Consider the following 115,343-nt stretch of genomic DNA (forward strand, 5'->3'; position numbering starts at 1 on the left):
CATCGGCCATACGGGACCGGACGGACGCATGAGCAAATGAGAAATCGGCATTTCTCCTGGCTCATAACGCAGGCCTATGATCCGCAGCTTCTTCCAGGCAGAACCATAGAGTCCCTTCCGATGCGTACTACCCGCCGTGAATTTCTCCTGTCCTCCGGAGCGCTGGCCGCTTCGATGGCGTTTCCCACGTCGTTGCTGGCTCAGACCACAGCCCCCCGTCATGGCGGCGTGCTGAACGTCCACCTGGGCTCCGAACAACGCATCCTGAACCCCGCGCTGCGCGCCTCGACCGGCGTGTACATCGTGACCAGCAAGATCATCGAATCGCTGGTGGACCTCGACGCCGCCGGCCAACCGGTGGCGCAACTGGCCACGTCATGGACGACCGAGCCCGACGGCAAGACCATCACCTTCAAGCTGCGCGAAGGCGTCACCTGGCATGACGGCAAGCCCTTTACGTCGGCCGACGTGCAGTACAACGCGCTGGAGCTCTGGAAGAAACACCTGAACTTCGGCACGGCCTTGCAGCTTTACCTGGAAGCCGTCGATACGCCTGACCCGCATACGGCCGTGTTCCGCTATAGCCGGCCGATGCCGCTGGATCTGCTGTTGCGCGCCCTGGCGGACCTGGGATACGTGGTGCCCCGCCATTTGTACGAGGGCACCGACGTGCTGGAGAACCCGGCCAATACCGCGCCCGTGGGCACGGGGCCCTTCAAGTTCGTGCAGTACCAGCGGGGGCAATTCATCATCGCCGAACGCAACCCGAACTACTGGCGGCGCGACCAGCCCTATCTGGACCGCATCGTGTGGCGCATCATCACGGACAAGTCCGCGGCCACCGCCGCCCTGGAAACGGACCAGTTGCAGTTGAGCGCGTACTCGCAGTTGACCCTGGCGGACCTGGACCGGCTCAAACAGAATCCGCGCTTCGAAGTCCGCAGCAAGGGGCTGGAGGCCAACGTGTTCAACAACACGTTGGAATTCAATTTCCGTCGCAAAGAGCTGGCCGATGTGCGCGTGCGCCGGGCCATCGTGCACGCGATCGACATCGATTTCTTCATCGAGAACTTCCTCTACGGGCTGGGCAAGCCCGCCACCGGGCCGATCCCGTCCACGTCCGAAACGTTCTTTCCGGCCGGCAGCAAGCCGCCGTACCCCTTTGACGTCAAGCGCGCCGAGGCGCTGCTGGACGAAGCCGGCTACAAGCGCGGCGCCGGCGGCACACGCTTCACGCTAAAGCTGGTGCCCATCCAGAACGGCGAAGACGTGCCGTTGCTGGCCACCTTCATCCAGCAGTCGCTGGAGGCCGTCGGCATCAAGGTGGAGATCGTCCAGTACGACATCGCCGGCGCGCTGGCGTCTGTGTACAAGAACCATACGTTCGATATCGCCACCGGCTGGCACCAGTATCGCGGCGATCCCGCCGTCTCCACCACCGTCTGGTATCGCTCCGGCAGCCCTGCGGGCGCGCCGTGGACCAACCAGTACGGCTGGCAATCGGACAAGGTGGACAAGCTGATCGACGATGCCGCGTCCGAAATCGACCCGGCCCGCCGCAAGGCGCTGTACGCGGAATGGGTGGCGGCCGTCAATGATGAACTGCCCATCTGGATGGCGACGGAACGGCAGTTCTATTCGGTCGCCAGCCGCAAGCTGCAGAATGGCCACAACAACGCGCGCTGGCCGTCCAGCGACTGGCACGACGCCTGGCTCTCGGCTTAGGACGCAGGCATGGGTTTCCTGACTTTGGCCGCCCGCCGGCTGGCGGCCGCCGCGCCGGCGCTGCTAATCATCCTGGCAGGTCTCTTCCTGCTGCTGCAATTGGCGCCGGGCGACACGGTGGACGCGCTGGTGGCGCAGATCGGCGGGGCAGATGCCGCCACCATCGCGTCCCTGCGCTCGCACTATGAATTGGACCAGTCCACGACGTCGCGCCTGGGCAACTATCTGTGGCGCCTCGTGCACCTGGATCTGGGCTATTCCGCCATCTACGGCAAGCCGGTTTCGACGGTGATTGCCGAACGCCTGCCTGCCACGCTGCTGCTGATGGGGTCGGCGCTGGCCTTCGCCTTTACCGGCGGCATGGCGCTGGGCGTGATCGCGGCGCGGCGCGTCAACGGCTGGGCGGACGCACTGATCTCCACGTTGGGCCTGGTGTTTTGCGCCACGCCGTCGTTCTGGTTCGGGTTGATGGGCATTTTCGTCTTCGCGGTGTGGCTGGACTGGGTGCCGGCAGGGGGCTTTGCGACCATCGCCTCGGGCTACACGGGCTGGGCGCGCATCCTGGACATCGCCTGGCACCTTGTGCTGCCCACCGCCACGCTTGCGCTGATCTTCCTGGCCACCTATCTGCGCATCATGCGCGCGTCGATGCTGGAAGTGTCCACGCACGACTTCGTGCGCACGGCGCGGGCCAAGGGCCTGCGCGAGACAGCCGTGGTCGCCCGCCACATCCTGCGCAACGCGCTGCTTCCCATGATCACGCTGCTGGGTCTGCAGGCCGGCACCATGCTGGGCGGCTCGGTCGTGGTCGAAAGCGTCTTTGCCTTGCCCGGCCTGGGCCGGCTGGCCTACGAATCGGTGGTCCAGCGCGACCTGAACACCTTGCTGGGCATCGTGTTCGTGTCCGCGCTGCTGGTGATCACGATCAACTTCGTGGTCGATTTACTGTATGCGCGGCTTGACCCTCGCATTGCGCGGAGCTGAACCATGGAAACGATACGCCGATATTTCCATAGTCCCATCGCCGTGCTGGGGCTGGTGCTGCTGGCGGTGGTGTGCGCCGGCGCGCTGGGCGCAGGCCTGTGGTACCCGAAGAACCCGCTCAGCCTGGCCGGCAGACCGCTGCAATGGCCCGGCGAGAACGCGCGATTTCTGCTGGGCACCGACCAGGTTGGGCGCGACATTGCTGCGCAGATTCTGCACGGCGCACGCGTTACGCTGGCGATCGGGCTGGTGGCGACGCTATTGTCTGTGCTGATCGGCGTGACGCTGGGCGCGGTGGCCGGTTACTACGGCGGGGCCATCGACGACCTGTTGATGCGGGTGACGGAAGCCTTCCAGATCCTGCCCAACTTCCTGTTGCTGCTGGTGCTGGTGGCGGTGTTCGGTTCCGACCTGCACACTGTCGTGCTGGCGATCGGCCTGGTGTCATGGCCGCCGGTAGCGCGCCTGACGCGGTCGGAATTCCTGACGCTCAAGGCGCGCGAATTCGTCCAGGCGGGCCGGGCGCTGGGCATGGGCGACCTGCGCCTGATCTTCCGCGAAATCCTGCCCAACGCCTTGCCGCCCGTCATCGTGTACGCCAGCGTCATCATGGCCACCGCCATCCTGCTGGAAAGCGCGCTGGCCTTCCTGAACCTGTCCGACCCCAACGTGCCTTCCTGGGGCAACCTCATCGGCGGCGGCCGGGGAGTCCTCCGGGTGCAATGGTACGTATCCGCCATTCCCGGCGTTGCCATCCTGCTGACCGTCCTGGCGATTTCGCTGGTGGGGCAGGGGATCAACGACGCCCTCAATCCCAGGCTGAAACGCTCATGACCGAATTGCTACGCATCCAGAACCTTACCGTGGACCTACCGGCGGGAGCCGACCGGCCCCACGCGTTAAAGGACCTTACCTTGAGCGTCAACGCGGGCGAAATCGTGTGCGTGGTCGGTGAAAGCGGGTCGGGCAAGTCCCTGACGGCGGGCGCCATCCTGGGCTTGTTGCCCCAGGGCGTGCACGCCAGCGGCGGACAGATCCATTGGGAAGGGCAAGACCTGCTGCAACTGGCGCCGGACGCCTTGCGCCGCCTGCGTGGCCGGCGCATCGGCATGATCTTTCAGGAACCGATGACCGCCCTGAACCCGCTGCGCACCATCGGCGACCAGATCGGCGAGGTCTTTCGCACGCACACGCGCCTGGGCAGAGCCGAAATCGCCCGGCGGACGCTGGAGCTGCTGGATTCCGTGCGCTTGCCGGACCCCGCGCAGGCGGTCAACGCCTACCCGCACGAGCTGTCCGGCGGCCAGCGCCAGCGCGCCATGATCGCCATGGCGCTGGCGCTGGAGCCGGCATTGCTGATTGCCGATGAACCCACCACGGCGCTGGACGTCACCACGCAGGCGCAGATCCTGCATCTGATCCACGACTTGCAACGGCGCCGTGGCACGGCGGTGCTGTTCATCACCCACGACTTCGGCGTGGTGGCCGAAATCGCCGACCGCGTCGCTGTGATGCAACGCGGTGTGCTGGTGGAAAGCGGCACCGCCGACCAGGTGCTTGAACACCCCCAGCATCCGTACACGCGCGCCTTGATCGCCGCCGTGCCGCCGCTGGCGCCCGCCGAAGCCCGCTCGACACTTGACGCCGATGCGCCGGTCATCCTGGCCACGAAGGCGCTTTCGAAGACTTATCGCAAGCGTGGCTGGTTCGGACGCCCCAGCCGCGTGACACACGCCGTGAACGGCGTCGAACTGACCTTGCGCGAGGGCCAGACGCTAGGAATCGTCGGTGAAAGCGGATCGGGAAAATCCACATTGGCCCGCACGCTGCTGGGCTTGCTGCCGCCCGATGCCGGCAGCATCACGCTGGCCGGCAAGCCGCTGGCGTTCAAGGGCGGCTCGGCGCGGCGCGCGCATGCCAAGCTGGTGCAGATGGTGTTCCAGGATCCTTATGGATCACTGAATCCCCGTCAACGCGTGGGCGACATCGTGGCCCAGGGCCCCATGGTGCACGGCATGCCCAGGCGTGAGGCGTTGGCGCTTGCGCAAGAGCTTTTCGAACTGGTGGGATTGTCGGCGGACGCCGTCCGGCGCTTTCCGCATGAATTCTCGGGCGGGCAGCGCCAGCGCGTGGGTTTGGCGCGGGCGTTGGCCATGCGGCCGCAAGTGCTGATCGCCGATGAACCGGTTTCGGCATTGGACGTATCCGTGCAGGCGCAAGTATTGGCGCTACTGGCGCGGTTGCGCCAGCAACTGGGGCTGTCGATCGTATTCATCACGCACGACCTGCGCGTGGCCGCGCAGGTCTGCGACCACGTAGCCGTCATGAAGGACGGCAGGGTAGTGGAAGAGGGAGTTTGCGCCGAGGTTTTCGGCAACCCCACGAATCCGTATACGCAGGCATTGCTGGCCGCGGTCCCCGGCCGTCGCTGGAACCCCGCCAGCGTGACCGCACGCCAAGCCGCCTGAAGGCGGGCTTGGCCGTGGGTCAGAGCGCAGGCGCCGCGATCGCGACGCCTGCGCATCCTCCAGCCTTGGCCTAGAAGCGCACGGCCAGCTTCAACTGACCCGACTGCTGACGGTTGCCGCCGCCGAACTGCGCGTCGTAGGCGATGCCTGCGGTCGTGTTGCGCGTGATGGCCATTTCAGCGCCAAGGCCAAGCACTGCCGCGTCGCGCGCAATGGGAACGCCCGTCACCGAGAACGTGCTGCCGCCGTCGAAAGCCAGTTCCTGCCTGGGCTTCACATCGCCCATTGCATGGCGCCAGCCCAAGGACGCGGTCAGGCGGCCCGGGGCAACGTCCGAACCGAATTGCCACGCGCCGCGCAGGCCCACCGTCGTGCTGGTCACGTCATCGGTGGTTCCGGCGCCGTGCAGGGCGGCCGAGCCACCCGATTCCTGGAAGTCGCGCGTGCGCAACTGGTTCCAGGCCAAGCCGGCGTAGGGTTCGATGGTGTAGGCATCGCCCAGCGGCAGGTTGTAGCCCAGTTCGGTGAACACCTGCGTCGACGACGCGCGATAGGACGACTCAAGCCGCTGGTTCAGGCTGCCGGCCGCCACGTCGCGCTTGGCGTCGATGTCGTGCCAGGTGTAGGCCGCGCCCGCCATGAAGCGGAAATGTCCAGGTCCGGCCTGGACATTGCGTCCGCCGAACAACGTCGCCGTATAGCTGTCAACGTTGCTGCGCGACGACGCATCGGCGATCGTGTTGTGGCTGCCGATGTAGCCCAGCGCGCCACCCAAGCGCCAGCCCCCGCCTACGGCGCCGTCGCCGCCGACGAAGAGCCCGCCGGCCGATTGGCTCACGCTGGACGCGTTGCCGTCACCGCCGAACTTGCTCCAGTTGCCGAACGCTTGCGCCCAGACGGGGGATGCCCCGCTTTGCGGCAAGGCGTCGGAAGACGATGCCCCCAACTGGGCCGTCGGACGTCCGGCAAGCGTCGGCGCGTCCAGGTTGCCGCGCAAGTGGGCCAGCGGCAGCGTGCGCACGGTGTCCGCCTGGCTCTGCAACACGCTGGCGGTGCTGGCATACGCTTCGCCTGACAGCATCTTCAAAGCCGAACGCGCTTCGCCCGGCGTCATGGTCAGGACGGCCGCCGCCACCTGGCTGGCGCCAGTATCCTTGGCCGCCGCGATGCCGCTTCCAACCACCGGCGATTCGGTCGTGGTGGTCGTGGTGCTGGTCGATCCGTTTGCGGTCGGCGACGTTCCATTGCCGGTCGATGCCGCGCCATTTCCGGCCGTCGTCGATCCATTCCCGGTCGACGAGGAGCCGTTTCCGGTGGCGGGAGGATCTTCATTATCCAACGCACCCCCCACGCTGCTCTCGTTGCCCGTCTCGCCCACGCTGCCAATCGGCACGTCGTTGCGGGTCAGCGTCATGAAGGCGTTCTTGGCGTCGTAGCTGAGCGTGGGGGTCAGGAACGCATACGCGCTTGAAGCGCCCGTAAAACGGCCCTGAATGCCGCCGTCGGCCGTCAGGATGTTGTAGGTCGTACGCGGTGCATAGTTGCCGTCGGGGCCGACGTGCGCCACGGAGCCGTCAAGATAGGCCACGCCCGTGACGTGGATGCGGTCGCTGGCGGTGCTTGCCGGGTCGGCGTGCACGCGATAGATGGTGCTTTCGCCGAACGTGAGGTTGCCGTTGACCGTCAGCGTGCCAATGGGCGAGCCGTCATTGCCCGGCGAGATGACCGCGGTGGGGTAGAGGGTGGTGGTGCCCACCTGGCCCACGCCCGCCAGCACGACTTCGCGGCCGATATCCATGGGACCGTTCAACTTGCCGTCGATTTCCAGCGCGCCATCGGCGATCAGAATGGGGCCGGTCAGGCCGCTGCTGTCCGCGGTCAGGATCACCGACCCCGGGCCCGTCTTCACAAAACCCTGCGTGCCTTGAAGCGGGTTGTCGATCGTGTCGACGAATTGGCCGGACGCATAGGTGCCATCGCCGACGACCAGCACCGGCGGATTGCCGCCGCTGCCGACCAGCGTGATGGGCGCACCTTGCAGACGATACCGGTCGGTGGCGAACTGAATCCCAGACACGCGGACCGGGCCGGCGCTGCCATCAACCGTGACGGTGCCGGTCGCGCCGGTGAAAATGGCATAGCCGCCATCGGGCAGGGCGCCCGTGGCGTTGGTCGGGCTGTTCCAGTTCGTGCTGGCGGCGCTCCATGTGCCATTGCCGCCGCCCGCCCGCGTCGCGGAGGCCGCGCCGTCGCCGTTCCACAGGTTGGTCGTGCTGGGCCCCAGGATGAGGTTGATCTGCTTGTCGCCGGTCAGCGACTGGATGGTGGCTCCCGGCAAGGAATCGCCTGTCACCGTGCCCAAGGAAAGGCCATTGCCGCTTAACGTGCCGCCGTACGACATGATCCGGTAGTAGCCGGCGTTGACCCCCAGGGTGTTCACCGAGACGTTCAGCGTGGTGTTGTTCAGGGCAACGTTGCCGCCGACCGTGATGTTGTCGCCCGTGCCGGGTTGCGTGATCGGCAGCCCCGCATAGCCGGTTTCGAAGTCGAACACGGCATTGCTCATCGACAGGTTGCCGGTAACGCCCAGGTTGCCGTTGGAGACGCCGGTCGGCGTACCGACCGAATAGCCGGGCGCAACGCGGGCATTCCCCGTCACGTTCAGATCGCCATTGATCGAGCCGAAGCCCGAGACGATGCCGTTGGATGCCGCATTGACGTTTCCATTGATCGTGACGCCGGCGCCGCCGCCGTTGCCGCCGATCACCACCGTGCCACCATTCACATCGACGCCGCCGGGGAAGTTGGCCGAGCCATCGAATAGCTGCGTATTACCTGGCGCAACAGTCAGGTCGGCGGCCGTAACGCCACCGCAATAAGAGGTACTCAGCGCGAGCGTCGCGGTCAGCCACTTTCTTGTGCCGTATATCAAAACTTGGGTCCTATTTTTCGATTAATAAACTGATGTCCAAGCATTACCGGATCGCAGCAAACGTATGCTTACGTAACGATCCAATCTGCGCGGACGAAATGGGCGGTCGAAAAAAAGGACGCAATGTATACCAATTTTTTTGCAATACCAAGAATTAATGTATGGATACCATCCTTATTATCTGGCGTGAAAAAATGGATACCAACCGGTGCGCGTAGAGTTGATGTGCGGATACCATCCAAACGACAAAACTGGCGCTAATTGATACACTTTTATATTATTGAAATAGGGCCGGTTCTGGTAGCACAACATGGCTGAAAGCGCTTGCGGCAAGGGCGTGGAACAGCTCCACGGGGAGGGCACTGATGCAGGATATCGCTGCGCGCAAGATCCCATAAAAACCCCAGCGGTTTTTAATTCCTGGCATTAAATGACCCAATACGATCAACGTGCCAAACAGGAAATAAATATGCAGACTACAGCGCGGTACGGATTTAAATATTAATGAAACATCAATGAATCATTAACGGCTGCAACATAATCGCTTGACCACCAGGCCAATTTGAATGTCGCGGCGAAAAAATAGCATTTCAAATGCCGGCGCCACATCGTGGCGCCGGTGCAAGAGGCGCAGAAAACCGTTATATCGAGCCTTGCTTCATCCGGCGGGAGAGGGCGGCGGCCGTTTCCTTGCGTTCGCTGTAGCGGTCCGCCATGTACGGCGCCACATCCCGGGTGAGCAAGGTGAACTTCATCAATTCCTCGACCACATCGACGACGCGGTCGTAGTAGGGCGAAGGCTTCATGCGCCCGGCATCATCGAACTCCTGGTACGCCTTGGCCACCGACGATTGGTTCGGTATGGTCAGCATCCGCATCCACCGGCCCAGTATCCGCATCTGGTTCACGGCGTTAAAGGACTGCGATCCGCCTGACACCTGCATCACGGCAAGCGTCTTGCCCTGGGTGGGACGAACGGCGCCCATCGACAGGGGAATCCAGTCAATCTGCGTCTTCATCAGACCCGTCATGGCGCCGTGGCGCTCCGGCGAGCTCCACACCATGCCTTCGGCCCATTGGACCAGTTCGTGCAGCTCACGGACTTTGGGGTGGTTGTCATCGGCGTCGTCGACGAGCGGCAGTCCGGCCGGGTTGAACATGCGGGTTTCGCCACCCAAGGCTTGGAGCAGCCGCGCAGATTCCTCTGCGACCAGCCGGCTGTAGGAGCGTTCGCGCAACGACCCATACAGCACCAGGAAACGCGGCGCATGGCTAGCCCGCTCGGGCGAGAACAAGGCCGCAGAGGAGGGGGGTTCCAACAATGACGGATCAATGTTGGGCAGATCGGCGTAGGGCAATGCGCCGTTGGCGACGTTGTGATAGTTGGGGGGGAAACTCATGCAAACCTCCGTTGATGCAAAACTGAAACTTCATTCACTGCGCGGGCGACTGGGCGCGCAACAGCAGCAGTGCGCCACAGGCGGCCAGACCGATGGCGCCAGACAACCACAGGGCGTTGGCGCCCCATGCGTCCAGCGCCAGGCCGAAAAGAAGCGGGGCCGCCGCCTGCGCGATCCGCGCGGGCATCATCAGCCAGCCCTGGCGCGCGCCGTACCCGTCTGAGCCAAATAGCGCCAGCGGCAAGGTGCCCTTCGCGATGGTCAGGATGCCGTTACCGGCGCCGTGGAGAACGGCAAATACCGGCGCCATTGCCGGTCCCGCCATCAGCAGCACCGCCGCACCCGCGGGGTGCGCCATCGCGGCCAAGCGTGCTGACAGCAGCGGGTGAACGTGTCGCAGAAATCCAAACTCCAGCACGCGGCCGGCCACCTGTGCAGGACCGATAAGCGCACCTACCGCCACCGCCGCGGCCAAGGTGGCGCCGGCAGCCTCGAGCATGCGTGGCAAGTGTGTCGCCATGGCGGTACTGATGAACCAAGTGGCGGCGAAGACGAAGGCGAGGAGGGCGGTTGCAAACTTTTGGTGCTGGAGTGAGGGAGCAGCGGCAGGGGAGGAAACCGCTTCCGTCGGCGCCGCCACGACCGGCTTTTCGACGTTTGGCGAGGTCGGCAGTTTCGGTAGCCAGGCATTGAGCGGCACGCCGATCAGTAAATGCAGGCCCGCCCAACCAAGGCATGCTTCGCGCCAGCCGAACCGTGTTTCCATCCAGGCCGATAGCGGCCAGCCAACGGTGCTGGCAAAGCCCGCAATCAACGTAATACCGGTGATCGCGCCGCGGGCGTGATGTCCGTACAGGCGAACGAGGCTGGAGAATGCGGCTTCGTACAGGCCGGCACCCATTGCCAAGCCGAGGATGAGCCAAGCGGCAACCATTGCCCATAGGCTTTGGGCCGACCCCAGCATGGCCAATCCCAGCGCGAACATCAGGCTCGTGCCAACAAGGACGATGCGGCCGCCGTGACGGTCGATCGCAAGGCCTGCCCAGGGGCCGACAAGTGCCGACACCACCATTGCGCCGGAAAATGCCGCGTAGACCGTTGGGGTTGGTACGCCCAGGTCATCGGCCATCGGAGCGGCCAACATGGCAGGCAGGTAGTAGGACGACGCCCAGGCCAATGTCTGGGCGGTGCCCAGCGTGCCCACAACTCGGACCGGTGCTCCTGCCACCGGCTAGCTCCGACGGGCGCCCGCGTCGTACCAGCCTTTGGACTGGTTCACCACGCGCACGACCAGCAACATCACCGGCACCTCGATCAGCACGCCCACCACGGTTGCCAACGCGGCGCCGGACTGGAATCCGAACAGGCTGATTGCGGCCGCGACGGAAAGCTCGAAGAAATTGGAGGCGCCGATCAGTGCTGACGGACAAGCGATGCTGTGCCTTTCTCCCACGCGACGATTCAGCCAGTACGCCAAGCCGGAATTGAAGAGTACCTGGATCAGGATCGGCACCGCCAGCATGGCGATCACGAGCGGCTGGCCGATGATGGCTTCGCCCTGGAACGCGAACAGCAGCACCAGCGTCAGCAGCAGCGCGGCCATGGAAAACGGCCCGATCCGCGCCAACGCAGCCTCGAATGCGTCCTGACCGCGACGCAGCAGGGCGCGACGCCAGAGTTGAGCAAGGATGACGGGGATCACGATGTACAACCCGACCGAAACCAGCAATGTATTCCAGGGAACGGTGATGGCCGACAGGCCAAGCAGCAGGCCGACAATCGGTGCAAAGGCGAACACCATGATCGCGTCGTTCAGCGCAACCTGAGACAGTGTGAATACCGGATCACCGCCGGTCAGCCGGCTCCACACGAACACCATGGCCGTGCACGGCGCGGCGGCAAGCAGGATCAAACCCGCGATGTAGCTGTCCAGCTGGTCGGCAGGCAACCAGGGGGAAAAGACCTGGCGGATGAACAGCCACCCCAGGAACGCCATGGAGAACGGCTTGACCGCCCAGTTGATGAACAGCGTTACGCCAATACCACGCCAATGCTGCTTGACCTGGCCCAAGGCCTCGAAGTCCACCTTCAGAAGCATCGGGATGATCATCACCCAGATCAACACGCCCACGGGCAGATTGACTTGCGCGACTTCCAGATGCCCGATGGCCTGAAATAGCGCAGGCATAAGTTGGCCCAGAGCCACCCCCAGGACAATGCAGAGAAACACCCAGAGCGTCAGGTAACGCTCGAAGGCGCTCAACCCGACCCGCGCTTGCTGCGCGGGCGCCGTTTGTGTAGCGGACGACATCGACATGGAAATTCCTGGCAATAACGGGTGGGATTCAGCAGGCAGTGCAGGCACCGGGGTCGGAAGCCTCGCAGGGCGCGCCTTGGCAGCAGTGTTCGGTCAGGTAGCCGAGCAAGCCGTTCATTTGGGAAAAGTCGGCCCGATAGATCAGGTTCCGGCCTTGCTGCTCGATGCTGACCAGGCCTGCGTGCGACAACTCCTTCAGATGGAAAGACAAGGTATTGCGCGCGATGCCGAGCTGGTCGGCCAGGAAGCTGGGCGTGAGACCGCCCAGGCCAGCCACGACAAGCGCGCGGAACACGCGAAGACGTTGGGTGTGGGCCAGGGCACCAAGGGCGAGAACTGCTTGATCTTCATTCATAAGTTAAATCATACAACGATTCTGGAATCATTGAATAGTAGGTAATCGCAAGTGGTTGGGCGCAACATGGCAAAGTGCAGATCCTGTTCGAAAACGACGGCAATCTCATGAACACCGCTGAACGGCTCAAGGCTTGGGCCAAACGCGTCAAACGTGACGGTTTGACCCTTTGGTTTGCCGGCAAACACCCGCGGACACCGTCGCATGCGAAGGCGGTAGGCGTGTCCGTGGTCGCCTATGCACTGAGTCCGCTTGTCGAATGCAGGGGCCAAGCCGAGGCGTGGATGGATTCGGCTGGTGCAAAACCGCGAAGCAAGGCAGGTGCGGTGCCGATCGTGGCGTTGTGGCTAAGCGTTGGCGCAGCAGCCTGGTTTTGGCTCATGCCACGGCCTTGAATCGGTCGGCGAAAGGCGGATGAGGCAGGTGCAGGCCAGGGACCTGGCTGGAAACCCATCACTCTTACTTTACATAATACACATTATGCGTACTTCAGCCCAATGAGGTTTGGGGGCACGTCCTTGCGGACCTCAGGCGCTCTGCGCGCATTGCCCTAATCCGCTTTTCCGCCCGTAAACCAGCGCAAATAGGGATTGTCGCGGCTGGCGGCGGCCAGTCGCGCGCCGTTGCGTGCCCAGCCGTCCCGATCGCCTTCGTAGGCTGCCAGCGCGCTTTGGTAGAACACGTCCAGCACTCCGCGCTCGCGGTCGATTTCCTGCATCAGGCTGGAATCCATCGACCCGAGCGGCGGCTGGCTTCGTTCGGACAGCAAGGCTGGCAATGTGCGGGCAACCTCTCGCGGCCGTACCCAGGTCGCGTACTCGATCGCCGGCCGGTCATCGGTAACGGCAGGCGTCGGACCCGAAAATCGGGCCAAGCCGTCGCGGTCGGTCACCCAGGTGGCCAGCAGCGCGGCCGGCGACGCGATCCCGACTTCGGCCAGGGCCGTCTTCACTTTCGGTTCGGCGAATCGGGCCGCGATGCGGGCGGGATTCAACGGCAAAGGCTCCATTGACCCGACCAGCAGCATTTCATGGAATTCGGTCGTCCAAAGCGAGGCATGCGGAAACACGTTGATGAAACTGGCGACCAGCGCGCGGGTGTCCTCGAGATTCTGCGTGGGCAGCGGCAGCCACTGCGCAACGATGCCCTGCGGGTTCAACCGCGCCGCGGCAAGGGAATAGAAATCTTGCGAATAAAGATTGACGACGCCCGCGGCTGACGGCGGAGGCGGCTCAAGCGTGATGAGGTCATAGCGTTCTGCGCTGCCCAACAGTTCCCGCCGCCCGTCTTTCAGCCGGATGTCCAAGCCTGGATCTGTCGACGCGCCGTAGCTGCCCTTGAACAACGGCGCGGCGTGCAGCACCCCGGGCAACAGTTCGGCGACCACCCTGCGATCCAGGCCGGGATAGCGCGACAATGCGCCTGCCGTGATGCCGGTGCCGTACCCGATGACCAAGGCGGAGCGCGGCTCACCCGCGTGCACGATCAACGGCAGGAGCGCTTGCAAGCGCATATAGCGCAGCGACGGCATCGCGTCGCCAGAGTTGGAGACGCCCTGGATGTACAAGCGATGGAAGCGTCGATCGCCCTTCCCTTGCTCCACCACCGCGACCGTTCCGCCGTGATTTTCCTCATAAAAGACCAAGTCTCCGCCTTGAGCGCCCGGCAAGAGGCGGGCCAGATGGTCAACCGGCATCGCTACGCCCAGGATGATGGCCGCGCCGGCGAAAGCCGCGCCCAATCCCTTTGCCAACGGCGAAGGTGATTGCGCGCGCCATATCGCCGCAACACCGATGCTGCAAGCGATGACCGTCAATAGCGCCAGGCTGCGCACCGTGCCCAGGTGGGGCAGTAACACGAACCCTGTCAACGCCGTTCCCACGATGCCGCCCAATGTATTCGAGGCCAGCACCGCGCCCGCGCCCTGCCCTCGGCGCTCCGGCGGCACGGCGATGCGCAATACCGCCGGAAACGCCGCGCCCAGCAGCAGTGTCGGCAATAGCACCACGGTACTCGCCGCGACGGCGAACCGTCCGCTCATGCCAGCCATCTCGCTATCGGTCCAACGCAGGATCGACGCCTCGGCCAGACTTTGGGCGCTGATCAGCCAGCGTCCCAGCAGCGCGGCTTCGACCAGTGCAACCAGACCGGCGCCGGCCACCAGGAACCCGAAGACACGCCAAGGGTCGCCCAGCCAGCGTTCGCAGCGGGCGTACAGCGCCGCACCCACCGCCAACCCCGCAAGATAGACCGCCAGTACGATGGAGAATGCGAACGCCCGGGTGCTCATGAAGGGAACCACCATCTGCGACCAAAGCACTTCGTAACCCATGGCCACCGCGCCCGCCGCGGCATACAGCCCCAGCGCCACCCAGGCTTTGCCAGGCAAGGCCTGGGTCGCCGATATCACGCCGGGCGCTGGGGACTCGCCTGCCGACGACCGGTTTTTCCGGTCCAGCGCCCACGCGCCCAGCGCCGCAACCAGGTTCAGGCCGGCGGCCGCCCAAGCGGTGCCGCGCACGCCCAGCGCGGGAATAAGGAAGAAGGCGGGAAGCAGCGCGCCGATGATGGCGCCGCCCGTGTTGGCGGCGTACAGCGTGGCGCCCGCCTGGCCGACCCGCCCGGCGCCTGTCGCGCGCAGCAACACCGGTAAGGTGCCGCCCATGAAAAACGGCGCAACGCCGACGACGAAGATGATGGCCATCCAGGCAAGCATGGGGCTGAACGCCTCGCCACGCGCAAAGGCCGGCGCGCCAATCGCCAGCACGGCGGTCACACTCACGCCCAGGGCGGCGATGGCCACTTCAATACCTGCATACAGCAGGAAGGGTCTCGCGGACAGATCTGCCCGGCGTCCCAGCACCCAGCTGCCCGCCGCCAGTCCTAAGAAGAATGCCCCGACCGCAGCCGCGATCGCGTGGACTTCAACCCCGACAATCAGCGACAGTTGTTTGATCCACAGGATCTGGAAAATCAATGACGCTACGCCGGACAAGGCCAACAGCGCGGCTGCGGGCCACAAAGTCGTCCGGGGGAGCGAGGCCGCGCCTGCCGCAGGGATAGCCGTCATCGGGCGCGCGGATGCATTCATCGTGTTGTCCTCTTCCTCTTGTCAGTCCGCCAAATTGCGAGTGGCGGGCCCGGCCGCAAAGCCGCGCCCGCCCCTTGCTGCTTACTTGCCCTGCTTTTTCGCTTGCTGCTCGAAGTACTCGTCAATCTTCTTGTCCACCTCCTTTTGGATCTGATCGGTACTGAAGCTGGGCGGGTTCTGGCTGGGCGGCCAGTCGATGAAGGTCTGCAGGAATTCACCCGCCTTGGCCGACCCGATGAAGGCAAGATACGCGTTCTTCGTCAGCCAGTCGTTGTACTGGTCGGAAACGATGTCGGCGCGCTCGTACGGATCCATGCGCAGGTTGAACACCTTGGGAACGCGCAAGCATACGAACGGCTCTTTCCAGACGGCGAAGCCCCCCGGCGACTTCTGTTCGCAAAACACGACCTTCCAGTTTTCAAACCGCATGGCGACCAGCAGGCCGTCATCGTTGAAGTAGTAAAAGTCATCACGCGCGCTCTTGTCGCTCTTGCCGGTGAGGTAAGCCAGTTGGTTGTAACCGTCCAGATGCACCTTGAAGTCACGATTCGCGCCATCGGGGCGCCAGCCCTTGAGCAGCCGTTCCTTCACCCCATCGTCGCCCGCGGCCGCCAGCAGCGTCGGGAACCAGTCCATGCCCGAAACGATGTCGTTCTTGACCGTGCCCGGCTCGATATGGCCTGGCCAGCGGATCATCGCCGGAACGCGGAATGCGCCTTCCCAGTTGGTGTCTTTCTCGCTGCGGAATGGCGTCGTGGCGGCGTCGGGCCAACTGAACTGGTTGGGCCCGTTGTCCGTCGTGTAGATCACGATGGTGTCCTTGGCAATGCCCAAGTCGTCCAGCTTCTTCAGCAGCTTGCCCACATCCTGGTCGTGCTCCCACATGCCGTCGGCATAGTCGTTGCCGGGCATGCCGCTCTTGCCCTTGTGCTCGTCCCGGATGTGCGTGAACAAGTGCATGCGGGTGGTGTTCATCCACAGGAAGAAGGGCTTTTCCGCCTTTCCGTGCTTGTCCAGGTAGTCCAGCGCCGCACCCACGGTTTCGTCGTCGATGGTTTCCATGCGCTTGGTCGTCAACGCGCCGGTATCTTCGATCTTGCCGTCAGCCGACGCCTTGATCACCCCGCGCGGCATGTAGCTCTTGATGACCGGGTCCGTGGGATTTTTCGGGAAGTACGGACGTTCGGGCTCTTCTTCGGCGTTCAAGTGATAGAGATTGCCAAAGAATTCGTCGAAACCATGCTTGGTGGGCAGGTATTCGTCGCGGTCACCCAAGTGATTCTTGCCGAATTGCGCGGTGTTGTAGCCCTGGCCTTTCAAGGCCTGCGCAATCGTGATGTCCCTGTCCTGCAATCCTACGGGGGCACCCGGGATACCGACTTTCGACAAGCCGGTGCGGCGCGCCGATTGCCCGGTAATGAAGGTGGACCGGCCCGCCGTGCAACTATTTTCGGCGTAGTAGTCGGTGAAAATCGCGCCTTCATTGGCGATACGATCGATATTGGGCGTTCTGTAGCCCACGACCCCTCTGGTGTAGGCGCTGATGTTGGCCTGCCCCACGTCATCCCCAAAAATGACAAGAATGTTCGGCTTCTTGCCGGAGGTTTGCCCCTGAGGGCTGGACTGGGGATTCTGGGCTTGCGCAAACGCACCGCCCATCATCGCAAGTCCGCTCGCGGCCACCAGCGCCGCGCCCAACCATCGTCTTGCTTTCATGACTGCTCTCCTTGCCCAAAAGGGCCATGTACTCCCAAGTCACTCTTGCTTAAGGCTTTTCGAACCCGTATATCCGTTTCCACTCCGTCTTCATGTCAACAACCGTCCATCCGCTGCGCAGGGCTTCATCCAACGCGCGGTCCAATCGTCCGACGCTGGAATCCCGGTCATAGGCCCACTCGCGCTGCGCGTCGGTGTGGTGGACGATGCCCGCAAAGCGCTTGCCAGCGCCGGCGGTCGTCCACTGCAACATCTGCAGGTCGCCGTCGGAGTTGCCGAAGGCCAATAAGGGACGGCGGCCGATGTAGCGCTGGATGGCCACCGGCTTTCCCGGGCCGTCGTCGTTGAACTCGAGCTTGCCCTGCCGCCAGAGGACCGGCTTGTCGCCGCGCATCTCAAATGTGGTGGTGAACCCGCTGCCGATGACCTGTTCCGGCGGCACGCCGTAAGCGGCCTGTGCCCAGGGACGCATGAATTCGGTTTCGCCGCCGGACACGATGTAGGTCTTGAAGCCGTTCGCGCGCAGGTAATCCAACAGTTCGCGCATCGGCACGTAAGTCATTGACGTATAGGGCTGGTTGAAGCGCGGATGCTTCGCCGTCGCGGTCCATTGGGTCACGCTTTGCGTGAAATCCTCCACCGTCATGCTCGTGTGCGTCGCGCCCACGATCTTCAGCAGACCCTCCTGCCCGGCTTTGGCCAAAGCGGCTTTGTCGCCTTCGATAGCCGCCTTAAACGGCTGACGCTTGGCCCACTCCGGATGCGCTGGCGCCATCTCCTTGACCCGGTCAAGAGCGAACAGCACCTGAAAATACATAGGTTGCTCGGACCACAGCGTGCCATCGTTGTCGAACACTGCGATGCGTTCCTCCGCCGCCACGAAGTCCGGGCTTCCCGGCTGAGTCACTGCGTGCACGAAATCCACGATCGCGGTGCGCGACGGACCGTCGTTCCACGAAGGCAGGTCCGCTTGCGTCGGCGACGTCTTCTGGGGCGCGGCGCAAGCCGTCAACAACAGCGCGATGGAAGTCGAAGCCAGCCAGGCCGTCCAACCATGTGGTCTTTCAGTCATTTGCGTCATCATTGGATTCCTTGCGCCTCTTGCGCCGTTGCGGTTCGCCCTGCTTGGGTCGGATTCAAATCACGCGGCAAGGTATGCGCGGGCGTCGGCGCTTGCCGGCCCCGCCATGCCTGTCTCCACCGAATCGATGACTGGGCGAGCACGCCGCGCCATGCCGTCGCCGGTTTCGGCGCCCCATAGGCATCTTGCAGCACAGCCGTTGCGGTCTGCCGCGCGCCCCGCCCCAATGGCGCGACCGCCGCGCGCAAGTCCTGCGCGCCCGTCGCCACGTGCAGCCAGCGATAGAAGGCGCCAAGCGAATCCGGCCGCTGGCGGGCTTCGCGCCGCCATTGGCGCCAATGCCAGGCTTCGCTTGCGCGCCGAACCGCAGCCGCTTGCCGAGCCCGGACGCGCAACGCCGCGGCAAGACGCCGCCACCACGGCCAAGTCAGCCATAGCGCGCCAAGGGCCGCCAGCAGACTTGCTCCCGCTACCAACCAGACGGTGGGAATGACCCAGCGAAGGCCATGGCGCAACCGGGCCAGGTCTTCAGCAAGCGAGAACGGCGGCGCGACAACAGGCGCCGGCGCTACGGTGAAGGCCCGTCCGGGCAGCTCAGATTTGGCGGGCTCGCCGGTCGCGCCGTCGCGCCATCTGACGGTCAGCGGCGGTAAACGGAACGTGCCCGCCTCCTGCGCGACGTAATCGGCGCGATCAATTCGCTGGCCGCCGACGAAGCCGCCGCGGCCGTCATCCAAGGCGGTCACTTCGGGTTCGCGTGGATAGCGTTTGAATCCCGGCAGGCCGGGCAACTCCACGGCGGGCAGCAACATCGCCTGTACGCCTTCGGCCCGCTGGGTGACGGACCGCGTGATCCGCCCTCCCACGATCAACGGGTCCGGAGCCATCGAAAACTCCTGGGTCACGGCCATTTTTCCTGCGGCCACCACCTGCCCGGCTGCCGCTGTCTGCGCCAGCACGGAAAACGAAACGGGTTTGCTTGCCCCTGATGCCTCCTGCCCGCCGGGGCCTACCTTAGCCGTCACCGCCAAGGCCGGCACCTGCATGGCGCCGGCGGCCGTCGGACTGAGCACATACGTGTAGCGCACGCCGCTATAGGACACGCCGCCGACAGAATCGCGCACCAATTCGCCCTCGCCTTGCGGCGGCGTGACAAGGGCGCCCGGGATATCGAGCGCAGGCAGCACGGGAGGTTGCGTGAACCAGGTGGGCGTCAACACTTCAAGCTGCAAGCGCACCGTCGCGCCCACGCGCACCTCGGCGGGCGCCTGCAAGGTGGCGGTGACACGCAAGGCCGGCGCATCTTGCGCGGCGGCGACGCCAGCCAGGCTCACCCAGCCGAAGAGGCCAAGGAGTCCCGACAGGCCAAACCTGCGCAATGGGCCCCACCCCAGCAGCGAAAGCATCCGGTGCAGTCGGATCATGGACGCCCTCCCGCCGCCGCGTCTTCGACGGCGAACCTGCCGCGCAGGAAGCGCGTTGGCGACAATGTCAGGTTGCGCAGCCACACCTCTTCGGACGCGGCCTGCGCAGTGGGAGCGGCCACCATCTTGCCCCCCTTCGCCGTCTTGTCCGCGATCGTCTGATCCGGCGGCTCAGCTTGGTCGCCCTGCTGTTCCTTGCTCATCGCTGCCAGCAGCCGCTCGACAATGCCCCGGTTGACGGTGGCGGCTTCCCAACCCGGTGACAAGGCCAGGGCCCGGTCATAGGCGGCTAAGGCGGCGTCGTATTGCCGCAGGCGCGTCTGGGTATTGGCCACGTAGAACACGCCTTCAGGCGTTTCCACTTTTGAGAACGCGGCCAAGGCCTCCGCGTACTTGCCTGCCTGGTAGGCCGCCCGCCCCTTCCAGTACGGATCCTGGAAAAGCGTGGCGGCGTCTTCGAAGCGGCCTTTGTCGAATGCCAGTCGCCCCTGCTGGTCCGCCGTCAAGAACGCGTCCACCAGCGGATCGGCGCGCGATTCGGCAGGCACGCCCACGGATACGGCGATCAGGATCGCGGCCGTCCACGCCACATTCCAGCCGCGGCGCACAGCGAGCAATGCCAGCAGCGCCAGCGGCCAGCAAAGCCAATAGCCGGCATCCTTCCAGTGGATGACGCCGGACTGCGCATCCTGCACCGCCTGGAAGTGCTGCTGCGCATGCAGCGTGATCCAGTCCAGGTCGTCGGGGCTGGCGGAAAGACTGCCCAGCGGCGCGCCCGCCGCGCGCGACAGGCCCTGCAGCGCATCCTTGTCCAACCCTGACTGCCCCACCGCCATCACCAGCACTTGCAAGTCGGCCGCCGCTTGCGCGCGCTGGCGTACCGCGTCCAGGCTGCCCGCATCGGCGCTGTCGGTCAGTAACAGCAAGGTGCCGCCGGCGCGTTCGGCCGCCAGCACCTGCGCGGCCAACGCAATCGCGCCTGCTGCATCCCGTCCTTGCGGTCCGATCAGATCGGACGCCAACGCCTGGGTAAACAAATCCAGCAGGTTCGTGTCGTCGGTGGGCGGCAGCACCAGGTGGCTCGTGCCCGAGTAGACGATCAGACCCGTCTTGGCGCCGGCGCGGCGCGCAGCCAGATCCCGCACCAGGTGCTTTGCGGCCTCCAGCCGCGTGGGCGGCACATCCGCGCCGTCCATGGAGGGGCCCAACGCGACCGCCACGATCAACGGCGCAACATTGTCCAGGAATTCGGGCTGGTCGCGATGCCACGCAGGGCCTGCGGCGGCGACGGATCCAATAGCCAGGATAAGCGCCAGCGCGTCGATCGGGCGCGGTCCGCGGCTGCCGGGAGACCGCACGATCAGATAGGGCAACAGCGCAGGCGAAATCTGGCTGGCGCGCCCCGCAGCGTCTCCTTCACCGCGCCGAACCCACCAGAGTAGCGCGGCCGCAAGCAGGCCTATCAGCCACCAGGGACGCAGGAAGTGAAAGGCGCTCAGGTCGAGGTCCATGCCTTCCCCTCTTCCCCGCGCGCCGGACGCATACCCCGCACACGGCGCGACCGCCACGCTGAAATGGCTGCCACGCCGTGCCAGACGGCCAGCAAGCACAGGGCCAATCCAAGCGGCAACCAGAAATAATCGCGCTTGGGTTGATGCCGCAACGTCTTCACTTCTTGCGGTGTGATTCGGTCCAGCGTGGCATACACCGATTGCAGGCTGGCCAGATCTTCGGCCTTGAAGAACTGCCCCCCGGTGGCGCGGGCGATGCCTTGCAGCACGCCGAAGTCGACCCGGTCTTCACCGGTGGCAGCTGGATCGCCGATGCCGATCGTATGCACGATGATGTGATGCTGTGCCGCCAACGCGGCGGCGCGCGCAGGCGGCACGGCGCTTCCGGTGTCATTGCCATCGGTCAGCAGGATCAACACCTTCTCGCGCTCCTTGGCGGCATCCAGCATCCGTATGCCCAGCCCGATCGCGTCGCCAATGGCCGTGTTGGGGCCCGCCATGCCCACGGCAGTCCGCTCCAGCAGCAGGCTCAGCGCAGCGTGGTCGCCCGTGAGCGGCGCCTGCGGATAGGCGCCCGTGCCGAACACGATCAAACCCAGCCTGTCGTCCGCCCGCTTGGCGATGAAGTCCGCAACCACGGCCTTGACGGCTTTCCACCGGGATTCAGGCTGCCCCTGGGCGTTCCGGAAATCGGCGGTGTCCATTGACTGCGATATGTCCACGGCCAGCAGAACATCGCGAACCGCTTCGGTGTGCGTCAACGGCGGTTCGACCCATTGCGGGCGCGCCAGCGCCAACACCACCAGCAGCCAGACCGCGACGTTCAGCCAGAGCTGGCCTGGGCTGGCCCGCACGCCCGGCCGCGACGGGGACTGCCCTGTGATCGCGGCAACCGAATCGAAGAACGGCACGCGCAACGCGTTGCGCTGCTGCACATAGGCAGGCAGCCAGCGATAAGCGGCCAGCGCCAGCGGCGCAGCGGCGAGCAACCAGGGATATTCAAGCCGCCACATGATGCTTCACCATCCATTGGCGGCTTGCGCGGATCAATTGCGAAAGCGTCGCGTTGTCCAGCCCGCGCACCGTTTCATCCGGCGCGTAAGCCAGCAACCGCATCAATTCAGGGGAGCCTTTCGGGAAGCCCTGCGGCACTGCACGCTCCAGATAGGCCAGCCACGCCTCGCCGCTCAGCGACGCCACGGCGGCGCGCCCGCCTGGCGACTGGGCGGCAAGCGCTGCCCGCTTCAGCAGCGCTGGCAACCCGCGCGCGGCCAACGGGTCGCGTTCGACGTCCTGCGCCAACTGCCGTAGTGCCCGCAAGCCTTGACGACGGTACAGATTGCGGCGGCGGTAGCGCAACGCGGCCGCGGCGGCCCATGCGCCGCCCACCACCACCACGACGGCCAGGACGGCCCACCCCCACGTCTGCGGCCAGTAGGGCACGGCTGCCGGCAACGGCAGTTCGCGCAACTGGTCCAAGCCTGGCAGCGCGTCGTTCATCCCCGAGCCCCTTGCGGCTGCGGCGTGGCCGATGCCGTGACCTGTTTGCCGAGTTCGCGGCGCAGCTGCGGCAGTTCCTCTTGCTCCGTGTCGATGGACAGCAGCGGCACGCGGCTGCGACGCAGCAGTTCAGCCACCTGCCGAAGGCGGTCGCTGAAGAAACGCGCCAGCGGTTCGCGTTCACGCTGACGGCCTACCGCGACTTCCAGCTGCAGTTCGCCCTGCGTGACCACCAGCCTGCCGCTGCGGGGCAGTTGCTGCGCCATCGGATCGAACACCAGCATGGCCAGTACGTCATTGTGCGCGGCCAGCAGGCGCAGCGTGCGCAACGTCTCCTCGTCGGCGCCGGCGAAATCGCTGATGACGCAGACCAGGCAATCATGCGGCGCGTTCAGCAACGCGCCGCGTAATGCGCGGTTCAGGCCCTGCGAGGCTGGCAGGTCCGGTTGGGCGGCTGACAAGTTGGCGTTCGCCCGGGCAACTTCAGCCAGCAAGGCGCGGACGCGATCGCGGCTGCGCAACGGCTTGAACGCCCTGACCCCGGCGTCGTCGAACACCAGGCCACCGACACGGTCTCCGCCCCGATAGGCGATCCAGGCCGCGATCGCGGCCAGCCGCGCCGCCACGGCGCATTTGAACGCGCGCACCGATCCGAAATACATACTCATGCGTTGATCGACGACGATCATCGCCGGACGGTCCCGTTCCTCGGTGTACGAGCGCACAAACGGCTTGCCGTAGCGCAGCGATGCACGCAGGTCCAGACGGCGCAGGTCATCCCCAGCCACGTAGCGGCGAAGCTCGGCGAAATCCAGCCCCCTGCCCCGTAGGCGCGACCCATGAGGGCCAGCAAGCACGCTGCTCAACGGCTGAGTCGCCAGGAACGACAAGCCGCTCACGGCGGCCTCCAGCGCGATCAGCTCAGACAGCGGCGGGTGGACGGGGTGCGGCGTGCGGTTCATGGCGACCCTTATGCCGGCACGGCGACAACGTCCAGGACCCGATCGATGGCCTGATCGGCCGTAATTCCATCCGCCACCGCATCGTACGAGAGATGCAAGCGATGACGAAGCACCGCATGGGCCACGGCGCGCACGTCGTCCGGCGTGCTGAAGGCGGCGTTTTCCAACCAGGCATGCACGCGAGCGGCACGGTCCAGGGCAATGGCGCCGCGCGGGCTGGCGCCGACCTGGATCCATCGGCCCAGATCGGCGTCGTAGTCGGCAGGTCGGCGCGTGGCGTTCACCAGGTCCACCGTATAGCGGTCCACCGCCGGCGCCACCTGCACCGCTGCGGCCTCGGCGCGGCAGGCGAACAACGTCTCTTGCGAAATGCGGGCGGCGTCGGGGTGCGCGCCCGTGTCCTGAGGGGTGCCCCTCAGCATGGCCAGCATCGCCATTTCGTCTTCGGCTCCGGGATAGTCCAGCCTGATCTTCATCAGGAACCGGTCCATCTGGGCCTCAGGCAAGGGGTAGGTGCCCTCTTGCTCGATCGGATTCTGCGTGGCCAGCACCATAAATAGCGCCGGCATCTTGCGCGTGTTGCCGCCCACAGTGATCTGCCTTTCTTCCATGGCTTCCAGCAACGCCGATTGCACCTTGGCAGGCGCGCGGTTGATCTCATCAGCCAGGATGAGGTTGCCAAATAGCGGCCCGGCCTGGAATGCGATGTGGTTACGCCCTTCAGCGTCTTGCTGGAGCACGTCCGCGCCGGTGATGTCCGACGGCAGCAGATCTGGCGTGAACTGGATGCGACTCATGTCCGCCGCCAAATGCGAGGCCAGCGCTTTGACCATGCGCGTCTTGGCAAGCCCAGGCAGGCTCTCTAGCAACACATGACCGTCAGCGACCAACGCGATCAGCATTTGGCGTATGACCGCCGCCTGCCCCAAGACCTCCTGAGAAATTGCCGCTTCCAACGCCAGAATTCCATCGCGCTGCGCCATGCTTATCCCTTTCGTCATATGCAAACGGGTACAGACCGCCGGGAAGCCCGGCCAGGATTCACCGGCTGGCGACTTGCCCTGGACGGGTTTGCGCCTGTTTCCACTGGTCAGGCGTCATGACCGTGCGAAAGCCCAGGTGCGACATTCCGTTCAAGGGGTCAGTGCCCCGCCGTGCACTGGCCCGGTAGCTGATGCAATACGTATCGCTGCACAGGAAAGAGCCGCCGCGCGTGACGCGCTTCGGTGCGGACGCGGGAACATTGCCGTCATCGGGATCGAAGCTGTCTGCCGGTCCGACCGGGTCTTGCGGCGGTTGGCGGTACTGGGCCTGGATGCGGAACGCATCGGCGCGATACCAGTCGGCCGTCCATTGCCAGACGTTGCCCGCCATGTCGTAAAGGCCGTAAGCATTGGGCGGGAATGTGCCCACGGGCGTAGTCCCGACCTGGATTTTTTCGTCTTTGACCACCGGGAACGGTTGTTGCTGCTGCGTGTCCCAGATGTTCGCCATGGGCTTGCCGTTGGGACTGAGCTCGTTGCCCCAGGCATAAGTGGCTTGCTCAAAGCCGCCACGCGCGGCGAACTCCCATTCGGCTTCCGTGGGCAGCCGCTTACCCGCCCACTTTGCGTAAGCCTGCGCGTCCTCGTACGAGACCTGGACCACCGGATGGTCGTCCTTGCCTACGATGCTGCTGCCCGGCCCCTGCGGCTGGCGCCAACTTGCACCTGGCACGAAGCGCCACCAGCGGGTGTAGTCGCGCAGCGACACTTCGGATTCGGATCCCACAAAGACCATGGCGCCCGGCACCAGCAGGCTGTCATCCGGACGCGGGGTGCCCGGAGGCAACTGGACTTTCAGGTCTTCCCACTTCGGCTTTTGCTCGGCAGTCGTCACGTAGCCCGTGGCCTCGACGAAGCGGCGGAACTCCGCGTTCGTAACGTCGTGGGTATCCATCCAGAAGCCACTTACTCGAACGCTGTGCGGTGGCAATTCGTTCGGCTGCGAGAGCTTGTGGTTGTTGCCCATGAGGAATTCCGCAGGCGGAATCCAGGCCATGCCGGCCGGCCCCTGCTTGCCGTCGCCTAGCTTGGCGACCACGGCTGCCGGCTTTGGCGCAAGGCTGACACCAGCGACGTACGCGCCCAATGCACTGGCGCCAAGAAGCACGCCGGCTATCATCAATCCAACTTTCAGTTGCTGCTTCACGTGCCCCTCCGTACTGCTATGGAAACGAAACGGCGCGCCGGTACGCCGACGCTTGGGTATCACGAATTGCTTGTCACGCTGAATCGGAATGCATTCGGCGAATGCCGACGGGGACTTTCAAAAACAGTGTCTGGTTTGACCAGACAATCATTCCACACTGAAAGCGTGGCGATCCTTGCCCCTGATCCAGTTGGGTGGACGGCCAATACCGTTCCATGTCTGGCCTGTTTCGGGATGGCGGTAGCGCACCAGGTCAGAAAGATCAGGACCAAACAAATGATCAGGTTTTATTCCATATTCCTTTATCTTCTGCCGCATGTCGACAAGAATTATTTGCAGTTCCTGGCGACGCAAGCGTTCAGCCTCTGCCTCAAGCGTGCGTATCCGCGCTTTCACTTGCCGATAATTCTCCTCCACGGCCCCACCTCCCAGCAGTTCGGTGCAGGCACTCAAAATAGCGCGCAGTCATTACCGGCGATATCCAAAATGCGAAATCTTCCAAGCGTCTTTTGTTAACGTTAGCTACGAGCGCGCCTAAGCGTGTCGCGCGGTGACTCGCCAAACGCTTGACGGAAATATTGGGCGAATCGAGACATGTGGCGAAAACCCCACTTCCCGGCAATCTCTGACACGCTAAGCGCCTGCCCTTGGGTAAGCATGTCGCGCAGCGCACCATTGAGCCGTGCTGTCATGAACCACCGGCTGGGTGTCATTCCCACGCTACGCCGAAAGATCAATTCCAAGGAGCGCAGGCTATACCCACTGCGCTGGGCGATATCGGCCAATGCAACATCCGCGTCTTCGCCCGACAGCACCAGACGCTCGCAACTGGAAATCAAATGGTGATGGCGCCTTTCGACAATGGAACGTGCGGCGCCCTGCGCCGCGGTGGCGTCGCCTAACGCGTCCAGATAACCATTTAAAAGCGAGTCGTGAATCACGCAAGCCAGATCGGGGGCCAATCCTCCTGCTGGCTGCATGCGCCTGGCCATGTTCAGCGCATCATCGACCGCGCACGTCAAGGCGTGGCAGCCGCCGGGGTTCAACTGGAGCGATCTTGCCGATTGCCGCGGCAGCGTCAGCGAAAACCCTAGCCTGCGCGTTGCCGCCCTTTGCAGCAGCTCATGGGGAACAGTGAGATTCACCCAGCGTGAAGGTCCCGTGGCGTGATAGAGCAGTTCGAGACCCGCTGGGTAAATCTGTATTTCATCGGGGCCCAAGGCGGTAGTGTTGACTTTGGTCCGGTCGCCGCCCGCAACCATGAACCCAATGCAGATGCCGTCCTCGGGCATGCATCCTTGCGCAATCACGGGAAAGTCGTAACACCCGGTCTCCAGGCGCAGCTCGCCGATTATCAGCCTTTGATGATGCAGCACCGTATCCCGGGACGACAGCAGCCGGTGTTCGAACCGGCCGCCATACACCACATCAAATGCCTGAGACGGTTCTAAACCGGAATAGACCTGTCTCGTATATACCGACTGAAAGGACATGGCAAAACCCCTGCATGATTTCGCTTTTCGGATAACGGCCAGCCGAGGTTAGCACCGGGCGATAAATCGCTACAAGGTTGTATCGCTATTTCCGCCAGCGTGGCGGCATGCAAAAGGAATCGCTGCTTTCGCCGCGAGCGGGGAGCCAAGTCTGCAGGTGGGAGTATCGCCCTATTGCCGGCTCAGGCGATATACCGACGCAGGCGGCAGATTGAGCGGCACGAAACGCTCTCTGCGGGCGGACAGCCCACACGCGTCCAGCACGGTGCGGGAAATCGGGCAGCGCACGCCATAGGTGAAAAAGTGCATGGCGCCGCCTGGCCGCATGGCCTCGAACACGGCGGTCAGAAGCTGGTGATGGTGCACTCCGCTCATGTTGCGCAATGGCAGTCCGCAAATCGTCGCATCGATGCCGTCCAGCTCGGGGTGTAGGTGCCGCGACAGGTCTTGCGCCGACACCTGCAGCACGGCGGCTTCCGGGAACTGCGTGCGCAGGCTTGAGCTCATGCCCGAATCCTGCTCGACCAGGACCAGGCGCGAGGGATGCACGCCTTTGCGCAGCAGCTCGCGGGTGAACACGCCGGTGCCGCAACCCAGTTCCAGGACTTTTCCTGCCATGGGCGGCACCGCTGCGGTGATCGCCGCCGCCAGCGCCGCCCCGGAAGGCGACACGGCGCCGATGGCCGCGGGGTTGGACAACAGCGCCTTGACGAACTGCTTGCGCTCTTGCAACCAGGTCATCCGCCACTGGGACGAATGCTTGTGCCGCGCGGCGGTCTTATATGACGAAGAGGAATGCATGGGTGCCTTTGTCTCTGGTTCCAGGACCCCCATGCAGGATTGTTGCGCTGCACAGGAGCACTACAAAGACATTACCTGTCCCGGACCGCCCGCACCGGCAACTGTACGTAAGCACGTTTATCAATTGGCGGTGGGCGCGTGGTCCGGCCGCCACAGCGGGCGGCCGTTGCTGTCAGCTTGCGTTGCAAGTCGCCGTGGCGGATCAGTCGATCGCCGCGCCTGCGGTCTTCACCACCTTGCCCAGCCGCGTGTACTCTTCGGCGCCGAAGTCCGCCAGCGATTGGCGGGTCGTGGGCGACGGAACCGCGCCGCGGGACTCCAGGGCCTTGCGCACTTCAGGACGCTGCAGCGCCTGGTTCACTGCGGCGTTCAGCTTGTCCAGGACGGCAACCGGGGTGCCCTTGGGCGCGTACAGCCCATCCCAGGCGAAGAACTCGTAGCCCTTGACGCCCGCCTCGCTGATCGTGGGGATGTCCGGGTTGGAACCCACCCGTTCAGGCGTGGTCACGCCGAGCGCCCGCAGCTTGCCCGCGGCAATCTGGCCCGACACATTGGGCATCACATCAATCAGGAACGAAATGCGTCCGCCCAAGAGGTCAGTCATGGCTGCGCCGCCGCCCTTGTACGGAATGTGCATGACACGGATGCCGGCCATCTGGTTCAAGAGTTCACAGGCCAGGTGCGACGAGGTGCCGTTGCCGGCCGACCCACAGGTCAGTTCGCCAGGATGGGATTTGGCGTAGTCGAGCAGCTGCGCCAGCGTCTTGAAACGGTCGTCGGTGCCGTTGACTACCAGCGCGGCGGCGATGACGGTAAAGCGCGAGATCGGCTCGAAGTCGCTGGGCGCATAGCCGGGCGACTTGTAGAGCCAATGGTTGATGGCCTGCGTGCCGTTGGTGCCATAGGACAGCGTATAGCCGTCCGGCTTGGCCCGCGCAGCGATGGACGCGCCGATATTGCCGCCCGCGCCCGGCCGGTTTTCCACGATGATGGATTGGCCCAGTTCGCGCGACAGCGGTTCGGCCACCAGGCGGGCCAGCGTGTCGCCGCCGCCTCCTGCGGCAAAGGGCACGACCAGCGTGATGGCGTGCGCGGGCCAGTCGGCCTGCTGCGCCAGCGCGGCGCCTGCTGTCAGCGACACGCAAGCGGCAGCCGCCATGTGAATGAGAGTCTTTGAAGGGTTCACTGTTGTCTCCTGGGGGATGCGTTAACGCGCGCCCGCGGCGTTGTAGGTATGTCGGGCGCGTGGTTGGATTCGAAAATGGGTCAGGCGTCTCCTGGCGGTTGCGTTACACGAAGCGGCAGCTCACCGAGCCGAGCGGCCCGTAATCCACATGGAAGGTGTCGCCTGCCTGGGCAAAGACGGGCCGCGTGAACGATCCGCTCAGGATGATCTGGCCGGCTTCCAGCGTGACGTCATGCTCGGCCAGTTTGTTGGCCAACCACACCACTCCGTTGGCCGGATGGTTCAACACGCCCGCCGCCAATCCGGTTTCCTCGATGACCGCGTTGCGCGACATCATGGCGCCCACCCAGCGCAAGTCCATGTCGCCCACGCGCACGGGCCGGCCTCCCATCACCACACCGGCGTTCGCCGCGTTGTCGGCAATGGTGTCGAACACCTTGCGCGGCCGTTTGGTCTCGGGATCGATCTGGTGCGACCGCGCGTCGATGATCTCCAGTGCCGGAATCACGTAGCGCACGGCGTCCAGCACGTCGAACAAGGTCACGCCTGGCCCTTGCAGGCGCCGGTCCAGGATAAAGGCCAGTTCAACCTCGACGCGCGGCACGATGAAGCGGTCGCGGGGGATCTCTGCGCCGTCGGCGAACAGCATGTCGTCCAGCAACGCGCCGTAATCGGGTTCGTCGATCTGCGAGGACAGTTGCATCGCACGCGAGGTCAGCCCGATCTTATGACCGACCAGCCGGCGGCCGGCCGCGATCTTCTGCGCGACCCATTCGCGCTGGATCGCATAGGCATCGGCAATGGTGATGTCCGGATGATCCAGCGACAGCGCACGCACCTGGGTTCGCGTCTGTTCCGCTTCGTCCAGCCGGCGCGCCAGCGCCTTGATGGTGGGGGTATCCATGTTGTCTCCTTGGCTTTCTTTGCTTATCCCGCGTCGGGCGCGGGCTTTTATTTGGGTTTGGGTTCAGGCGGCAGATGGCGTCGGCTACGCTTGTCGGCCAGGCGCCAACCGGCGCCGGTGTCCACCAACGCGTCCTGGCAATCCCGGATGGCGACGAGCCTGGGCGCCCCGCCCTGCTCGTGCGGCACGCTTTCGTAAGCGGTCAGGAAATACGCGACGGTCGCGTGCGTGCCTTCCTGCGCGGTCAGGCGCAGGTTGGTGATGACGTGGCAAGTGGTGCGTTCCGGCGCTCGGGCGTTCAACGCGGCCAGGACTTCCTGCGGGCCGCACAGCCGCTTGCCCTGCCGCAGCCACACGCCGTCTTGCGCCATCAGCGCGGCTGCGTCCTCGTGGCGGCGGGTGTCCAACGCATGGAAGAAGTCCAGGACGACCGCTACGCAAGCGGCCTGGATTTGCAGGGTGTGGGTGGAATGTTCCAAAGGGGTCCTCATCCGATCTGGGCGCTGGCCAGCGGCACGTCTGGCCGCTGCAACAACGCCGGGTCCAGGACCGCGCCTTGCGCGATCCACTTGCGCAGCTGGCGGAGATCCCGCGCTGCATCTACCGCCACCGCCGCCACGAGGCGGCCGCCGGCATCCAGCGCCATCGACAGCAGCGCCCGGCCATCGGCCTGCGGCCGCAATACCTCGCAAGCCGCCAGCGCCGGGAAGCCGACGATCTGCACCATGGCGTCGTATTGCTCCGACCAGACGGCGCCGGTCGGTACATAGGGCGCCGTCTCGCCCAGCGCCGACAACGCGGCCGCCGTGCCCTGGTCTTGCGCGTTCTGCCAGGATTCCAGGCGGATCCGGCCGCCGGCCGCGGCGTGCGCGGAGACCGCCACGTCGCCCGCGGCGTAGACGTCCTCTGCCGACGTGCGGCAATATTCATCCACCAGCACGCCGCGCTCGCAGGCGATGCCCGCCTCGCGCGCCAACGCATCATTGGGCTGTAAGCCCACTCCAAGCACCACCGCGTCGGCGGCAATGCGGGTGCCGTCGGCCAGTTCGGCAACGGGTTTGCCGTCCGCCTGCGCCTGCACGACGCGCAGCCCGGCATTGAGCCGGATATCCACGCCGTGCGCAGCATGCAGCGCAGCCAAGTGGGCTGACACGCCCGGCTGCACGCTGCGGGCGCACAGCCGCGGCGCCTGTTCCAGCACCGTGACCGTGCTGCCCGTCTGCCGCGCGGTGGCCGCGACTTCCAGCCCGATCCATCCCCCGCCGACGATGACCAGGTGCTTACCCGGCCCCAGACTCGCGCGCAGGCGCAGGGCATCGTCCCGCGTACGCAGCACATGCACGCCGGCGCTGTCCACACCGGGCAGCGCCGGCACTAGCGGCTTGCCGCCCATGCAGAGGATCAGCTTGTCGTAACCCAGCGCACCGCCATCGGACGTGTCCACCTGGCGTTCCCGCAGCCGCAGGCGCGTTGCCGACACGCTGGGCTGGAATTCGATGTCCAGTTGGGCCAGCCGCTGGGCCGAGAACAGCTCCGTGCTTTCGGGCGGCGCTTGCCCGCCCAGCACGGCCTTGCTCAAGGGCGGACGTTCATAGGGCGCATGCGGCTCGTCGCCCAGCAGCACGACCCGGCCGGCGTAGCCGCGGTCGCGCAGCGTGGCGGCGGCCCAGCCGCCCGCCTGCCCCGCACCCACGATGACGATGGCGCCCGTGTTCACGCGGCCTCCGCCTTCAGGTAGATCGTGTTCGCCTCGACCCGCACCTCGTAGCGGCGCAAGTCCGTCGTGACGGGCGGGCATTGCGGCTTGCCGGTGCGGATGTCGAAGACGCCCTGATGCAGCGGGCATTCGATGGTGCCGTCTTCCACATAACCGTCCGCCAGGCTGGCGTTGCCATGCGGGCAGCGGTCCTGCGTGGCGCAGATCTCGCCCTGCAAGTCATACAGGCAGACGCCTTCTCCATCGTGCACCACGCGCAAGGTGCCGGTATCGGGCGAGATGTCGCCGACCTGGGCGACGGGTTTCCAGGTTTCCATGCTTACAGCCCCATTGCCTTGCGGTAGTAGTCGTAGAACGACCGGATCAGCACTTCGGTCACCATGTAATCGGCGGGCTCGGTATCGCGCCCGCCCATTTCGACGATGCCCCGCGCCTCGGGATACCCCGTCACGCCGATCTGCACCTGGTTCAGCATTTCGCTGTCGTCCATGGACACGAATCCGGCCGGACCCAGCAAGTTGGCGTGCTTTAAGCGCAGCCGGGTCATTTCCTCGTCGTCGTCCTCGTACCCGTAATAGGTGAACACCAGTTCGTGCTCGGTCGGGCTGCGCGGAATCACGTGGCGCGTCTTCAGGGAATTGGCCTGGATGCCAAACTGCGCGGCCGGGAACACCCAGGCGCCGCCCACGCGGCCCCGGTTGAATTCGGCGCGCGGCGTCACGGTTTCCAGGTCGAGCAGTTCCAGGTCATCGCGGAAGCGGCTCATTTCGGTCGTGGCCGCCGTCTTCTTCTTGCCTTCGTTGTGCGACACCATGACGCTGTGCGCGCCGCCGCCCGTGGGGATGCACTCCGACTTGGAGTCGGCCCGCCACAGGCCGAAGGTGATGTAGAAGGTATGCAGCAAGGTGGCGTGGTACGGGTCCTTCAGGTTTTCCAGGTACATCTTCCAATTGCTGGGGATCAACTGGCGGCTGTAGCCCAGCAGCTTGAGCGGCTTGCCCGGCAGCATGTGGTCGATCTCGGCCAGCACTTCCGGCCCGCAATAGTCCTCGAAGCTGGGCGCCTCGTCAGAGAACGTGGCCCAGATGGAGCCGCCCCGGTTCACGCTGCGCAGCTTGCGGATGCCGTTCTGCTTGGGGTCGAAGTCCTTCGGCATACCGCCTTTGCCCATGGCGCCCCGACGGAACGGCACGCCTTGCAGGTTGCCGTTCAAGTCGTAGTTCCATTGGTGGTACGGGCACGTGAAGTCCGTCACGCGGCCGGTGTTGTGCCAGCAGATCTGCGCACCGCGATGGGCGCAGCGGTTCTCCAGCACGGTCACTTCGCCGGTTTCGGTGCGGACCATGATGACCGGCCGGTTGCCGATCCAGTTGCGCTTGTAGCAACCGACCTCCGGCACTTCGCATTCCAGGCCGACGTAATTCCAGGTCTGCCCGGCAAAGAAGATGTCCATTTCCTTCTGGAAAATGGCCGGGTCCGTATAGACCCAGTTGGGGATGCGCGTGTAGCCCTCTTTGGGCCAGCGGCGCTCGATATGGATGGGAGCCTCGGCAGGCGCGTCCAGCACGGCGGAGTCGGAACAGGTCATGGCAGGTTTCCTTGCAGCGGATTCAGAGAGGCACGATCAGCGACGTGCGCACGCGGTAGTTGTCGTAGACGCAGTCGCGGCGGGTGAACGCCAGGCCGTCCGGCCCGTCGCGCAGCACGTCCAGGTACCGGCCCACCATGTTCAAGGTGGGCTCACGGTCGGACAGCGACTCCATCACCGCGAAGTTGGCCTGCGCGACGATGTGGTCGCCCTGCACTTCCATCACGCGCACGCCGCTCACGAAATGGCGCAGCGAGCGCGGCTCGAACATGGTGGTTTCGCGCAGCGCCGTGACGCGGTCGCGCAGCATGTTCTTGTTCATGCAGTAGATCAGGCCCAGCGGCAGGCCGGCGTCGTGGTTTTCACGGGACAGCACGCGGTAGTGGCAGTCTTCGGTGAAGAAGTCGGGCCACGCTTCAAGCCGGTTTTCGTCCAGGCAAAAGGCGTAGTCGTCATAGAAGTCCCGCAGGCGGGCACGCAACGACGACACGTCGGAATAGTCGGTCAAGGTCATGGAAGGATCCGGGAATCGGTTCATGGGAAGCGTCCGCTTACGAAGCCGCGGCCAACTGCGCGCGGTTACTTTCAAAGCCGCTCTGGCTGCCCAGCGCCAGGATGGGTTCCTGCATGCGCTCCTGCCAGATCAGCGACTCCATCGCGATTTGCAGGGGGTGATCCTGCACGGTCAGCGCCGACGTGGTCTCGGTGCCCGAATGGTGCGAGTGCATTGCCCAACCCGGCGCGGACAGGATCAGGTCGCCGGCCTTCCAGTCCAGGCGCGTGCCGCTGACCTTGCTGTAGCCGTTGCCGCGCAGGTAGTAGTTGATGGCAGACGAACTGTGCCGGTGCGGCACGTGGTGGTTGTCCGGCGGCGACGAGGAAATCGTTGCAAAGAAACTATGCGTGGTACCGATACGGCGTTCGGTGGCCGGGTTGTACAGCACGAAGAGCCGGCGGCCGTTGTAGCCGCGCGCCATGTCTTCGACGGTAGGCAGGTAGCGCGACACGTCCGCCCAGGGCCAGTGCAACGCCTTGGACTCCAGCACGTCGATATCGATCAGCCACTCGTAGCCCATCAGCCAGGCGCCATCAGGCGTGATCTGTTCGCGCAAAGCCAGGTCACGAGACCGCGGGCCGTCCGCGGCGCGGGCCGGCACAGGCTTCGTGTTGGCATCCGCCGGCGGGACATCGCCCTCGAATTCCTCGACGTAATGGATCTCCAGCTTTTCCAGCAGGGGCGCGTTCGAGTACGACAGCCGCACCCAGGGCGTCTTGCCCTCGTTGCGGTAGGAATGGACCTGCATCGCCGGCGTATTCCAGACGTCCCAGTGGCCGATGCGGATGTCGCGGCCCGCCACAGTGGCCACGCCCTCGCCGCTGATACAGATCTCCAGCATGTTGGAGTTCTTGCGCAGATTGAACGTGCGTTCGCCGGGGTTCACCACGTTGATGGTCACGTCCGTGCCGGGGGCCAGACCGAGGCCGGGCGCGGTCGCCTCGGGATGCACGATCAGCGAGGCGCGGCGGCCGTTGTCCGGCCGGGGCGCATCGATCAGCCGGGCGATTTCCAGATCGATGTCCTCTTTCGGGATCACGATCGACGGCCATTTGTTCTGCTCGCGAGGGCTGGCCCCGCTGACGTCGACGAACATGCTTGTCTCCTGTTGCGCCGGCGCTGCGGCCGGCGGTCTCGTTGATTGGATTCGGTTCAGGGCTGCGCAAGCAGCAGGTTTTCCCGGGTTTGGGCAGGCAACGCCACGCCCAGGCCGTGGTCGCGGGCGTGCTCGTACACCACGCGCGCCATCGCCAGGTCGGACAGGCCCATGCCCATGCCCTTGAAGATCGTCAGGCGCGCGCCCTCCGGCCGCGCCTGCCCTGAGGCAAGCAGGTCGCTCAGTACCGATACGCCTTGCCACGGCGTCCCGTCTGCGCCGTAGCGTTCGCGCAGTTCGCGCGAGCCCCGGCGGGCGTTTTCCAGGTCGTCCACCACCACTTGGTCCGCGCGGTCGAACACATCCTGGGCAAATTCCGCCTTGGCCGGCAGGATCGCCCCCACCGCATTCAAGTGCCGGCAGTCGGCCAGCATGGCGGCGTCCACAAAGGGTTCGACGGCGCGCGTGATCAAGGTGACGATCTGGGCGCCGGCCAGCGCGTGTTCCAGGCTGGCCGATTCCTCGACGTCGAACGCGTACTTGCCCGCCACGCTGGCCACAAAGGCGCGGCGCTTCTCGGGCGTGGGGCTATAGACCTGCACGCGCCGCAGCTTGCGCACCGCAGCCAGCGCCGCCAGTTGCGTAACGGCCTGCGGGCCGGTGCCGATCAGCGCGGCCTGGGTCGCGTCTTCCGGCGCCAGCGCCCGGGTGGCGACACCGCTGATCGCCGCCGTGCGCAGCATGCCCAGCGCCCGCGCTTCGATAATGGCGCGCAGAAAACCGGTGCCCGCATCGAACAGGCTGAACAACGACCCGCCGCCCGCCTTGGTGTGGACCCAGGTCTTGAAACCCGCATATCCGCCCCCGTCGGTCTGCACCGATCCCAATGCATGCATTGAGCTGCCGTCGCCCCAGGTGGCCAGCGCCTTGGGCAAATTGCGCGCTTGGTCCTTGCCTTGCGCGACCAGCATGGCGTGCAGCGCATCAATGGCCCGGTGGATGTCCAGCACCGAGACCACGTCCCGCTCCGTCAGATACCGCAGCGCATCAGTCATGCGCGTCTCCTTGTTCCGGGGCGGGTTCGTCCGCCACCGTGTTGACCAGGGTCCCGATGCCGGGTATCTCCACTTCCAGCGTGTCGCCCACAGCCAGAAAGCGCGGCGGCTTGCGGCTGGACCCCACGCCTTCAGGCGTCCCGGTAGCGATGACGTCGCCCGGCGACAGCGGCGTAAAGGCGCTGATGTAGGCAATCAGTTCGGGAATCGGAAAGATCAGGTCGGACACGTCGCCCTGTTGCATGACCGTGCCGTTCAGGCGGGTAATGACTTGCAGGCGCGCCGGGTCGCCGACCTCGTCCGCGGTAACCAGCCACGGCCCGATCGCCCCGCTGCGCTCGAAGTTCTTGCCCGGCGTGACCTGGGCGTTGTGCTTCTGAAAATCGCGCACCGAGTTCTCGGCCATGCAGGTGTAGCCCGCCACATGCGACAGGGCGTCGCGAGCGGCGATGTGGCGCCCTGCCCGGCCGATGACGACCGCCAGTTCACCCTCGTAGTCGAACTTGTCGGAAAGGCGGGGCTTCCACACCGGCGCTTCGTGCCCAACGAAGCTGTCTGCGAACCGGGCGAACATCGATGGATGGGCGGGCAGTTCGCGGCCGGCTTCGGCCACATGACGGCCGTAGTTCAGGCCGACACACAGGATCTTGCGCGGCGCGGGCACCGGCGGCAGCAGCCGCAGCCCGGCCAAGGTCCTACAGGGCATGCCGACCGCCTGCGCCGCCTGGGCGATCTGTTCCGCGCCCGCCTCAAGCGCAGCGGTCACGTCGGGCCAGACCTGCGTCAGGACCACGACGTCGGCGCCGCGCACCACGCCCCAGGCGTTGCGGCCTGCTTGATCGAAGCTGACAAGCTTCATGTTGTCTCCTGTGCCTGCGGCGCTTTCGCATGCATTGATGGATTTCTTTGCATGCAATCGTGAGCTAATACCCACTTCGACCGCTGTTTTTCTGGATTATTGCATGCAATTTTGATGAATCGCAAGATGCGGATCGATTTTTTTATGGCCTATTGCATGCAATTTTGTAGGTACACTGGAGGCCCTAACCGCCCCTTATTCCGCCGACGCTTCGCTATGGCCGCTCAGATCGACAAAGTTATTTCCGAACTCCGGGACATGGTGCTTTCCGGCGCCCTGCAGCCGGGCGAACGGATCGTGGAGTTGCAGTTCTCTGCCCGCCTGGGCGTCTCGCGCACGCCGTTGCGCATCGCCTTGACCGAGCTTGAGAAGGAAGGCCTGCTGGAGCGCTTGCCGTCCCGGGGCTTCCGGGTGCGCTCATTCACCGTCGATGAGATCGGCGACGCCGTGGACGTGCGCGGGGTGCTCGAGGGCATGGCCGCGCGCCTGTTGGCCGAGCGCGGCGCCTCGAAGGAAGTGCTGGAGCAACTGTCGCAAGCGGTCGAGGAAGGCCGCAACCTGCTGGCGCCCGCCCGCCGCGACCCGAACACGACGGTGGATGCCCGGGCCTGGGGCCAGATCAACCGCCGTTTCCACGAGATCCTGTGCGAAGCCGCCGGCAATCGCGCCCTGTTGTCGGCGCTGGAGCACAACAACAAGACGCCGCTGGCCGGCCCGGCCGCGCTGACGCTGCCGTCCACCCCGTCCTTGTTGGAAACGCCCTTTGTCCTGCGAGCGCAGGCAGACCACGAAGATCTGCTGCGCGCCATCACCCGGCGCGAAGCCGTGCGGGCTGAGAACCTGATGCGGGAACACGCCTACCGCAGCCGCGAAAACAAGCGTGTTCTACTGGACTCGTTGCGGGGCGCGTTGTCGGCCCAACCGCTATTGGCCGATCACAGCGCGTAGTCCCCCCGACCTGCCCGGCGAAGAGGCAATCAGTTCAGCGAAATCCCCGATTTGGCGATGACGCCATGCCAGACGTCGATCTCGTTTTTCAGCCAGGCCTGGAACGCCGGCCCTTCGACTGGCTGCGCCGGCATTTCGACGAACTGCTGCGCCATGACTTCCTTGAATTTGGGGCTGGCCAGCACCGCTTGCAGGGTATGTTGAAGCTTGCCGACGATGTCGGGCGACACCCCCGCGGCCGTATACAGGCCGAACAGCGCTGAGGCGTCTATCCCTTCGTAGCCGAACTCCGAGATGCTTGGAACGTCCGGGAAGGCGCTTGAGCGATGAGACGACAAGGTCGCCAGCGCGCGCAGCGTGCCTGCACGGTATTGCGCGACCATGGGCTGCGGTGCATCGAATTGCACCGAAAACACGCCCCCCAACATGTCGTTGAGTGCCTGCGCAGAGCCCTTGTAGCCCACATGGGTCATTGACGTGCCGGTACGCTCCTGGAACAGCAGGCTGGCCAAATGCGCCACGGTGCCCGGCCCGGAAGAACCGTAGTTGATCGTGCCGGGCGTCTCCTTCGCCAGCCGCACCAGGTCGGGCAGCGTCGCAGCCGGGTAGTCGTTGCGCACCCAGACGAATACCGGCGTCGTGCCGATCAGCGCAATCGGCGTAAAGTCCTTCAAGGGGTCGAACGACAGCTTCTTGTACAAGCTGGGATTGGTGACGACCGTCGCCGTGCCCAGCAAAATGGTGTAGCCATCGGCGGGCGCGCGCGCCATCGCCTCATAGCCGATGTTGCTTCCCCCACCAGCCCGGTTTTCGACAATGACGGATTGGCCCAGACGCGCGCTCAGTTCCATTGCCAGAGAACGCGCCAGCACGTCAGTGGGCCCGCCGGCGGCGAACGGTACGATCATCTTGACCGGTCGGACGGGCCATGCGTCGGCCGCCTGAACGGCCTGAAACGCCTGCATGGACAAGGCGGACAACAATCCGACGAATACGTTGCGTAGTCCCTTCATGACCTTGGTCTCCTCATATGCTGTTCACGTGCATAGCCCTCTAGCGGGGCGTCAATCGGGCGCGAGCCGCCTCGTACTCCTGTTTCAGTTGCGCCACGACCGCCTGCACCGGCGCAACGCTATCGATATTCCCGACGCCCTGGCCCGCCGACCAGATGTCGCGCCACACCTTCTTGCCCGGCGTTGACGGCGTGTCGAAATCCGCCGACGCGCGCCCCTCGCTTGGCAGGTTGTCGGGGTCGTAGCCGGCATCGCGCACGCTGGAGCGCAAATAGTTCGCGCGGATGCCCGAGAAATGGTCCGTGTAGACAATGCCTGCCGCGGCGGCGTCCAAGATCGCCTGCCGATAGCCTTCCGTCACATTGGCCTGCGGCGTCGCCAGGAACCGCGTGCCCATATAGGCAAGATCCGCGCCCATGGCCTGGATGGCAAGTATGTCTTCGCCACGGGACACTGCCCCCGCCACAAGCAGCAAGCCGTCGAACATCCGCCGGACTTCGCCAACCAGGGCGAAGGGCGACATCGTGCCGGCGTGCCCGCCAGCCCCGGCGCACACCAGGATCAGCCCGTCTACCCCCGCCTGTATCGCCTTTTCGGCATGGCGGACATTGATCACGTCGTGCAGCACCACGCCGCCATAGCCATGGACTTCCTTGACGAGATCAGACGGGTCTCCAACGGACGAAATAATGATCGGCACGCGCCGCCGGACGCAGGCGGCCAAATCTTCGTCCAGGCGGGTGTTGGACTTGTGCAGGATCAGATTCACGGCGACGGGCCCCGGGCGGACGGTCCCAGGCGTGTGCCCGCCGGGTTCCAGGGCCGTCTCGATCTGAACGAGCCACTCGTCCAGCAACGAAGACGGACGCGCATTCAAGGCCGGGAACGATCCGACAATGCCGGCCCGGCATTGCGCAATCACCAGCTCCGGCCCGCTGGCGATGAACATTGGCGAGGCCACCACCGGCAATTCCAGCGTTTTCAGCCAATCCATCAAATCACTCCCTTTTCGGCCAGTCTGGCCAATTCGTCGTCGCCCAGCGCCAACAATTCCCCGTACACCTCGGCGTTATGCCGGCCTACCCCGGACGCGGCGGATCGAACTCCCCCGGGGCGGGTGAGAAACCGCGGCACCACGTCGGCCATGCAGATGCTGCCGAAATCCTCGTCGGGCACGTCTTTCAGGATGCCCCGTGCCTGGAAATGCTCGTCGGCGCATATCTGGTCGGCCGAATAGATGGGCGCGATCGTGCCGTGCGCCGCATGGAACGCCGACAGTACGGCCTCCAAGTCGTGTTCCCCACACCACTGCCGGAAGATGGCATTCAGCGTGTCGGCGTTGCGCGCCCGCAGGGGGTTGGTGCAAAAGCGCGGATCGTCGATCAAGTCCGGGCGGCCGATGGCGCGGCAGTTGTTGGCGTAAAGCGCATTCGTACTGCCGGACAGAGACACCCAGCGCTGGTCCTGCGTGGCATAGACCGCCGCTGGCGCCGAGTATTGGCTGGTGTTGCCCGAGCGCTCGTGCACCTCGTCCAGCATCTTGTACTTGGCGGGCAGGAACTCCACGAGCTTCAGCATCGCCTCGGTCAGAGACAGGTCGATCTCTTCGCCCGGCGCATGCGGATTTGCCGCACGCGCCCAAAGCGCCGCCAGGACCCCCACCGCCCCGAACAGGCCACCAATCGAGTCACCAATCGGATAGCCGGTATGCATGGGTTCGCCGTCCGGCTCGCCGCTGATGTAGGTCAACCCGCCCATGGCCTCGAAGATGCGGGCGAATCCGGCACGGTCCTTGTACGGCCCCGTTTGGCCGAACCCCGACACGCGCAGGATGGTCAGCGATGGGTGGACGCCCCACAGCGTATCGCGGTCCAGCCCCCAGCGGTCTAGCGTCCCGGGGCGGAAGTTCTCGATCAGCACGTCAAAATGCGGCAGCATGCGCAGCAGCATGGCCTGCCCTTCCGGCAGCCGAAAATCCAGCGTCACGAACCGCTTGTTCCGGTTCGTCACCTTCCACCACAGGGCCTTGCCGTCTTTCAAAGGAGGGAATGACCGGGCGCCGTCCCCCTGGCCTGGAAGCTCCACTTTCACAACTTCGGCGCCGTAGTCCCCCAGCAATGCGGCAGCGGAAGGCGCGGCGATGATCGTGGCGATATCCAGTACCCGCAATCCCGTCAACGGTCCGCCCATGCGGCCTCCGGCGTCAGGTAGTCGACATAATCGCCCAGCGCAGCACCGGCCCCGCCCAACAAGGCTTCATTGACGAGGAGCCGTTTGGCAAGATGGCTGATCGCCGTTTCGTCCTGCAAGCCAATGGCGCCATGCAGTTGCAGGGCGTCCAGCGCCACGGCATGCCCGCTTTCAGCACTTACCCAGCATGCCGCCGCCACGGAACCCACATGGGCCTGTGTCTCGTCCGATCGCCATTGCGCGATGGCGCCCCAGGTCAGGGCTTGCGCGTTGCGCCACGCGCGATACATGTCAACGACTCGATGGCGCAGCGCTTGAAACTCCGACAACGGCCGTCCGAACTGCCTTCGGGTGCCTAGGTATTCCACGGTCTGGCGCAAGGCCTCGCGCATGACGCCGACATTTTCCACGCACCACAGCAGCTTTTCCGCCTGCCCGAATGCGGCGCAGAAAGCGCGTGCGGCTGCGCCGCGCACGACCAAATCGTGCGCAGTGACGGTGTCGAAACCCAGATCGGCCGCGCCACGGGCGTCGTACAGGCGATAAGCGCGGCGGGTGATGCCGGGCGCCTGGGCGGGTAGCAGGAACACGGCAAGCTCCGCGCCGTCCTGCCCGGGCAGCGTTGCGGCAACCAGCAGCCCACTGGCGCTATCGGCACCCATCACTATCGGGAGCTTGCCGTTAAGCACCCACCCGTCCGTTGTGGGCTGGGCCGCGAGGGGCGAATCCGCATCCAGCGCGCACGCCAACATGGCCTGGCCGGCAAGCGTGTCCGCCAACATCCGGCCGACGGCATCCCTCGCTTCAGCGCCACTCACTTGCCAGGCCAGTGGCGCCGCGACAGCGGCCGCCCCGTAGCAGGGCAGGAAAAGCTGCGCCGCCAGCGTCTGGGCGACGTGCGCCACATCGGCCAGGCTGCCAGCCGCCCCGCCCTGTTCCTCGTCGGCCATCAGGCCCAGCAGGCCGAACCCTGCGATGTCGACCCAGGCCTTGGCGCAGCGCTGCCCACCGGCCAAGATCGACTCCCGGCGTGTCTCGGCGGTGTATTCGCGAGCCAGATACTTGCGTAGGGATGCATCGATCATCGCTTGCTGTTCGTCCGCGCCGGCATCGGCGACCGCGTCCAATTCCGATTTTCCGCCGAACAGGACTCGCGCAATGATCTCCTTCTGAATCTCGGACGTCCCGCCGCCCAAGGTCACGCCGCGATACCGTAGAAAGTGCAGATGAATGTTGTTGACGCTGCCAGGGACCAAGGGAACTTGCGAGGCCCGGCCGTCCAGCGCAGCCGGATCCACCGGCAACCCGTGCCTGCCCACGACCGTCATCTGCGCGGCGTAAAGCTCCTGAATCAGTTCCGTTCCCTGCAACTTGAGCAAGGACGGGGCGATATCGGATTCGCTGCCGGCGGCAACCGCCGTCAGCGCCTGCCACCACTGCGATTCGTGGGCAAGAAAGCGAATTTCCAGCTTGGCGAATTCCGACCAGGCATGCTGATTGGCGCGCGCCATGGCCGGCGGGCCTTGATAGCGCAACGTCAAGCGCCTGAGCTTTTCCAGTTCGGCCTTGCATTCCCCGACCCGGGCAAGAAACAGGCGCTCGGTCACCAGCAAGTCTTTCGCTACCGACCAGCCGCCGTCTTGCGCACCCACCAGGCAATCCAGCGGTACGCGAACGTCGTCGAAGAATAATTGGACATGAAACTCGGCCCCGTTGATGAAGCGGATCGGCCGCACCGTCACCCCTGGCAAGGTCAGGTCGATCAACAGCACGGACAAGCCGTCTTGCTTACGTGCGGCGGCGGCGTCCGTCCGTACCAGCGCCAGCGCCCAATTCGCCCAATGTCCGAAGCTCTGCCAGATCTTGGTGCCGTTGACGACATAAGCGTCGCCTTCGCGTCGCGCCGTCGTCTTCACCGATGCCAGATCGGATCCCGCGTCGGGTTCGGAATACGCCTGCGCCCAGTAGTCATCAAAGGAGAGGATGCCTGGCAGGAAGCGGGCCTTCTGCGTCGCGGTGCCGTGATGCATCAGCGTGGGCCCGATCATGTCGATCCCCAGGTTTTCGAATCGGGGGCACCCCGCCCGCGCGTATTCCTCACGGAAGATCGCCAATTGCCAAAGCGCCCAGCCGGGCCCGCCATGCTCGGCCGGCCACGCCGGCGCGGCCCACCCTTGGGCGTGCATGATCTGTTGCCAACGCCGGGCCTGTTCCCGCGTGACCAGGCAGTGGGCGGCGTCGGCGTCACGCAAGTCCTGCGGCAGGCATTCCTGCAGCCCCTGGCGGATATGCTGCCGGAATGCCTCGGCCTCTATGGGATCGGTGGCAATATCGGTGCTGCCCAGCCTCATGTCGACTCCTTGCCGGAAAGCGCCGCGCGCTTGGACGCCAGCCGGTCCCAATCGTAGCGGGCGGGTTCGCGATCCAGGAACCGCATGACCGCGTCGCGATGATCAGCCGAAGTGGCGCAAGCGCTCTGCGCGCAGCCCTCCAGATCTACGAAGGTTCCATAGTCCACCTCGAAGCTGCGGTTCAGCAGGCGCTTGGTCAGGCCGATAGCCGGCTGCGGCGCCTTGGCGAACCGGCCGGCCAGATCCAGGGCGGTGTCCAACAGGGCATCTGGCCCGCAGACTTCGTACACCAGCCCCAGCGCCACAGCTTCTTCAGCGCCTATGGGTCGGGCGGTCATAAGGAGGTCGCGCGCTTTGGCCAGACCGATCAAGCGCGGCAGGATGTGGATGGCGCCCATGTCGGGCAAGACGCCCAGGCGGTTGAACACCATCGAGAAGGTGGCCGTCTGTGACGCGACAATGAAATCCGCGGCCAGCGCGATCGAAAAGCCCGCGCCGAACGCCGGGCCATCCACGGCGGCGATGACAGGCTTCTCCACTCCGCGCAGGCGCTCCAGCCAATCCTGAAGCTGCAGGATTCGACTGCGCGCCGCGTCGCCCGCATCCCGCTCAGGTGTGACGCCGGTGAAACGGTCGCGCATGGCGCGGATGTCGGCGCCTGCGCAGAAGCTGCCGCCCGAACCGGTCAACACCAGCGCCTTGACGGCGTCGTCCGAGCGCACCCTTTCAATCATTTCGGCGTAGTCCATGCGCAACCCTTGCGTCAAGGCATTGCGTTGGCCAGGGTTGGCATGGGTGAAAACGGCAACTTCACCCCGAATCGACAGGCGCGATTCCCGATACTCCTGATCACGGTTTTCCATATCGTCTCCTCCGGGACGGTTACCGCCTCGTGGCGGGTCCGTCCGGCTGCATGTTGACGCTATGGTCTGCCCTGCTGCCGACGCTGGCCCCCCCCTTAACGGGGGGGTGTGGGGGAAAACCGGATGTCGCGCATGGTCGTGTCGATGAGTCCCAAATGGCGGGCTCGCAGCACGGCTTCGTCACGGCCCAGCACGCCCAGCTTGCCGTAGACGTTCTTCAAGTGCCACTTGACGGTTTCAGGCGAGATCCCCAATGCCCGGGCGATCCGCTTGTTCGGCATCGCACACGCCAACGCCTGAAGAACATCGAACTCGCGTGCACTGAGCGTCTCGGTCTGCGCTGGGGCGTCACGCATCGGCGCATGCACTTCGGTCTGGGTGGCCGCCGACTTCAGGCGTTCCCAATAGAACGCCGCTACCGGGCTCAACAGGCCCGCCTGGACAACGCCGTCTCCCAAGGTCCGCAGGTCTGGCCCGTAGTCCATCAGGGCGCGCATACAACCCAATTCCTGCGTATCGCGCATTGCCTGGGCAAGCAAGGGCAACGCCTCGTCCTCCTTGCTTCCTTGTGCCAGCAACAAGGCGGCTTGGGCGCGCATCTGGATCTGGATCCGCCCAAAGCCCAGCGTACCGGCCAAGCGATAGGCGTCCTGCGCCTGCTGCAGCGCCTCGTCCAACCTGCCGCCGGCGACCAGCCAGCGCGTGCGGGCGATGGCCAGCAACATCCCGAATGGCCGTTTGGAACCGGCGGGATTGGCCCCATGGCGGTTGGCCATGAAAGTCAGCTGGGCCAGGCATTCCTGGGCCCCATCCCTGTCTGAGGTCAGGCACAAAATACGGCAACGCTCCGCCAGGCTGTGCACCAGCGCGCGCTCCAGCCCGCGCTCGGTCGCCTGCTCGTCCAGGCGGTCCAGATGGGACAACGCCTCGCGGTAACTGCCCTCCCGGGCGTAGATGCGCGCCAAGATGACCCCGATGCGCAGCAGGGAGTCGGGCAGCGACACGCGCTCGATCAGGTCGATGCGCAATTCCAGCATCGAACGCGCCGTTTCGATCTCGTTCACCTCGTAGAGCACGTCGCCCAGGTATCCCGCCGCGATACAGGCCGGATCGCTCGCCATGCCCAGGCTCTCTTCCGCTTCTTCCAGCGCCGCCCGCAGCACCTGCTCGGCGCTACGCATGTTGCCCTGCTGCAGATACGTGAAGCCGGCAATGCATTGTCCGGTCAGCGCGCCGAACGCCGAATCGAGCAAAACCGAACCGTCGTTCAAAACGGGGCGAGAGCCCTGCTGCAACTGCCGCGCCTTGTCGAATTGGCCTTGATGGGCGTATAGCCAGCTGAGAATGTTGCGGCGCCCCCCGATCAGGATGGCATCCGATCCGCCCGACAGGGCCTCGACTTCCGCCAGCATACGCACCGCCCCATCGGTATCGTCCTCCTGCACGGCCAGCGACCCCTTCAACAAGGTCAGATGCGCCCGCGACGCGGTGTCGTCCGAGGCAAGCGCGGCCTCCAGTTCGGCCACGCTGGCGCGGCATTCGGCGGAGCGCCGGTAACAAAGGTGCGCCCAGGCCTCCCAGACCCTCAGAGCGGGATGATCACGGCGCAAGGCAAGCGGCAACAGTGCGACCGCGCTCACCAGGCTACGCATCTTCCCCCGCAGGAAAAGGGCGGGCGCATCTCGCTCCAGCCAGAACGCGGCCCTGTCCCCCCGTCCGGCGCTAAGCGCATGGGAGACGGCCTCTTGTAGGTGGCCGTGCTCGCCAAACCATTCCGCCAACGCGCGATGCGTGCCGGTCTGCACATCCTGCGGGAGGTCGCGGAACCGCTCAGTCAGCAACTCGCGCAGTAACGGATGAAAGCGGTGCCAGGCTTCGCGTCCGTCGCCATCGGCCGACATCAGGAACAGATTCTCGCGGCGTAGCCGCGCCAGCAGCGCCTGGCCTTGCGCCGGGCCGAACAGCGCGGCGCACAGCGACGCGCAAAACTGCCTGGCCATCGACAAGCGCGCCAGATCAGCCAGCAGTGCCGCATCCATTACCGCGAACACATGCCGATTGAAGAAGGCGGCAAAATCCGCGGCGTTTTGCAGGCTTGCCTGGGCGGCAGCGCTGGACGCCGAGGCGTCCAAGGGAATCGCCGCCAATTGCAGCCCGGCGATCCAGCCGTCAGTCAGGTCATACAGCAGCCGCGCCGTACGCTTTTCAACTCGGGGATGCCGGTGCTTCAGATATTGCTCAACCTCTGAAAACGAAAACCGCAATGCGTCGAAGCCGAACTCCACCACCTGATCCTTGTCTCGCAACCGGGCCACCGACAAGGCAGGCGCACTGCGGGACAACAAGGCCAGGTGTAGATTCGGCGGGGCGAAGTCGACGAGCGTCTGGAAGAACTGGTGGCTGGCAGGGTCCGATACGCTTTGGTAGTCATCCACCAGCAAACACAGCTGCCTGACATGGCGCTGTACGGCCAGGATCAAGGAGATCGCCACAGCATCGGCGGACACCCGCGCCCCATCCCGGTTCAAGATGAACGCCGCTTCACGGGCGAGCGCGGGATCGATCCGGTCCAGACTGGCGAATACGCCTTCCAGCAGATGGCCGGGGTCACCATCGTCGGCATTCAATGCGCACCAGGCGAAGTCGTATCCCATCCCAAGCATCGCGCCGCGCCATTGCTCGCCCAGCGCCGTCTTCCCCGCCCCAGCCGGGCCTTGAATGACGATCAGGGTTTTCGCCCTGGCTTCAACCAGCTTGTCCAGCAACCGGCCGCGCGGCAGCAAATTCTGGCTGCCCACCACGCCTTTGTTTCCAACCGGGGATGATTCATCGGGATGCATGGGCCCTCGCCTCCATCACCAGGATTCTAGGGCAGCAGAATGCCACGTCCCTCCCCGATTCGGGGGGGGAATTGGGTCTGGTTCATCATTAATCTGCTGGAATCGTTGCACATCCCTGTCCTGACGGAGCCACCATGTCCACACACGTCCTAGTCGCCGGCATTGGTATGACGCCCTTCTGCAAGCCGGCGCAATCGCCGTCCTACCTGGACCTGGGGCAGGCAGCCGTGCGCGACACGCTGCACGACGCAGGCCTTGCCTATGAAGCCATCGAACAGGCCTACGCCGGGTATGTCTATGGCGACTCCACGGCGGGCCAACGGGTGCTGTACCAGGTCGGCATGAGCGGTATTCCCGTCTTCAATGTGAACAACAATTGCGCCACCGGGTCGACTGCCCTTTACCTGGCGCGCCAAGCCATCACGTCCGGCGCCGCCGAATGCGTGCTGGCCCTGGGTTTCGAACAGATGCGGCCCGGGGCCATTGCGGCCCAGTTCCCCGACCGCCCGACTCCCTTCGACAAGTTCGATGCGTTAACGACCGAATTAGTCGGCATGCCGGAACTACCCTTGGCGCTGCGCTACTTCGGCGGAGCGGGTCTGGCGCACATGCGCGAATTCGGCACGCGCTTGGAGACGTTTGCGAAGATACGCGCCAAGGCAAGCCGGCATGCCGAGCACAATGAACGCGCCGTATTGCGCACGGTGCTTACCGCCGAAGACGTCATGGCGTCGCCGTCGGTCTGGGACGGCGTCATGACCCGCCTGATGGCATGTCCGCCGACCTGCGGCGCGGCTGCCGCCATCCTCTGCTCTCCGGCATTCGCGGCGCGTCATGGTCTATCTAACGCATCAGTCCGCATTGCGGGCCAGGCCATGGCCACCGACAGGCCTCAGACGTTCGAGTCCAAAGACATGCGGCAACTGGTCGGCGCGGATATGACCCGCCAGGCCGCTACAAAAGCCTATGAATACGCTGGCTATGGCCCGGAAGACGTGGATGTGGTCGAACTGCACGATTGCTTCGCGCACAACGAACTGATCAGCTACGAAGGCTTGGGCCTGTGTCGCCCCGGCATGGCCGAAAGACTGGTGGAAAACGGCGACAACACCTACGGCGGCAAGTATGTGATCAACCCCTCTGGCGGACTGCTTGCCAAGGGCCACCCCTTGGGCGCCACCGGCCTCGCCCAGTGTTTCGAACTTGTCAGTCAATTGCGCGGCGCTTGCGGCCCGCGACAAGTCGACAGCGTGCGAGTCGCGTTGCAACACAACCTGGGTTTGGGTGGCGCCTGCGTCGTGACGCTGTACGCCCGACACTGACGCAGTAATGCAGGAGCACGCCCGTTTGGCGCTGCTACCGGTCCGATCGTCCTGTGAATAGGACGCTGATGGCAAATGTCGGGTACTACCAGGATTGTCGTTCCCGACTTATCGTTAATGGAAGCAGACAGTGCGCCTGGCAAGCCACGAATGCCTGCCACTGCCGGGCGGTTGCCCGCTATCGATTCCCCAGGAGACTATCCATGAGCACCCCCGCAAACTTCAACGGCGCCCGCCCGGTCATCGACCCCGACAACGCCGCGATGCTGTTGATCGACCACCAAAGCGGACTGTTCCAGACCATTGGCGACATGCCCTTCACGACTGTGCGTTCGCATGCTGGCGCCTTGGCGAAGATGGCCACGCTGACCAGGATGCCCGTCATCACGACGGCGTCCGTGCCGCAAGGTCCCAACGGCCCGCTGATCCCGGAAATCCACAAGAACGCGCCGCACGCCAAGTATGTGGCCCGCCGCGGCGAAATCAACGCGTGGGACAACCCCGAATTCGTGGCGGCGGTGAAGGCCACCGGCCGCAAGCAGTTGATCATCGCCGGCACCATCACCAGCGTATGCATGGCCTTCCCTAGCATTGCCGCGGTGAACGAAGGCTTTCAGGTGTTCGCCGTAATCGATGCGTCGGGCACGTACTCGAAGATGGCGCAAGAGATCACGCTGGCCCGCGTCGTCCAGGCCGGCGTGGTGCCGATGGATACCGCCGCCGTCGCGTCTGAACTGCAACGCACGTGGCACCGCGACGATGCCGCGCAATGGGCCGAACTCTACGGCGCGATCTTCCCGTCCTATCAGCTGCTGGCCGAAAGCTACGCGAAGGCCCAGGAAGTCGAGAAGAACCAGGAACTGCTGGACTCCCAGCGGACCTGATCCCAACTCCCCGGCTGGTTTGTGGGCCGTGCCGCTGGCCGGCCCACCCTTTACTCGATGCGCCCGATCTCGGCGCCCGCCGTCACCGCCTTGCCTGCGGCAGCCTGATGCGTGAGCACGCCATCGCGATGCGCCAGCACTTGCATCTCCATCTTCATGGCTTCCATCGTGGCGATCAGTTCGCCTTGCTTGACGGTGGCGCCGTCTTCGGCGTTCCATGACTGGATGGTGCCCGCAATCGGCGCGGCCACGCTTTGCGCGCTGGCTTGCGCCGGGGCGGCCGTTGCCTCGCCGCCTGCTGCCGCGCCGGCGGATTGCAAGCCGCGCAGCAGTTCGGCGGGCAGGCCCAGCGACACGCGCCGGCCATCGATTTCCACCGCAGTACGGTGCAGGCTCACCGCGCCCAGCGGGGCCGGACGCACGGCGGCTTCCAGATCCGTGACGAAGTCGGTCTCGATCCAGCGCGTGTGCACCTTGAAGCCTTGGCCGTCGCCGATGAAATCGGCATGGTCCAGCACCGCGCGGTGGAACGGCAGCACCGAGGCCACGCCTTCAATGCGGAATTCGGCCAGTGCACGGCGGGCGCGCGCGATCGCCTGTTCGCGCGTGGCGCCGGTGACGATCAGCTTGGCCAGCAGCGAATCGAAGGTGCCTGGAATGGTGGAACCGGATTGCACGCCGCTGTCCACGCGCACGCCCGGGCCGGACGGCGCGGCGAAGGTCGTGATGAGGCCCGGCGACGGCAGGAAGCCGCGGCCCACGTCTTCGGCGTTGATGCGGAATTCGATGGCATGGCCGCGCGGCGCGGGCGCGGTGTCGATGGCCAGCGGCAGGCCGTCGGCGATGCGCAGTTGCTCGACCACCAGGTCCAGGCCGCAGGTCTCTTCGGTGACGGGGTGCTCCACCTGCAAACGGGTATTCACTTCCAGGAACGAGATGGCACCCGATGCGCTCAGCAGGAATTCCACCGTACCGGCGCCAACGTAGCCGGCGTGCGCGCAAATGTCGCGCGCCGACGCGTGGATGCGCTGGCGCTGCTCGTCGCTGAGGAACGGCGCGGGCGCCTCTTCCACCAGCTTCTGGTTGCGGCGCTGCAGCGAGCAATCGCGTGTGCCCAGCACCACCACCTTGCCATGCTTGTCGGCCAGCACCTGCGCTTCGACGTGGCGCGGGTGGTCCAGGAACTGCTCGACATAGCATTCGCCGCGGCCAAACGCCGTAACGGCTTCGCGCACGGCGGACTCGTACAGGTCGGCCACGTCTTCCATGCGCCAGACGACCTTCAGGCCACGCCCGCCGCCGCCGAACGCCGCCTTGATGGCAATCGGCAAACCGTGTTCGTGCGCAAAGGCCAGCACCTCTTCAGCGCCGCCCACCGGACCCGGCGTGCCCGCCACCAGCGGCGCGCCCACTTCCAGGGCGATCTTGCGCGCCTGCACCTTGTCGCCCAGCCGTTCGATGGTTTCCGGCGACGGGCCGATCCAGGTCAGGCCGGCGTCGATCACGGCGCGCGCGAAGCCGGCGCTTTCGGACAGGAATCCGTAGCCCGGATGCACGGCGTCGGCGCCGCTGCGGCGCGCCACCGCCAGCAGCTTGTCGATATTGAGGTAGGTGTCGGCCGGGCGGTCGCCCTCCAAGCCGAACGCCTCGTCGGCCATGCGCGCGTGCAGCGCGTCGAAATCGGCGTCGGCGTAGACCGCGACGGACTTCACGCCGTAATCGGCGCAAGCGCGGATGATGCGCACCGCGATTTCGCCACGGTTGGCGATGAGGACTTTCTTCATGGCTGGCATATTCAGGTTATTGCGTTGTGACTTGCGCGGCGGGAACGTCAACCGGGACAAAGGCGGAAACGGGGTTGAAGCGCACGCGCGCGCCGATGGGGATCTGCGCCGCGCGGTCCAGGTGCCAGGGCGCCACGGAGCCGATTACCGGGTAGCCGCCCGTCAGCGGGTGGTCGGCCAGGAACAGCACCGGCTGGCCGCTGGCAGGCACCTGGATCGACCCCTTGCGCGTGCCCTCGCTGGGCAATTCGGCATGGTTGGCGCGCTGCAGCGGCCGGTCGCCGTTCAAGCGGATACCGACACGATTGGACTGCGGGGTGACCGTCCAGGCCTGGCTGGCAAGCAGCGCCACGGCGTCGGCATCGCACCAATCGGTGCGCGGCCCCAACACGACGTCCAGCACGACCTCGACGTCCTGCATGGGCAGGTCCGCAGCCGGCAGTTCCGGCGCGCCGACGATGGCGCCCTGCCCGGCCGGCAGGATGCCGATGTAGTCTCCGGCGGCAAGCGCATCGGGGCCGACGCGCGCGAGCGTATCGGTCGAACGGCTGCCCAGCACGGGTTCCACAGCAAAGCCGCCGCGCGCGGCCAGGTAGTAACGAATGCCCGCGGCCGGCTGCCCCAGCGTGAGTGTGTCGCCGTCGTTCAAGGCAAGAGCCTCGTGGCCGGGAACGGTCCAGCTGCCCCCCTTGGCATCACGCAGGGTCAGCTCGCCTCGCGCGCCTGTCACGGCCACCACGCAGGCGCCATGCGCGCGGACCTGGAAGCCGCCGTACACGATTTCGATGCAGGCCTGACCGGGCTGATTGCCGACCAGCCGGTTGGCGGCGCGCAGCGCGCCCCGGTCCATTGCGCCCGACGCAGCCACGCCCTGGCGGGCCTGCCCGGGGCGGCCCAGGTCTTGGAAAAGCGCTTGCAGGCCGGGCGCCACCACTTCCAGCGAAGGCGTGGCGGTGCCAGTCCGGCGGGAGGTGGAGGGATCTGCGCCGGTGGCGGGCGTCGAAGCCGCCCGAGCAGCAGGCGCGGGACCGGCGTCGATGAAGCGGACGCGATAGCCCGGCTGGAGCAACGCGGGCGTGTCGCGAGACAGGTCCCACATGGGGGTCGTCGTCACGCCAAGGATCTGCCATCCACCGGGGCTGGCTTGCGGATAAACGCCGCTGAATGTGCCGGCCAGCGCCACCGCGCCCGCCGGGATGCGCGTTCGCGGCGTCTTGCGCCGGGGCACGTCCAGGCTGGGGTCGCCGCCGCTCAGATACGCAAAGCCCGGCGCAAAGCCGGTGAACGCCACGCTATAGGTGCTGGCCGTGTGGCGGCGCACCACTTCTTCGGGGGGGATGCCGAGCAGAGTTGCGACTTCGCCCAGGTCTTCGCCGTTGTAATGGACGGGAATTTCGATCAGCGTGCCGTCGCGCGCGACGCGGCCTGATGTATCGCGGCCGCCGATATCGGCGATCAGCGCCTCGCGCGTCACGCGGTCCGGGCGGAACACCACCAACACGGTGCGCGCAGCCGGCACCAGCTCGGTGACGCCGTCGATCGGCCGGGCCTGCAGCGCATCAAACAGCGCCAGGGTCTGCTCCAGATCGTCCAGTTCAACGAGCAGAGCATCGGTATTCACGGGCAGAAAGCGCACGTGTTCTCCTAGGCGGGAAATTCCCGGGGGTTCAACGTCTATGGGGCAAGATGGCGGTACGCGGTGACGCCTGCAAACGAGCGAATGGTAACGCCAGACTGCTCCAGGCGGCGACGCACTTCGCGCGCCATGTCCACCGCGCCTGGGCTGTCGCCGTGCACGCAGATGGAATCCGCCTGCACCCGGGTGAGCGAGCCGTCGATGGCTTCGACCACGCCTTCCTCGACCAGGCGCACCATGCGCTGCGCCACTGCTTCCGGGTCATGCAGCACGGCGCCCTTCTCGCGGCGGGAAACCAATGCGCCTTGCGGGGTATAGGCCCGGTCGGCGAAGGCCTCGGACACCACCCGCAGGCCGCGCTCTCGCGCCAGCGTGAGCAGGGGCGAACCGGCCAGGCACACCAGCGCCAGTGCCGGGTCGATTTCAAGGATGGCGGTGATGACGTCGTTGCCTTGGCGCGCGTCATGCGCGATGGTGTTGTACAGCGCGCCATGCGGCTTGACGTAGCTGACCTGCGTGCCCGCGGCCGCCGCCAGGCCCTTGAGCGCACCGATCTGATAGATCACGTCCGCCACCAGATCGGCGCTGGCCACGTCCATGTTGCGCCGGCCGAAACCTGTCAGGTCCGGGTAGGACACGTGCGCGCCCACCGCGACGCCGTTGGCCGCAGCGCCTTTCAGCGTCGCCAAAATACCGGCGGGGTCGCCCGCATGGAAACCGCAAGCCACGTTCGCGCTCGAGACCAGCGCCAGCATTGCGGCGTCGTCGCCCATGGTCCAGGCGCCCAGGCTTTCACCCAGGTCGCTGTTCAGATCAATCGTGGTCATTGCTTGTTCGCTATTTGCCGTCAGGTCCAGAGTGTAGAACGTCTGTTACAGCATTGTTCTACAATTTTTATGAATAGTAGATCAAATAGCAGATAATTGCCTATCAGTAATTGCCCCAAGCCAGTACAAAATAACTTGATATGCAGGGCAATCCGGCCAACGCTCAGATACACTCGAAACCAAGCAGCTCTTTCGGCTGCGCCACACCCGCCTATGACCGATCCGAACGCGCACCAGACCCTGACCGACAAAGTCACCGAACAGATACGCCGCCGGCTGATCGACGGTGAATTCGCGCCCGGCCAACGGCTGTCCGAGGCGACGTTGACGCAAAGTCTGGATGTATCGCGCAATACGCTGCGCGAAGCGTTCCGCAACCTGACCAAGGAAGGCCTGCTGACCCATTCGCCCAACCGCGGCGTGGCGGTCGCGGTGCCCAGCATGGCGTCCATCATCGATCTTTACCGCGTGCGGCGCATGATCGAATGCCAGGCGCTGGCCCAGGCATACCCCCACCATCCCGCGCATCAGCGCATGCGCCAGGCAGTGGATGACGCGGTGGCGCGCCGGCAAAACCAGGACTGGTCGGGTGTGGGAACGGCGAACATGGCCTTCCACATGGCCATCGTGGAACTGGCCGATAGCGAACGGCTGAACGCCATGTTTTCGCTATTGCTGGCCGAGCTGCGCCTGGTTTTCGGCCTGCTGCAGGACCCGGAATTCCTGCACGCGCCGTACGCCGAAATGAACAAGCGGATCCTGGAACTCGTCGAAGCCGGCGAATTCCAGAAAGCCGCCGATGCGCTCAAGGACTACCTGGCCCAATCCGAGCGCATCGTGCTGGCGAGCTATGCGCGCCGCGTCAGCGCCGCGGGCGGCTGAGCCCGCCACGTCCGCAGCACATCCACCGCCAGGAATACCAGCAGGCTGACGCCCATCACGGGCAGGCACCACCCCAGTGCCAATGCCACGACGGCGGCCAGAATGCGGCCCGGCCAGGCCAGTTCGCGCCACGCTTGCGTCAGCGTCTGGCCGGACGCGCCCGACGCCGGACGGCGCAACCACCACATGCGGTAGCCCAAGACGATCATCACCGTCAGCGCCACGCCGATGGCGGCCATGAGCAACTGGTTCGGCCAGCCGAACAGAATGCCCATGTGCATGTCCACGCCCCAACGGATCAGTTTGGCGATCAGCGGAAACGTGGCGAAGTCCGCGCGGCTGGTGACGGTGTAGGTGGCCGGATCGATGGCGATGGTATCCACCTGCGTGGGCCACGAACGGTCCACTTCCCGCACCGTCCAGGCCTGATCAGCGCTGCGTGGCGGCCGGATCTCCAGCTGGTCGCTATCGATACCGCCGGCGCGTGCGGCGTCCAGGATGCGGTCGATATCACCCGAAGGCGCTGCCGCCGGCGTCATGGCCATGCCCGCCATGGCGCCATGATGATGTGCGTGTTCGACCTCGCCCTGCGCAGGCGGCATCCCGGCGCCCGGCAGCTTCACTGACACGGACGGCGTGATCCAGCCCAATTGCGCCCGCAGTTGATCCACGCGCCCGCCTGCCCAGTTCGACCAGGTCAGGCCCGTCGCGGACAGGAACAGCAGCCCCACCGCCAGCCACAAGCCCAACAGCGTGTGCCAGCGGCGCGTCCGCAGACGCGGGCTGCGCGCCATCGCGGCCGGATTACGGCGGCGGCCCGCCAGCCACATCACCAGCCCGCCCAAGGTGGCCAGCCACATCCATGAGGCGGCCAGCTCGCTGTAATTGCGGCCCACTTCGCCCAACATCAGGTTGCGGTGCAGGTAGTCCAGCGCAGTGCGGAACGGCAGCGTGCCGCTGGTGCCGTAGACGATCATGTCGCCCTTGATGTCCAGCGTGACGGGGTCCACGAACAAGGCCCGGCTTTCCGAATCACCCAGGCCGGGGTACGTGAACATCACGCGCGTGGTGTCGCCCGCGCCGGGCGCCGGGCGCACGGCGAACAGCCGCGGGCCGGCGCCGATGCGCGCCTGCGCCGCCTGGACCTGGCTGGCCAGGGACTGGGCCGGGCCTGTCGAGGTGGTGCGCAGCTGATCGGCGTAAAGCAGGTTTTCGATCTGGGGCGTCAGCACGAACAAGGTGCCGGTGACGGCCGCCACCAGGATGAAGGGGCCGACGAACAGCCCGATATAGAAATGCAGTCGGGTGATCAGCGCCAGCAAGGCGCTGCGTCCCGCAGCCCGCTCGCGCGCGGGCGCCGCGGGGGAATCCAGGGTTTGGGTGGACATGGGATCCTCGAATACGAACGACGCCGCCCTGCCGGGGCGGCATTCATGCGCGCAGTGCGCGCACGCCGGTTACGGTCATTCGAAGGTCGAGGGTGGTGCGCGTGGCCCCACTGGCGGGCCGGCGGCCGGCATGGGCGGACGCGGGCTGTCTGCCTGGAGCGGCGTCTGGGCCAACCAGCGCAGCAGCACAGGCGCCACCGCCAGCATCGGCGGCACGTCCAGCACCTGATGGGCGCTCAAGCCGAAGGGGCATTCCTGCCCTGCCCCGCCGCGCTCGTCAGGCGTGCCGTGTCCATGATGGCCGAGATGGGGATCGTGCTGCGCCGTCAGCATGCGCAACGCCGACAACGACCCGCCGCCTGCCGCGCAGAAGCCCAGGGCCAGCCGGCCCTGCCGCAGGGCGTCGGCGTCCGGCATATATCCCACCGGTACCCAGGCCCGCGCCACCAGCAACAGCAGCAGCAACAGCCGCCCGAAATCGGCGGCCGAGGCAGTGCGTGGGAATCGACAGGAAAGTCCGGTGCGCATGCGCCCATCCAGCGCGCCGGCGGATTCCGGCGCCACGGCAGAATTCTACTCGCGCGCCACCGAAAGCCGGGCGACGCTTTCTGCTTGCGGATGCCCTGTTTCGGGCATAAATTGAGCAAACCGTTTTGGGCTTGAGGCATTCCCCTTAAGTCCGACACGGCGTCGAGAGGTCGTTTTTTATCTTTTAAGCCCGCGAGGAGCGTTGCGATGAAAGTGAAACACCTGTTAGGCCCGGCAGCGCTTGCGCTGTCCATGCTGTTCACCACGCCTGGCGTGGCCCAAACCACCGATCCGGCCCCCATCGTCACCGGAAAGCAATGGACGGAATCAGACGCCAGCCTGAAGAAAGCCTACCTGCTGGGGATCGCCAACCTGCTGCAAGTGGAACGCGCGTACCAGGAACGGCGCAAGCTCAACGACACCCAGACCCTGGTTCCGCGGTTCGCCAATGGCCTGCAATCGCACACCCTGGACTCCGTGCGTGACGGGCTGGACAGTTGGTACGCTGCGAACCCCACCAAGCTGGACCGCCCCGTGATCGAGACCTTGTGGTTCGAGATCGTCGTCCCCGGCACGAAGCGCAAGCCCTGAAGGAGCTGTCATGAAGCTAATTCGATCGATTGTCATCGGCGTCGCGATAGGGACGCTTGCGGCCTGCACGAACATGACGCCCAAGCAGCAAGGCACCGTGTCGGGTGCCGCCATCGGCGCCGCCGCGGGCGCAGGCATTGCCGCCATCGCGGGCGGCAGCGCATGGACGGGAGCCGCCATCGGCGGCGTGGCAGGCGGCGTCGCGGGCAATATCCGCGGCGGCAAATCCTACTGACCCCGCCTCCCGCCCCGGCGCGCGGCCCTTACGTGGCCGCCGCCCGGGGCGTCCAGCAAAACCATTTCAACCCGGCGACGGATCCCGGCTCATCGGGATCGTCGTGCTCAAACCCCACTTCAATCCCGCCCTCGGTCGTGACCAGGAAGGCGTAGGGCGGCGCATGCGGGCGCACCGACCGGATGGCGATTCCGTGCTGCGGTGCGGCATCCAGAAAGCGCGGCATGGGGGTTTCCGCGCACAGCAGGCCGGCCTCGGTCAGCGTCAGTGGGCCGCCACAGGCTGCGCCGTTCGGGCCGCTGAAGCTGTCGACGAAGACGGTGACGAGCGACGCCGGTGACTCAAAGTGGAATTCAACGTCGCCGTAGGCCACGATCAGCGGAAAACAATCGGCCTCGCCCGGGACGTACGGGCGATCGGGATCATTCGGGTTGTAGACCTGGTCGGCCGGCCCCAGCGCCGCAAACACCGTTTCCGGTGAAGCGCCGGCAACCGGAACGTAGGGGCCGAAGGCGCCGTTTTGGAGAAAGGCGATCAAGGAGATAGGCGTCATGCGCCGCATTATCCCTTGTGCCGCATCGCGCCGTCCGCCTTTCTGCCAGCCAAACCCTAGCTTTGCTTGGCGCGCCAAGCGTGGTACCTGGCCTGGTTTTCCTGGTTGGGCGGATACAGGCCGGGCAACTTCTCGCCCGCTTCCACCTGCTGCATGATCCAGCCTTCCAGCCGTTCCTGCTCGATGGCGATCTCGACCACCTCGTCCAGCAAGGCGGCGGGAATCAGCACGGCGCCATCGCGGTCCAGCACGATCACGTCATTCGGAAACACCGCGACGCCGCCGCAGCCAACGGGTTCCTGCCAGCCCACGAAAGTCAGGCCGGCCACGGACGGCGGCGCAGCCGCACCGCTGCACCACACCGGCAGGCCGGTGCCTTCGACGCCTTCCAGATCCCGCACCACGCCGTCCGTCACCAGCGCGGCCACGCCGCGCTTTTGCATCCGTGCGCACAGGATGTCGCCAAAGATGCCGGCATCCGTCACGCCCATCGCGTCCACTACGGCAATGCAGCCCTCGGGCATGTCCTCGATCGCCGCCCGCGTCGAAATGGGCGACGCCCACGAGGCCGGCGTGGCCAGGTCTTCGCGGGCCGGCACGAAGCGCAGCGTGAACGCGCGCCCCACGATCCGCTTGGCGCCCGGCGCCAACGGCTGCGCGCCCCGCAGCCACACGTTGCGCAGCCCCTTCTTGAGCAGCACGGTGGTCAGCGTGGCGGTGGTGATGCCGGACAAGGCCTGGACGACGCGGGCGTCCAAAGGCTGAGTTGCAATCGTCATGATGCAGGTTCTCCTTGAATGGACTTCGATTGTGACCCTGCGCAAAACGCAACACAACACGGTTTTTGCAGATTCAGAATCCGTTTTTTATACCTGCGTCTTCGGATTTGCCGTTGTGGCGCGCGCCGCCCCTCAGGCTTACCAGCGGTGCTGATACGTCAACGTCAGTACGGTACCGGCCGCTGGCAGGCGGCTGGTATTGGTGCTGCTGCGCATCAGCTGGCTGTACAGCGGGTAGTAGTCGCGGTTGAACAGGTTTTCGATGCCGACCGTCACGGTGTCCTTCTTGGTGAATTGGTAGCGGCTCATGACGTCCACCGTGAAATAGCTGTTGACCTCGCGCCGCCCGAAGCTGGCCACGCCGTCCAGCCGATAGTCCTTGCTGGCGTAGTAGTTGGCCTGGATGCGGTTGCTCCAGCGCTCGTTCGGCCGGTACTGCACGTAGCCCGTCAACTTCACCGGCGGAATGCGGTACCCGGTCATGTTGCGCCATTCGCCGCCATCGGGCTGTTCCTGCCCCTTCATCCAGGTGAACGTGCCGCCCGCGCCCCAGACCTCGTCGTCCGTCAGGTAGTCCGCGGCGGCTTCCACGCCGTACACGCGTTCCTTGGTGCGGGTCAGGATGAGGCCATTGTTGAAGCTCTGCACGTCGCCCAGCTTGGACGTGGTGTAGAACACCGCCAGCGACGCCGTCGTGTTGCCCAGGCCGCCGCGCCAGCCCAGCTCGTAGTTGTTGGTCTTGACGGGTTCCAGGTCCGACGAGCCGATGTCGAAGCCCGGCCGCGCGTTGCGCATCTGCACACCGATGTCGGGCAACTGGAAGCCCTGGCTGAACGACGTGTAGAACTCCTGGCCGCGCACGGGCTCATAGCTCAGGCCCACGTTGAACAGCAAGGCGTCGTAGTTCACCGTGCCGCCCTGGACCGTGGCCGGCGACGGCACCCGCGACTGCGAGAGCGGCACGAAATCATCGAAGCGCGCCGACGAATATTCGTAGCGCACGCCGCCCTGCCCGGACCACTGGTCGTTGAAGCGGTGCTCCAGCTGGCCGAAGATGCCCGTGCTGCGCGTGGTCAGTTCCGGCATGTAGGTCAGCGTGCCCGTCTTGCGGAATACGCGCCCGCCACTGCTGTCGAACGCGGCCGGATCGAAGATGTCGATTGGCATGTCGCTGCGTTCCTGGTTGAAGTCCACGCCCCACAGCAGGCGGGTCTTGTCGGAGGCGCCCAGCGGCGTGTCGATGGTCAGGCGGCTGCCCAGCACCTTCGAATTCTGCATGGCCTGGTCCACGTTACCGCCGCGCGTGACCACGGCGCGCGCGTCGAACGGCGTGAAGCGCGTGTAATAGTCGCGGTAATAGACCTGGGCCGACAGCTTGCTGCCCCACAGGTTCTGGTGCTGGTATTCCAGGTTCACCAGCGTGTTGCGGATCTGGTTCTGGTCGACCAGTTCCAGCCCGCCCAGCGGCAAGGCGCGCGCCGTGCCCGGCGGCAATCGGCCCACTGAAGGGTCCGAGCCGTAATTGCTGTCCTGGTCGGCGTTGTAATAGCTGGCCGACAGTTGCACCCGCTGGTCGTCGTCGATGCGCAACCCCAGCTTGCCGCCCACGCTGTAGATGTTGGAGTCGAACAGGTCGCCCTGGCTGGGCTCGGAGGCAATGCGACGGCCTTGCGCGTCGTAAGAGGCGCCGTTGTGGCGCGCGCCCAGGTCCAACGCGTAATCAAGCTTGCCCTGGCTGCCCGCGAAATGCTGCTGCAGCTGGCCACCCAGGCCATCGGCACGCAAGCGGCTCAGCGGCGAGACGGCGGTGAGCGTGGTCTCGGACACGGGTTCGCCCCCGGCCGGGCGCGTCGTGATTGAAACGATCCCGCCCGTGGCCCCTGCGCCATAGATCGAACTGCTGCCGCGCAACACTTCGACGCGTTCGATGATGGCCGGATCGATGTTGGCCAGGTTGCGCGACGAATCGCGGTTGGTATTCAGCGGGATGCCGTCCACCAGCACGAGGATGCCGCGGCCGCGCAGCGTCTGGCCGTAATCAGTGATGGTGCGGCTGGAATCGGCCATGCCGGGCACGACTTTGGACAGCACCGTCGCCAGGCTGTCTGAGCCCGTGCGCAGTTCTTGCAGATTGTCGCGTTCCAGCACGATGGTCTGCTGCACCGGGCTGACCAAGTTGCTGGCCATGCGCGAGGCGCTGACCTCGATCGGCGCCAGCACCGTCGGCGCGGCGGCGCTGGCCGGTTCAAGAATGATGGCGCTGCCTTCGCGGCGGGCGCGCAACGGCGTGTCGCGCAGCAAGGCGTCCAGGGCCTGCTCGGGCGTCATCGTGCCCGACACCGCCTGCGCCTGCATGCCGGCCACGGCTTGCGGCGTGTAGAAGATCTGCAAGCCATGCTGCTGCGCCAGCCGCTTGAGCGCAGCGTCCAATGGCTGGGCGGGCATATCGATGGCGACCGGCGGCGACGCGGCCCAGGCGGCGGGCGCCCCCAAGGCGATCAACACCGCCGCGCTGACGGCCCTGATCCGGCAGGCCACCGGCCGCGCCCGCTTGTTCTTATTGCGATCCACTTCATCCTCTCCTGATTGGGACGGTCTCCGGCCCCCTTGGCCGGCATAGCCCCGCGATAAGAGAGAAGACGCAAAAGCGGAAAAAAACCTGAATACCGGCGCGAAATATTTTTGCCGGCCCCTCGCGGCCTTAGCGGGCCACGACTTCGGCCCGTCCGTCGGGCAATTTGCGCACCGTCACCGGCAGGATGTGCGGCAGCGCCGTCAGGAAGGCATCGGTGTCGTCGATACGGAAGACGCTGGTCAGGCGCAGGTCCGCCAGCCCCTTACTATCGGCCAGCACGATCGGCTGTGCGCGATAGCGCGAGACTTCCCGCACCGCGCTGGCCAGATCGGCGTCGCTGAAGACGATCTGCCCCGCCCGCCAGGCCAGGGCCGAGGCGACAGGCGCCGTTTGCGGCGGCTCGACCTTGCCCTGCGCGCCGACGCGGGCGCCGAGTCCTGGCGTTACCGACACGGCGCGGCCCGGTTCGTCCTGTCGCCCGGCCACCCGCACCGAGCCGGATTCGACCATCACACGCACTTCCTCGGCATCGCGGCGCACGTCGAAACGCGTGCCCGTGACGGTGGCCGTACCCAGCCCGGCGTCCACGACGAACGGCCGGCCGGTGTCCTTGTCGACGGCGAACAGCACTTCGCCCTCCAGCAGTTCGACCTGTCTTGCGGCCGCGTCGAACCGCACCTTCACGTGGGTGCGGCTGTTCAATTCCGCGCTGGACCCGTCGGGCAACGCCACGACGCGGCGCTCACCGGGCGCCGTCCGGTACTCCGCGGTCTGCACGGAAGCGGGCTGATACTGCTGCCAGAACAGCACGCCGGCCGCCACCGCCAGCGCAGTTACGCTCAGCGCCAGCACCTGGCGCCGTCCGGACGATGACGCGCGCCGGCGCGGCTGGGCCAGCGCCCGCAAACGGTCGGCGGGCACCTCGGACGCGGCCTGCCAGATGGATTCCAGCACGCGGTATTCGTAGGCGTGGCGCGGATCGGCAGCCAGCCAGGCCTGCAGTTCGGCCTGCTCGGCGGCGTCCAGTTCGCCGGACCGCGTGCGGGCGAACCATTTGGCTGCCTCGGCCCGCGGCGCGTCGCTAGCTGGGCGCATAGGCCCCCAGGCGTTCGCGCAGGTGCAAGGCGGTGCGGATCATGTATTTTTCGACCATGTTTTTGCTCAGGCCCATGCGCTCGGCGATCTCGGCCTGCGTCAGGCCCTCCAGCCGTTGCCAGATGAAGACCTGCCGGCATTTGAGCGGCAATTCGGCCAGCGCGGTTTCCAGCGCCTGCCCCAATTGCTGCGTGCGCGCCTGCGCCACGGGATCGCCCAGCTCGCTGGGATGGGCCGCTATGGTATCAAGCGTCACCCACTCGTGCCCGCCTTCGCGGCGGAAGCCGTCCACAGCCGTATTGCGCGCCGCCTGATGCAGATAGGCGCGCGGCTGTTGAACGTGGTCGGAACCGGCCTCCAGGCACTTCACGAAGGCGTCATGGGTCAAGTCCTGCGCGGCGTCGCGGCACCCCAGCTTGCGGGTCCAGACGGCGAGCAGTTCTTCGTAATAGGCAAGAAAGCCGTGTGGACGAGACCGGGAGGATGACATGGGGCAGGATCGATGCGAAGCGGCATGATAATGCTTTTTATTAGCGATTGCTATGACACGGCCCGGGGTCGGGAAAATCTGCCGGGCATACCGGTTTTTCCGCACCAGCCGGCCCGAGCCCTCGGCGAGGCGGGCGGATTTTCCCCCGCTGCGCGCGGCGGGAAGCCGGCCCAGGCACGCTAATTGCGCAGAGGCGGGAGTTTCCCACCCCGGAGAGTCCATGCCCGCCCCGAACCACGATGCCTCCCGGAGGTTGACGGTGCTGACCGTCAACACCCACAAAGGGTTCACCAGCTTCAACCGGCGCTTCATGCTGCACGACCTGCGCGCAGCCCTGCGGACGGCCGCTCCGGACGTGGTGTTCCTGCAGGAAGTGCTGGGCGAGCATCAGGCTCATGCCGAGCGCCACTCGACCGCGTGGCCGGCCTCGTCCCAGTATGAATTCCTGGCCGATACGCTGTGGACGGACTTCGCCTATGGCCGCAACGCCGTCTATCCGGCCGGCCATCACGGCAACGCGATCCTGTCGCGCTACCCGATCGAGCGGTACGAGAACCATGACGTCAGCGTGGATGGGCACGAAGGTCGCGGCCTGCTCCATTGCGTTTTGCGCGTGCCGGACAGCGCGCCCGTCCATGCGATCTGCGTGCACCTGGGCCTGCTGGAACGGCATCGGGGCCAGCAACTGAACGGGCTTTGCAAGCTGGTCAGCCGCGACGTGCCGGCAGGCGAACCCCTGCTGATCGCGGGCGACTTCAACGATTGGCGCTTGAACGCAGACCGGCTGATGGCCGGCTGCGGCACGCAGGAGGTGTTCACCACCCGGCTGGGCCGCCCTGCCCGCACCTTTCCCGCCCGCTGGCCCTTGCTGCGGCTGGACAGGATCTACGTACGCAGCGTGCGCGACTGGCGCCCGGTCCCGCTGGCCTCGCGAGTCTGGTCGCGATTGTCGGATCACGTGCCGATTTCAGCGGAGATCGCGCTATGACGACCGTTGATCTGGGTTGGCGGGAGGGCAACCGCTACACGCTGCTGGAGAATGGCGAAGTCTATTTCCCCGCCGTTCGCCGCGCCATCGAGTCGGCCAAGCACGAGGTGTTGGTCGAGACCTTCATTCTGTTCGAGGACAAGGTCGGACAGGAATTGCAGCAGACGCTGATCGCGGCCGCCGGGCGCGGCGTCAGCGTGGATTTGCTAGTGGACGGCTACGGGTCGGATGAGTTGACACCCGAGTTCATCGGCGCCATGACGGAAAGCGGCGTGCGTGTCCATATTTTTGATCCGCGGCCCAGGCTTCTGGGCATCCGCACCAACGTATTCCGCCGCATGCATCGCAAGATCGTCGCGGTGGACAGCCAGTGCGCGCTGGTGGGCGGCATCAATTTCTCGGCGGACCATCTGCCGGATTTCGGCCCCGAAGCCAAGCAGGATTACGCGGTGCAGGTGGATGGCCCCTTGGCGGCCGATATCGCCGACTACGCCCGCGCGGCGTTGAAGCGGCCGCCGCCGCGGCGGTGGCGACGGCCTCCTGTGGCCTCGGTGCCCGACGGCGACGGCGGCGGGCGGCTGGTCGTGCGCGACAACCTGGGCCACACGACTGACATCGAACGCTATTACCGTGCGGGCCTGCGCGCCGCCAAGCGCGACGTGCTGATCGCCAACGCCTATTTCTTTCCCGGCTACCGCCTGCTGCGCGACCTGGCCAATGCGGCCCGTCGCGGTGTCCGGGTGCGCCTGCTGCTGCAAGGCGAACCCGACATGCTGGTGGCCCGCCTGGCGGCCACGATGCTTTATGACCACCTGATGAGCGCGGGTGTCGAGATCTACGAATACTGCAAGCGTCCCCTGCACGGCAAGGTGGCCTGCATGGACGACGATTGGTGCACGGTGGGGTCCAGCAATCTGGATCCGCTGAGCCTGGCCCTGAACCTGGAGGCGAACGTGGTGGCCCGCGACGCGTCGCTGAACGCGGCCTTGCGTGACAGCCTGGAGCGCCTGATCGCGCAGGACTGCAAGCCGGTTCCTAAGAGCGCCAAACCCACCCGGGCGCTGCGCCGGTTCTGGGTCGGCGTGGTGGTCTTCCATTTTCTGCGGCGCTTTCCGGCCTGGGCGGGCTCGCTGCCCGCCCACAAGCCTAAGCTACAGACCATCAAGCCCGCCCCGCCGGGCGAAGGCGAGACGGCATGAGGGTCTTCCGCACGAACCTCATGCGCTCGCTGCGCCATCGCTGGCCGCGCATCAAGAAGGTGCTGCCCTGGCTGATACTGGCCGTGGTGGCGGGCCTGTTGTTCTATTTCGGCCGGTCGGTGGATTGGCCGCAAGTATGGCAAGCCATGCGCCGGATTCCCCGCGACGCCATCCTGATGGCCGGTGGGCTGGTCGTGCTGGGCTATCTGAGCTATGCCACGCTGGATCTGCTGGGGCGCCGATACACGGGCCACAAGTTGCCTTGGCCGACCGTGGTGGGCGTGGCGATGCTGAGCTATGCCTTGAACCTGAATCTGGGCGTGTTGCTCGGCGGGCTGGGCACGCGGCTGCGCCTGTACGCCAGGCTGGGTTGCCGCAAGGCGGTGGCCACGCGCGTGGCCTTGTTTTCAGCGGCCTCGAACTGGATCGGCTATGCGTGGGTGGCGGGCGCGGTGTTCGTGAGCGGCGCATTGCCGGTGCCCGAGGGCTGGGATGTGGGCAGCGGCGTGCTCCGGCTGATGGGGGCGGTGATGCTGGCAGCCGGCATCGGCTATGTCTGGGCATGCGCCCGCGCGCGCCGGCGCTCGGCCACCTGGCTGGGCCAACGCGTGACCTTGCCACGCGCCCGCATGGCGGCGCTGCAATGCCTGTTCGCCGGCCTGTCGTGGATGTTCATGGGCGCGGTGGCCTATGTGTTGCTACAGGGCAAGGCGCCCTACCCGGTGGTGCTGGGCATCCTGCTGTGCTCAAGCTTTGCGGCCGTGCTGACGCGTGTGCCGGGCGGGCTGGGCACCACAGAGGCGATCTTCGTCGCCGTGCTGGCGCCGAAGTTGCCGTATTCCGAGGTGTTAGGCGCCGCCCTGGCGTACCGCGCCTGCTACGCCCTGGCGCCGCTGTGCCTGGCGCTGGCCGCCTTTCCGATCGTGGAAGCGCGCATCGCGTGGCGCAAGCGCCAGGCGCCGGCCGCATTGTCCGGGCACGAAAAGGCGTCTTCGTAGGCGCACGGCGCCCGCCCGGGCACGCCGCTTGCTGACATCGCCAACATGAAAAAAATACCGCACCCCCCCCCAGAGTCCGACCTGGTCGTCGCCTATCCCCGCCGGGCCAACGCGTCTGAACACGAGATCGCGTCCCAGGAAGCCATGGCGGCTAGATTGGCAGCCTTGCTGGGGCGCCGCTTCAAGCCGGACTACCGGCCCAGCCGCCATCGGGGCGAACCCCCGCCCTATTACGTGCCCGACCGCACGCTGATCGGCGTGGTGCGCGCCGCGCGCCTGGGCATCAACCGGGCGGCGGACCTGTACGGGGGCGTCGCCCCGCATTCCTTCGTGGCGGGCAAGTCCATTACCCATGGGCTGGCCAGCCCCCACGCCAAGGCCCCGAAAGCCTGGGTGGCGAGCCTGGCCGACACCTTGCGGGACGTGGTTCTGACGGGATATACCGCCTTCACCCTGCCGGATGCCGAGGCCGCCGGCCTGCGTCTGCTCAAGCACGGGCGGCTGCGCATCAAGCCCGCGGACGCCAACGCCGGACGCGGACAGGTCGTCGTGCGCAACGCCGCCGAATTGCATGCGGCGCTGGCCGGCCAATCCGCCACGGCCATACGCAGGCTCGGCCTGGTGCTGGAGGAAGACCTGGAAGACGTCACCACCTACAGCGTCGGTTGGGCGCGCGTGGGCAAGATGGAGATCTCCTACGTCGGCACCCAGTCGCTGACGCCGGACAATACGGGCGTGCCGGTATACGGGGGCTCGGAACTGCGGCTGGCCCGGGGCGGCTTCGACGCCTTGCGGGCATTGGACCTGGAACCCCGGGAACGCCAGGCCGTGGATATGGCCTGCCGCTATGACGCTGCGGTATCGACCGCGTATCCCCAGCTGTTCGCGTCGCGCCGCAACTACGACGTGGCGTTCGGCCGCAACGCGGCTGGCGAAACGCGGGGCGGCGTCCTGGAGCAATCGTGGCGCGCGGGCGGCGCCAGCCTGGCCGAACTGGCCGCCATGCAGGCGTTCGCGCTGTCGCCGTCCATGGCGTCTGTGCGCGCCGCCACTCGTGAGCGCTACGGCCCGGACGCGCCCCGACCGATCCCGCAGCATCTGGTCTTTCACGGGGAGGATTCCGCCGTCGGCCACATCAGCAAGTCTGGCGGCATCCTGGAGGAAGCCAATGGCGGCGCATAGCGATCCCATTGCGCTATCGGTGGATGGCCAGACCCTGGACGGCACGTTCCTGACGCCGGAAGACAAGGTCCCTGGCGTGCTTTTCATTCACGGATGGGGCGGCAGCCAGGCGTTTGACCTGAACCGCGCCAAGGGGATCGCTGCGCTGGGATGCGTGTGCCTGACCTTCGACCTGCGCGGCCACGCGGCAACCCGCGAGCAGCAGTTGCAGGTCACCCGCGAAGACAATCTGCGCGACGTGGTGGCGGCTTACGACCGCCTGGCCGCGCACCCCTCCCTGGACTCGGGTTCGGTCGTGGTGGTGGGCAGCAGCTATGGCGGCTATCTGGCCGCCCTGCTCAGCAGCCTGCGCCGCGTGCGGTGGCTGGCCTTGCACGTGCCTGCCTTGTATCTGGATGACGAATGGCTGTTGCCCAAGAACCAGTTGAACCGCGAGACGCTGCGCGCCTACCGCAACAGTTATGTCCCGCCGGAATCGAATCGCGCCTTGAAGGCCTGCGCCGACTTCGCGGGGGACGTGCTGATCGTGGAAGCGGAACACGATACGTTCATTCCCCACTCCACCATCATGAGCTACCGCTCTGCGTTCCGCCGGTCGCACTCGCTGACGCACCGCATCATCGACGGCGCGGACCACGCGCTGACGGAAAAAACGGCGCAGCGCGCCTATACCTCGATCCTGGTCAACTGGGTGACGGAAATGGTGACCGGCGCGCGGATCGCGGACCCGCGGCCGGTACCGTGAAGCCGGGGCCTATCGGCCCCGGGCATCATGGCCTGCCGTCGTGGCCTACCAATAGATGTCTTGCTTGTAATAGGTGTGCAGGCTTCTTGCCCACGTCTCGTCCGCCATGCTGGGCCAATTGTCCTTGTTGAAGCCCGGCGCGTTCTTCAGCGTTTCCTTGTCGACGTTCAGCACAAAGCACTTGCGGTCGGTGTCCAGCGTCAACGCACCCCAGGGGATCGCGAACAGCTTGTCGCCGATGCCCAGCACGCCGCCGCGCGACAGGACCGCATAGGCCACACGGCCGCGAGGCACGTCGATCATGATGTCCTTGATCGATCCCAGTTCCTCGCCGGCCGAGTTGTACACGTCATTGCCTTCCAGCGTATCCGCCGCCATGACCTGCGGGCCCGGGCCAGTCGGGTTGCTCTTGGGGCCGCCCACGATGTTGGTCTGAGTTTCCATGGTCTATCTCCTTTGCCGGGGCAAGCGCCCCGCGTTGTGGTGGTAGGAACCTGTTCCTCCGCAAGCGCCGTGCCGCGCTTGCCCTAGCTTGCCCACCATTGCTTGATGGTGGCGCGCAGCGCGGCGGCGCCCGTGGCGGCGTCCTCTTTACGCAACGCGGCCATGTAGGCGCCGAACTGCTTCATTGAGATATGCGGCGGCATCGGTGGCACTTCCGGGTCAGTAACCATTTCCAGCACGACCGGCCGCCCGGCGGAAAGCGCGCGATCCCAGGCGGGTCCCACGTCATCCGGCTCGGTTACGCGTATCCCCTCCAGCCCCAGCATGCGACCGTATTCCGCATACGAAAACGGCGGCAGCCATTGGGAATCGCCAAAGCGCGGATCGCCGCCCATGACGCGTTGCTCCCAGGTCACGAGGTTCAAATCGCCGTTGTTCAGCACCAGCACCACCAGCGTGGGGTTGGCCCAGTCCTTCCAGCGGTGGGCGATCGTGATCAGTTCATTGATACCCAGCATCTGCATGGCGCCATCGCCCACCAGCGCCACGACCGGCCGGCCCGGATGCGCCAACTTGGCCGCCAGCGCGTAAGGCACGCCGCAGCCCATGCTGGCCAGGCCGCCCGATACCGAGCCTATCATGCCGTCGCGCAGCTGCACGTCGCGCGCGTACCAGTTGGCGGCCGAACCCGAATCGCAGGTGACGATGCATTGCGGCGGCAAGCGGCGCGACAGTTCCACGAACGGCCGTTGGGGATTGATCCCGTTGGCTTGCACCATCGCACGGTCCACGACCGTCTCGCGCCAGCGCGCTACGCGCTTTTCGATCCCTTTTCGCCAACGGTCGGACTTTTTTTCCTCCAGCCGGGGCAGCAAGGCCTGCAAGGTCAGGCGCGCATCGCCGACCAACCCGGCCTCAACCGGATAGCGCAGGCTGAGTTTGCGGCCGTCCACATCGATCTGCACCGCCCGGGCCTGCCCCTCCTTGGGCAGGAATTCGGCATAGGGAAACGAGGTGCCCACCATCAGCAAGGTGTCGCAGTCGTTCATCATTTCCCAGCTGGGCTGCGTGCCCAACAGGCCGATGGCGCCGGTGACGTACGGCAATTCATCGGGCACCACCGCCTTGCCCAGCAAGGCTTTGGCCACGCCGGCCCCCAGGCGCTGCGCCACCGCCTGCACTTCTGCGCCGGCGTCCAGCGCGCCCGCGCCTACCAGCATCGCCACGCGCTCACCGCGGTTCAGGATGGCGGCGGCGTTATCCAGCGCCGCGTCGGGGGGCACGGCAGCGTGCGACGTCAGGCCGATGCCCGTGTGTACCGTGCCATGCTGGCGAGGCGGCGCTTCGACGGCCTCCAGGTCTTGCACGTCGTTGGGAAAGATCAGGCACGTCACGCCGCGCCGCTCCATGGCGATGCGCATGGCGCGGTCCACCATATGGCGCGCCTGCAGAGGCGACGTCACCATATGGACGAAGTCGTGCGCCACGTCCTTGAACAGGCTGACCAGATCCACCTCCTGCTGGTAATCGCCGCCCAGGGCGCTGCGCGCCTGCTGCCCCACGATCGCCACCACGGGCTGATGGTCCAGCTTGGCGTCGTACAGGCCGTTAAGCAGATGGATGGCGCCGGGGCCGGAAGTCGCCAGGCACACCCCGACCTGGCCCGTGAACTTGGCATGGGCGCAAGCCATGAACGCCGCGCCTTCTTCGTGGCGCGCCTGGACAAACTCCAGTTCTTCGTTTCTTCCGAACGCGCCGATCAGCCCGTTAATCCCGTCGCCGGGATAGCCGAACACGCGTTGCACCCCCCATTCGCCCAGCCGGGCCAGAACAAAATCGGAAACGGTTTTCAAGTTGACGCTCCTTTGCATGGTTTGCAGCAAGCGAAGCGCGCCGCAATCGCCATGCCCGGCCCGGCCTCGTCCCCGAAATGCTGCGCCGCTCCCAGATTTACAAACGTCAGCAACAACGACACCCGAAGGCCCCGAACGCGTAACGCCGCGTCACTGCCGGGCCGTGGGCACGCGCCTTGCGCATTGAAGGCCTTACGGAATCGGGCCCCCTTTTTCAGTGGCCCTCCGACTCTCCCCCGGAGCACTAAGCATGGCGACGACGACGATACTCATAGTGGCTGCTGAAGCATTTCCTCTGGCCAAGACGGGCGGGCTGGGTGACGCCATCACCGGCATGGCACGCGCATTGACCGAACGCGGCCTGACCACCACCGTCCTGCTTCCCGCCTACCGCGGCGTAGCCAGCCGTCTGGAAGGCCCGCACGAAGTGGCCAGGCTTGAAGACCTGCCGGGCGGCGATGCGCGTCTGATTGCGGGCGTCTGCCCCGTGTCCGAGCTGTCCTTCCTGCTGCTGGAAAGCGACGCCCTCTACAACCGCAGCGGCCTGTATATGGATGACGAGGGCCGCGAACACGCCGACAACGGCGTGCGCTACGCTGCGCTGTGCCACGCGGCGGTGCGGATCGCGCGTGGACTGCCGGGCCTGCCCCGCCCCACGGTGGTGCACGCGCACGATTGGCATGCGGCCCTGACGCCGATGCTGCTGCGTGAAGCCGGCATCCCGGATGTGAAAAGCGTACTTACCATCCATAACCTGGCGTTCCAGGGGCAGTTCCCCCTGGAAGATGCCGCTGCCCTGGGCATCCCGCCCGCCTGCCGCAGCGAAGACGCCATGGTGGCGTGGGACAAGCTCAACTTCATGAAGGCCGGCATCCGTCATGCCGACCGCGTAACGACCGTCAGCCGCACGTATGCCCGCGAAATCCTGACCCCCGCCTTCGGTTGCGGGCTGGACGGGCTGCTGCGTGAACGTGCCCCCGACCTGATGGCGATCCCCAACGGCATCGATACCGCCCTGTGGGACCCGTCGCGCGATCAGCAGCTGGGGCAATTGCGCTATCACGCGGGCGACCTCGCCAACAAGCGGCTGTGCAAAACGGTCTTGCAGCGGGAATTCGGCCTGCAGCCGGATCCGCAAGCCACGCTGGTCGTGTTGGGCAGCCGCCTGACCGAACAGAAAATGGCGGACGTCGCCGCCGACGCCTTACCCCGCGCGCTGGACGCGCACCCCGAAATGCAGGTGGCCATCCTGGGCCAGGGCGACCGCCGGCTGGAAGGCGCGTTGACCTCTCTGGCCGCGCGCTTCCCGGAACGCTGCGCGACCCGCATCGGCTACAACGAGACGGGCGCGCACCGGCTGCATGCCGGCGGAGACATCCTGCTGCACGGCAGCCGTTTCGAACCCTTCGGTTTGACCCCGCTGTACGCCATGCGCTACGGCACCGTCCCGATCGGATCCCGCGTGGGGGGAATGGCCGACACCATCAACGACCCGGGCGCCGATGCGCCGCTGACGGCGATGGCGTTCGCCAACGGCCTGCTGTTCGACGGCGACGCACCCGACGCCATGGCCGACGCGCTGTCACGCGCGATGCATCTGCGCCATCATCCGACCTTGTGGCGGGCCATGCAGCGCAACGCGATGACCAGTGATTTCAGCTGGCAACGCGCCGTCGGCCCGTACGAGGAATTGCTCAACTCGCTGGCGGGCCATCCCGTCCTCGAAGAGACCGCCGCAGCGCCCGCGCCGGTCACCGCCGCACACCGCCGCACACGCCAGGCGCGCGGCACAATGCCGATGCCGGTTTAAGGCGGACACCCATGGCCGCTACCCACCGACCCGTCCCAGCCCCCCACACGCCGTTGCGCATCTGCCATGCGGCACAGGGACTGCCCGACGTCGCGCCGGAGGCGGCAGGCGCGGACGCGCTGGAATCCCGGCTCACCCGCATCAAGCAAGCGGGATTTGATGCCGTGCTGATCCCCGCCCCGTGGCTGCTGCCGGCGGGCGCGCATTCCCTGGCGCCTGTCGACGCGGATCTGAGTGCGCTCGGAAACCGGACGGAACCCATCACGCAGCGGCTATCACGGCTTTCCGAAGCGGCGGCGGCCCAGGATCTGAAGCTGATGGTCCGCGTGCGGTTCGACCGGGTGTCGGTGGACGCCAGCGCCGGCACCGCGCCGCCCGGTTGGTATCGCGCACACCCTGAAGATCCGGCTCGGGATCCCCGGCTGCCGGTCAGCGACTGGGGCCTCATGGCGCTGCAGGACAATCCGCCGGCGGGCTTCGCCGCATCCTGGGCGGCACGGCTGTCGCGCTGGACCGACGCGGGCGTGTCCGGCTTCTTGTTCGATGCGCCACAGTGCCTGCCGGCCCACACTTGGCAGGAACTGCTGGCCCCGTTGCGACAACACACTGTCCCGCCCGCCTGCCTGGCCTGGACGCCCGGCCTGAACCCGCAGCAACTCGAGGCGTTGCGCGACGCAAGATTCGACGGCGTGTTCTCGTCCCTTCCCTGGTGGGACTACAAATCCGCATGGCTGGCCGAAGAGGCCGCACGGCTGGCGCGCGTCGCCCCTATCCTGGCCAGCGTGTCTGCGCTGGACGCCGTGACGGGAGGCGGGCCGCGCACTGACCACCGCGGCGCCTGGGCCGCTGCCTTCACGGCCCGCGGCTGGGTGGCCGACGAAACCGACATTGACCCGCCCGGTCCCGCAGAGGACGTCAACCAATGGCTCGGCGCCCAACCCCTGCCGACCGGCCCGCCCCATGTGCTGGCCGGCCGCGATGGCCGTGCGACGCTGGTGTTGCGCGACGCGGCGGACGACGCCACGGCCATCCTTGCCCTGAACCCCGCCGACGCCGCGCCCGCCCTGCTTGATTGGGATGCCGTGGCGTCCAGCTTGCCCGCGGGCGACATCCTGCCGCATCGGGAAGGCGACGCGGTGGCGCTGGACGCCGACGCGCTGCCCGCTGCGGGTTGCGCCGTGCTGTCGGTAGCGCCCATGCCGCCCGTGCGCGAATCGTCCCGCCATCCCGGGCCGCGCACCGAAGGCGGAGCCGGCCTGCGCATAGCCATCGAAAGCGTCTCGCCCGCCGTCGACGACGGCGCGCACCCCGTCAAATGCGTCGTGCACGAACGCATTACCGTGCAGGCCGACCTGCTGATGGACGGCCACGACCGCATCGCCGCCGAACTGCGCTGGCGCGCGGCCGACGAACCGGAATGGCGCCGGGCGCCGCTGCGTCTGCTGGCCAACGACCGCTGGCAAGCCAGCTTCCGGCCTCGCCGCATCGGGCCCCACGAGTTCCAGGTGGCGGCGTGGTTCGACGTCTGGCAGACGTACCATCATGATCTGGACGTCAAGCACCAGGCGGGCCTCGACGTGCGGCTGGAAGTCGCTGAGGGCGCGCAGTTGCTGCGCGAGGCCGACAAGCGCGCAGGCCGGCAAACGTCCGCGGGCGACAGCGTCGCCACGATCAAACGCGTTCTGAAAGCCTTGCCCGGCGCCTTGACCGATGCCGCGCCGACGGACGAGCAGATCGCCCTGCTGCAGGGCCCCGAACTGGCGCGTGCCATGCATGAGCTGGACGCGCATCCGTTTGAATCCGTGACCGCGGTGCGCTACCCCGTCTGGGTCGACCGGCCCCAGGCGGCCCACGGCGCGTGGTACGAACTGTTCCCGCGTTCGCAGGCCCAAGAGCCGGGCCGCCACGGCACCTTCGACGACGTCATCGAGCGGCTGCCCGACATCCGCGAAATGGGGTTCGACGTGCTGTACCTGCCGCCCATCCACCCCATTGGACTGCGCAACCGCAAAGGCCCCAACAACAGCCTGACCGCGGGGCCGGACGATGTCGGCAGCCCCTACGCGATCGGTTCGGTCGATGGCGGGCACGACGCCATCGAGCCCAAGCTGGGCACCCTTGAAGACTTCCTGCGCCTGGTGGGCGCGGCGCAAGGCCACGGCATGGAAGTGGCGCTGGACTTCGCCATCCAGTGCTCGCCCGACCACCCGTGGCTACAAGCGCATCCGGATTGGTTTTCGTGGCGCCCCGACGGGTCGCTGCGCTACGCCGAGAACCCGCCGAAGAAATACCAGGACATCGTCAATGTTTCGTTCTACGGCGGGCCGCCGCGCCGGGCTCGCAAGCTTGCGCTGTGGCGGGCGCTGCGCGACGTGGTGCTGTTCTGGGTCGAGCACGGCGTACGCATTTTCCGGGTGGACAACCCTCACACCAAGCCGCTGCCATTCTGGCAATGGCTGATCGCCGAGGTGCACGGGCAGCATCCCGATGTGCTGTTCCTCTCTGAAGCGTTCACCCGCCCCAAGATGATGTACCGGCTGGCGAAGGTGGGGTTCACGCAGTCCTACACCTACTTCACGTGGCGCAATGACCGGGCCGAACTGCAGTCCTACCTGGAAGAAATCTCGCGGCCGCCGCCAGCCGATTTCTTCCGCCCGCATTTCTTCGTCAACACCCCGGACATCAATCCCCTGTTCCTGCAGACCTCGGGCCGCGCAGGCTTCATGATCCGCGCCGCGCTGGCCGCGATGGGGTCCGGCCTGTGGGGGATGTATAGCGGATTCGAATTGTGCGAAGCCGCGCCGGTGCCCGGCAAAGAGGAATACCTGGATTCCGAAAAGTACGAACTGCGCCCGCGCGACTGGCACCAGCCCGGCAACATCCGCGCCGAGATCACGCGCCTGAACCAGATCCGGCGGGCCAATCCCGCCTTGCAGACGCATCGTGGACTGACGGCGATCCCCAGCGGCAACGACCGCGTGCTGGCCTTCGTGAAGGCGACGCCGGGGCTGGGCAACGTGGTGCTGACGGTGGTCAGCCTGGACCCTTTCCACCCGCAGACCGCGCACCTTGACCCGCCGCTGTGGCTATTCGCCGACCCCGGCGCACAGCAGTTGGCGGCCGAAGACCTGCTGACGGACAGCCGGGACACTTGGCGCGGCGCGACCCGCGCCGTGACGCTGTCCCCCGATCAACCCTATCGAATCTGGCGCCTGTCCCTCAATGGTTGACGCCGCCCGGAGCCCAACAAATGATCAGTGAAACCCAGCCCATCAAGGACGACGGCCTTTGGTACAAGGACGCGGTCATCTACCAGCTGCATGTGAAGTCGTTCTTCGACTCCAATGACGATGGGGTGGGAGACGTGCCCGGCCTGATCATGAAGCTGGACTACATCGCCAGCCTGGGCGTGAACACGATCTGGCTCTTGCCTTTTTATCCGTCGCCCCGGCGCGACGACGGCTACGACATCGCGGATTACCGCGGCGTGCACCCCGACTACGGCACCGTGGCCGATGTGCGCAAGCTCATCCGCGAGGCGCATTCGCGGGGCTTGCGCGTGATCACCGAGCTGGTGGTGAACCACACGTCGGACCAGCACCGGTGGTTCCAGCGCGCCCGCACGTCGCGCCCGGGGTCGGCAGCCCGCAATTTCTACGTCTGGTCGGATAACGACAAAGCCTACGCCGGCACCCGCATCATCTTCTGCGATACGGAGAAATCCAACTGGACGTGGGATCCCGAGGCCAACGCCTACTTCTGGCACCGCTTCTACTCCCACCAGCCCGATCTGAACTACGACAATCCCCAGGTCCTGAAAGAAGTGCTGTCGGTCATGCGGTACTGGCTGGACATGGGCGTGGACGGGCTGCGCCTGGACGCCGTGCCCTATCTGGTCGAACGTGAAGGCACCAACAACGAGAACCTGCCCGAAACGCACCAGGTGCTCAAGCAGATACGCGCGGTGATCGACGCCGAATACCCGGGCCGACTCCTCCTGGCCGAGGCGAACCAATGGCCGGAAGATGCGCAGGAATACTTCGGCAGCGGCGACGAATGCCACATGTCGTTCCACTTTCCGCTGATGCCGCGCATGTACATGGCGATCGCGCAGGAAGACCGCTTCCCCATCACCGACATCATCCGCCAGACGCCCGACATTCCGGCCACCTGCCAATGGGCCATCTTCCTGCGCAATCACGACGAGCTGACGCTGGAAATGGTGACGAGCCGCGAACGGGACTATCTGTGGAGCGTGTATGCCGCCGACCCGCGTGCCCGCATCAACCTGGGCATTCGCCGCCGCCTGGCCCCCTTGCTGGAACGCGACCGCCGCCGGGTGGAACTGATGAACAGCCTGCTGCTGTCGATGCCCGGCACGCCGGTGCTGTATTACGGCGACGAACTGGGCATGGGCGACAACGTGCACCTGGGCGACCGCGACGGCGTGCGCACGCCGATGCAATGGTCGCCCGACCGCAACGGCGGCTTCTCGCGGGCCGATCCCGAGCGCCTGCCCTTGCCGGTGCTGATGGGGCCGCTGTATGGCTACGAAGCCGTCAATGTCGAAGCCCAGCAGCGCGACCCGCATTCGCTGCTTAACTGGACCCGCCGCATGCTGGCGCAACGCCGTCAGACGCATGCGTTCGGCCGCGGCACGCTACGCTTCATCCTGGCCGGCAACCGCAAGATACTCGCCTACCTGCGCCAGTGGAACGACACCATCATCCTGTGCGTAGCGAACCTGTCCAATGCCGCGCAGCCGGTCGAACTGCAGTTGCAGGCCTTCAACGGCCGGGTGCCCGTCGAAATGCTGGGCGGCACACCGTTCCCCGCCATCGGCGAACTGCCTTATCTGCTGACGCTGCCGCCCTACGGTTTTTACTGGATGGACCTGAGCGCGGACGCCGCGCCGCCCGGCTGGCATGCCAGCGGCCCCGCCCAGATGCCCGAACTGACGACGCTGGTGTTGAAGTCCCGCGGCGGCGCCGCACTGACCGATTCGACGCGCGCCACGCTGGAAAACGAGGTGCTGCCCGAATACCTGGCGCGCCAGCGCTGGTTCCCCGGCTCGCATGCGCCGGCCCGCGCCCGCCTGGCCTACGCGACGCCCTTCACCGCCGCGGGCGGCGAATACTACTGGGCCGAAGTCGAGCCGGAAGACGGTGTGGAAGGCTTGCGCGCCCAGGCGCCCTTCGTCCTGGTATGGGACGAAACCGCGCAAGTGCAGTATCCGATTGCGCGGGTGCGCCGCGGCGCGGAGGTCGGCACGCTTGCCGATGCCTTCCTGCAACCCGGCTTCGTACTGGGCGTGGTCGAGGCCCTGCGCGCCAGCCGCGAACTGGACGGCCGCGAGGGCGGCAAGCCGGGCGACAAGCCCGGCATCATCCGCTATGTGCCTGAACCCGGCCTGGCGGCGCTGGATTTCGGCGAAGAACCCGCGCTGCAGTGGATCAGCGGCGAACAATCCAACAGCTCGGTCATCATCGGCGGACAGGCCATCCTGAAACTGATCCGCAACGTCCAGCCCGGCGTCTCGCCGGAAGTCGAACTGACCCGCCACCTGACCCGCGCCGGCTACGCGAACATTCCCGCGTTGCTGGGCGAGGTGCTGCGGGTGGACGCCGACGGCGTGCCGCATACGCTTGCGGTGCTGCACGCATTCGTCACCAACGAAGGCGACGCCTGGACGTGGACGCTGGACTTCCTGAAACGCACCTTGGGCGCCGCGCTGCTGGGCGGCGACAGCCCGGAGGAATTCGAGGCCACCCTGGAGGGATACACCGTCATGGCGGCCACGATCGGCCGTCGCCTGGCCGAGCTGCACAACGCCCTGGCGCAACCCTCGGACGCCCCCGCTTTCGCGCTGCGCACGGCGACGGAAGAAGACGCAGCGGCGCACGCCGCCCGGATCATTGCGCAGCTGAACCGCGCGGAGCACGACCTGCGCGCGGTGCTGGACACCCTGGAGGCGCCGTCCCACGCCTGCGCGCAGTGGTTCTTCGAACACCACGCACGCCTGGTCAAGCAGGTCGAGGCCATGGCAAAGGCGCTCACCGGCGCCCCGATGATCCGCGTGCACGGCGATTTTCATCTGGGCCAGGTGCTGGTGGCGCAGACCGATGCCTACCTGATCGATTTCGAGGGCGAACCGATCCAAAGCCTGCAGGCGCGTCGGCAGGTCAACACCCCATATAAGGACGTTGCCGGCATGCTGCGCTCGTTCGACTATGCTGCGGCCTCCATCGCACGGGGCGATCCGCTGGGCGGCGCGCCCACGGACGCGAACGCGGGGCCCGCCGATTCGGCCGCCGCACCCGGCGCGCCTGTCGAGCTGCGCGACACCTTGCTTGCGCGCTTCGGCTCCCGCTCGGCGGAAGCCTTCCTGCAGGGCTACCAGGAGGCCGCCAGCACCGCAATCGCCTTGCCCGGCGCGCAGGAGGATCCGCTGCTGAAACTGGCGGTGCTGGAAAAGGCCGCCTATGAAGTCAGCTACGAAGCCGCGCACCGTCCCGACTGGATCTCCATCCCCCTATGCGCGTTGACCGGGCTTGCACGCGAACTGCTGCAGGCTGCCGCGATCAGCAGCGAGGAACACGCACAATGAACAGCACCGCCAACGCCACGTTGCCGCCCCGCGCCAAGCCGGCCGGTCAGGTCGACCCGGCCACCCTTGCCGCGCTGGCTTCCGGCCTGCACGCCGACCCGTTCGCGGTGCTGGGCCCGCACGAGGGCGTGGTCCGGACACTTGCGCCCGGCGCGGCCGCCGTCTGGGTCGTTGCGCAGGATGGCCAGCGCGTCGCGCTGCAAGAGCAGGCCCACGGGCTGTATACCGGCACGGCCCCCCGCGCCCGCCCCGGCCAACCGGGTTCCTACCAATTGGCGATCGAATGGCCGGATGCGGAACAGGTCACGCCTGACCCTTACGCGTTTGGCCCCTTGCTATCGGCCCAGGACCTGGACGCGCTTGCCAGCGGAGACTGGCGCGCCGCACTGGAATTGCTGGGCGCCAGGCTTGCCGACATGGACGGCATTCCCGGCCTGCGTTGTGCGGTATGGGCGCCCAATGCGCGCCGCGTGGCGGTCGTGGGCGACTTCAACAGCTGGGACGGCCGCCGCCATCCGATGCGCTTGCGCCATGCCGCAGGCGTCTGGGAACTGTTCATCCCCGGTATCCAGGCCGGCGAGCGCTACAAGTTCGCGATCACCGACGCCAACGGCGCCATCGCGCTCAAGGCCGATCCCATGGCGCGCCGCGCCCAGGCGGCCCCGGCCACGGCGTCCGTCGTGGATGACCCCTCACCCTACCCCTGGACGGACGACGCATGGATGCGATCCCGCGCCGCGCGGCAAGCGCGCCAAGCCCCCATTTCCATCTACGAAGTACACGCCGGCTCCTGGCTCGCGCCCGATGGCGCGCCCTGCGTTTGGGACCAACTGGCCGACAAGCTGCCCGCCTACGCGCACGCCATGGGGTTCTCGCATGTCGAGTTGATGCCAATCATGGAGTATCCGTTCGGCGGTTCCTGGGGCTACCAGCCGCTGGGCCTGTTCGCGCCGTCCGCGCGCTTTGGACCGCCCGACGCCTTCGCGCGTTTCATCGATCGCTGCCACGCCGCCGGCATCGGCGTCATCCTGGACTGGGTACCCGCGCATTTTCCCGATGACCCCCACGGCTTGGCGCGCTTTGACGGCTCGCCGCTATATGAATACGCCGACCCGCGCGAAGGCTATCACCCCGACTGGAACACGCTGGTCTACAACCTGGGGCGCACCGAAGTCAAAGCCTTCATGATCGCCAGCGCCATGCACTGGCTGCGGCGATTCCATATCGACGGCCTGCGCGTGGATGCGGTGGCTTCCATGCTGTATCGGGACTACAGCCGCCAGCCCGGCGAGTGGATCCCGAACCGCCATGGGGGACGCGAAAACCTGGAGGCCGTCCAGTTCCTGCAGGAGCTGAACGCCACCATCCGCGAAGAGGAACCGGACACCATCGTCGTGGCCGAGGAATCCACTGCCTGGCCCGGCGTGACCGCCCCGGTGCCAGAAGGCGGCCTGGGCTTTCACTACAAATGGAACATGGGCTGGATGCACGACACGCTGCGCTATCTGCATGAAGACCCGGTGCACCGCAAGCATCATCATCACGACATCACCTTCGGCATGGCCTACGCCTATTCCGAGCGCTTTGTCCTGCCCCTCTCGCACGACGAAGTGGTGCATGGCAAGGGGTCGCTGCTGAACAAGATGCCCGGCGACCGCGCGGCCAAGCTGGCGAACCTGCGCGCCTATCTGGGCTTCATGTGGGCACATCCGGGCAAGAAGCTGCTGTTCATGGGTGGAGAGCTGGCGTGCCCGGCCGAATGGAACCACGACGCCGCGCTGGATTGGAACCTGCTGGACGACCCTGGCCACAAGGGCGTGCAGCGCCTGGTTGCCGACCTGAACCGGCTTTATCGAGAAACCCCCGCGTTGCACGAACTGGACACGGACCCAGCGGGATTCGCCTGGGTGGTCATGGACGACGCCGACAACAGCGTGGCCGCGTTCTTGCGCCAGGCCGGCGGATCGCTGGTGCTGGCTGTGTCGAATTTCACGCCCGTGGCGCGCCATGGATACCGCGTCGGCGTGCCGATGGCGGGACGCTGGACCGAAACATTGAATACCGACGCGGGCTGCTACGGCGGCTCGGGCCAGGGCAACCAGGGCGCCGCGCTCACCGAGGCGGAACCCTCGCACGGCCACGCGCAATCGCTGCCCCTGACGCTGCCGCCGCTTGCCACCCTTTTCCTCACGCTACAAGGCTGATCCATGGACCCCTCACAATTGACCCGCCTTACCACCGGCCAGCCGTACCCGTTGGGCGCGGTCAGCGACGGCCTGGGCGTGAACTTCGCCGTTTTCTCGGCCAACGCCACGCGCATCGAGCTGTGCGTGTTCGACGCGCGCGGCCGCAAGGAACTGCGGCGCTTCGACCTGCCGGAATGCACGGACGAGGTCTGGCACGGCTATCTGCCGGATGCCCAGCCCGGTCTCGTCTATGGTTACCGCGCGCACGGCCCCTATGATCCCCGCAATGGCCACCGCTTCAATCCGCACAAGCTGCTGCTTGACCCCTACGCACGCCACCTGACCGGCCCGGCGAGCTGGAGCGACGCGCTCTTCGGCTACCGGTTGAACCACGCGCGCGCCGACTTGTCGATGGACCGCCGCGACAGCGCGCCGGCCATGCCCAAGGCCATCGTGACGGAAGACGTCCCGTTCAACTGGGGCAACAGCAAGGCGCCGCAGACGCCATGGGTAGACACGACGATCTACGAAGTGCATCTGCGCGGCGTGTCGATGCAGCGCGAAGACTTGCGCCAGCCTCTGCGCGGCACCTGCGCGGCGCTGGCCGACCCACGGTTCATCGAACACCTGCACCGCCTGGGCGTCACCGCGGTCGAATTGCTGCCGGTGCACGCCTTCCTGCAGGACCGGTTCCTGCTGGAACGTGGCCTGCGCAATTACTGGGGTTACAACACGCTGTCGTTCTTCGCGCCCGAACCCACGTATCTGCAGCGCGGCCCCAATGACCTGCGCCAGGCGGTTCGCCGCTTGCATGCCGCCGGCCTGGAAGTGATCCTGGACGTGGTCTACAACCACACCTGCGAAGGCAGCGAACTGGGCCCCACGCTGTCATGGCGCGGGCTGGACAACGCCAGCTATTACCGCCTGATGCCAGGCGAAGAACGCTACTACATCAACGACACCGGCTGCGGCAACACGGTGAACCTGTCGCATCCGCGCGTCCTGCAGATGGTGATGGATTCCCTGCGTTATTGGACCGATTCGTATGGCGTGGACGGCTTTCGCTTCGACCTGGGTGTGACGCTGGGCCGCGAGGGTACGGGCTTTGACCCCGGGTCGGGCTTTTTCGACGCCCTGCTGCAAGACCCGGTGTTGGCGGGCGTGAAACTGATCTCGGAACCGTGGGACATCGGACCGGACGGCTACCAGCTGGGCAACCACCCGCCCGGGCTGGCGGAATGGAACGACCGCTACCGCGACACGGTGCGGCGCTATTGGCGCGGCGATGAAGGCATGCGCGGCGACATGGCCGCCAGGCTATGCGGTTCGCGCGACGTCTTCGACCGGCGCCATCGCCGCCCTTGGTCCAGCGTCAACTTCGTGGCGTCCCACGACGGCTTCACCACGCAAGACCTGGTGAGCTACGACGGCAGCCACAACGAGGCCAATGGCGAAGGCGGCAACGACGGGCACGGCGAGAACTACAGCCACAACTGGGGCGAGGAAGGGCCGACGCAGGACGAAGCCATCCTGGAGCGACGCGGCCAGGTGCAGCGCGCACTGCTGGCAACACTGTTCCTGTCCGACGGCACGCCAATGCTGCTGGCCGGCGACGAGTTCGGCAACAGCCAGGACGGCAACAACAATGCGTACTGCCAGGACAACCCCCTGTCGTGGCTGGACTGGACCCAGGCACAAAGCGATGCCGGGCGCGCGCTGAGCCATTTCGTGGCGCGTGCGGTGGCGCTGCGCCGCGACCATCCCAGCTTGCGTGCGGCGCGCTTCGGCGACGCCGCCCAGGAGATCTGCCCCGGCGTCGCGGCCATTGGCTGGTTCGACACGGCCGGCGGCACGATCGCCCAGGAGGCCTGGGACGACCCGCAAGCGCTCACCATGGCGCTACGCCGCGCCGCGTTGCGCGAAGACGGCAGCGCGGACATCACGCTGCTGCTGCTGAATCCGGGCGCCGAGCCCGCCACGTTCACGCTGCCCCCGCCCGCCCAACCGTGGATCCGCGAACTGGATTCCGCCACGCAGGTCCCGGCAGCGCCGGTCTCGGAAGCCGACGTCACCGTACAGGCGCACAGCCTGGTGTTGCTGTCGGCCACCTGCATTCCTGGAGCGGCGTCATGACGGCCTGGCCTGAGCCCTACACCCATGGCGCGCTGCCTTTGCCCGACGGCCGCACGCGCTTTCGCCTGTGGGCGCCCACGGCGGCCACAGGACTGGCCTTGCTGATCGACGGGCGCGACCCGATCCCCCTGCAGCCCGACGCCGACGGCTACGCGCAGACTGACGTCGATTGCCCGCCGGGCACCCGGTATCGCTACCGCATCGGCGGCGGCCTGACCGTGCCGGATCCGGCATCGCGCCTGCAAGACGGCGACGTGCATGGCGCCAGCATCGTCGCCGGACCAGACACCTATGCCTGGCAGCATCCCGCCTGGCATGGCCGGCCGTGGGCGGAATCCGTCATCTATGAAGCGCACGCGGGCCTGGCGGGCGGCTTTGCGGGGTTGGCCGAACGGCTGCCGGGCCTGGCGGCGCTGGGCATCACCGTCGTCGAACTGATGCCCGTCGCGGACTTTCCCGGCCCGCGCAACTGGGGTTATGACGGCGTACTGCCGTATGCGCCGGACGCGGCCTATGGAACGCCGGACGCGCTCAAGCATCTGGTCGACACGGCGCATGGCCTGGGGATGAGCATGATGCTGGACGTGGTCTACAACCATTTCGGCCCGGACGGTAATTTTCTGCCCCAGTACGCTGCGCCGTTCTTCCGCGACGACGTAGCCACGCCCTGGGGCAACGCGATCGATTTCCGCCAGCCGGCGGTGCGCCGCTATTTCGAAGAGAACGCCCTGTACTGGCTGACGGAATTCCGTTTCGACGGCCTGCGGCTGGACGCGGTACACGCGATATCCGACCCGGATTGGCTGGTGGAGCTCGCGCAATTCGTCCGCGGACAGATCCCCGCGCAGCGCCACGTCCACCTGGTGCTGGAAAACGACGACAACCGCGCCAGCCTGCTCGCCCAGGGGTACGACGCCCAATGGAACGACGATGCGCACCATGTGCTGCACCACCTCTTGACCGGCGAATCGCACGGCTATTACTCGGACTACGCGGACCGCCCGGCCGAGGCCCTGGCGCGGTGCCTGGCGCAGGGCTGGCTGTATCAGGGCCAGCCTTCGCCCTTCCGGCAAGGGGCGCCGCGCGGCGAACCCAGCGGCCATTTGCCGCCCACCGCGTTCGTCCTGTTCCTGCAGAACCACGACCAGACCGGCAACCGGGCCGCAGGCGAGCGCTTGACGGTGTTGGCCGAAAACACGGAGCGCCTGCGCGCCGCCGTCGCGCTGCAACTGCTTGCGCCGCAAATTCCGCTGATCTTCATGGGCGAGGAATCCGGCAGCCGCGCGCCCTTCCTCTATTTCACCAGCCACACGGATCCGGACCTGGCTCAAGCAGTTCGGGAAGGACGCCAGCGCGAATTTTCGGCCTTTCCCGGCTTTGGCGACAGCGCTGCCCAAGCGGTGCCGGACCCCAACGCCCCGGCCACCTTCAGACAAAGCGATCCCTGGCAAACGGGCAACGACGACGACGCGCAAGGGTGGCGCACGCTTTATGACGCGCTGCTGCATATGCGCCAACAGGTGATTGCGCCACGCTTGCCCGGCGCGCGCAGCGTATTTGGCCGTGCCGTCGGCAAACACGGCGTGCATGCGCAATGGCGCCTGGGCGACGGCGCCCGGCTGACGCTTTACGCCAACCTGGGACCGGTGCAAGAAGCGTTGCCGCCCAAATTCTCGGCGGCAGGCCACCTGTTTTCGTCGCTGCTGTTCGAGTCCCGCGCAGGCGCGTTTGATGCGCTGTCGCTGGGCAGCATGTGCTCAGAAAGCACGGTCTGGCTGCTGGAGGGCGCAGCATGAACACCGCCACGCAAACCGAGTTGTCCGCCCTGGCCGCCGAAGCCGGCATCGCCGAAGACTGGACCGGCGCCGACCGCCGCCCCCGCCGTGTCGCGCCGGATACGCTGCGCGCCTTGCTTGACGCGATGGACTTGCCCGCCGGTTCCGAAGCGGACATCCGCGACAGCCGGCAGCGCCTGTCTGCAGCCTCGGCGCAGAACCACCTGCCCGCGCTGCTGATTGCGCTACCCGGCGAAGCGGTGGCGCTCCCCGTGGATTGCGCCGGAGTTTGCCAGATGCAGGCACCGGAGCAACCGCCCATCACTGCCCGCGCCGCCGCCGGCCCCGATGGCGCGCCGACGCTGCGCGCCCCCGCCGTCCCCGGCTACTACACACTAAGCACGCCTGGCGGCGATACCACGCTTGCCGTTGCACCCCGAAGCGCGCCCACGATCGACGAGCTGTCCGGCGTCAGAAATGCGCGCGCCTGGGGATTGGCCGTCCAGCTTTACAGCCTGCGGCGTCCCTCCTCGGACCTGGCGCAGGCCACGCATGGTTTCGGCGATTTCGGCGCGCTGCGCGATCTGGCCATTGCCGCGGGGTCGGCCGGCGCGGATGCGCTTGCCATGAGCCCGGTGCACGCCATGTTCGCGGCGGACCCCGCGCAATGCAGCCCGTACTCCCCGTCCAGCCGGCTCTTCCTGAATACGCTGTACGCCGACCCCGCCGGCGTGCTGGGCAATGACGCCGTGCGGGCGGCGCTGGCGGGCATGGATCAGGCGCAATTGCGCGCGCTCGATGCACGCCCGCTGATCGATTGGCCTGCCGCGGCCACCTTGCGCCACCAATTGCTGCGCCGCCTGCATGCCGGTTTCCCGACGGGCGCCACGACGGCGCAGCGGCAAGCCTATGACGCCTACCGTGACGCGGCGGGCCCCGACCTGCGCGACCACGCGCTATTCGAATCACTGCACGCCGATCAGACGCAGGCGCATGGCGCGCCGCTTTCCTGGACCGACTGGCCCGCCGGCCTGCGCGACCCGCGATCCCCGGACGCGCAGCGCTACGCCGATGGACACGCCGACGACATCGACGCGCACATGTTCGGCCAATGGCTGGCCTCGGCCAGCCTGGCGCAGGCGCAGCAGGCCGCCCGGGACGCCGGCATGCGCGTCGGCCTGCTGGCAGATCTGGCGGTAGGCGGCAGCCCGTCAGGCAGCCACGCCTGGAGCCGACAGGCCGACCTGATGTCGCGCACCAGCGTGGGCGCTCCGCCAGACCTGCACAACCCGCTGGGCCAGGGCTGGGGCTTGACCGCGCTATCGCCTGCTGCCTTGCGGGAGTCCGGCTACTCGGCGTTTCTTGCCATGCTGCGCGCCAGCCTGGCGAACGCGGGCGGCGTGCGCATCGACCATATCCTGGGCATGGCGCGGATGTGGCTGATCCCCGATGGCGCCCGGCCGCAGGACGGCGCCTACCTGCACTACCCGCTGGCGCAGTTGCTGCGGCTGACGGCGCTGGAAGCCTGGCTGCACGGCGCGTTGGTCATCGGCGAGAACCTGGGCACCGTGCCGGAGGGCTTCGACGCCCAGCTTGAAGACCACGGGCTGCTGGGCATGAATGTGCTGTGGTTCATGCGCGCGGCCGATCCCCAGCCGCAAGCGCAGGACTCCGCAGGAGACGCCCTCCCGGAACCCGCCACGCCCGCCGCCTTCCTGTCCCCGAACGCCTGGCCGGCGCACGCCGTTGCCATGACGACCACGCACGACCTGCCCACGCTGGAGGGCTGGTGGCATGCGCAAGACATCCTGTGGCGTTCGCGGCTGCAACTGCTGGGCCCGGACCAGGACGAGCCCGCGATGCGCGCCGCGCGGTTGGAAGACCGCGCCGCGCTGTGGCGGGCCGTGCAGGCGTACTCGTCCACCGCCGCCAGGCAACCGACGCCGCGCGAACCGCCCGGCGCCGAACTGCTGGGCTTTGTCGCGTCCACGCCTTGCCCGCTGATGCTTGTGGCGCTGGAAGACCTGACCGGCCAGCTGGATCAACCCAATCTGCCCGGCACCATCGCCGACCACCCCAACTGGCGCCAGCGCGTGCCGCTCTCCGTTGCCGATTGCCTGAATGCGCCGGCCAGTTTGGCGCGCCTGCAACCCGTACGCGCTTTGCGAGGCCGCTCATGAACGCCCCCCGCGCCACCGCCCGGCTGCAACTGCATGCGGGGTTCACGCTGGATGACGCCCGCGCGCAACTTCCCTACTACGCGGCGCTGGGCGTCAGCCATCTGTACCTGTCGCCCATCACCCAGGCACGCGACGGATCGACCCACGGCTACGACGTCACCGACCACCAGCGTGTCAGCGCGGCGCTGGGCGGAGACGCCGCGCTGCACCGTCTGGCCGCAGCCGCCCGCGAACTGGGCCTGGGACTCATTGCGGACATCGTGCCCAACCACATGGCGGCCCACCCATCCAACGCGTGGTGGGCCGATGTGCTGCGCCTGGGCCAGCGCAGCCCGCACGCGCGCGTGTTCGACATCGATTGGGATGCGCCTGACCCGACGTTGCGCGGCAAGGTGCTGCTGCCCGTGCTGCCGGATCCCTACGGGGTCTGCCTGGCCTCGGGCGCCATCCAGATCGTTCACGAAGCGGACGCCTTCTTCGTGTCGGTCAGTGAGCTGCGGCTGCCCCTGGCGCCGGGATTCGCCATGGACGCGGCCGGCCCCGACGCGACCTGCGCGGCACACAACGCGCAGACCGCCGACGGGCGGGCCCGCCTGCACGATCTGCTGGAACGCCAGCACTACCGCCTGGCCTGGTGGCGGACGGCGCCGGAACAAATCAACTGGCGGCGCTTCTTCGAGATCAGCGAGCTGGTCGGCGTGCGGGTCGAAGACGACATCGTCTTCGACGCCGTGCACGGCATGGCGCTGCGCCTGTACCGGGAAGGCGTGCTGGACGGCTTGCGCATCGACCACGTGGATGGCCTGGCCAGCCCCGGCGCCTACCTGCGACGCCTGCGCCAGCGCCTGACGCAGGCACGGGGCGAACGCGCAAGCGCCTATCTCATCGTGGAAAAGATCCTGGCCGACGGAGAAACCCTGGATTTCCGCTGGCCGACCGACGGCACGACCGGCTACGACTTCATGGACCAGGTTGGCGCGCTGCTGCACGCGCCGGCCGCGCAAGCGCCGTTGGAGGCCTATTGGAACGGACTTGCTGGTGATCCGCGTGGCGCGTCCGCCCAATTGCAGGACGCCCGCCAACGAATGCTGGCTCGCCATTTCCCGGCCGAACGCCAGGCGCTTGCAAGGGCGCTGGCACGCGTCGCCCGCATGGACCTGCGCACCCGCGACTGGACCACCACCGCCATTGACCGCGTACTGACCGCCCTGCTTGCCGTATTTCCTGTGTATCGCACCTATGCGGAAGACGGCGGGCGCAGCCCGGCAGATGCCGAGTGGTTCCGCACCGCGCTTGACCGCGCGCGCACGGCGCTGGGGCCGGACACGGCAGACGCCCGCCTGCTGGACCAGATAGACCATTGGCTCAGCGGCGCGCCGGTGGATGAGAGCCTTGCCTCGCACGGCGACGGCGCCCCCGAGCCGCATGCGCTAGCCGAAGCCCTCGCGCACGCCCTGCGGCGCTTTCAGCAATTGACGCCGCCGCTGGCGGCCAAGGCGCTGGAAGACACCCTGTTCTACCGCCGCGGCCCGCTGCTGTCGCGCAATGAAGTGGGGTCCAGCGCGGAACGGTTCTCCCTGTCGCCTGACGCCTTCCACGCGTTAAGCGCCGAGCGTGCTGCCACCCATCCCCATGCCATGCTGGCCACGGCCACCCATGACCACAAGCGCGGCGAAGACACGCGGGCCCGCCTGGCGGTGCTGAGCGAAGCGCCGGACGAATGGATCGCCCTTGCCCAGGCGTGGGTGCCGCGGCTGGCCCGGCCCGGTCCCATCGCGTCTGCCGACGCCTATCTGCTGCTGCAAAGCCTGGTTGGCGCGTGGCCGCTGGCCCTGCCGCCCGAGCCTGCTGACGACGCGTTGGCCGATTATCTGGCCCGCATCGCGCAATGGCAGGAAAAGGCGTTGCGCGAGGCCAAGCTGCGCACCAGCTGGACGGACCCGGACGCCGCCTACGAACAGTCGGCAGCGCGCTGCCTCGACGCGCTCAAGCATACGGACGACGGCCGGCTGCTGCTGCGTGAAATCGCGGACTACACGCTACGCCTTGCACCAGCCGGCCTGGTGAACGGCCTGGCGCAGACCTTGCTGCGCTGCACCTTGCCGGGCGTGCCCGACCTGTATCAGGGCGCGGATCTGTGGGATTTCAGCCTGGTCGACCCCGATAACCGTCGCCCGGTGGACTACCCCGCGCGGGCAGACCTGTTGGCCCTGGACGATCCCGGCCAGCCCATTGTCACCAACGCCGCGGCGTGGCACAGCGGCGCCATCAAGCAGGCGTTGATCCGCCGGGCGCTGGCCCTGCGCGCCCGCGATCCGGCACTGTTCAGCGACGGGCGCTGCGAACCGCTTGCCGTGCACGGCCCGCAGGCCGCCCATGTGCTGGCCTACTTGCGCCGGCACGAAACGCGATGCCTGCTCGTTGTCGTGCCCCGGCTGTGCGCGCGGGCGTTGGCCCCTTACGCGCAGGGCCAGGCCGCCCAGGCGCATCGGTTCTGGGACGGCAGCCGAATCCGGCTGCCGTCCGACGTGCCCGCGGCGGGTCTTGTCGATACGCTATCCGGCCGGCAGCCAGGCGTGGACACGGCCGGCGACATCGACGTGGCTGATCTGCTGCGCGATTGCCCGGTCGCGCTGTGCGTGGCGGGCTGACAGCAATGGCGTAGACCGCCGGATTTGCGCTAACGCCGCTTTCTCTTTACGCTCTCGAATCTTTCGAGGGCCGCAATCCATGGGCCCGATTCGGAATTCCCATCCAGACGCCATGATCCCACCCGTGCCGGCACCGCGCGCATGATCGCGTTGCTGCAACCCTTCTTCCGTGAAGACTGGCGGCCCTACGCCGAAACGGTGCAGTTGGGCGCGCCGCCCGCCGGCGGACGCAAGGCGGCCGCGCTGCTGGGCGATCCGGCTGGCCTGGCCGACGCGCTGGCGCGGCATCGTCGCCATTGGTCGGATGCCGATCCCCGCGCCGTCGCTTCCGCCTGGGCCATGAGCTACTTGTGGACGCTGCTGCCGCCCGTGGCCGCGGCCGCCAGCGGCGCGCGCCACGCGCTGCCCGCGCGCCACGACGCCATGTGGATCGAACTGGACGGCAACGCGGCGCCTGCGGGCTTTCACATCCCGGAACTGGGCGCACCGGATCCCGATGGCGATGTCTGGCGCCGGTACGAGGCCTTGGTCTGGCACCACCTGCTGCCGTTGGCGGACGCCTTGTTCCACGCCAGCCGGCTGCCGCGTAAGGTCGTCTGGGGCGGCGCGGTGCGCTACCTGGAAGTCGTGCTGAAAGCGGTCGAGACCCAGACGCAAGGGACGGCGGCAAGCGACGCCGTACGCCAGGACAGGCTCGCTTTGCTGGAGCACCCCTGGTGGGGCCCGGCAGACGATGAGCGCGCCAATCCGCTATGCCTGCCGCCCAGGACCTCGCGCGGTCCCGGCCCCGCGGTCACGCTGCACCGCGAGTGCTGCCTCTACCATCTGCTGCCGACCGCGCAGTACTGCGCGGCCTGCCCGCTCGCGCCGCAGCACCGGGCGGCTGCCAAGCGGCCCGCCGAATAGGGGCCGCCTGGCATGCATACCACTTAGTATTGGTAGCGCATCGTCACCATCGCGCTTCTTCCCGCGCCCCACGCGCCCTGGCTGTAGAACCCGACCTGGCTGTAGTACTTGCGGTCGAACAGGTTGTTCACGTTCAGTTGCGCCGACAGGTTACGGTTGAATCGGTAGCGCGCCATCAGATTGGTGATGGCGTAGCTGCCTTGTCCCACGCGCTCGTCGCCGTTGGGGCCGCTGGCCAGCGTATAGACGTGGCTTTGCCAATTGACGCCACCGCCGACCGTCAGCTTGTTCCAGTCGCCCGGCAGTTGATAGGTCGTGAACACGCGGACCAGGCTGCGCGGCTGGTCGGTCTGGATGGCATTGCCGTCCCCATCGCTTGCGGTCCAGTGCGACCAGCCCGCGGCCAGGTTCCAGCCCGGCGTCACTTCGCCTGACACTTCCAGGTCAAAGCCCCGGCTGCGTGTGCCTTGCGCGGCCCGATAGGCCTGGTTGATCGTGCCCGGCACCAGGTATCCCGTATCGGTCTGGGCCACGTTGTCCTGATCGATCTGGAACACCGCGGCGCTGGCGTTCAGGCGCCCCTCCAGGAACTCGCCCTTGATGCCGGCTTCGTAGGATTTGCCCTCAAGCGGATCCAGCCAGCCGCCGTTGCGGTCTTGATAGCTTTGTGGGTTGAAGATCCCGGTGTAGCTCACATAGGCGGTGTACGTCTCGTTGATGTCGTACAGCAGCCCGGCGTACGGCGTGAACGCGTTCTTGTCGAAGGCCGTATGGTCGCCGCCGCCGAAGCCGACGGAGTCCGTCTTCCAGGTGCTGTAGCGGCCGCCCACGATCAGCTTGAGCGGATCCGCCAGGTCCAGGCGCAGCGCCCCGTACCAACCCGTCTGCTTGGTCGTGTAACGGTTTGCCGTGACGGACGTGCTGTTCCAGTCGGGTTCCGGATACGAGCCGTCCCAGTCCAGGAAGTTGCCGACGGGCGCCGCCGACAGGGACGAGCGGTAGTCGAAGTCTGCATACTGGCGGCTGAAGCTAGCGCCGACCACCGCCTCATGGCGGCGGCCGAACATCGTGAACGGACCGGAGGCCTTCAGATCCATGCTGTTCTGCTTGCGGTCGCCCAGGTACCACGACGGCGACGCCCCCATGCCCAGGCCGGTTTCGCGGTCGGGCCAGCCATACAGGTACAGCAGCTTGCCGTCCATTTCGTTCTTGGAATGCGATGCCACCGCCTGCACGCGCCAGTCATTGTCGAAACGGTGTTCCAGGCTGGCGAAAGCACCTTGCGTCGTGCTTGCCCATGAGCTCCAATCCGCCCCGGTGTTCAGCGACCGCTTCCAGTCGGTCCGGCTGCCGTCCGCGTACCACAGCGGGAATCCGCCCCAGCTGCTGCGCTGCGGGTCGTTGTCCTGGTAGTTGAAGCCTGCGCTCACCGTCGTGCGCGAGGTCACGTCGGCGTCCACGACGCCGTAGAAGACTTTCTTCTTGTTCTGGTAGCCGTCCAGGAAGGAATGAGTATCCTGGTACGCCGACACGATGCGGCCGCGCACGCTGCCGTCTGAATTCAGCGGCGTCGACAGGTCAAGCGTGCTGCGGTAGTTGTCCCACGTGCCGGCGCTGACGCTGATGTCAGCCTTGAACTCGCGGCTGATGGCGTGCTTGCGCACCAGGTTGATGGACGCCGACGGGTTGCCGGCGCCGGTCAGCAGGCCCGTGGCGCCACGCACGACCTCAACGCGGTCATAGATGATGGGGTCGACGGACGACTCCCCCGCGGCGTAGCCCGTATCGAAGCTCGTCGGGATGCCGTCATACATGTAGTTGCTGACGCCGAAGCCGCGCGAATTGAACGAATACCGCTCGCTGTCGAAGTTCTGCACCGAGATGCCGGGCGTGCTGGCCATCACATCGGTCAGCGAGCGCATGTCTTCGTCATCCATGCGCTGGCGCGTCACGACCGTCACCGATTGCGGCGTCTCGCGCAGCGTCAGCGGCAAGCCGGTGCTGGCCGCGGTGGCACGGGGCGTATAGGAACCGGTGCCTTCGGTCGTCGTGGCGTCGGTGTCGCCCACGACTTGCACGCCTGGCAGGGTGGCCACGCCGCTTTCCTGTGCGGCGGCAGCGCCGCAAGCCAGGGCAAAAAGCAGGCCCCACGCCGCGCAAGCGGTACGCGCTTGCGGCGCGCCCGGTACGGACTTCTCGGCTTGGGGCGGCCCGGCGTCAAAAACCGCCAGGGCGGACGTGCGACGCAGGATGAAACGAGGATGAATAATGGATGGTCGGCCACCCGGCCGGTAAACGTGCATGCTGACTACCTCTCCCACAGCGGAGTGCTGATTCGGGGGAAAGTGTAATGCAACTGATTCGCATCTTTATTTGCTGTTGCGGATTTACGACGGATGCGTGGAGCGCGCCTGGCTGCGGAAAAGCGTTCGTCGCCTGCCCTGTTATTCAGCCCTAAATATCCGCTGAACGCGTGATGTGGCGCCGAAGCAGCGCCGTGGCGTAATCACGGTCGCCTTCGGCCAGCGCCGCCAGAATTCCCAGGTGATCGGAGCACGCTTGATGGATATGGACTTCGGCCAGATGCCCGAAATTGGCGTATTCCGTCATGCGCCGCAACGAGTTCTGGCGTCGCACGGCTTCGGTCAGGAAGCGGTTGTTCGACCACGCCGCCAGCGTTTCGTGAAAGGCCGCATTCGCATTGAACCAGGCGTCCCGTTGCAGCTGCTCGACCGGCATCTGCAGGATCTCTGTCTGCTCGCGCTGCAATGCCGCCAATTGGTCGGGACGCGGCGCGTAGCCCGGCGTCATCAGCGCGTTGCACTCGACGATCAGCCGGAATTCGTAGCTTTCGTTCACCGCCTGCTCGTTGTCCAGGCTTTCCGCGAAATGCCAGCCATGCCCCGGCAGGCGTTCGGCCAACCCTTCTGTCGCAAACCGCATCAACGCACGCCGCACCGCGCCGCGCGTCACCTGGAATTGTTCGACCAGTTGCGCCTCGGACACCTCCGCACCCAGCCGGCCGACCGCGCGCGCGCTCATCAGGTCGCCATACAGGCTTTCCGATTCGGAATGCGGCATCAGCGCGTCCAGGCTTTCGTCGCTGCCCGGCTCGCGTTCCAGCCGGTAGCCCTTGCCCGACGTGTACGCCACCAGCCCTTGGCGGGTCAGCAGGTTCAACGCCTGCCGGATCGGCGACCGCGACACCTTGAGCTCCTGCGCCAGGCGCGCGTCCGACAGCCGTTCGCCCACCTGCCAGCGGCCGCTCTGAATCAGCGCCGTCAGCTTGCGGGCGACTTCGATCTGTAGGGGACTGAGCTCCTGCATGGCATCGCGCTCCTGCGCTTTACGGGTGGTTCCTATCCTCAATGCCAAATCGCATCCTTGGCATTCACGTTTTCCCTAGATTTCATATAACGCGCCATAAAACAGATTGACAGCCAACAACCGGGCTAATTAGTGTATTCCACAGCAACAAAATACAAAAGGACGGAAGATGGCGATCACCCCTTTTCCCTGCGTCACGTTGACGGGCGGCCCTGAGAGCCGCGGCCGCCAGTACGGGCAGGCGCTGAAACCCCGCATCCACCAGAGCGTGGCGCTGTACGGCGGAGCCTTGGACGGATTCGGCATGAGCGCCGCGCAGAAGACGGCCCTGATCGCCGACTACGCGCGCCGCATCGGCGACTTCGATGAACGCTATGTCGAGGAAATGCACGGCATCGCGGCGGGCGCCGGCGTGGCGTTCGAAGACATCGTCATGATCAACGCCCGCACTGAAGTGATGGCCTTGGCTCGGGCCCAGAGCAGCACGGCCGCCGCCGACGACGAAGCCGACGACGGCTGCACCGGCGCGATCCTTCTGCCCGAGCGCAGTGCCTCCGGCAACCTGATCCACGCGCAGAATTGGGACTGGCGCGCCGAATGCGCCGATACCGGCGTCGTCCTGCGGGTCCGCCAGGATCACGGTCCCGACTACCTGACCTTTGTCGAAGCGGGCGGACTGGCACGCAGCGGCCTGAACGCGGCCGGCGTATCCATCACCGCCAATTACCTGGAGTGCGACCGCGACTACCAGTCGCTGGGCGTGCCGCTGGGCCTGATCCGCCGCAAGGTGCTCGAGCAGGAACACTTCGCGCTCGCCGCCAAGGTCGTGGCGACCACGCCGAAGTCGTGCTCGAACAACATCATGATCGCGTCGGCGGCGGGCTTCGGCGTCGACTTCGAATGCGCGCCGGACGAGGCTTTCCCGCTGTACCCGGACGATGGCCTGATCGTGCACGCGAACCACTGGGTGGGCGCCATCGCGCTGTCCAAACTGCGCGACACGGGTATCCCGCATGTGCCCGAAAGCTTCTATCGCGACTGGCGCGTGCGCCGGCTGCTGCAGGCCCAAGGCCGCCTGCTGGACCGCGAAGGCGTCAAGGCCGCGCTATTCGACGATTTCCTGGCGCCCTACTCCGTATGCCGGCCCGCCCGCCACGGCGACGGCGGCAACCTGACCGCCACGGTGGCGATGATCGTGATGGAGCCGGCGCTGGGCGTCATGGAGATCGCGCCCATGCCTGCGGCCAACCGGCGCTTCACCACCTACCGACTCGACGGCGACGAACCGCAAGACGCGGTCGACGTGCGCGAGTCCGAACTGGCGGCAGGCTGACGCCATGCTCAGATTCATCGCCTCGCGGATCGGCATGGCGCTGCCCACACTGCTGATCGTTGCGCTTGCCGTGTTCATCCTGGTGCGCCTGATCCCGGGCGATCCGGCCGCGCTGATGCTGGGCGACTCGGCGGACGCGGCCAGCCTTGCCGCGTTGCGCGAACAACTGGGCCTGAACGCCAGTTGGCCGACGCAGTTCGCCATCTGGGCCGGACACGTGCTGCAAGGCGACCTGGGCCAATCGATTGCCAACCGCCAGCCGGTGATGCCGCTGATCCTGGACCGTTTCGCGGTCAGCGCGCAGATCGTGCTGCCAGCCGTAGTGCTGGCCACGCTGGCGGCGGTGCCGGCCGGCATGTTCGCCGCCTGGCGCCAAGGCCGCATGGCCGACCTGGCGCTGGTGGCGGGCGCCACGCTGCTGCTGTCGCTGCCGGCGTTCTGGATGGGCCTGCTGCTGCTCCTGCTCTTTGCGCTGAAGCTGGGATGGTTTCCCGTCGTGGGTTTCGTGGCCTTCAGCGAAAACCCCGGCCGCGCGCTCCTGTACCTGGTGTTGCCGGTGGCCACGCTGCTGCTGCACGAGATCGGCGTGATCCTGCGCATGACACGCGCCTCCACCCTGGAGGTGCTGCACCTGGACTACATCACCCACGCCCGCGCCAAGGGCCTGCCGGAAAGCAAGGTGATGTGGCGCCACGCCTTCAAGAATTCGTTCGGCCCCACCTGGACCTTGCTGGGCCTGATCCTGGGCAACCTGCTGGCCGGCATCGCCGTCATCGAAACCGTGTTCACCATCCCCGGACTGGGGCGCCTGCTGGTGGACGCGATCTTTGCCCGCGACTATCCCGTCATCCAGGGCTGCCTGCTTTTCATTGCCACCGTCTATGTCCTGGTGAACCTGGTGGTGGACCTGCTTTATCCGATCTTCGACCCCAGGGTGGCCACGAAATGAACCGTCGTTCCCTTACCGCCGTCGTCGGCGGCACCTTGGTCGCGGCCGTGGTCATCACCGCGCTGGTGGCCCTGTTCTGGACCCCCTACGACCCCCTCAAGCTCAATTTCAAGGCCCGCCTGGCCGCGCCCAGCCTGACCCATCTGATGGGTACGGACGAACTGGGCCGCGACGTGTTCAGCCGGCTGATGCGCGGCACCACGGCCAGCCTGCGCGTCAGCCTGATGACCGTGCTGCTGGCCACCGGCGCCGGCGTGCTGATCGGCGCCGTCAGCGGCTATCTGCGCGGCTGGCCGGACCGCGTGTTGATGGCGTTGAACGATGCGCTGCTGGCCTTTCCCGGCCTGCTCCTGGCGCTCGGCCTGCTGGCCGTTTTCGGCGCCAGCGAAACCGGCATCATCCTGGCGCTGGCGCTGGCCTACATGTCGTCGGTAGTGCGGGTGGTGCGGGGCACCGTGCTGAGCCTGCGCGAACGCGAATTCGTCCGCGCGTCCCGGGTAATGGGCAATTCCGAGCTCTATACGCTGATGCGCCACCTGCTGCCCAATTGCCTGGCGCCGGTGATCGTCATGGCCACGTCCATGTGCGGCTGGATCATCCTGGCCGAAAGCTCGCTCAGCTTCCTGGGGCTGGGCGTGGCCCCGCCCGCCCCGACCTGGGGCAACATGCTGGCCGGCAGCCGCACCTACATCGGCCAGGCCGCCTGGCTGACCATCTTTCCCGGTCTGGCGATCTCGCTGTCGCTGCTGGGCATCAACCTGCTGGGCGACGCCTTGCGCGACCGGCTGGATCCCCGCATGCGGAGGCGCGTATGACATCCCCCGTCCTGCTCGATATCGACGGCCTGACGCTGGCCGCCGGCCACGGCCACACCGTGGTGTCCCAAGCCAGCATGCAGGTCGCGCGCGGAGAGATCGTCGGCGTGGTCGGCGAATCGGGCTCCGGCAAGACCATGCTGGGCCGCGCCATCATGCGGCTGACTCCGCAAGCCATCGACCGCACCGGCGGCGACATCAAAGTGGAAGGCACCTCTGTCTTCGGGCTGCGCCCCGCGCAGCTGCGCGCCCTGCGCGGGCCGAAGGTGGCGATGGTATTCCAGGAACCCATGACGTCTCTCACGCCGTCGCTGACCGTGGGCCAGCAATTGGCCGAGGGGCTGGAACAGCATGTGCCCGGCGAACGCGCGACGCACCGCGACCGCATCGAAGCCATGCTGCGCCGCGTGGGCCTGGCCGACGTCTCCCGCGTGCTGGATGCCTATCCTCATGAATTTTCGGGCGGCATGCGCCAGCGCATCATGATTGCCTCGGCCATGCTGCTGCGCCCCGCGCTGCTGATCGCCGACGAACCCACCACGGCGCTTGACGCGGTGATCCAGCGCGAAGTGATGGAAATGCTGGTGGAGCTGACGCAGGAAAACGGCACGGCCGTGCTGCTGATCAGCCACGACCTGCCCATGGTGGCGCGCTATGCGCAGCGCATGGTGGTGATGCGGCGTGGCGAGATCGTCGAAACCGGCCCCACCTCGCAGGTGCTGGCGGCGCCGGCGCATGAATACACCCGCCAGCTGCTGGCAACCTTGCCGCAACGCCGGCCCCCGCGCCCCTTGGCCACCCAGGCGCCGCTGCTCTCGGCGCGCGGCCTGACGGTGGAATACGGGGCGCGCCAGGGCTGGTTCAGCAGGCAGGCTGGCAACCGCGTGCTGCACGGCATCGACCTGGACATCCACCCCGGCGAAGTCGTGGCCGTCGTGGGCGAATCCGGTTCCGGCAAGACCACCTTGGGGTCCGTGCTGACGGGACTGGTCGCGCCTACGGGCGGCGCGCTGCGCTACAAGGGCCAGCCGCTGGCCGGGCGCGGCGCCGTCTTCAATGACTACCGCTACAACTGCCAGATGGTGTTCCAGGACCCGTATTCGTCGCTGGACCCGCGGATGACCGTATCGGCGCTGGTAGCCGAGGCACTGCGGCTGGCGCCCGGGTTGACCCCCGCACAGAAGGACGAACGCGTCGCCGACACGTTGCAGGACGTGGGCCTGGGCGGCGACTTCGGCTTGCGCTACCCGCACGAACTGTCGGGCGGACAACGCCAGCGCGTGGCCATCGCACGCGCCCTGGTGCGCCGGCCGGCGCTCCTGATCGCCGACGAAGCGGTGTCGGCGCTGGACGTCACGGTGCGCGCCCAGGTGCTGGACCTGCTGGCCGACCTGCAGCAACGCTACGGCTTTTCGTGCCTCTTCATCAGCCATGACCTGGGGGTGGTCGAGCAGATCGCCGACCGCGTCATCGTCATGCAGGCGGGCCGGATCGTCGAGGAAGGCGTGCGCGACGCCATTTTCGACCGCCCCCGTGAACCGTACACGCGCCAATTGCTGGGCGCCATTCCCATGCTGGAGGCCACCGCCGCGGGCGGCGTGCGCCTGAAGTGGCGCAATGACGCCCAGGCCAGCCAGCCGCTGGCAGCCGTATCCCTTACCTAGGAGACCCCATCCATGTCCACGCATCCACCGCGCCGCCAAGGCCACGGCGTGAAGCTCAGCTTCTACGACTTCGGCGCCACGCCGTTCTTCGCCAGCCAGTTCGACCAGCGCTTCAGCTATTGCCTGTACGTGCCGCCCGACTATGACGAGGCCGCGTCCAAGACGTATGACCTGGCCGTGATCGTCCATGGCACCGGCCGCACGGCCGCCGAGTACCGCGACCGCTTTGCCGATTTCGCCCAACGCAACGACTGCATCGTGCTGGCACCTCTGTTCCCGGTGGGCATCATCGAACCCGGCGACCTGGCCAATTACAAGCGCATCCAGTTCCACGACATCCGCTACGACCACGTGCTGCTGTCGATGGTGGACGAGACCATCGCCAAGTACCGCATCAACGGCAGCCGCTTCCTGCTGTACGGCTACTCGGGCGGCGGACAGTTCTGCCAGCGCTTCTTCATGCTGCACCCGGAACGCCTGCAAGCCGTCTCCATCGGTGCGCCCGGCGTGGTGACGCTGCTGAACCAGGACTACGACTGGTGGGTCGGCGTGCGCGACGTGCCGGCCCGCTTCGGCCGCACCATCGATATCGACGCCATGCGCGACGTCGCGGTGCAGACCCTGGTGGGCACTGAAGACACCGCCACCTGGGAGATCACCATCCCGCGCGACAGCAAGCTGTGGATGCCGGGTGCCGAACTACAAGGCGACAACCGCATCCAGCGGATCGAGGCGCTGGCCAGGAGCTTCGAGGCCCATGGCATTAAGGTGCGCCGAGACACCGTGCCCGGCGTCGCCCACGAACCCTTCAAGGTCATCGAACCCGTGCAGGCATTCTTCGAGGACTTTTTGAAGTCTCGCCGCTAAATCATTAATAACAAAGGGGAAGATATGAACACGAACCTTGCCTTGCCTGCCTTGCTGTTAAGCGGCCTGCTGGCCGCGCCAGCCTATGCCGCCGGCGACGCCCAGATGCTGCGCGTGGCGCTGCACGCGGACATCGCCAGCATCAATCCGGGGGTCAACCGCGACGCCAATGCCGATATGGTGCTGGCGCACGTGGTCGAAGGCCTGGTCGCCTACGGCGCCGACCTGAAGATCAAGCCCGTGCTCGCGGAAAGCTGGCAGGTCAGCGACGAGGGCAAAGTCTACGAGTTCAAGCTGCGCCCGAAGGTGCATTTCCAGAACGGCGCGGTGTTGACGGCCGACACCGTCGTCTGGAACTTCAAGCGCTACCTGGATCCGAAGACCAACTTCCAATGCGTCAACCGCTACAACGGCAAAATCGGTCCCGCGTTGCAGGACGTGCAGGCGGTGGACCCGCTGACCGTACGCTTCACGTTCTCGGCGCCCGCGCCCAATTTCCCGATGACGATGGCCACCGTCCAATGCACGCCTTGGATCCTGCATCCGGACTCCGTCAAGGCAGACGGCAGCTTCAACGCCCCCATCGGCACCGGCCCCTATGCGTTCGGCGGCATGATGCAGGGCCGCCAACTGGACCTGAAACGCTTTGCGGACTATGACGCCCTGCCAGGCGCGCGCGACGGCTATGCGGGCAACAAGACGGCCACCATCCCCGTGCTGCGCTTCATGACGGTGCCGGACGCCAGCACCCGCAGCAACGGGCTGTTGTCGGGCGACCTGGATGTGGTGGACGGCATCGAACCCGCCACCATGGAGACCCTGCGCGGCCAGGGGATTCCCGTCCAGGTGCAGCAGACGCCCAGCTGGCTGGTGATGCAGGTGCAATCCAACGCCCCCGCGCTGCAAGACGTGCGGATGCGCCAGGCCATCGCCCAGGCGCTCAGCCTGCCGGACCTGGCCGAAGCGTCGGGCGAAGGGCTGTACACGGCCAACCCGTCGGTGCTGGTGCCGCAAAGCCCCTATTACGACGCGCGCAGCAAGACCTGGCCGGCCTACGACCCGGCCGCAGCCCGCACGCTGCTGGCGCAGGCCGGCTACAAGGGCCAGCCGATCACCCTGCTGGTGGCCAACCGTCAGGAACGCGTGCAGGCCGCCACCATCGTGCAGGCCATGCTGGCCGCCTCCGGCATCAATGTGGAACTGAAGGTGCGCGACTGGGCCTCGCAGCTGGACCTGTACGGACGCGGCCAGTATGAACTGGCGATCTTCGGCTACTCGGCCCGCCTGGACCCGCTGCTGATGTACGAATCGCTGATCGGCGACAAGAAGGTCGAACCGACCCGCCAGTGGGACGATCCCAAGGCTGCCGCGCTGCTCAAGCAAGTGGCGATAGAACCCGACCTGGCCAAGCGCCGCGACCTGTTCAACCAGCTGCACGAGCTGATGGCGCGCGACATTCCCATCATCGGCCTGTTCAACCTCCCGGTCGTGACCGCCCTGCGGCCCGTCGTGCAAGGCTACGAAGGCTGGCCGGCCGGCACGCATCGCTTCTGGGGCGTGACCAAGACCCAACCCTGACCCCGCATTCCGACATGTCCTACTCTGAAACTGATTACCTCCAGTCCGACGCGACCGCGCTGGCGGCCGCCATCCGCGACGGCCAGCTCAGCCCTGCGGATGCCGTGGCGCACGCGTTTGCCGCCATCGACCGCGTCAATCCCCACTTGAACGCCGTCATCCTGACGATGCGCGAGGCGGCCGACGAGCAGCTGCGCCAGTTGCCCGCCGATGCGCCGCTGCGCGGCGTGCCCGTGCTGCTGAAGGACGACTGCCCCACCTATGCCGGTGTGCCAATGTCGTTCGGCTGCCGGGCCGCGCGTGGGTATGTGCCCGCACAGGACCACGAGATCGTGCGCCGCTACAAGGCGGCTGGCATGGTCATCGTGGGCAAGACCAATCTGCCGGAGTTCTCTGGCAACATCGCCACGTCCCCCACGCTGCACGGCCCCACGCTGAACCCGTGGGACGCCGGCCGCAGCATCGGCGGGTCATCCGGCGGTGCGGCCGCCGCCGTGGCTGCCCGCATGGTGCCGCTGGCCTATGGCAATGACGGCGCGGGCTCCATTCGCATTCCGGCGTCCTGCGGCGGCCTGTTCGGCCTGCGGGCCTCGCGCGGGCGCACGCCTTGCGGGCCGGTATCCAGCGAGAATTGGGGCGGGCTGGTCAGCCACCACGCCCTGACGCGATCCGTGCGCGATTCGGCCCTGATGCTGGACCTGACTGACGCGCCCGAGCCTGGCGCCCTCTACGCCGCGCCGGCCAAGTCCGGCCCGTATGCACAGTCGGCGTCCCGCGATCCGCGGCCGCTACGCATCGGCGTCATCTCGCAGCCCGGCATGGGCTTGCGCCTGGACGACGGCATCGCCGCAGCGCTGGAGGACGCGTCGACGCTTTGCCGCCAATTGGGGCACCGCGTCGAGGCCACCGCCTTCAACTTCGACGAATCCGCCCTGGCCGACGCCTACCTGCGGATCATTGCCGCCTACACGGCGCTGGAAGTCGATGCCATCGCGGCCGACACCGGCCGGCCGGCCGACGCCGACGGCTTCGAGCCCGTCAACCTGGGCCTGGCCGAATTTGGCCGCAGCGTATCTGCGCCCGCCCTGCTGGCCGCGCGCAACACCGCCAACAGCGTCGCGCGCAGCCTGGGCCGGCTGTTCACCGAGGTCGACGTCCTGCTGACGCCCGTCATGCCCACGCTGCCCGCGCCCATGACCGCTTTGGACGTGCGCGGCCCGGACTGGCGCGCCTTTGCCGACGAGTTCATGCACGGCACCGTCTTCACTCGTCCGGCCAACGCCGCCGGCATCCCCGCGATGAGCGTGCCGTTGTTCCAGACTCCGGCGGGGCTTCCCGTGGGCATCCAGTTCATGGCGCCCTACGGCGACGAAACCACGCTTTTCGAACTGGCCGGCCAACTGGAGCGCGCCCGCCCCTGGGCGCACCGCCTGCCGCCGGTCCACGCCTGATCCATCCCCCTGGAAGCGGTAGCCGGGGCGGCGGCAAGCCGTCGCTTTGTCCCTACGGGTCGCGAGCCTACCGTGCGCCCTCGGGGACAGGTCGTCATAATGTCGCTGGCTTCGGCCACCCCGTCCCCCGCCGCTTTCAGTAGGAATTACCGCGTGTTCCATGTTTTCACGGGACTGATCAGTCTCTACGTCATCTGGCGTTTCGTCCTGCCCCTGCCCATTTCCAAGTCCGGCCGCCTCGTGCTGTCGGTTGCGCTGCTGGCGGTTGCCGAACACCATCTGGTGACGCGCAACTTCTTTGGCAGCATGGCGTCGCCCGAAATCCCCGCCACCTTGCTGATGGCGCTGGGTTGGCTGTTTGGCAGCCTGCTCCTGCTGGCCATGCTGCTGCTGGTCCGCGACGTGGCGGCGCTGGCGGCCTGCGCGGTGTCCCGCGAACAGGGCCGGCGCCTGTGGGCCGCTCGCCGCTGGAGCCAGGGCGCGGCCGTGCTGGCTGTGCTGCTGTCCGCCATCGGCGTGTGGCAGGCGGTACGCGAACCCGACGTGAAGACCCTGGAAATCGCGTTGCCGAAGCTGCCGCCTGAGCTTGACGGTTTCCGCCTGGTGCAACTGACCGACCTACACGCCAGCCGGCTGCTGGAAGCGCCGTGGATCGACGCCGTCGTCAAGAAGACCAACGATCTCAATCCAGACCTGATCGTCATCACGGGTGACCTGGTCGATGGCACCACCGCCGCCCGCGCCGCCGACGTCCAGCCCCTGCAGGCGCTACGCGCCCGCTACGGCGTCTATGCGATTCCCGGCAACCATGAGTACTACGCGGAATACCAGCGCTGGCTGCCGGCATTCGAGCACCTGGGCCTGCGCCTGTTGCTGAACGACCACGTGACACTGACGCCGGATGACCAGCGCCTGGTGCTGGCCGGCGTCACCGACCGGATGGCGGCCGCCTACGCCCAGCCCTTGCCTGACGTGCAGCAGGCGCTGGCCGGCGTACCGCCGACCGACCCCGTCATTTTGCTGAGCCACCGCCCTACCGGCGCGGCGCTCAACGCCCAGGCGGGCGCGGGCCTGCAGTTGTCCGGCCATACCCACGGCGGCCAGATCCTGGGCCCGCACCTGCTGACGCAATGGGCCAATGAAGGCTATGTCTCGGGCCTGTACCAGGTGGGCGGCATGACGCTGTATGTCAGCAACGGCACCGGGCTGTGGCCCGGCTTCCCGATCCGCCTGGGGCGTCCTTCGGAAATCACCCAGATCGTGTTGCGTTCGCCTGCCAAGGCCACGCCGCCATAAACTCACCCACAACCCAGCCCCGCCGCGCCCATGACGTATCTTCTGTGGTCCCTGCCCGCCCTGACCGTGATCGGCGCCATCGCCAGCGGCCGGGTGAACACCACGATCGCCGCGGTGCTGGGGCTGTTTGCCGCCATCCCCATCGCGCTTTACGCAGCGCCCGCGCCCTTCACCGGCGCCCAACTGGCGGTGACGCTCGAACGCGGCCTGTGGATCGGCTGGATCATCACCCCTTACATTCTGGGCGGGCTGCTGTTCTGGCAGATGGCCTCGCAAGGCCACGCGCCCGCCCCGGCCGCCGACCAAGCCGAACTGAACGATCCGCTCGCGCGGCGCCGGCGCCTGTTCTTCGCCTGTTTCCTGATCGGGCCGTTTGCCGAGTCCGCCACCGGCTTTGGCGTGGGCATGCTGGGCACCGTGCTGCTGATCCGTCCGCTGGGCTTGAAACCGCGCGACATCATGGTCTTCGCCTTGCTGAGCCAGACCCTGATCCCCTGGGGGGCAATGGGCAGCGGCACGCTCCTGGCCTCGGCCTATGCACGGGTGCCGGCCCCGCAGCTGGCGTTGTACAGCATGGTGGCGGTGGCACTGCTGATGGTCGTGTGGATGATCCTGTTCTGGCGCACCGCGCGCCACGCAGGCCTTCGGGCGGATGCTGCCGAACTCCGGCGGGAGGCCGTCTGGATGGCCGCGAGCCTCGGCCTGCTGACGGCCGCCACGGCCTTGCTGGGACCCGAAACCGCGCTGCTGGCCGCCTACGGCCCGTTGATCGTGCTGCGCTTCCTGCTGGACCGCCGCCCTGGCCGGCCGCAGGCCGTGGCCGCCGCCAAGCGCGCGCTGCCTTACATCCTGGTGATCGCCTGTCTGGTGGCCACGCGCCTCATCCCCGGGCTCAATCGCGCCCTGGGGGCGCTGGCCGATATCCGCCCGTTCGCGGACCTGCCCGCCTGGATGCCGTTCCTGCACGCAGGCAGCTGGCTGATCGCGGGCGCGCTTGCCATGGCCGCCTGGCACCGCCAGCCGGGCGCGCTGGCCACCCAGGCGCGCGTCTCATGGAAGACCGGCCGCCATGCCGTCATGTCCGTTTTCCTGTTCGCCATGATGGCCGAAGTGCTGGCGGGCGCCGGCATCTCGCAAGCCTACGCGGACGGCCTGTTCGCCACGCTGCAGGACTGGACCATCCTGATCACCCCCGTGCTGGCCGGCGCCTTCGGCATTCTGGCCAACAGCGGCAACGCGCCGAACAGTCTGTTCATGCCATCCCAGCTATCATTGGCGGTTCATGCGGGCCTGAACGTGCCGGCAGCGGCCGCGCTGTTACACGTATCGGGCACGGCGATGGGCATTTTTTCACCGGTAAGAATGTCGATTGCAGCCGGTCTGGCTCACGGCCAAGGGCAAGAACGCAGCGTCTATGTTCTACTACTGCCGTTCGCCTTGGCCGCGTTCGGCATTCTTTTGTCCCTGGCACTGCTTGTCGTGGTGTCGGGATAGCCGCCGGAGCGCTGATGCTCACGGCCTCAACCTTTTTTTTGTGTAGCACATGGGACTAGAACAGTTAGCCGCTATCCGGGCATTGATTACCAAGCAAGCGCCCGAAGAGCCGACCCCCAAGAAGGAATCGCGTCCGCAGGGCGGCGGCAAGGGACCCCGTTCGTCGCAAGGCGCCGGCAAGGGCCCGCGTCCGCAAGGCGGCGATAAAGGCGCACGCCCCCAAGGCGGCGACAAGGGCCAACGGCCGCAACGCGCAGAACGCCGCGAGACGCCCGTGGATCCCGTCGTGGTCGCGATTTCGCGCCTGCAACGCCAGTTCCCCAAGGCATTCCCCAAGAACCCCGCTCCCAAGCTTCCGCTGAAGCTCGGCGTGCTGGCGGACCTGGTGCAGCACGCCCAGGCCCTGCAGCTGGACGAGGCGCAGATCAAGGAAGCGGTCAAGACCTGGTGTGATGGCCGCCGCTACTGGACCTGCATGGTGGAAGATGCGCCGCGCGTGGACCTGAACGGCGAACCTTCGGGCGCCGTGACGGCCAACGAAGCCAAGCACGCCAAGCGCATGGCTTCGCGCAGCGCCTCCAAGAACGCCGCCGCGCGCAACAAGGCCAAGAAGGCGGAAGCCGCTGCCGCAGCCGGAACTCCGGCCGCCGCTGGCGCGCCGGCCGCGGATGCGCCGGTTGCCGACGCCACAGTTGCCGATCTGCCGGCTTCCGCCGCGCCCGGCACCGAGGCGCCTGCTGTCGCCCCGGCCCCTGCGGCTGATGCGCCGGCCAACGCAGCTGCCGACACGTCGGCTGACGCGCCGGCCGCCGACTCGTCCAGCACCGACACGCCTACGTAATACGGGCCGCCTGGCGGCCCAGAGGGTGGCAAACGCGTGGTGGCAAACCCGCGGTAGCAACCGCGCGGCGATAAAAACAACCCGGCCTGCCGCTCACGCAGCAGGCCGGGTTTGTTCTTGCGCGCGCGAACTCCGCGTCAGGCCGCAAGCGCCTTTTCGATATGCGCCATGCCCGCCGGCGAATACGGCAGCGTCAATGCCCACTTGTGGCCGGCCGCATCCATCTTCAGCAGCGACTTCTTCAAGATATCCACGATCTTCTCGCCGTGCGCGGGATGGAAGGCTTCATACTGGTATTGCAGGAACACCAGGCATAGGGCGTTCTCCATCGTCTGCACGTCGGCGTCCTGCTTGATGCCCTGCTTCATGACGATCGCCGTCACGCGGTCGATCACGTCTTGCGGGTAACCGGTGTCGCGCAGGATGCCTTGCGCGATTTCCGCATGATGGCGCGCCAGCGCCTTGCGCCAGGTCAGATAGCCGATGCGGCCTTCGGGATAACTCTTTCTGGCGATCTCCCACCGGCCGATATGCTGACAGCGCGACGCCAGGACCAGCGGCTCGGACGCATCCGGTGCCAGCTTCATCACCCATTCGTGCAGCTTCTGCGCCAGGAACAATTCCTGGGGACAGGTCTCGCCCTGCCAGGAAAACAGGTTGGGGTCGGTTCCGTTGTAGTGGTCGAACCGGAGCAGCGTCTGCGATAGACGGTCATTCATGCGTGGCGATTCCAAGAAAGCCGCCGGAGGGCGACGGGATCCGGGCGCAGCCGGAAACGAAATCATCATAGCGCCTGGCTGGCCGGCGGCAGCGATTACGCGCCGCAATCCAACTATTCAAATGCGAAATGCGTCGTTCATCCGGACGGCCGAAGTCCCTAGGATCAAGGCTTAGGCGCCTTGACGGGCGCCGGTCGGATAAAGACAGGAACTCCGCATGACCCGAATTTCGCGGCTACGCCGCGCCTTGACGATCGCCGCCCTGGCCGCGGCTGCCTTCAGTACCGCCGCCGAAGCGGCCTTTCCCGACAAGCCCGTGCGCCTGGTGTTGCCGCTGTCGCCCGGCGGCGCGATGGACGCGCTGGGCCGAGGCCTGGCCGAAGAACTGGGCGCCCAATGGAATGTGCCGGTCATCGTCGAGAACCGCGCCGGCGCCGGCGGCAACATCGCCTCTGAAATGGTGGCGCGCGCGCAACCGGACGGCTACACCCTGCTGCTGACCGGCGACATGCTGGTGGCCAATCAAACGCTCTTCAAGAACAACGTCAACTACGACGCCGAGCGCAGCTTCGCGCCCGTAGGCATCGTGGCCGTCACCCCGCCGGTGATCGTCGTACGGGCCGACTCCGACATCCAGGACATCGCCGGGCTGCGGCGGCTGGGCAGCCAACGGCTGGTGAACGTCGGCACGCCAGGGTATGGCAACAGCAACCATATGGCCTTGGCCCGCCTGCAGGGCTTGTATCCCGAAACGCTGCTGCACGTGCCGTATAAGGGCGCAGGCCCCGCGGTCGTGGCCCTGCTGGCGGGCGAAACCGATGCGGCCATCGTGGCGGTGCCCGCGGCGGCGAATCTGATCCGAACCGGCAAGCTGCGCGGACTGGCCGTGCTGCAAGCCGAACGTAGCCCCATCATTGCCGACGTACCCACGGCCCGCGAAGCCGGGCTGGACCTGGACAGCGGATCAGGCTGGTTCGGCATGCTGGCGCCGGCCGGCACCGCGCCCGAGGTGGTGCAGCGCATCGGCCAATCGGTCAAGACGGCGCTGGACGAACCGGCGTTCCGCGAGCGTCTGCGCGCCCAAGGCTTCGAAGCCATCGGCGGCACGCCGGCTGACTTCGCCGACCGCATCCGCAGCGACGCCGTCAAGTTCCCCGCCCTGCTCCAGCAGACGGGCGTATCTGTCAACTGAAGCGCACCCCTCGCGCACCGCCCATGCCCATCGCTCATCTGGCAAACGCCGACATCTATTACGAAATCCATGGCCAGGGGCATCCGCTCCTGATGCTGGCGCCCGGCGGCCTGCTGTCGCACGTCGAGCTGTGGCGCGTCACGCGCGACGGCAAGCCGCGCGACTATCCGGACCCCATCGCGGCATTGTCGACCCGGTACCGCTGCATCGCCATCGACCAGCGCAACGCCGGCCGCTCCCGCGCGCCCATCCAGGCCTCCGACGGCTGGCAGACCTATGCGGAAGACCACCTGCGGCTGCTGGACAGCCTGGGCGTGGACCGCTTTCACGTGCTGGGCTCCTGCATCGGCGCCTCCTTTGCGCTGAAACTGTGCGCGCTGGCGCCCGACCGTGTCACCGGGGCCATCCTGCAGCAACCCATCGGCCTGTCCGCCGCCAATGCCGCAAACCGCGCGGAATCCTTCGACAGTTGGGCGGACGGTCTGCGCCAACGCCCGGAGGGCGTGGACGAGGCGGCGCTGGAGGGCCTGCGCGCCAACCTGTTCGACGGCGATTTCGTCTATAGCGTCAGCCGGCAGACCGTAGCCGCCACGCAGACCCCGTTGCTGATCCTGGCGGGCAACGACATCCTTCACCCGACGGAAATCGCCCACGAGATCGTCCGCCTGGCGCCCAATGCAACCCTGGTGGAAGACTGGAAAGGCAAGGATCGGGGCGATATCTACACCGGATCGATCCGCCGCTTCCTGGCCGGGTTGGATCAATATGCCTAACGCTTATTTAGCAAGGTAGCGCGAAGCGCGTCATACTGGCGGGTTCCGAGCATTGGAATCCTCATGAGCGACGCTTCCCCCACCCCTACCCTGGCAGCCGACGTGCTGGCCGCCCAAGCGCTGGCCAAGCAACATGGCGTGGGCACGCCCAACGTGCTGACCACGCCGCTTGCCGATACCCGCGAAAAAAGCCGCGCGTATCAGGAATGGCTGAGCCAGCCCGCCCCGCCCGTGGGCCGCGTGGTCGAACACCGGCTGGACCATCTGGCCGTGCCCGCGACGCTTCGTCTGTACTACCCGGAAGGCGCCTCGGATGCCCCGCTGCCCCTGTACCTGCATCTGCACGGGGGCGGCTTTGCGCACGGCGACCTCGATACGCTGGACCGCTGGAAGCGCGAGATCGCCGCCGAAGCCGGCATCGTCACCGCCGGCCTGTCCTACGCGCTGTCGCCCGAAGCCCGCTACCCCGTGGCGCTGGAACAGGTGCTGGGCGCCCTGCGCTGGCTGCGCGACCAGGCGCCCTCGCTGGGGCTGGACGCAACACGCCTGTCGGTCGGCGGCGAGTCCGCCGGCGGCAACCTGACGCTGGCCGCCCTGCAACGGCTGCGTGACGAAGGCGATGCCTTCATCAAGACGGGCGTGGTCATCTACGGCATGCTGTCGGCGCGCCGCGACACGCCGTCGCACGAATCCTTTGGCGACGGGCGCTTCGGCTTGTCCACTGAAAAGCTGGACTGGTTCTGGAAGCAGTACGTCGGCGATGCCGCGCAGCTGACCGATCCCGGCGTGGCGCCTTTGCATGCGGACGTGGCCGGCCTGCCGCCCCTGATCCTGCAGGCAGCCGCCTTGGACCCGTTGCTGGACGACACGCTGGATCTGGCCAACAAGCTGTTTGCCACCGGCCCCGCGCCGACCTTCATCGTGTATTCCGGCGTACCGCACAGCTTCATCGGCATGACGCGAATCCTGCCGCAAGCGCAAGAGGCCAGGACGGACCTCGTCCAGGCGCTGCGGCGCAATCTGGCAGCGTAAAAAAACGGCCCCACTGGGGCCGTTCTTTCTTGGGGCGCTGCAGCGGATCAGCTGCGGGCCGGCTTGTTCCCATGCGACACGCTGGGCGTATCGCGGAACAGCGACATATGCGTGTGCGTGGCCACCCAGGGCTCGCCCACGGCTTCGCGCGCGAACGACACGGTGGCGCGGCCGACGCGGTCAAACGGCTTGCCGTCCGGGTGATAGCCGGTCGAATCCCACACCGCCAGGCCCACGGCGAACAGGCGGTCCGGCGAGACGAAGCTCTGGACATCGTCCAGGCGCCAGATGAAATCATCGATCGTGAACCAGACATTGCGCCACTGCGTCTTTTCCGCGTGTTCGCGGCCGCTGACGAAGTTGGTATAGGTGCCGAAAGCAACGAAGTCGTCGGCGAACAGGTGGCGGGCAGCGGCGTAATCCACGGCTTGCACGTGGTCGGACAGTTCCTTGAACCAGGCGCGCACGGCAGCGGCATCAGCGGCATCAACAGGAGCTAGGGCTTGCACAGACATGAAGATCTCTCCATTAAGGGGTCGTGAATTCAGGATACGAATCAAGGTGTAGCAGGAATGGGGGCGGCGAACCAGCAGGCCACCGCATGCCCGGCGGCGCGCGTTTCCAGCGGCGGCGCGGCCATGCGGCAGCGGTCGGCTGCCTGCGGGCAACGCGGGTGATAGCGGCAGCCCGAGGGCGGCGACATCGGGCTGGGCGGCTCACCCGTGGCCACGGCAAAGACCTGGCGGCGGGACGCGCCGCGTTCGGGTTCCGGCACCGCCGCCAGCAAGCCGCGCGTATAGGGGTGCAGCGGACGCTCGTAGATATCGTCGCGGGACCCGGTCTCGACCACCTGCCCCGCATACATGATGGCAATGCGATGCGAGACGTGCCGCACCACCGCCAGGTCATGCGCGATCAGCAGGAACGACAAGCCCAGCTCTTGCTGCAGGTCCTGGAACAGGTTGATGATCTGCGCGCGTACCGAGACATCCAGCGCCGACACGGGCTCGTCCGCCACGATCAGGTCCGGACGGATCGCCAGCGCCCGCGCAATGCCCACGCGCTGGCGCTGCCCGCCGGAAAAGGCGTGCGGATAGCGCTCGGCCGCGTCGGCCGGCAGGCCAACCTGGTCGATCAGCTCGGCCACCCGCCGGCGCAAGGCATCACGGCCGGCATTCCAGCCATGCACGATCAAGGGCTCGGCGATGGCCTCGAACACGGTGTGGCGCGGGTTCAGGCTGGTGGACGGGTCCTGGAAGACCAGCTGCATATGGCGGCGCAGCTCGCGCAGTTGGGACTTGCCCGCGTGCGTGATGTCTTCGCCCTTGAAATGGATGGAGCCGGCCGTCAGCGGCGTGCGGCGCAGCACCGCGCGACCCAGCGTCGTCTTGCCCGAGCCGGACTCGCCGACCAGGCCCAGCGTTTCGCCCCGTGCCACCTCCAGCGACACGCCGTCCACGGCGCGCGCCAGCACCCGCTTGCCGAACCAACCCGCCGAACGCACGGGGTAATGCACGCGAAGGTCGCGCGCCTGCAACAAAGGGGAGGAATCAGTCATGGTCCTGCATCCAGACGGGCGCCGACGGCCGCACGCAGGCCGCCAGGCGACCATGGCCGATGTCGCGCAACGCGGGGCGTTGTGCGCACGCCGCATCGGCGCCGGGGCAACGCGGCGCGAAATCGCAATGGCTGCGGCGCACCCGCAGGTCGGGCGGCACGCCGTCGATCGCGATCATGCGGTGGCGCGTATCGGTCAGGCGCGGGGTGGCGCGCAGCAAGCCCGCGGTATAGGGGTGGGCGGGTTCAGCGAACAGCGCGTCGGCATCGGCCAGTTCGACCAGCCGGCCGGCGTACATGACCGCCACGCGGTCCGCCACCTTGGCCACCACGCCCAGATCGTGCGTCACCAGCAGCATGGCCAGGCCCAAGCGTTGCTTCAGCTCGGCCAGCAAGTCCAGGATCTGCGCCTGGATGGTCACGTCCAACGCGGTCGTGGGTTCGTCGGCGATCAGGATCTGCGGGTCGCAGGCCAGCGCCATGGCGATCAGGATGCGTTGGCGCTGGCCGCCGGAGAACTCGTGCGGCAGGCGGTCCAGGCGTTCGGCCGGCTTGGGGATGCCGACCTGGCCCAGCAGTTCAATGATGCGGGCACGGCGCTGGGCGCGGTCAAGCGCCGTGTGGCGCACCAGTACCTCGTCGATCTGCGTGCCGATGGCCAATAGCGGGTTCAGCGCGCTCATGGGGTCCTGGAACACCATGGCGATGCGATTGCCGCGCAAGTCTTCCAGCACGCGGGGCGGCGCCGCCAGCAGGTCTTGCCCGTCGAACAGCACCTGGCCGCCCGCCACCCGGCCCGGCAACGTCGTCAGGCCCATCAGGGCCAGCGCACAGGCGCTTTTGCCGGAGCCGCTTTCGCCCACCAGGGCCAGGGTTTCGCCTGCCCGCAGGTCGAACGACACCGAATCGACGGCGGACACGTTGCCATGGCGGGTCAAAAACTCGACGCTCAGGCCGCGCACGCTCAGCAATGGGGTTTCGCTCATCGACGCACCTTCGCAATCAAGCGCCGCGCGAAGTCCTTTTCGCGTTCGCGCGGATCCAGCGCCAGCCGCAGTCGGCTGGCCGCCACGTTGACGATCAGCACGGTCAGGGCGATCGACAGGCCGGGGAACGTCGCCAGCCACCACGCGCTGGTCAGGTAGTTGCGGCCATTGGCCACATCCAACCCCCACGACACAGCCGGCGGCTGCACGCCCACGCCCAGGAACGACAAGGCGGCCTCGGCCAGCACCACGCGGGCGAACTCCAGCACCATCAGCGTGATCAGCGGCGCCGCCAGGTTGGGCAGGATGTGCCGCAGCAGGATGCGGCCGGCGCGCGCGCCCGCCATTTCGGCGCTTTCGATATAGGGCAGCTGGCGCACCGACAGCACCACGCTGCGGATCTGCCGCGCGTAGACCATCCAGCCATTCAAGGCCAGCGCCAGGATCACGGTGCCAGGGCCCGGCCCCAGGATCACCAGGATCACCAGCGACAGCAGCAGGCCGGGAAACGCCACGTGCACGTCGACCCAGCGCATCAGCGCCGCATCCACCCGCCCGCCGGCAAAACCCGCGACCAGTCCCACCAGCACGCCGAACGTGGCCGAAACCGCCACCACCGCCGCGCCGATCAGGATCGACAGCCGCGCCCCATGCAGGATGCGGCTGAGCACATCGCGGCCCAGGTTGTCGGTGCCCAGCATGTTGCTCCAGGTGCCGCGCGCCTCCCAGACCGGGGGGCGCAGCCGGGCGGACAGTTTGATCGCCGCCGGGTCGTAAGGCGCCAGCCAGGGCAGCACGACCGCCACCGCCGCCAGCAGCAACAGTAAAGACACAGCCAGTATCCAGCCACGCTGCCGGTCGGACAGCGCGCGCCAGCCTCGCGGCGCGACCGGCGGTGACGCCTCGGCAGCGTCGCCCATCCATGCGGGAACCGCGCTCATACCGCGATCCTCCGATCCAGCAGCCGGTACAGAATGTCCAGACAGAAATTGATGATCACGATCAGGAATGCAATGAAGAACACGACGGCCTGCAACAACACCAGGTCCTGGCGCTCGATGGCCTGGACGGCGGTCTGGCCCAGGCCGGGCCAGGCGAATACGGTCTCCACCACGACGGTGTGCCCGGCCAGCATGCCGGCAAACTCCCAGCCCAGCAGCGCCACCGTGGGCACGGCGGCGTTGCGCAGGGCATGCACCAACACGATGCGGCCCGACCGCAGGCCCTTGGCCCGGGCGGTACGCACGTACAGCGAATTCAGTTCGTCGATCAGCGCCGAGCGCAGCATCATGGCGATGCGGCCAAGCGCCGGCAGCGCCAGCGTCAGCATCGGCAGCACGCCGCTGCCCGCCGCCTCGGCGCCCGAGGACGGCAGCCAGTTCAGCGTCACCGCAAACAGCAGTATCAACAGCAGGCCCAGCCAGAACTGCGGCAGCGACAGCCCAGCCAGGCTCAGCACCACCGAGATACGGTCGGCCCATTGCCCCGGGCGCAGCGCGGCGACGATCCCCAACGGCACCCCCGCCAAGATCGCCAGGCCCAGCGCGCCGGCGCACAGCGTCAGCGTGCTGGGCAGGCGTTCCAGCACAATGTCCATCGCGGGCCGTTGCTGCCAGATGGAATTGCCGAAATCGAACAAGGCGATATCGCGCAGGTAGTGCAGGTACTGCGACCAGATGGGGCCGTCCATGCCCAGCGCCTGCGCCAGCACCGCGCGATCGGCGGCGGAAGCGTCCACCGGCAACATCGCCTGGACCGGATCCCCCACCAGGCGCGTCACGATGAACACGATGGTGGTCACGCCCAGCACGACCAGCAGGCCCTGCGCCAGGCGGCCCAGCAAAAAGCGCGGCAAGCCGCGCCCGGCAGGATTACTCGATGACACGGATGTCCTTCACCGGAATCAGGCCATCGACGCGCGGCGAAAAGTCAATGCGCTTGGACAAGCCGAAGATCTCGCCGCCTTCCAGCAGGAACACCAGATAGGCCTCGTCGCGGCCAATCTTCAGCGCCTTGGAATACAGCGCCTGACGCTTGACGGGGTCGGCCTCCTGGCGCGCCTCGTCGATCAGGCCCTTCAATTCGGCATTGTCATTGGCCGCCGCCACACCGCCCTCGGCGTAGTACGCGCTAAGTGTGCGGTCGGCATCCAGCAACTGGTTCGAATGGCTGCTGCTGATCTGCGCTTCGGTCGGCACGCGGTTCTTGTTGATGGCCTCCAGATACTCGGCCCAGGCCAGCACGCGGAAGTTGACCTTCAGGCCAGCCGCCTCCCAGTAGGCGGCGATGGTCTCGGCCAGTTCCTTGTCCTTGAGCCAGCGGCCCGACGGCGCGTACAGGTCGATGGTCTTGCCATAGACGCCGGCCGCCTTCAGCAGTTCGGTGGCGCGTGCGGGGTCATACGGATACGGCTGGATGCTGGCGTCGTAACCGAACCAGCCCGGCGCCAGCAATTGCCCGTGCGACACGGTCGCGTAGCCGCCATACAGGTCCTTGGCCAGCGATTCCTTGTCCACGGCGTAGTTCAGCGCCTGGCGCACGCGCACGTCGCGCGTCAGGCCCTTCAAGGCATTGAGCGACACGAAGGGCAAGTCGGTGCCTTGCAAGGTCACGGCCTTGGCGACCCGCTTGGTGTCCTCGGGCAGCACGTTGGTGATGAAGTCGAAGTCGCCCGCCCGCAGGCCCGACAGGCGGGTGCCGGGCTCGGCCACGAACCGGTAGGTGGCGCGGTCCACGTTGCCCACCGCCGAGGGGTTCCAATAGTTCGGGTTGCGCGACAACACGATGCGGTTGCCCTTGGCCCATTCCGTCAGCACGTAGGGGCCGCTGCCCACCGGTTTCTGACCCAGGCTACCATCGGCCGCGGCCGACGGCGACACGATGGTCAGCCACGACAGGCGCGCGGGCAATGCCGGGTCCGCGCCGTTGGTGTGCACGCGCACCGTCACGGCATCCACGGCCTCGGCGCGCTTGATGCCCAGGAAGAACGGACGCTGGCGCGACGCGGTCTTCGGGTCGACGATCCGGTTGATGCTGGCGGCCACCGCCGCGGCGTCAAGCGCCAGGCCATCGCTGAACTTGAGGTTCGGGCGCAACGTCACTTCCCACGTATCGGCGCCGGTCTGGC

General features: G+C 66.6%; 93 protein-coding genes (1 of these 93 running past the window's edge). 38 read left to right on the forward strand and 55 right to left on the reverse strand.

All coding sequences use genetic code 11. From position 1 onward, the window contains the following. Positions 1-120: 120 nt before the first annotated feature. The 4 genes from AC3WMU_RS06440 to AC3WMU_RS06455 are packed head-to-tail and all read left to right on the forward strand — an operon-like array spanning position 121 to position 5,177. Positions 121-1,725: an ABC transporter substrate-binding protein gene (locus AC3WMU_RS06440; RefSeq protein WP_424626340.1), complete on the forward strand. Its 1,605-nt coding sequence runs from the start codon at positions 121-123 to the stop codon at positions 1,723-1,725. A gap of 9 nt (positions 1,726-1,734) precedes the next feature. Then, positions 1,735-2,709, forward strand: coding sequence for an ABC transporter permease (locus tag AC3WMU_RS06445; protein ID WP_006227801.1), 975 nt, complete (start codon positions 1,735-1,737; stop codon positions 2,707-2,709). Positions 2,710-2,712: 3 nt separating this feature from the next. Further along, positions 2,713-3,543, forward strand: coding sequence for an ABC transporter permease (locus tag AC3WMU_RS06450; RefSeq protein WP_006227800.1), 831 nt, complete (start codon positions 2,713-2,715; stop codon positions 3,541-3,543). Then, complete coding sequence (locus tag AC3WMU_RS06455; RefSeq protein ID WP_492282011.1) at positions 3,540-5,177, forward strand: ABC transporter ATP-binding protein; 1,638 nt, start codon at positions 3,540-3,542, stop codon at positions 5,175-5,177. The genes AC3WMU_RS06450 and AC3WMU_RS06455 overlap by 4 nt, the downstream gene beginning before the upstream one ends. A gap of 70 nt (positions 5,178-5,247) precedes the next feature. Here AC3WMU_RS06455 and AC3WMU_RS06460 read toward each other — a convergent pair whose 3' ends face one another. The 5 genes from AC3WMU_RS06460 to AC3WMU_RS06480 form a co-directional block, all read right to left on the reverse strand. Continuing rightward, positions 5,248-8,109 carry an autotransporter outer membrane beta-barrel domain-containing protein gene (locus tag AC3WMU_RS06460; RefSeq protein WP_492282012.1) on the reverse strand — a complete coding sequence of 954 codons (2,862 nt, stop codon included), beginning with the start codon at positions 8,107-8,109 and terminating at the stop codon, positions 5,248-5,250. A 641-nt stretch (positions 8,110-8,750) separates the two neighbouring features. Then, on the reverse strand, positions 8,751-9,509 hold the full coding sequence (gene arsH / locus AC3WMU_RS06465) for an arsenical resistance protein ArsH (RefSeq protein WP_492282013.1): 759 nt from the start codon (positions 9,507-9,509) through the stop codon (positions 8,751-8,753). A 34-nt stretch (positions 9,510-9,543) separates the two neighbouring features. After that, positions 9,544-10,737 carry an MFS transporter gene (locus AC3WMU_RS06470; RefSeq protein ID WP_492282014.1) on the reverse strand — a complete coding sequence of 398 codons (1,194 nt, stop codon included), beginning with the start codon at positions 10,735-10,737 and terminating at the stop codon, positions 9,544-9,546. A 3-nt stretch (positions 10,738-10,740) separates the two neighbouring features. Then, positions 10,741-11,820 (reverse strand): ACR3 family arsenite efflux transporter, encoded by a 1,080-nt coding sequence (gene arsB, locus AC3WMU_RS06475; protein ID WP_492282354.1) that lies wholly within the window; start codon positions 11,818-11,820, stop codon positions 10,741-10,743. Positions 11,821-11,854: 34 nt separating this feature from the next. Further along, a complete protein-coding gene (locus AC3WMU_RS06480) occupies positions 11,855-12,181 on the reverse strand; it encodes an ArsR/SmtB family transcription factor (RefSeq protein ID WP_006225801.1) in 327 nt (108 codons plus the stop codon). Positions 12,182-12,288: 107 nt separating this feature from the next. Here AC3WMU_RS06480 and AC3WMU_RS06485 point away from each other — a divergent pair, with 107 nt between their 5' ends. Further along, positions 12,289-12,576, forward strand: a complete 288-nt coding sequence (locus tag AC3WMU_RS06485) for a YkvA family protein (protein WP_492282355.1) — start codon at positions 12,289-12,291, stop codon at positions 12,574-12,576. A gap of 155 nt (positions 12,577-12,731) precedes the next feature. Here AC3WMU_RS06485 and AC3WMU_RS06490 read toward each other — a convergent pair whose 3' ends face one another. The 23 genes from AC3WMU_RS06490 to AC3WMU_RS06600 all read right to left on the reverse strand — a co-directional run bounded on the left by AC3WMU_RS06490 (position 12,732) and on the right by AC3WMU_RS06600 (position 36,911). Further along, positions 12,732-15,272, reverse strand: coding sequence for a fused MFS/spermidine synthase (locus tag AC3WMU_RS06490; protein ID WP_492282015.1), 2,541 nt, complete (start codon positions 15,270-15,272; stop codon positions 12,732-12,734). A gap of 81 nt (positions 15,273-15,353) precedes the next feature. Continuing rightward, positions 15,354-16,988, reverse strand: coding sequence for an arylsulfatase (locus tag AC3WMU_RS06495; RefSeq protein ID WP_035213573.1), 1,635 nt, complete (start codon positions 16,986-16,988; stop codon positions 15,354-15,356). A 49-nt stretch (positions 16,989-17,037) separates the two neighbouring features. Then, entirely contained in the window at positions 17,038-18,072 is a 1,035-nt protein-coding gene (locus tag AC3WMU_RS06500; protein ID WP_424922724.1) for an HAD family hydrolase, read from the reverse strand. Further along, positions 18,069-19,493, reverse strand: coding sequence for a BatD family protein (locus AC3WMU_RS06505; protein WP_492282016.1), 1,425 nt, complete (start codon positions 19,491-19,493; stop codon positions 18,069-18,071). The genes AC3WMU_RS06500 and AC3WMU_RS06505 overlap by 4 nt, the downstream gene beginning before the upstream one ends. Beyond that, positions 19,490-21,004, reverse strand: a complete 1,515-nt coding sequence (locus AC3WMU_RS06510; protein WP_492282017.1) for a VWA domain-containing protein — start codon at positions 21,002-21,004, stop codon at positions 19,490-19,492. Before AC3WMU_RS06510 ends, AC3WMU_RS06505 begins: the two co-directional genes overlap by 4 nt. Then, positions 20,989-22,017, reverse strand: a complete 1,029-nt coding sequence (locus AC3WMU_RS06515; protein ID WP_492282018.1) for a VWA domain-containing protein — start codon at positions 22,015-22,017, stop codon at positions 20,989-20,991. The genes AC3WMU_RS06510 and AC3WMU_RS06515 overlap by 16 nt, the downstream gene beginning before the upstream one ends. Then, positions 22,004-22,504, reverse strand: coding sequence for a DUF4381 domain-containing protein (locus tag AC3WMU_RS06520; protein WP_424625622.1), 501 nt, complete (start codon positions 22,502-22,504; stop codon positions 22,004-22,006). The genes AC3WMU_RS06515 and AC3WMU_RS06520 overlap by 14 nt, the downstream gene beginning before the upstream one ends. Next, positions 22,501-23,466 carry a DUF58 domain-containing protein gene (locus AC3WMU_RS06525; RefSeq protein WP_006225809.1) on the reverse strand — a complete coding sequence of 322 codons (966 nt, stop codon included), beginning with the start codon at positions 23,464-23,466 and terminating at the stop codon, positions 22,501-22,503. Before AC3WMU_RS06525 ends, AC3WMU_RS06520 begins: the two co-directional genes overlap by 4 nt. Before the next feature lie 8 nt (positions 23,467-23,474). After that, positions 23,475-24,449, reverse strand: coding sequence for an AAA family ATPase (locus tag AC3WMU_RS06530; protein ID WP_006225810.1), 975 nt, complete (start codon positions 24,447-24,449; stop codon positions 23,475-23,477). A 58-nt stretch (positions 24,450-24,507) separates the two neighbouring features. Beyond that, a complete protein-coding gene (locus AC3WMU_RS06535) occupies positions 24,508-25,656 on the reverse strand; it encodes a formylglycine-generating enzyme family protein (protein ID WP_424625621.1) in 1,149 nt (382 codons plus the stop codon). A gap of 147 nt (positions 25,657-25,803) precedes the next feature. Beyond that, positions 25,804-26,073 carry an H-NS histone family protein gene (locus AC3WMU_RS06540; protein WP_006225812.1) on the reverse strand — a complete coding sequence of 90 codons (270 nt, stop codon included), beginning with the start codon at positions 26,071-26,073 and terminating at the stop codon, positions 25,804-25,806. Between the two features lie 101 nt (positions 26,074-26,174). Beyond that, positions 26,175-27,149, reverse strand: coding sequence for an AraC family transcriptional regulator (locus tag AC3WMU_RS06545; protein ID WP_424625620.1), 975 nt, complete (start codon positions 27,147-27,149; stop codon positions 26,175-26,177). Between the two features lie 171 nt (positions 27,150-27,320). After that, positions 27,321-27,890 (reverse strand): class I SAM-dependent methyltransferase, encoded by a 570-nt coding sequence (locus AC3WMU_RS06550; protein ID WP_035213608.1) that lies wholly within the window; start codon positions 27,888-27,890, stop codon positions 27,321-27,323. A gap of 262 nt (positions 27,891-28,152) precedes the next feature. Then, the gene (locus AC3WMU_RS06555; RefSeq protein WP_100220424.1) at positions 28,153-29,136 is read right to left on the reverse strand and encodes a Bug family tripartite tricarboxylate transporter substrate binding protein; all 984 of its coding nucleotides are present in this window, start codon (positions 29,134-29,136) and stop codon (positions 28,153-28,155) included. Positions 29,137-29,239: 103 nt separating this feature from the next. Further along, positions 29,240-30,040, reverse strand: coding sequence for a 2-oxo-hept-4-ene-1,7-dioate hydratase (gene hpaH / locus AC3WMU_RS06560; protein WP_006225816.1), 801 nt, complete (start codon positions 30,038-30,040; stop codon positions 29,240-29,242). Between the two features lie 47 nt (positions 30,041-30,087). Further along, entirely contained in the window at positions 30,088-30,519 is a 432-nt protein-coding gene (locus AC3WMU_RS06565) for a nuclear transport factor 2 family protein (protein WP_492282019.1), read from the reverse strand. 8 nt (positions 30,520-30,527) lie between these two features. Continuing rightward, positions 30,528-31,757: an NAD(P)/FAD-dependent oxidoreductase gene (locus AC3WMU_RS06570; protein ID WP_424625618.1), complete on the reverse strand. Its 1,230-nt coding sequence runs from the start codon at positions 31,755-31,757 to the stop codon at positions 30,528-30,530. Then, positions 31,754-32,074, reverse strand: a complete 321-nt coding sequence (locus tag AC3WMU_RS06575; protein ID WP_006225819.1) for a non-heme iron oxygenase ferredoxin subunit — start codon at positions 32,072-32,074, stop codon at positions 31,754-31,756. The genes AC3WMU_RS06570 and AC3WMU_RS06575 overlap by 4 nt, the downstream gene beginning before the upstream one ends. A gap of 2 nt (positions 32,075-32,076) precedes the next feature. After that, the gene (locus tag AC3WMU_RS06580; RefSeq protein ID WP_006225820.1) at positions 32,077-33,345 is read right to left on the reverse strand and encodes an aromatic ring-hydroxylating dioxygenase subunit alpha; all 1,269 of its coding nucleotides are present in this window, start codon (positions 33,343-33,345) and stop codon (positions 32,077-32,079) included. Between the two features lie 22 nt (positions 33,346-33,367). Then, positions 33,368-33,859, reverse strand: a complete 492-nt coding sequence (locus AC3WMU_RS06585; RefSeq protein ID WP_006225821.1) for an aromatic-ring-hydroxylating dioxygenase subunit beta — start codon at positions 33,857-33,859, stop codon at positions 33,368-33,370. Positions 33,860-33,896: 37 nt separating this feature from the next. Next, entirely contained in the window at positions 33,897-34,997 is a 1,101-nt protein-coding gene (locus AC3WMU_RS06590; RefSeq protein ID WP_006225822.1) for a cupin domain-containing protein, read from the reverse strand. A 56-nt stretch (positions 34,998-35,053) separates the two neighbouring features. Next, entirely contained in the window at positions 35,054-36,052 is a 999-nt protein-coding gene (locus tag AC3WMU_RS06595) for an ornithine cyclodeaminase family protein (protein WP_492282020.1), read from the reverse strand. Continuing rightward, positions 36,045-36,911 carry a fumarylacetoacetate hydrolase family protein gene (locus AC3WMU_RS06600; RefSeq protein ID WP_280026266.1) on the reverse strand — a complete coding sequence of 289 codons (867 nt, stop codon included), beginning with the start codon at positions 36,909-36,911 and terminating at the stop codon, positions 36,045-36,047. Before AC3WMU_RS06600 ends, AC3WMU_RS06595 begins: the two co-directional genes overlap by 8 nt. A gap of 216 nt (positions 36,912-37,127) precedes the next feature. Here AC3WMU_RS06600 and AC3WMU_RS06605 point away from each other — a divergent pair, with 216 nt between their 5' ends. After that, positions 37,128-37,859 carry a GntR family transcriptional regulator gene (locus AC3WMU_RS06605; RefSeq protein WP_006225825.1) on the forward strand — a complete coding sequence of 244 codons (732 nt, stop codon included), beginning with the start codon at positions 37,128-37,130 and terminating at the stop codon, positions 37,857-37,859. A 29-nt stretch (positions 37,860-37,888) separates the two neighbouring features. Here the strand turns inward: AC3WMU_RS06605 and AC3WMU_RS06610 are convergent, their stop codons facing one another. The 6 genes from AC3WMU_RS06610 to AC3WMU_RS06635 all read right to left on the reverse strand — a co-directional run bounded on the left by AC3WMU_RS06610 (position 37,889) and on the right by AC3WMU_RS06635 (position 47,116). Beyond that, positions 37,889-38,872 carry a Bug family tripartite tricarboxylate transporter substrate binding protein gene (locus tag AC3WMU_RS06610; protein ID WP_492282021.1) on the reverse strand — a complete coding sequence of 328 codons (984 nt, stop codon included), beginning with the start codon at positions 38,870-38,872 and terminating at the stop codon, positions 37,889-37,891. Positions 38,873-38,912: 40 nt separating this feature from the next. Further along, on the reverse strand, positions 38,913-39,866 hold the full coding sequence (locus AC3WMU_RS06615; protein WP_006225827.1) for an NAD(P)H-dependent flavin oxidoreductase: 954 nt from the start codon (positions 39,864-39,866) through the stop codon (positions 38,913-38,915). After that, positions 39,866-41,062 carry a CaiB/BaiF CoA transferase family protein gene (locus tag AC3WMU_RS06620; RefSeq protein WP_006225828.1) on the reverse strand — a complete coding sequence of 399 codons (1,197 nt, stop codon included), beginning with the start codon at positions 41,060-41,062 and terminating at the stop codon, positions 39,866-39,868. Before AC3WMU_RS06620 ends, AC3WMU_RS06615 begins: the two co-directional genes overlap by 1 nt. Further along, complete coding sequence (locus AC3WMU_RS06625) at positions 41,047-43,413, reverse strand: acyl-CoA dehydrogenase family protein (protein WP_492282022.1); 2,367 nt, start codon at positions 43,411-43,413, stop codon at positions 41,047-41,049. The genes AC3WMU_RS06620 and AC3WMU_RS06625 overlap by 16 nt, the downstream gene beginning before the upstream one ends. Then, positions 43,410-44,276, reverse strand: a complete 867-nt coding sequence (locus tag AC3WMU_RS06630; RefSeq protein ID WP_006225830.1) for an enoyl-CoA hydratase/isomerase family protein — start codon at positions 44,274-44,276, stop codon at positions 43,410-43,412. Before AC3WMU_RS06630 ends, AC3WMU_RS06625 begins: the two co-directional genes overlap by 4 nt. Before the next feature lie 95 nt (positions 44,277-44,371). Then, on the reverse strand, positions 44,372-47,116 hold the full coding sequence (locus AC3WMU_RS06635; protein ID WP_492282023.1) for a winged helix-turn-helix domain-containing protein: 2,745 nt from the start codon (positions 47,114-47,116) through the stop codon (positions 44,372-44,374). A gap of 134 nt (positions 47,117-47,250) precedes the next feature. On the opposite strand from AC3WMU_RS06635, the gene AC3WMU_RS06640 reads away from it, so the two are divergent. Both AC3WMU_RS06640 and AC3WMU_RS06645 read left to right on the forward strand, forming a co-directional pair. Further along, positions 47,251-48,438: a lipid-transfer protein gene (locus AC3WMU_RS06640; RefSeq protein ID WP_006225832.1), complete on the forward strand. Its 1,188-nt coding sequence runs from the start codon at positions 47,251-47,253 to the stop codon at positions 48,436-48,438. A gap of 203 nt (positions 48,439-48,641) precedes the next feature. Continuing rightward, entirely contained in the window at positions 48,642-49,322 is a 681-nt protein-coding gene (locus AC3WMU_RS06645) for a hydrolase (RefSeq protein WP_006225833.1), read from the forward strand. A gap of 50 nt (positions 49,323-49,372) precedes the next feature. Here the strand turns inward: AC3WMU_RS06645 and AC3WMU_RS06650 are convergent, their stop codons facing one another. From AC3WMU_RS06650 to AC3WMU_RS06660, 3 genes are read right to left on the reverse strand one after another with little or no spacing between them, the layout of a single operon-like run. After that, positions 49,373-51,106 carry an acetyl/propionyl/methylcrotonyl-CoA carboxylase subunit alpha gene (locus AC3WMU_RS06650; RefSeq protein WP_492282024.1) on the reverse strand — a complete coding sequence of 578 codons (1,734 nt, stop codon included), beginning with the start codon at positions 51,104-51,106 and terminating at the stop codon, positions 49,373-49,375. Between the two features lie 16 nt (positions 51,107-51,122). After that, positions 51,123-52,742: a 5-oxoprolinase subunit B/C family protein gene (locus AC3WMU_RS06655; protein ID WP_492282025.1), complete on the reverse strand. Its 1,620-nt coding sequence runs from the start codon at positions 52,740-52,742 to the stop codon at positions 51,123-51,125. 38 nt (positions 52,743-52,780) lie between these two features. After that, a complete protein-coding gene (locus AC3WMU_RS06660; RefSeq protein ID WP_492282026.1) occupies positions 52,781-53,569 on the reverse strand; it encodes a LamB/YcsF family protein in 789 nt (262 codons plus the stop codon). Positions 53,570-53,782: 213 nt separating this feature from the next. On the opposite strand from AC3WMU_RS06660, the gene AC3WMU_RS06665 reads away from it, so the two are divergent. Further along, positions 53,783-54,451 (forward strand): GntR family transcriptional regulator, encoded by a 669-nt coding sequence (locus tag AC3WMU_RS06665; protein WP_280026274.1) that lies wholly within the window; start codon positions 53,783-53,785, stop codon positions 54,449-54,451. Here the strand turns inward: AC3WMU_RS06665 and AC3WMU_RS06670 are convergent. Continuing rightward, positions 54,418-55,839 carry a PepSY-associated TM helix domain-containing protein gene (locus AC3WMU_RS06670; RefSeq protein ID WP_492282027.1) on the reverse strand — a complete coding sequence of 474 codons (1,422 nt, stop codon included), beginning with the start codon at positions 55,837-55,839 and terminating at the stop codon, positions 54,418-54,420. The genes AC3WMU_RS06665 and AC3WMU_RS06670 overlap by 34 nt on opposite strands. A 75-nt stretch (positions 55,840-55,914) precedes the next feature. Further along, on the reverse strand, positions 55,915-56,367 hold the full coding sequence (locus tag AC3WMU_RS06675) for a DUF2946 family protein (RefSeq protein ID WP_100220429.1): 453 nt from the start codon (positions 56,365-56,367) through the stop codon (positions 55,915-55,917). 207 nt (positions 56,368-56,574) lie between these two features. On the opposite strand from AC3WMU_RS06675, the gene AC3WMU_RS06680 reads away from it, so the two are divergent. Next, a complete protein-coding gene (locus tag AC3WMU_RS06680; protein ID WP_454676967.1) occupies positions 56,575-56,958 on the forward strand; it encodes a hypothetical protein in 384 nt (127 codons plus the stop codon). A 10-nt stretch (positions 56,959-56,968) separates the two neighbouring features. Further along, entirely contained in the window at positions 56,969-57,193 is a 225-nt protein-coding gene (locus AC3WMU_RS06685) for a YMGG-like glycine zipper-containing protein (protein WP_006225841.1), read from the forward strand. A gap of 28 nt (positions 57,194-57,221) precedes the next feature. Here AC3WMU_RS06685 and AC3WMU_RS06690 read toward each other — a convergent pair whose 3' ends face one another. From AC3WMU_RS06690 to AC3WMU_RS06710, 5 genes are all read right to left on the reverse strand, one after another. Continuing rightward, on the reverse strand, positions 57,222-57,824 hold the full coding sequence (locus AC3WMU_RS06690; RefSeq protein ID WP_492282028.1) for a hypothetical protein: 603 nt from the start codon (positions 57,822-57,824) through the stop codon (positions 57,222-57,224). After that, complete coding sequence (locus AC3WMU_RS06695) at positions 57,803-58,525, reverse strand: ribonuclease activity regulator RraA (protein WP_280026277.1); 723 nt, start codon at positions 58,523-58,525, stop codon at positions 57,803-57,805. The genes AC3WMU_RS06690 and AC3WMU_RS06695 overlap by 22 nt, the downstream gene beginning before the upstream one ends. A gap of 138 nt (positions 58,526-58,663) precedes the next feature. Further along, positions 58,664-61,096, reverse strand: a complete 2,433-nt coding sequence (locus AC3WMU_RS06700; RefSeq protein WP_492282029.1) for a TonB-dependent receptor — start codon at positions 61,094-61,096, stop codon at positions 58,664-58,666. A gap of 130 nt (positions 61,097-61,226) precedes the next feature. Beyond that, the gene (locus AC3WMU_RS06705) at positions 61,227-62,195 is read right to left on the reverse strand and encodes a FecR family protein (protein WP_280026280.1); all 969 of its coding nucleotides are present in this window, start codon (positions 62,193-62,195) and stop codon (positions 61,227-61,229) included. After that, a complete protein-coding gene (locus tag AC3WMU_RS06710; protein WP_006225846.1) occupies positions 62,182-62,685 on the reverse strand; it encodes an RNA polymerase sigma factor in 504 nt (167 codons plus the stop codon). The genes AC3WMU_RS06705 and AC3WMU_RS06710 overlap by 14 nt, the downstream gene beginning before the upstream one ends. Before the next feature lie 220 nt (positions 62,686-62,905). Between AC3WMU_RS06710 and AC3WMU_RS06715 the strand changes: the two genes are divergently transcribed. Genes AC3WMU_RS06715 through AC3WMU_RS06735 form a run of 5 tightly spaced genes read left to right on the forward strand, consistent with a single transcriptional unit; the run spans position 62,906 to position 67,797 of the window. Then, positions 62,906-63,673, forward strand: coding sequence for an endonuclease/exonuclease/phosphatase family protein (locus tag AC3WMU_RS06715; protein ID WP_035213582.1), 768 nt, complete (start codon positions 62,906-62,908; stop codon positions 63,671-63,673). Beyond that, the gene (gene clsB, locus AC3WMU_RS06720; protein WP_006225848.1) at positions 63,670-64,872 is read left to right on the forward strand and encodes a cardiolipin synthase ClsB; all 1,203 of its coding nucleotides are present in this window, start codon (positions 63,670-63,672) and stop codon (positions 64,870-64,872) included. The genes AC3WMU_RS06715 and clsB overlap by 4 nt, the downstream gene beginning before the upstream one ends. Next, positions 64,869-65,870 (forward strand): lysylphosphatidylglycerol synthase domain-containing protein, encoded by a 1,002-nt coding sequence (locus AC3WMU_RS06725; protein ID WP_006225849.1) that lies wholly within the window; start codon positions 64,869-64,871, stop codon positions 65,868-65,870. The genes clsB and AC3WMU_RS06725 overlap by 4 nt, the downstream gene beginning before the upstream one ends. 45 nt (positions 65,871-65,915) lie before the next feature. Next, complete coding sequence (locus AC3WMU_RS06730; protein ID WP_035213584.1) at positions 65,916-67,052, forward strand: DUF3182 family protein; 1,137 nt, start codon at positions 65,916-65,918, stop codon at positions 67,050-67,052. Further along, positions 67,039-67,797, forward strand: coding sequence for an alpha/beta hydrolase family protein (locus AC3WMU_RS06735; RefSeq protein ID WP_006225851.1), 759 nt, complete (start codon positions 67,039-67,041; stop codon positions 67,795-67,797). The genes AC3WMU_RS06730 and AC3WMU_RS06735 overlap by 14 nt, the downstream gene beginning before the upstream one ends. A 45-nt stretch (positions 67,798-67,842) precedes the next feature. On the opposite strand, the gene AC3WMU_RS06740 is transcribed toward AC3WMU_RS06735, so the two are convergent. Together AC3WMU_RS06740 and AC3WMU_RS06745 are read right to left on the reverse strand one after the other, a co-directional pair. Further along, complete coding sequence (locus AC3WMU_RS06740) at positions 67,843-68,241, reverse strand: PRC-barrel domain-containing protein (protein WP_492282030.1); 399 nt, start codon at positions 68,239-68,241, stop codon at positions 67,843-67,845. 83 nt (positions 68,242-68,324) lie between these two features. Then, the gene (locus AC3WMU_RS06745) at positions 68,325-70,094 is read right to left on the reverse strand and encodes a thiamine pyrophosphate-requiring protein (RefSeq protein ID WP_492282031.1); all 1,770 of its coding nucleotides are present in this window, start codon (positions 70,092-70,094) and stop codon (positions 68,325-68,327) included. Between the two features lie 250 nt (positions 70,095-70,344). Between AC3WMU_RS06745 and glgA the strand changes: the two genes are divergently transcribed. The 9 genes from glgA to fhuF all read left to right on the forward strand — a co-directional run bounded on the left by glgA (position 70,345) and on the right by fhuF (position 90,342). Then, on the forward strand, positions 70,345-71,904 hold the full coding sequence (glgA, locus tag AC3WMU_RS06750) for a glycogen synthase GlgA (RefSeq protein ID WP_492282032.1): 1,560 nt from the start codon (positions 70,345-70,347) through the stop codon (positions 71,902-71,904). Between the two features lie 11 nt (positions 71,905-71,915). After that, entirely contained in the window at positions 71,916-75,134 is a 3,219-nt protein-coding gene (locus AC3WMU_RS06755) for an alpha-1,4-glucan--maltose-1-phosphate maltosyltransferase (RefSeq protein WP_492282033.1), read from the forward strand. Positions 75,135-75,154: 20 nt separating this feature from the next. After that, complete coding sequence (treS, locus tag AC3WMU_RS06760) at positions 75,155-78,511, forward strand: maltose alpha-D-glucosyltransferase (RefSeq protein WP_492282034.1); 3,357 nt, start codon at positions 75,155-75,157, stop codon at positions 78,509-78,511. After that, positions 78,508-80,715 (forward strand): 1,4-alpha-glucan branching protein GlgB, encoded by a 2,208-nt coding sequence (gene glgB / locus AC3WMU_RS06765; RefSeq protein WP_492282035.1) that lies wholly within the window; start codon positions 78,508-78,510, stop codon positions 80,713-80,715. The genes treS and glgB overlap by 4 nt, the downstream gene beginning before the upstream one ends. Positions 80,716-80,718: 3 nt before the next feature. Beyond that, positions 80,719-82,830 carry a glycogen debranching protein GlgX gene (gene glgX / locus AC3WMU_RS06770; protein ID WP_492282036.1) on the forward strand — a complete coding sequence of 704 codons (2,112 nt, stop codon included), beginning with the start codon at positions 80,719-80,721 and terminating at the stop codon, positions 82,828-82,830. Further along, entirely contained in the window at positions 82,827-84,626 is a 1,800-nt protein-coding gene (treZ, locus tag AC3WMU_RS06775; RefSeq protein ID WP_492282037.1) for a malto-oligosyltrehalose trehalohydrolase, read from the forward strand. The genes glgX and treZ overlap by 4 nt, the downstream gene beginning before the upstream one ends. Then, on the forward strand, positions 84,623-86,785 hold the full coding sequence (gene malQ / locus AC3WMU_RS06780) for a 4-alpha-glucanotransferase (protein WP_492282038.1): 2,163 nt from the start codon (positions 84,623-84,625) through the stop codon (positions 86,783-86,785). Before treZ ends, malQ begins: the two co-directional genes overlap by 4 nt. Further along, positions 86,782-89,436, forward strand: coding sequence for a malto-oligosyltrehalose synthase (gene treY, locus AC3WMU_RS06785; protein WP_492282039.1), 2,655 nt, complete (start codon positions 86,782-86,784; stop codon positions 89,434-89,436). Before malQ ends, treY begins: the two co-directional genes overlap by 4 nt. A 141-nt stretch (positions 89,437-89,577) precedes the next feature. Further along, positions 89,578-90,342, forward strand: a complete 765-nt coding sequence (gene fhuF, locus AC3WMU_RS06790) for a siderophore-iron reductase FhuF (RefSeq protein ID WP_006225863.1) — start codon at positions 89,578-89,580, stop codon at positions 90,340-90,342. A gap of 23 nt (positions 90,343-90,365) precedes the next feature. Here fhuF and fhuE read toward each other — a convergent pair whose 3' ends face one another. Beyond that, positions 90,366-92,438 carry a ferric-rhodotorulic acid/ferric-coprogen receptor FhuE gene (fhuE, locus tag AC3WMU_RS06795; protein WP_427939387.1) on the reverse strand — a complete coding sequence of 691 codons (2,073 nt, stop codon included), beginning with the start codon at positions 92,436-92,438 and terminating at the stop codon, positions 90,366-90,368. A gap of 358 nt (positions 92,439-92,796) precedes the next feature. Then, positions 92,797-93,669, reverse strand: coding sequence for a GntR family transcriptional regulator (locus AC3WMU_RS06800; protein ID WP_424626184.1), 873 nt, complete (start codon positions 93,667-93,669; stop codon positions 92,797-92,799). Positions 93,670-93,838: 169 nt separating this feature from the next. Here AC3WMU_RS06800 and AC3WMU_RS06805 point away from each other — a divergent pair, with 169 nt between their 5' ends. The 10 genes from AC3WMU_RS06805 (at position 93,839) to AC3WMU_RS06850 (ending at position 105,957) form a co-directional block, all read left to right on the forward strand. Beyond that, on the forward strand, positions 93,839-95,002 hold the full coding sequence (locus AC3WMU_RS06805; protein ID WP_280026295.1) for a C45 family autoproteolytic acyltransferase/hydrolase: 1,164 nt from the start codon (positions 93,839-93,841) through the stop codon (positions 95,000-95,002). Positions 95,003-95,006: 4 nt separating this feature from the next. After that, the gene (locus tag AC3WMU_RS06810; RefSeq protein WP_492282040.1) at positions 95,007-95,951 is read left to right on the forward strand and encodes an ABC transporter permease; all 945 of its coding nucleotides are present in this window, start codon (positions 95,007-95,009) and stop codon (positions 95,949-95,951) included. Further along, positions 95,948-96,766, forward strand: a complete 819-nt coding sequence (locus AC3WMU_RS06815; RefSeq protein ID WP_492282041.1) for an ABC transporter permease — start codon at positions 95,948-95,950, stop codon at positions 96,764-96,766. Before AC3WMU_RS06810 ends, AC3WMU_RS06815 begins: the two co-directional genes overlap by 4 nt. Then, entirely contained in the window at positions 96,763-98,430 is a 1,668-nt protein-coding gene (locus AC3WMU_RS06820; RefSeq protein ID WP_492282042.1) for a dipeptide ABC transporter ATP-binding protein, read from the forward strand. The genes AC3WMU_RS06815 and AC3WMU_RS06820 overlap by 4 nt, the downstream gene beginning before the upstream one ends. 12 nt (positions 98,431-98,442) lie before the next feature. Then, the gene (locus AC3WMU_RS06825) at positions 98,443-99,297 is read left to right on the forward strand and encodes an alpha/beta hydrolase family protein (protein ID WP_006225870.1); all 855 of its coding nucleotides are present in this window, start codon (positions 98,443-98,445) and stop codon (positions 99,295-99,297) included. A gap of 24 nt (positions 99,298-99,321) precedes the next feature. Then, entirely contained in the window at positions 99,322-100,875 is a 1,554-nt protein-coding gene (locus AC3WMU_RS06830; protein WP_492282043.1) for an ABC transporter substrate-binding protein, read from the forward strand. Positions 100,876-100,889: 14 nt separating this feature from the next. After that, a complete protein-coding gene (locus AC3WMU_RS06835) occupies positions 100,890-102,326 on the forward strand; it encodes an amidase (RefSeq protein WP_454676950.1) in 1,437 nt (478 codons plus the stop codon). A gap of 153 nt (positions 102,327-102,479) precedes the next feature. Then, complete coding sequence (locus tag AC3WMU_RS06840) at positions 102,480-103,622, forward strand: metallophosphoesterase (protein WP_454676949.1); 1,143 nt, start codon at positions 102,480-102,482, stop codon at positions 103,620-103,622. 30 nt (positions 103,623-103,652) lie between these two features. Next, complete coding sequence (locus AC3WMU_RS06845; RefSeq protein WP_006225874.1) at positions 103,653-105,116, forward strand: hypothetical protein; 1,464 nt, start codon at positions 103,653-103,655, stop codon at positions 105,114-105,116. Between the two features lie 82 nt (positions 105,117-105,198). Beyond that, positions 105,199-105,957, forward strand: coding sequence for a ProQ/FinO family protein (locus AC3WMU_RS06850; protein WP_006225876.1), 759 nt, complete (start codon positions 105,199-105,201; stop codon positions 105,955-105,957). Positions 105,958-106,094: 137 nt separating this feature from the next. Here AC3WMU_RS06850 and AC3WMU_RS06855 read toward each other — a convergent pair whose 3' ends face one another. Next, on the reverse strand, positions 106,095-106,676 hold the full coding sequence (locus AC3WMU_RS06855; protein ID WP_006225877.1) for a DUF4202 domain-containing protein: 582 nt from the start codon (positions 106,674-106,676) through the stop codon (positions 106,095-106,097). A gap of 217 nt (positions 106,677-106,893) precedes the next feature. Here AC3WMU_RS06855 and AC3WMU_RS06860 point away from each other — a divergent pair, with 217 nt between their 5' ends. From AC3WMU_RS06860 to AC3WMU_RS06870, 3 genes are all read left to right on the forward strand, one after another. Beyond that, positions 106,894-107,868, forward strand: coding sequence for a tripartite tricarboxylate transporter substrate binding protein (locus tag AC3WMU_RS06860; RefSeq protein ID WP_006225878.1), 975 nt, complete (start codon positions 106,894-106,896; stop codon positions 107,866-107,868). Positions 107,869-107,891: 23 nt separating this feature from the next. Further along, the gene (locus tag AC3WMU_RS06865; protein WP_492282044.1) at positions 107,892-108,641 is read left to right on the forward strand and encodes an alpha/beta fold hydrolase; all 750 of its coding nucleotides are present in this window, start codon (positions 107,892-107,894) and stop codon (positions 108,639-108,641) included. Between the two features lie 63 nt (positions 108,642-108,704). After that, positions 108,705-109,673, forward strand: coding sequence for an alpha/beta hydrolase (locus tag AC3WMU_RS06870; protein ID WP_488705774.1), 969 nt, complete (start codon positions 108,705-108,707; stop codon positions 109,671-109,673). A 47-nt stretch (positions 109,674-109,720) separates the two neighbouring features. On the opposite strand, the gene AC3WMU_RS06875 is transcribed toward AC3WMU_RS06870, so the two are convergent. The 6 genes in view from AC3WMU_RS06875 to AC3WMU_RS06900 are tightly spaced (at most 41 nt apart) and all read right to left on the reverse strand, a layout consistent with a single transcriptional unit that may run on beyond the window. Continuing rightward, positions 109,721-110,188 (reverse strand): YybH family protein, encoded by a 468-nt coding sequence (locus tag AC3WMU_RS06875; RefSeq protein ID WP_006225881.1) that lies wholly within the window; start codon positions 110,186-110,188, stop codon positions 109,721-109,723. A 41-nt stretch (positions 110,189-110,229) separates the two neighbouring features. Continuing rightward, the gene (locus AC3WMU_RS06880) at positions 110,230-111,231 is read right to left on the reverse strand and encodes an ABC transporter ATP-binding protein (protein ID WP_035213597.1); all 1,002 of its coding nucleotides are present in this window, start codon (positions 111,229-111,231) and stop codon (positions 110,230-110,232) included. Beyond that, entirely contained in the window at positions 111,224-112,216 is a 993-nt protein-coding gene (locus AC3WMU_RS06885; RefSeq protein WP_006225883.1) for an ABC transporter ATP-binding protein, read from the reverse strand. Before AC3WMU_RS06885 ends, AC3WMU_RS06880 begins: the two co-directional genes overlap by 8 nt. After that, entirely contained in the window at positions 112,213-113,157 is a 945-nt protein-coding gene (locus tag AC3WMU_RS06890; RefSeq protein WP_492282045.1) for an ABC transporter permease, read from the reverse strand. Before AC3WMU_RS06890 ends, AC3WMU_RS06885 begins: the two co-directional genes overlap by 4 nt. Further along, positions 113,154-114,101: an ABC transporter permease gene (locus AC3WMU_RS06895; RefSeq protein WP_202803402.1), complete on the reverse strand. Its 948-nt coding sequence runs from the start codon at positions 114,099-114,101 to the stop codon at positions 113,154-113,156. Before AC3WMU_RS06895 ends, AC3WMU_RS06890 begins: the two co-directional genes overlap by 4 nt. Further along, positions 114,088-115,343 carry the 3' portion of an ABC transporter substrate-binding protein gene (locus AC3WMU_RS06900; RefSeq protein WP_492282046.1) on the reverse strand. 223 nt of this gene lie beyond the right edge of the window, so the window shows 1,256 of its 1,479 coding nt (coding positions 224-1,479); its start codon lies off the right edge, out of view — the gene reads right to left on this strand; the stop codon is at positions 114,088-114,090. The genes AC3WMU_RS06895 and AC3WMU_RS06900 overlap by 14 nt, the downstream gene beginning before the upstream one ends.

This window comes from Achromobacter sp. FW305-C-13 (assembly GCF_058783475.1).

Excerpts from the sequence above, each read along its gene's own strand:
- AC3WMU_RS06440 (WP_424626340.1), top strand. The coding sequence starts at position 121 with ATGCGTACTACCCGCCGTGAATTTCTCCTGTCCTCCGGAGCGCTGGCC.
- AC3WMU_RS06445 (WP_006227801.1), top strand. The coding sequence starts at position 1,735 with ATGGGTTTCCTGACTTTGGCCGCCCGCCGGCTGGCGGCCGCCGCGCCG.
- AC3WMU_RS06450 (WP_006227800.1), top strand. The coding sequence starts at position 2,713 with ATGGAAACGATACGCCGATATTTCCATAGTCCCATCGCCGTGCTGGGG.
- AC3WMU_RS06455 (WP_492282011.1), top strand. The coding sequence starts at position 3,540 with ATGACCGAATTGCTACGCATCCAGAACCTTACCGTGGACCTACCGGCG.
- arsH (WP_492282013.1), bottom strand. The coding sequence starts at position 9,509 with ATGAGTTTCCCCCCCAACTATCACAACGTCGCCAACGGCGCATTGCCC.
- arsB (WP_492282354.1), bottom strand. The coding sequence starts at position 11,820 with ATGTCGTCCGCTACACAAACGGCGCCCGCGCAGCAAGCGCGGGTCGGG.
- AC3WMU_RS06480 (WP_006225801.1), bottom strand. The coding sequence starts at position 12,181 with ATGAATGAAGATCAAGCAGTTCTCGCCCTTGGTGCCCTGGCCCACACC.
- AC3WMU_RS06485 (WP_492282355.1), top strand. The coding sequence starts at position 12,289 with ATGAACACCGCTGAACGGCTCAAGGCTTGGGCCAAACGCGTCAAACGT.
- AC3WMU_RS06490 (WP_492282015.1), bottom strand. The coding sequence starts at position 15,272 with ATGAATGCATCCGCGCGCCCGATGACGGCTATCCCTGCGGCAGGCGCG.
- AC3WMU_RS06495 (WP_035213573.1), bottom strand. The coding sequence starts at position 16,988 with ATGAAAGCAAGACGATGGTTGGGCGCGGCGCTGGTGGCCGCGAGCGGA.
- AC3WMU_RS06500 (WP_424922724.1), bottom strand. The coding sequence starts at position 18,072 with ATGATGACGCAAATGACTGAAAGACCACATGGTTGGACGGCCTGGCTG.
- AC3WMU_RS06505 (WP_492282016.1), bottom strand. The coding sequence starts at position 19,493 with ATGATCCGACTGCACCGGATGCTTTCGCTGCTGGGGTGGGGCCCATTG.
- AC3WMU_RS06510 (WP_492282017.1), bottom strand. The coding sequence starts at position 21,004 with ATGGACCTCGACCTGAGCGCCTTTCACTTCCTGCGTCCCTGGTGGCTG.
- AC3WMU_RS06515 (WP_492282018.1), bottom strand. The coding sequence starts at position 22,017 with ATGTGGCGGCTTGAATATCCCTGGTTGCTCGCCGCTGCGCCGCTGGCG.
- AC3WMU_RS06520 (WP_424625622.1), bottom strand. The coding sequence starts at position 22,504 with ATGAACGACGCGCTGCCAGGCTTGGACCAGTTGCGCGAACTGCCGTTG.
- AC3WMU_RS06525 (WP_006225809.1), bottom strand. The coding sequence starts at position 23,466 with ATGAACCGCACGCCGCACCCCGTCCACCCGCCGCTGTCTGAGCTGATC.
- AC3WMU_RS06530 (WP_006225810.1), bottom strand. The coding sequence starts at position 24,449 with ATGGCGCAGCGCGATGGAATTCTGGCGTTGGAAGCGGCAATTTCTCAG.
- AC3WMU_RS06545 (WP_424625620.1), bottom strand. The coding sequence starts at position 27,149 with ATGTCCTTTCAGTCGGTATATACGAGACAGGTCTATTCCGGTTTAGAA.
- AC3WMU_RS06550 (WP_035213608.1), bottom strand. The coding sequence starts at position 27,890 with ATGACCTGGTTGCAAGAGCGCAAGCAGTTCGTCAAGGCGCTGTTGTCC.
- hpaH (WP_006225816.1), bottom strand. The coding sequence starts at position 30,040 with ATGGATACCCCCACCATCAAGGCGCTGGCGCGCCGGCTGGACGAAGCG.
- AC3WMU_RS06575 (WP_006225819.1), bottom strand. The coding sequence starts at position 32,074 with ATGGAAACCTGGAAACCCGTCGCCCAGGTCGGCGACATCTCGCCCGAT.
- AC3WMU_RS06580 (WP_006225820.1), bottom strand. The coding sequence starts at position 33,345 with ATGACCTGTTCCGACTCCGCCGTGCTGGACGCGCCTGCCGAGGCTCCC.
- AC3WMU_RS06585 (WP_006225821.1), bottom strand. The coding sequence starts at position 33,859 with ATGACCTTGACCGACTATTCCGACGTGTCGTCGTTGCGTGCCCGCCTG.
- AC3WMU_RS06590 (WP_006225822.1), bottom strand. The coding sequence starts at position 34,997 with ATGTTCGTCGACGTCAGCGGGGCCAGCCCTCGCGAGCAGAACAAATGG.
- AC3WMU_RS06595 (WP_492282020.1), bottom strand. The coding sequence starts at position 36,052 with ATGACTGATGCGCTGCGGTATCTGACGGAGCGGGACGTGGTCTCGGTG.
- AC3WMU_RS06600 (WP_280026266.1), bottom strand. The coding sequence starts at position 36,911 with ATGAAGCTTGTCAGCTTCGATCAAGCAGGCCGCAACGCCTGGGGCGTG.
- AC3WMU_RS06605 (WP_006225825.1), top strand. The coding sequence starts at position 37,128 with ATGGCCGCTCAGATCGACAAAGTTATTTCCGAACTCCGGGACATGGTG.
- AC3WMU_RS06610 (WP_492282021.1), bottom strand. The coding sequence starts at position 38,872 with ATGAAGGGACTACGCAACGTATTCGTCGGATTGTTGTCCGCCTTGTCC.
- AC3WMU_RS06615 (WP_006225827.1), bottom strand. The coding sequence starts at position 39,866 with ATGGATTGGCTGAAAACGCTGGAATTGCCGGTGGTGGCCTCGCCAATG.
- AC3WMU_RS06620 (WP_006225828.1), bottom strand. The coding sequence starts at position 41,062 with ATGGGCGGACCGTTGACGGGATTGCGGGTACTGGATATCGCCACGATC.
- AC3WMU_RS06625 (WP_492282022.1), bottom strand. The coding sequence starts at position 43,413 with ATGAGGCTGGGCAGCACCGATATTGCCACCGATCCCATAGAGGCCGAG.
- AC3WMU_RS06630 (WP_006225830.1), bottom strand. The coding sequence starts at position 44,276 with ATGGAAAACCGTGATCAGGAGTATCGGGAATCGCGCCTGTCGATTCGG.
- AC3WMU_RS06635 (WP_492282023.1), bottom strand. The coding sequence starts at position 47,116 with ATGCATCCCGATGAATCATCCCCGGTTGGAAACAAAGGCGTGGTGGGC.
- AC3WMU_RS06640 (WP_006225832.1), top strand. The coding sequence starts at position 47,251 with ATGTCCACACACGTCCTAGTCGCCGGCATTGGTATGACGCCCTTCTGC.
- AC3WMU_RS06645 (WP_006225833.1), top strand. The coding sequence starts at position 48,642 with ATGAGCACCCCCGCAAACTTCAACGGCGCCCGCCCGGTCATCGACCCC.
- AC3WMU_RS06650 (WP_492282024.1), bottom strand. The coding sequence starts at position 51,106 with ATGAAGAAAGTCCTCATCGCCAACCGTGGCGAAATCGCGGTGCGCATC.
- AC3WMU_RS06660 (WP_492282026.1), bottom strand. The coding sequence starts at position 53,569 with ATGACCACGATTGATCTGAACAGCGACCTGGGTGAAAGCCTGGGCGCC.
- AC3WMU_RS06665 (WP_280026274.1), top strand. The coding sequence starts at position 53,783 with ATGACCGATCCGAACGCGCACCAGACCCTGACCGACAAAGTCACCGAA.
- AC3WMU_RS06670 (WP_492282027.1), bottom strand. The coding sequence starts at position 55,839 with ATGTCCACCCAAACCCTGGATTCCCCCGCGGCGCCCGCGCGCGAGCGG.
- AC3WMU_RS06675 (WP_100220429.1), bottom strand. The coding sequence starts at position 56,367 with ATGCGCACCGGACTTTCCTGTCGATTCCCACGCACTGCCTCGGCCGCC.
- AC3WMU_RS06680 (WP_454676967.1), top strand. The coding sequence starts at position 56,575 with ATGAAAGTGAAACACCTGTTAGGCCCGGCAGCGCTTGCGCTGTCCATG.
- AC3WMU_RS06685 (WP_006225841.1), top strand. The coding sequence starts at position 56,969 with ATGAAGCTAATTCGATCGATTGTCATCGGCGTCGCGATAGGGACGCTT.
- AC3WMU_RS06695 (WP_280026277.1), bottom strand. The coding sequence starts at position 58,525 with ATGACGATTGCAACTCAGCCTTTGGACGCCCGCGTCGTCCAGGCCTTG.
- AC3WMU_RS06705 (WP_280026280.1), bottom strand. The coding sequence starts at position 62,195 with ATGCGCCCAGCTAGCGACGCGCCGCGGGCCGAGGCAGCCAAATGGTTC.
- AC3WMU_RS06710 (WP_006225846.1), bottom strand. The coding sequence starts at position 62,685 with ATGTCATCCTCCCGGTCTCGTCCACACGGCTTTCTTGCCTATTACGAA.
- AC3WMU_RS06715 (WP_035213582.1), top strand. The coding sequence starts at position 62,906 with ATGCCCGCCCCGAACCACGATGCCTCCCGGAGGTTGACGGTGCTGACC.
- clsB (WP_006225848.1), top strand. The coding sequence starts at position 63,670 with ATGACGACCGTTGATCTGGGTTGGCGGGAGGGCAACCGCTACACGCTG.
- AC3WMU_RS06725 (WP_006225849.1), top strand. The coding sequence starts at position 64,869 with ATGAGGGTCTTCCGCACGAACCTCATGCGCTCGCTGCGCCATCGCTGG.
- AC3WMU_RS06730 (WP_035213584.1), top strand. The coding sequence starts at position 65,916 with ATGAAAAAAATACCGCACCCCCCCCCAGAGTCCGACCTGGTCGTCGCC.
- AC3WMU_RS06735 (WP_006225851.1), top strand. The coding sequence starts at position 67,039 with ATGGCGGCGCATAGCGATCCCATTGCGCTATCGGTGGATGGCCAGACC.
- AC3WMU_RS06740 (WP_492282030.1), bottom strand. The coding sequence starts at position 68,241 with ATGGAAACTCAGACCAACATCGTGGGCGGCCCCAAGAGCAACCCGACT.
- glgA (WP_492282032.1), top strand. The coding sequence starts at position 70,345 with ATGGCGACGACGACGATACTCATAGTGGCTGCTGAAGCATTTCCTCTG.
- AC3WMU_RS06755 (WP_492282033.1), top strand. The coding sequence starts at position 71,916 with ATGGCCGCTACCCACCGACCCGTCCCAGCCCCCCACACGCCGTTGCGC.
- treS (WP_492282034.1), top strand. The coding sequence starts at position 75,155 with ATGATCAGTGAAACCCAGCCCATCAAGGACGACGGCCTTTGGTACAAG.
- glgB (WP_492282035.1), top strand. The coding sequence starts at position 78,508 with ATGAACAGCACCGCCAACGCCACGTTGCCGCCCCGCGCCAAGCCGGCC.
- glgX (WP_492282036.1), top strand. The coding sequence starts at position 80,719 with ATGGACCCCTCACAATTGACCCGCCTTACCACCGGCCAGCCGTACCCG.
- treZ (WP_492282037.1), top strand. The coding sequence starts at position 82,827 with ATGACGGCCTGGCCTGAGCCCTACACCCATGGCGCGCTGCCTTTGCCC.
- malQ (WP_492282038.1), top strand. The coding sequence starts at position 84,623 with ATGAACACCGCCACGCAAACCGAGTTGTCCGCCCTGGCCGCCGAAGCC.
- treY (WP_492282039.1), top strand. The coding sequence starts at position 86,782 with ATGAACGCCCCCCGCGCCACCGCCCGGCTGCAACTGCATGCGGGGTTC.
- fhuF (WP_006225863.1), top strand. The coding sequence starts at position 89,578 with ATGATCGCGTTGCTGCAACCCTTCTTCCGTGAAGACTGGCGGCCCTAC.
- AC3WMU_RS06800 (WP_424626184.1), bottom strand. The coding sequence starts at position 93,669 with ATGCAGGAGCTCAGTCCCCTACAGATCGAAGTCGCCCGCAAGCTGACG.
- AC3WMU_RS06805 (WP_280026295.1), top strand. The coding sequence starts at position 93,839 with ATGGCGATCACCCCTTTTCCCTGCGTCACGTTGACGGGCGGCCCTGAG.
- AC3WMU_RS06810 (WP_492282040.1), top strand. The coding sequence starts at position 95,007 with ATGCTCAGATTCATCGCCTCGCGGATCGGCATGGCGCTGCCCACACTG.
- AC3WMU_RS06815 (WP_492282041.1), top strand. The coding sequence starts at position 95,948 with ATGAACCGTCGTTCCCTTACCGCCGTCGTCGGCGGCACCTTGGTCGCG.
- AC3WMU_RS06820 (WP_492282042.1), top strand. The coding sequence starts at position 96,763 with ATGACATCCCCCGTCCTGCTCGATATCGACGGCCTGACGCTGGCCGCC.
- AC3WMU_RS06825 (WP_006225870.1), top strand. The coding sequence starts at position 98,443 with ATGTCCACGCATCCACCGCGCCGCCAAGGCCACGGCGTGAAGCTCAGC.
- AC3WMU_RS06830 (WP_492282043.1), top strand. The coding sequence starts at position 99,322 with ATGAACACGAACCTTGCCTTGCCTGCCTTGCTGTTAAGCGGCCTGCTG.
- AC3WMU_RS06835 (WP_454676950.1), top strand. The coding sequence starts at position 100,890 with ATGTCCTACTCTGAAACTGATTACCTCCAGTCCGACGCGACCGCGCTG.
- AC3WMU_RS06845 (WP_006225874.1), top strand. The coding sequence starts at position 103,653 with ATGACGTATCTTCTGTGGTCCCTGCCCGCCCTGACCGTGATCGGCGCC.
- AC3WMU_RS06855 (WP_006225877.1), bottom strand. The coding sequence starts at position 106,676 with ATGAATGACCGTCTATCGCAGACGCTGCTCCGGTTCGACCACTACAAC.
- AC3WMU_RS06860 (WP_006225878.1), top strand. The coding sequence starts at position 106,894 with ATGACCCGAATTTCGCGGCTACGCCGCGCCTTGACGATCGCCGCCCTG.
- AC3WMU_RS06865 (WP_492282044.1), top strand. The coding sequence starts at position 107,892 with ATGCCCATCGCTCATCTGGCAAACGCCGACATCTATTACGAAATCCAT.
- AC3WMU_RS06870 (WP_488705774.1), top strand. The coding sequence starts at position 108,705 with ATGAGCGACGCTTCCCCCACCCCTACCCTGGCAGCCGACGTGCTGGCC.
- AC3WMU_RS06875 (WP_006225881.1), bottom strand. The coding sequence starts at position 110,188 with ATGTCTGTGCAAGCCCTAGCTCCTGTTGATGCCGCTGATGCCGCTGCC.
- AC3WMU_RS06880 (WP_035213597.1), bottom strand. The coding sequence starts at position 111,231 with ATGACTGATTCCTCCCCTTTGTTGCAGGCGCGCGACCTTCGCGTGCAT.
- AC3WMU_RS06885 (WP_006225883.1), bottom strand. The coding sequence starts at position 112,216 with ATGAGCGAAACCCCATTGCTGAGCGTGCGCGGCCTGAGCGTCGAGTTT.
- AC3WMU_RS06890 (WP_492282045.1), bottom strand. The coding sequence starts at position 113,157 with ATGAGCGCGGTTCCCGCATGGATGGGCGACGCTGCCGAGGCGTCACCG.